Below are 112,602 nucleotides of genomic sequence, written 5' to 3' on the forward strand. Positions count from 1 at the left end.
GGTGCAGCCGGAACCGCCCGGACACCGGGTCCTGACGGTCCGTCAGGGACGGGTCGGCGAGCAGCGGGGCGAGCGCCGGGTCGACGGCGGTGCCGGGTTCGTGCCCGGCGAGTTCGCGCAGCGCCTCCGTCCAGGCCCAGGCGGCGGGCGCCCCCGCACTCTCCGGGCAGCGCCCGGTCACCACCCGCCAGCCCGCACCCCCGAGTTGCTCACGCAGCCGCCCGAGCAAGGTCGACTTCCCCGCCCCGGCCTCCCCGCTCACCAGCGCGAACCCGACCCCGCCCCGCGCCTGCCCGGCCGCCCGCCCCAGCGCCGCCAACTCCTCCTCCCGCCCCACGAACACAGCCACCCGCCGCCCCCGGCCCCCCGGAACACCTGCCCCGACCCCCGCCGAAGCCGCACCGCCCACCCCACCGCCCTCGCCGAAGGCCATCCCGCCCCCGGCGTCGGTACGCACGCCACGCAGCGCACCGCCGCCGGCCTCCCCGTCCCGGCCGAAGGCCATCCCCGCCCCAACACCCCACCCCGAGGCCGCTTCCGGCCCACCGTCCTCACCGAAGGCCGTCCCAGCTCCACCACTCCGGCCGAAGGTCGCTTCCGGCCCGCCGCCCCCACCGAAAGCCGTTCCTGCCCCGCCATCCCAGCCGGGAGCCCTTCCCGCCCCACCCCCCTCGCCGAAGGCCGTTCCAGCTCCACCACTCCGGCCGGAGATCGTCCCCATCCCGCCATCCCGGCCGAAGGCCGCTTCCGGCCCGGCTCCCCTACCGGAAGCCGTTCCCGCCCCACCACTCCGGCCGAAGGCCGTCTCCATCCCGCCATCCCGGCCAGAGGCCGTGCCCGTCCCGGCGCCCCCACCGAAAGCCGTTCCCGCCCCACCACTCCGGCCGAAGGCCGCCCCCGTCTCCCTGTCCCGGCCGAAGGCCGCCTCCGGCCCGACGCCCCCACCGAAAGCCGTTCCTGCCCCACCACTCCGGCCGAAGGCCGTCCCCGTCTCCCTGTCCCGGCCGGAGGTCGCTTCCGGGCCGCCGATGGTGAGTTCCTCGATGCGCTGGTGCAGGATCGCGGATTCGACGGCGGCGAGGGCGGGCCCCGGGTCGAGGCCGAGTTCGGCGGCGAGGTGGGTTCGGGCGCGACGGACGGCGGCCAGGGCCTCGGCCTGGCGTCCGGCGTGCCAGAGGGCGAGGGCGAGCAGGCGCCAGCCCTCTTCGCGCAGGGGATGGTCCTCGACCAGCGCGGCGGCGTCCTGCGCGGCGGCCCCGGCCCGGCCTGCGGCCAACTCCCGTGCGGCCAGGGCCTCCCGGGCGGCGGTGCGCAGCCCGTCCAGCCGGGCGATCTCGGTGGCGGCCCACGACCGGTCGGCGAACTCGCCGTACGCGCCGCCCCGCCAGAGCGCGAGCGCCCGCCGCAGCACGTCGGGGCCGCCGGGGGCGGTGAGCAGGGCCTCGAACTCCCCGGCGTCGGTGCGCACGCCGCGCAGCGCGTAGCCGCCGGCCTCGCTGGTCAGCAGCCGGGCGGGGCGGCGCGGGCCGCGCTCGGGCTCCAGCAGGCGGCGCAGGTTGGAGACGTACGCCTGGAGCGAGACGGCGGCCTTGGTGGGCGGGCGGCCGTCCCACAGGTGGTGGATCAGCCGGTCGGCGGGGACGGCGGTGCCGTGGGCGACCAGCAGTTGGGCGAGCACGCCGCGCTGGCGCGGGCCCCCCAACCGGACGTCGGCCCCCGCCACTTGCGCCGTCAGTGCACCGAGCACCGTGATCCGCACCATCGTGCCCCGAGCCTATGCGATGCCGCCGCCCCACCGCCGCCGACCTGCGCTCCAAGCCCGTTCCAAGCCGGTTCCGGGGCACTGCCGGGCACCGTCCCCGCCGCTGCGCCCGGGACTGCCGGGACGGGCGTGACGGGTGGTGCGGCCGGGACGGCTGGACGCCTTGTGCCAGTGCAGATTCCGTCCATCGGATCGGCCTTCCGAAGGGGGCGCGGAGCCGCCAGAGTAGAGGTGTCGGCAGGGAAGAAAGAACGAAGGAAAACCGGCCGACACCGACCGAACGGGAATTCCCGGGCAGTGTCCGCGAATTCCCCACCGCAGCGCCGATTCCCCCGAAGGAGAGCATTCCGTGAACGCCACCCGTACGACCCGAACCGCGTTCGCCGGACTCCTCGTCGTCGGATTCTCGCCCCTGCCCGGCACGGCCGGCTCGCCTTCCCCCGACTTCCGGACGGCCGCCGTCGCGGCCCCGGTGCCCAGTGCCACGCCGACCGCCGAGGGCGGCGACGTGACCTGGGGCCACTGACCGACCCTTCGCCAAGGAGAACGCCATGCACGCCACCACGAACTTCCTCGCCGATTCGCCGGAGTCCGCGGAGCGCACCGAGAGCGTCCTCGGGAATTCCCGCCGCACCGCGAACCAGAGCTGGATCGTCGCCTGACCCTCCGGATTCCCGAGGGAATTCGGCCCCGTTGACCCGTCCGCCGCAAACCCGCCGGACACAAACCCGATGGCCGCAGCCGACCGCAGAAACAGAAAGGGGTGGACAGCATGAAACGCACGCACCACATGTTCGCCGGGGACGATCCGCTGTTCTACGACCACCCCGTGGCCGGCACCGCCCGGCGCAGGTTCGCCGCTACCGACCGTCCCGCCCCGGCGGGCTGGCGGCGGGACGAGAGCGCCAGCTGGCTGTACCTCACCCCGGACGGGGCCGAACTGCCGGACCAGGGCTGGAAGATCCACGTCTCGGCGGTGCCCGGCGAGGCCGCCGAGGTGATCGAGCTGGTCAGCGGGTACTGTCTGGCGGCGGGGCTGCCGCACAAGTTCCTGGTCGGCCCCCGGGTGCACCACCTGAACAACAGCAAGTACGCCCGCCGGGGCAGCAGCGGCAAGCTGCTCGCGGTGTACCCGGCCGACGAGGCCGAGTTACAGTCCGCGCTCGACGGCCTCGGCCCGCTGCTGGCCGGCCGCCGCGCCCCGTACGTGCTCGGTGACCTGCGCTGGCAGGACGGCCCGCTGTACCTGCGCTACGGCGCCTTCCGGGAGCTGTGGTGCACGCTGGAGAGCGGCGAGCGGGTGCTCGCCCTCACCGGGCCGGACGGCACCCTGGTGCCCGACCGGCGGCCCCCGTACTTCGAACTCCCGCCCTGGGTCGAGCCGCCCGCGTGCGTCGCGGCGCAACTGCGGGCCGACGAGACCGCCGCGGCCGGACAGGCGGGACTGCCGTACGACATCGAGCGCGCCCTGCACTTCTCCAACGGCGGCGGCGTCTACCTGGCCCGGGACCGGGCCGGGGGCGGGCCCGTGGTGCTGCGCGAGGCCCGGCCGCTGGCCGGGCTGGACGGGGCCGGCCAGGACGCCGTGGATCGGCTGCGCACCGAGGCCCGTGCCCTGCGGGCCCTGGCGGGGCTGGAGTTCGTGCCCCGGCTGCTCGGGGAGTTCACCGTCTGGGAGCACCACTACCTGGCGGAGGAGTACGTCGAGGGCGAGACGCTGCGCCAGTTCCTGGCCCGCTCCAACCCGCTGACCCGCCCCGCCCCGTCCCCGGCCGACCTGGCCCGGTACACCGCGCAAGTACTGGACGTCATCGACCAGTTGGAGCGCGCGGTCGAGCAGATGCACGCCCGCGGCTGGGCCTTCGGCGACCTGCACCCGGCCAACGTGCTGCTGCGCCCGGACGGCCGGGTCTGCCTGGTCGACTTCGAGGTGGCGCACCGGCCGGACCGCGACCCGGGACCGTCCGTGGGCTGCCCCGGGTACGTCGCCCCGCACGCCGACGCCGGCTTCGAGCGGGACAGGTACGCGCTGGACTGCATCCGGCTGGCGCTGTTCCTCCCGTACACCATGCTGCTCGACCTGGAACCCGGGAAGGCCGACCAACTCGCCGACGCGATGGCCGAGTTCTTCCCCGTCCCGGCCGCGCACACCGAGCGGGTCCGGCGCGGCCTGCGCCGCCCCGGCAACGTGCCCGCCCCCGCCGCGCCCGACCTGTTCGGGGCCGGACGCACCGAGCTGCTGGCGGAGTCGCTGACCCGGGCGGTGCTCGCCTCGGCCACCCCGGAGCGCACCGACCGGCTGTTCCCCGGCGATCCGGCGGGCCTGACCGACGGCGGCTGGAACCTGGCGTACGGCGCGGCCGGCGTGCTGCACGCCCTGCACGCCACCGGCCACCCGGTGGCGGAGGCGCACACCGACTGGCTCTGGCGGGCCACCCGCCGGGCCGCCGACCCCCGGCCCGGCCTGTACGGCGGACTGCACGGCGCGGCCCTGGTACTGGCCGAACTCGGCCGCGAGGAGCAGGCGTTGGAGCTGGTCCGGCGCGCCGCCGACACCACCGACCCGTTCCTGCACAACGGCCTGGCCGGCATCGGCCTGACCCTGGCCCAGCTACACCGGCGCACCGGAGACGACCGCCTGCGGGCCGAACTCGACCGCATCACCGAGCAGTTGACCGCCGCACTGGCCCCGGGCGGGCTGCCGCCCACCGGCGCCGGGCTGCTGCACGGCCCCAGCGGGATCGCCGAGTTCTTCCTCCACTTGCACGAGGAGGACGGCGACCTGGCCCACCTCGACCTGGCCGCCTGCGCCCTGCGCGCCGACCTGGCGCAGTGCCGCACCAGCGAGGAGGGCGCGGTCAACCTGCTGGACGGCACCCGGCTGCTGCCCTACCTGGGTTCCGGCAGCGGCGGCGTCGGCCTGGCCCTCGGCCACTACCTGCGCCACCGCCCCGACCCGGAGTTCGCGGCCGCCCTGGACGGTGTCCTGCTCGCCGCCCGCGCCCGGCTGGTGATCTTCGGCGGCCTGTTCCACGGCCGGGCCGGCCTGCTGGCCCTGCTCGCCGAGCACCGCGACCGTCCCGGCGCCGCCGAACTGATCGACCGCCAACTGCGCCTGCTGGCCTGGCACGCCGTCCCGTTCCGCGACGGCACCGCGATCGTCGGCGACCAGCTGCACCGGCTCTCGATGGACGTCGCCACCGGCACCGCCGGCGTCCTGCTGGCCGCGCACGCCGCCGCCAGCGGACCGCTGCACCTGCCCGGCACCACCGCCGCCCTGCCGCACCCGGCGGCCGGCCGCGCCTGAGCCCGCCCCGCGGGCCCCACAGACTCTCCGGGCAACCGCCCTGGAGCCGAACGCACCACTACCGCATGGGAGTTGAACATGTCCGAGATCCTCAAGCTGCAGAACCTGTCCGTCGCCGACACGGACGAGGGCGAGCTCAACGACTGGAGCACCATCTCCAACCACTGCGGCAGCAAGATCGAAGAGGACGCCCTCTAAGCCCTCCCGCCGGCCGCACCGTCCCACCAACCACCCACCCCCAGAAGGAGAACCGCCATGTCCGAGATCCTGAAGCTCCAGAACCTCTCCGTCGCCGACACCGACGAAGGCGAGCTCAACGAGTGGAGCACCATCTCCAACTACTGCGGCAGCAAGATCGAAGAGGACGCGCTCTAAGCCCCCGGGCTCCCCCACTCCCCCCAACTCACCACCCACCGAAGGAGAACCGCCATGTCCGAGATCCTCAAGCTCCAGAACCTGTCCGTCGCCGACAGCGACGAGGGCGAGCTGAACGACTGGAGCACCATCTCGAACCACTGCGGCAGCGTCGACGAGGAAATCGTCTGACCCTCGCCCCACTCGCACCGACCCCCAATCAACCACGCACCACAGCAGAGGAGTTGCACCATGTCCGAGATCCTGAAGCTGCAGAACCTGTCCGTCGCCGACTCCGACGAGGGCGAGCTCAACGAGTGGAGCACCATCTCCAACTACTGCCACAGCGTGGACGAGGAGATCGTCTGAGCACGGCCCGCCGACGACCTGCCGCGCCCTGACCCCCGTAGGGCGCGGCCGGGTCCACCCGAGGCGGCCGGCACCCCACCCGGTGCCGGCCGCCTCGGCCGTTCCGCCCCCAGTTCCGGCCCGGGAGGACCGCCGTGTCAGACACCACCACGAACGCCCCGACCGTCCCGCTCCACCGCAATCCCGACTACCGGCGCCTGTGGCTCGCCCACGCGCTGTCCGCGTTCGGCTCGCAGGCGACCTACCTCGCGCTCCCGCTGGTCCTGCTGGCCGCGACGCACTCGATCACCGACTTCGGCGTGGTGACCTTCGCCGAGATCGTCTCCTCGCTGTTCGCCAGTTTCCCCGCCGGCGTGCTGGTCGACCGGCTGCGCCGCCGCACCGTGCTGCTGGTCTGCGACCTGGGCCGGGCCGCGACGGTCGGGCTGTTCGCGGTGGCGGTGCTCGCCGGGCAGGTGAGCCTGCCGTTCGCGGTGGCCGTCGCGGTGGTCAACAGCGTGCTGAGCGCCCCGTTCGGGCCGGCCGCCTCGGCCGCGCTGCGGCACGTGGTGCCGCGTTCGCAGCTGACCACGGCGGTCTCGCTGGCGCAGGCCCGCTCGGCCGTCGCCACCCTGGGCGGCCCGCTGCTGGGCGCCGCGCTGTACGCCGTCACGCCGGTGCTGCCGTTCCTGGTCGACGCGGCCTCGTTCGCCGCCTCGGCGCTCTGCGTGCTCTCGGTCCGGCTGCCGAAGGAGGCCCCGAAGGACCCGAAGGCCGCAGGCGGTTCCGGGAAGCCCGCGCGCAAGCCGTTCGTGAAGGACCTGACGACCGGTCTGGTCGAGGTGCGGCGCAGCCCGTTCCTGCGGTACACGCTGGTCAACGGGGCGCTGGTGAACTTCGTGTTCAGCGGCATCGTGGTGGTGCTGGTCGCGCAGGGGGCCGAGGCGGCGTCCGGCGGCAGCTACCACAACGGCCTGATCATCGCCATGTCCGGCGCGGGCAACCTGGTCGGCGCGCTGTTCTCGGCCCGGGCCGGCCGCACCTTGGCGCCCCGGACGCTGGTGCTGGCGGTGTGCTGGAGCACCGCGCTGCTGACGCCGTTCCTGGCGTTGGGCGGCGGCACCCTGCTGCCGGCGGTGCTGATCGGCCTGTGCAGCCTGGCCACCCCGGCCGCGAACGCGGTGATCTCGGCGGCCCGGCTGCACTCGGTGCCCGACCACCTGCTCGGCCGGGTGCAGACCGCGTGCGGCATCGCCCCGGCGCTGTTCGTGCCGTTCGGCCCGCTGGCCAGCGGCGTCCTGCTGGACCACTTCGCCGCGTCCACCGTGCTGCTACTGAACGCGGGTGTCCTGCTGCTGCTCGCCGGGTACAGCACGTTCAGCGGCGGCCTGCGCCGCATCCCAGACCTGCGCGAGCGGGCCGCCGAAGCCACCGAAGCACCCGCACCCGCCGCCCCGCGCCAGGCGCGGGCGAAGCCGGTAGGAGCCTGACGGGGCGCGGCGCGGTACCGGGCGCGGCTGCCTGCGGGCTGCGCCCGGTGGGGCATCAATGGCCGGAGGCGAGGCGGACGGCGGAGAGCGGGACGAAGCCGCCGGTGCCGCCGCCGGTGTCCGGCTCGCCGAGGCGGCGGAGCATGGCGACGGCGATCCGCTGGGACCGGTCCTTGGCGCGTTCGGTGACGGGGCCGGCGTGGCGGCCGTCGAGGGTGGCGCGCCAGAGTTGGACCCAGCGGCCGAAGTGGGCGGCGGTGAGCGGGGCGACGGCGTGCAGGGCGGCGTGCGGGGCGAGCGCGTTGCCGCGGTACGCGGCGGTGCGCAGCAGGGCGCTCTCCCAGAAGTCGGTGATCCGGGGCAGGTGGGCCTCCAGGTCGAGGCGGGCGATCCCGGTGAAGAACGGGCCGATCAGCGGGTCGGCGAAGGCGGCGCGGTAGAAGCGGCGCAGGACGCGTTCCAGGTCGTCCCGGGTGGTGAGGTCGGGCAGTGCCCCGGTGTCCACGGCGTCGGTCCTCCCTGCTGGTGCGCGTCCCGTCAGGGTACGTCCCGGTGGCCGGGCCGGGGAGGGCCGTTGGTCCCGTTCGGGGCGCTCACCTGGCAGGATGCTGGGTATGAGCTTCCTCGCCGCGGACGACCGCTACGCCTCGATGACCTTCCGCCGCGCCGGGCGCAGCGGCGTGCAGCTGCCCGCCGTCTCGCTCGGCCTGTGGCACAACTTCGGTGACACCCAGCCGCTGGAGGTGCAGCGCGCGGTGCTGCGCCGGGCCTTCGACCGGGGGGTGACGCACTTCGACCTGGCGAACAACTACGGTCCGCCGTACGGCAGCGCGGAGCGCAACTTCGGGTACCTGTTCGCGCAGGACTTCCGCCCGTACCGGGACGAGCTGTTCATCGCCTCGAAGGCGGGCTGGGACATGTGGCCGGGCCCGTACGGGGACGGCGGCAGCCGCAAGTACCTGCTGGCGAGCCTGGACCAGTCGCTGGGGCGGATGGGCCTGGACTACGTGGACGTCTTCTACTCGCACCGGTGGGACCCGACGACTCCGCTGGAGGAGACGATGGGCGCGCTGGACACGGCGGTGCGCTCGGGCCGGGCACTGTACGCGGCGATCTCCAACTACCCGGCGGAGCAGCACCGGGAGGCGGTGGCGATCCTGCGCGAGCTGGGCACGCCGTGCCTGCTGAACCAGGCCAGCTACTCGATCCTGAACCGGGAGCCGGAGCAGGGCCTGCTGGACGCGGTGGGCGAGACGCAGACCGCGCTGATCGCCTACTCGCCGCTGGCGCAGGGCCTGCTGACGGACCGTTACCTGTCGGGTGACGTGCCGGCCGGGTCGCGGATGTCGGTGGGCCACTTCCTGAAGGAGGAGGCGCTGACGGGGACGAAGCTGGAGCAGCTGCGCGGGCTGGCGAAGGTCGCGGAGGGCCGCGGGCAGAGCCTGGCGCAGCTGGCGCTGTCCTGGGTGCTGCGGGACGAGCGGGTGGTGTCGGTGATCATCGGCGCGTCGAGCGTGCGGCAGCTGGACCAGAACCTGGACGCGCTGGCGGCCGGTCCGCTGACCGCCGAGGAGCTGGCGGAGATCGACCGGCTGAGCAGGTAGGCCCTTCCCGTCCCGAACGGGCGGGCGGGCGAACGGGCTGGCGGCCGGGGAGAGTTCGGCCGCCCGCCCGTCCGTTCCGGGGGTGCCCCGGGCTCAGGGGCGCCCCGGGCTCAGGGGTGCAGCTTCGGCAGGACGGTCTCGGCGACCCGGTACGCCTCCTCCAGCAGCGGGTTGCCGGACAGGATGAAGGTGTCGACGCCCAACTCCTGGAACTCCCGGAGCCGTTCGACCACCTGGTCGGTGGAGCCGACCACGGCGGTGCCGGGGCCGGGCCGGAACAGGCTCATGCCGGGCCACAGGTTGGGGTGGCTCTCCAACTCCCGGGCCCGGGCCGGGACGCGGCCGCCGTGCTGGCGGAACTGCCGCTGCCAGCCGACGCCGTCCTCCTCGGCCCGGCCGCCGAGCTGGCGGGCGTAAGTGGCCTGGCTGGTGACGTCGAGCAGCCGGTCGGCGGCGGCCCAGGCCTGTTCCTCGGTGTCGCGGACGATCAGGTGCAGGCGCAGGCCCAGCCGCAGGGTGCGGCCGTGCGCGGCGGCGCGTTCGCGGACGCGTTCCAGCTTCTCCTTGAGCAGGTGCGGGGGTTCGCCCCAGGTGAGGTAGACGTCGACGTGTTCGGCGGCCATCTCGATGCCGGGGGCGGAGGAGCCGCCGAACCAGAGCGGGATGTGGCCCTCGCGCAGCGGCGGCAGGTCGCGCAGTGAGGCGCCGGCGTTCTTCAGCCGGTAGAACTCGCCTTCGTGGTCGAAGACTTCGCCGCTGGTGAGGCGCTTGACCAGGCTCCAGTACTCGGCGGAGAGCCGGTAGCGGTCGTCGTGCTCGACGTGCAGGCCGTACTCGCGCAGTTGGTTGGTGGAGCCGTTGACCACGTTGAAGCGGAGCCGGCCGGGGCCGTGCAGGTGCTCGAAGGAGAGCGCCATCTTGGCCAGCAGGGTGGGCGAGACCAGGCCGGGGTGGACGGCCAGCAGCGGCTGGAAGCCGGGGCCGGTGGCGGCGGCCAGCGCGGAGCCGAGCGCCCACACGTCGTACTGGTCGGTGGCGAGCAGCGCGCCGGTGTAGCCGAGCCGTTCGACGGTGGCGGCGAGGTGCTGGAGGTAGCCGAGGTCGACGGGGCGGCGGCCCTCGGGCTCCCACGGGTAGTGGCCCTCGCGGGGGATCAGGTACCAGAGGACTTCGGTGGCCATGGTGCTCAGACCTCCCGGACGGCGGTGGCGCGGGAGACGGCGGCGGCGACCGGCTGCTCCAGCTCGGGCAGGTGGATGTCGGCGACGGTGACGGCGCGGTCGATGAAGCCGACCCGGTGGAAGATGTCCGCGGCCTCCTGCTGCTCGGCGACGAACTCGGCGGTGGCTGGCTCCAGTTGCCAGGGCAGGGCGGCCAGCGCGGTGTGCCAGTCGGCGGCCTCGCCGCCCTGGTCCGCGGCGGCGATGGCGGCGGCCTCGGCCGGGTGGGCGGCGGCCCAGTGGTCGGCGCGCTGGAGGGCGGTGACGATGGCGGCGACGATCTCGGGGCGCTGGACGGCGAGTTCGCGGCGGGCGAAGAACACCGAGCGGTCGGTGATGACGTCGCCGGTGCGGACCAGTTCGCGGAAGCCCCCGGTGCGGCGGGCGGCGGCGAGTTCGGCGCCCTGGGCGATCCAGCCGGCGATCCGGCCGTCGGCCAGCCGCTCGGCCTCGTCCCCGGCGGGGCGCTCGGCGGTGATGTCGTCGCGGTACGAAAGCCCGTGCTGGTCGAGGGCCTTGGCGAGCAGGTGGGTCTGCCAGGAGCCGATTCCGAGCACCACGGTGCCGCCCTTGAGGTCGGCGACCGAGTGCACCGGCCCGTCGGCGGCGACCAGCAGCGCGCCGTGGTCGGGGCGGGGCGCGGAGACGGCGGTGTAGACGATGTCGTGTCCGGCGGCCTGCGCGGTGATCGGCGGGGTGGAGCCGGTGCCGCCGAAGTCGATGGTGCCGTCGGCGAGGTAGGGGCCGGTCCTGGTGCCGTCGGTGTAGTGGTGGAACTCGGCGGTCTCGCCGAGCGGCGCCAACTCCTGCTGCAGGTAGTCGAGTCGGGCCAGGTGGTAGAGGGACGGGTTGGAGCGGTGGACGCCGACGGTGATGGTCATGGCGGTCTCTTTCCTTGGGCGGGAGGTCAGTTGACGTGCTGCGGTGCGGTGTCCTGGTGCACGCCGAGGTCGGCGAGCAGGCGGCGGCGGAGCGCCGCGAATACGGGGTCGGCCGGGTCGCGGGGGTGGTCGACGGCCACCGTCTCGTCCCGGACGAGCGCGCCGTCGCGCAGCACGGCCACCCGGTCGGCGAGCCGGATCGCCTCGTCCACGTCGTGGGTGACCAGCAGGACGGCGGGCCGGTGCTTGCGGCACAGTTCGCCGACCAGGTCCTGCATGCGCAGCCGGGTGAGCGCGTCCAGGGCGGCGAACGGTTCGTCCAGCAGCAGGAGTTCGGGCTCCCGGACCAGGGCGCGGGCCAGGGCGGCACGCTGGGCCTCGCCGCCGGAGAGGGTGCCGGGCCAGGCGTCGGCGTGGTCGGCGAGCCCGACCTCGGCCAGCGCCCGGCGGCCGGTCTCCCTGGTGGCGGCGCCGCGCGGCAGGCCGACGGTGACGTTGCCGAGGACGCGCTTGGACGGGATCAGCCGGGGCTCCTGGAACACCACGGTGCGCGCGGGCGGGACCAGGACGGTGCCCCCGTCGGGCCGGTCCAGGGCGCCCAGGATGCGCAGCAGGGTGGTTTTGCCGGTGCCGGAGGCGCCGAGCAGGGCGAGGAACTCGCCGCGGGCGATGTCCAGGTCGATGCCGTCCAGGACGGCCCGGGTGCCGAACACCCGGCGCAGGCGGCGCAGATGGACGGCGGGGGTGGTGCCGACGGGGGTGCTCATCGTCCGGCCACCTGCCGTCCGCCGACCGGCCGCCAGGGCATCAGGACGCGTTCCAGGACGCGGACCGCGCCGTCGGCGGCCAGGCCGAGCAGGCCGTAGATCAGGATGCAGACGGCGAGCACGTCGGTGCGGGAGAAGTTCTGTGCCTGGGCCATCAGGTAGCCGATCCCCTCGGTGGAGTTGATCTCCTCGGCGGCGATCAGCGCGATCACGCTGAGCGTCATCGACAGCCGCAGCCCGGAGAGCAGCGCGGGCAGTGCGCCGGGCAGCACCACCTCGCGGACGACGGCCCAGCGGGAGAGGCCGAAGCTGCGCATCGCCTCGACCAGCTTGCGGTCGGTGTTGCGGACGCCGCCGGACGCGGAGACGTACATCGGGAAGGAGGTGGCGACGCCGATCAGCGCGATCTTCGCGGTCTCGGTGATGCCGAACCACACCATGAACAGCGGTACCAGCGCCAGGAACGGGACGGTGCGCAGTACTTGGACGGCCGAGTCGAGCAGTTCCTCGCCGAGCCGGAAGAAGCCGGTGACCACGCCGAGCACCAGCCCGATGCCCGCCCCGAACAGCAGGCCGAGGGCGGCCCGGGTCAGCGAGGTGGACAGCGCGTCCGCGAGCTGCCCGTTGTCCCACAACTCCCCCACCGCCTGGACCACTTGACCGGGCGAGGCGAGCACGTCGGGGGTGAGCGCCCCGGTCGCGGAGGAGATCTCCCAGGCGGCGAGCAGGGCCAGCGGGCCGAGGGCGCGCAGGCCGAGCGAGACCCCGCGCGGCCGGACGGCGGCGGCGCGGGCCCGGGGGACGACCAGCCCGGCGGCCCGGGCCGCCTCGGTGTCCGGTGTTCCCACCGCTCCCAGTTCCACTGTCCCGGCTGTCACTTCGCGCTCCCGGCGAGCGAGTTGACGTCGATCAGGTACGGCTTGACGTCGACCAGCGACTTCGTGACGCCCTGGTCGGCGTAGAACTTGGCGACCACGGCGAACCGGGCGGCGTCGGCATCGGTGATCGGCGAGTCGACGGCGCGCTGCTTGCCGAAGTCGACGGCGATCTCCTTCTCGGCGGGGGTGACGGCGGTCGGACCGGCGTCGGTGAAGACGTTGAGGTAGGCGGCGGGGTCGGCCTTCTCCTTGGCGCCGTTCTCGTGCAGGTAGCCGTAGAACGCCTGGACCACCTCGGGGTGCTGCTCGGCGAACTTCGAACGCACCGCCCACACCGCGTAGTTGTCGCTGCCGACGGCCTTGCCGTTGGCCAGGAAGTGGGCGTTGGCGTTGGCGATGGTGGGGATCGAGAAGGTGCCCCAGGTCGCCCAGGCGTCGACCTGGCCGGAGTTGAAGACGCCGGAGGTCTGGTCGGCCCGCAGGTAGACCCGCTCGACCTGGTTGACCGGGATGCCGTTCTTCTCCAGCGCCTTGAGCAGCAGGTACTCGGAGGTGCCGCCCTGCGAGACGGCGACCTTCTTGCCGACCAGGTCCTTGATCTCCTTGATCGGCGAGTCGTTCTTCACCAGGATGCCTTCGCCGGCCTCGTCGGGCGCGGTCTGCGCGAACAGCTTGAAGCCGGGCTTCTGGGCCAGCGCGGCGACGGCCGAGGTGATCGAGCCCTGGGCGACGTCGAGTTGGTCGGCGTTCAGGGCCTGCGCGGCGGGGGCGAACGGTCCGGCGCTGCCGGTCCACACCACCTTGGCGTGCGCGGCGGCCAGCGCCTTGTCCAGCGAGCCGTCCTTCTTGCCCTTGGCGAGGAAGCCGGAGTTCCCGGGGTCGGGGACTCTGAGCACCACCTCGGCGCCGCCCTTTCCGTCGGCGGAGGCCGAGGCGTCCTTCGCGGACGAGCCGCAGGCGGTGAGGGCGAGCGCGGCGACGGCGGTCAGGGCGGTGGCGGCGAGCAGGGTGCGGCGGCGGGCGGTGGTGGCGGGCATGGGGTTCTCCAACAGGGCTGCGTCAGAAAGGGGAGGTCGGAAGGGAGGCAGGAGCAGGAGCCGGGAGGGCAGGAGCAGGAGCAGGGGCCGGGGCCGGGGGCGGGGGCGGGGTCAGGACCAGGGGCCGGGGGCCGGGGGCCGGGGCTCAGGAACGGGCGGCGAGCAGGGCCCGGGCGGCGGCCAGCGGGGCGGGGTCGGCCCAGGTGTGGACGTCGACCCGGTCGGCGAGGAAACCGTGGGCGTGCAGGAACTCCTCCTGCCGGGCGAGCAGTTCGAGGCGTTCGGCGGACAGGTCCGGGTGCAGGGTGCGATGGCTGCCCACCGCGTAGGCGCCCGCGACGCCCTCCGGTCCGGCACCGGTCTCGGCACCGAGGATCCGGGCCACGTCCGCGGGCCGCTCGGCGGCCCAGTCGGCGGCGCGCAGCAGCACGGCCAGGAAGCGCACCACCAACTCGGGCTGCTCGTCCAGCAGCTGCTGGTGGACGGTGATCGGGCGCGGGGTGCCGTTGTTGACCCGGTGGCGGCGGTCCGGCAGGGCGTCCAACTCGACGGCGGGGACGGCCCCGTGGCGGCGGGCGGCCTCCACGGCGAGCGCGCCCTTCACGTACACGGCGTCCACCCGGCCCTCGGCCAGCGCGGCCAGCTCGGCCTCCCACTGGCCGCCGCCGGGCGCGACCTCGACGTCCACCCACTCGACGTCCGCCGGGGCGAGGCCGGCGGCGGCCAGCGCGCCGTGGTGCCCGGCCAGCGCCATCGCCCGCCAGAAGTCGATCGCGATCGGGTGCCGGGGCACCGCGAGGCGGCGGCCGCGCAGCCGCTCGGCGGAGTCGATGCCGCTGCCCTCCCGGACGAGCACCGCCTGCCGCTCCTCGATCCAGGTCAGTCCGAGCAGCCTGGTCCGCTCGCCGCGCGAACGCGCCCACAGCGCCGGGACGTTGCCACCCTCGCGGAACAGCCCGGTCAGCGCGTGGGTGTAGTGGTGGTCGGCGGCGACCTCCGGCGGGACGTCCTGCAGCGAGCGCACCGCGATGCCGTCCGGCGCGAACTCCTCGGCCAGCCAGCCCCGGTCGGCGGCGATGCCGGTGGCGGTCGGCACGGGGCAGCGGGTGAACCACAGCGTGTCGGGGTGCGGGGGCGCGGCGGCGGGCGTGCTCATGGCGGGGCTCCGGGAATCGGCAGGAGGCGCGCGGGCCCTGCCACATGGTGGGAGGGCCGCGCGGCGGGAAGGGGGGCGCGGAGGTGGTCAGCGACAACAGGAGGGGCGGCACCGGTACGTCTTCACGGTGGACTCCCTCCTGTTCGAACCGGCTGATGCAGCGAGCGTTCCACGCCGCCGGGAGCGGAATCAAGCCTTGCCAGATGATGGGATCACCTGTTCACGGGCGGCCGGACAGCCGCAACACCGCCGTCACACCGCCGCAGTGATCACTCCCATATCCTGGTAACGAAAGTGACGAAGCGTCGACCGAGCGCTACCGCAGCCGTGTCCGAGCCGGAAACCCGGGCCCGGCCCCCGATCTGGAGAAGGTGCGATGCCCGCCAGCCCCGGTACCGTCCCCACCCCACCGGCCGGCGCGCAGGCGGTCCACCGGGCGCTCGGCCTGCTGCACTGCTTCCACGACAACGGGCCCGACCTCAGCGCCTCCGAACTCGCCCGCCGCACCAGCCTGTCCGTCTCCACCGCGCACCGCCTGGCCCGCACCCTGGTCGCCACCGGGTTCCTCGACCAGGACGAGCGCACCGCCCGCTACCGGCTCGGCCCGGCCGTCGCCGAACTCGGCCAACTCACCTTCCACCAGCGCGGACTGCACCTCGCCGCCCCCGAACTCGACCGACTCGCCCGACGCACCGGCGCGGTCGCCGACCTCGCCATCCGCTCCGGCCCGCACGCGGTCGTCCTGGTCGGCGGCTCCGTCCGCCCCTCCACCGGCCTCGGTCTGCGCCGACCGCTGCACTCCACCGCGCTCGGCAAGGTGCTGCTGGCCTGGCCCTCCCCCACCGAGACGCCGCTGCGCGGGCCGCTGCCCGCCTTCACCGACCGCACCCTCACCGACCCGGCCGCCCTGGACGCCGACCTCGACCGCACCCGCGAACGCGGCTACGCCCTCAACGACGGCGAATCCGCCCCCGGTGTCCGCACCCTGGCCGTCCCCGTCCTCGACCGCACCCCCACCGCCCGCTTCGCCCTGGCCGTCCGCTCCACCCCGGAGCACCTCACCCCCGAGGCCCTCCCGCGCGCCCTCGCCCACGCCCGCACCTGCGCGGCCGCCCTGGCGGTCCTCCTGCTCCCGCCCGCCGAACGCTGAGCCCGCAGCAGGTCGAGCATGCCGAACGCCGGCCCCGCCGAACGCCGAGCCCACAGCACGCCGGGCCCGCCGAGCCCGGCGGCCCGGTCCCGTTCACGGGCGGGACAGCAGGCGGGCCAGGTGGTGGTCGAGGAGAGCGGCGGCCGCCTCGGGCGAGCGGTGGCCCAGGGCGACGTCCACGCCGAGGGCGGTGGCGAGGGACCAGCAGGTGTCCGCGTCGAGACGGGTGGCCGCGGGGTCGTCGGGCCCCGGCCGGACGGCGGCGATCAACTCGGCGGTGAAGGAAAGGAGTTCACCGTCGACGGGAGCCAGCACCCGGGCCGCTTCCGGGTCGGCGACCGCCCGCCCGGCCACGGCCAGCGAGAACCGGGCCAGCCGCCGCCCCTCCTCGTCGGGGGTGACCAGGGCGTGCAGGCAGGCCCGCAGCACGGTCTCCGGATCGGCCTCGCCGGCCTGCCCGGCCGCCCCGGCCGCGACGATCGCGCGCTCGACGGTCGCGTGCACGGCCCGGACCGCCCGGTCGAGGGCGTCCCTGAGCAGGTCCCCCATCGAGGCGTAGTAGTGCTGCACCTGCCCCATCGAGACACCCGCCTCGTCGGCCACCGCGCGCAGCGTCACGCGGTCGAGGCCGCCTCGGGCGGCGAGCGCCCAGACGGCCTCGACCAAGCGCCTCCTGCGCTGCTCGTGGTCCACGATCTTCGGCACGGCGCCTCCCGTCCTCCTCGCCCCGCGCACCCGCCGCGCAGGGCGTTGCCCGTCGGGGGCCAGTTTATTACCATGCAAGTGCATGGTAAAAACCCCGGAGGCCCGATCGGGGAGCAGGAGAAGACAGGAGGCAGTGAAGTGAAGTACACCGTCCTTCAGGTACTGGGCGTGGCCCTGCTCGTGCTCGGGGCGCAGGGGGCGATCCGCCGACTCGTCCACCACGAGGACGCCGGCCTGCTCGGCTGGCTGCCGGGTGGCTTCGCGGTCGGCCTGACCGCCCACCTGCTCGCCGCCGCGGCGGGCGCCTGCCTGGCCGGCTGGGCCCACCGGGCGGCGAAGGACAGCGACTCCCGGGACTGATGCCCCGTCAGTGCTACGCGGCCGGCGCGTACTTGTAGCCGACCCGGCGGACCGTCACGATCGAGTCGCGGTAGGCCGCGCCGAGCTTGCGGCGCAGCCGCGCCACGTGGACGTCCACGGTGCGGCCGTCGCCGACGTGGCCGTAGCCCCAGACGGTGTGCACCAGCTGGTCGCGGGTGTGCACCCGGTGCGGGTGCCCGGTGAGGTGGGCGAGGAGCTCGAACTCCAGGTAGGTGAGGTCGAGCAGCACGCCGTCGACGTACGCGTTGCGGCGGTCCAGGTCGACCGAGATGCCGCTGTCGGCGGGGCGGGTGAACGGCCGCGGCTGGGCGGCGGGCGCGGGCACCGGGGCGGGCGCGGCGGTCTCGGCGGGCACCAGCACCAGGTAGCCGACCAGCGGCGAGTCGGCGGCGCCGAGCTGCGCCAGCAGGCCCTGCGGGAGGACGGACTGCGGCAGCGCGGCGACCACGGCGGCGCCGTCCTGCAACCCGGCGAGCAGACTCTCCGGGGCGGGTGCGGCGGCGGCCAGCGGGGCGGGGGCGACGGCGCGCGGAACGGCGGCGGTCCGGCGGTGCTCGGTGGCGGCGGCGTACGGGAGGTTCGGGAGGGCGCGGACCGCGCGCAGGTGCGGGGTGGAGGTCGCGGTGGCGGTGGCAGTGGCGGCGTACGACATGTCGAAGGCTCTTTTCGCGCGTGACGGGCGGGGGTGTTCTCGTCTGCGCTTCCGGCGCACGGGACTGACGGTCGGTCAGGCTCCGGGACGGGAGGCGCGGGTCGCGCGCCGACAGATCCGGTCGAAGTGGTGGGCCTGGCGCGAGGGCCAGAAGGGTTCGAGGAGTTCGAGGAAGGTGCGTGGGTGCACGGCGGCTCTCCGGAGCGCGACGGGAGGGTCGACGTAGGTCGACGGGGGCACGCGGAACCGCCACCGGCCGTCGGGGACGGCCGGGCCGGCGGTGTGTCAGCGACAGCAGGCGCTGAAGATCAGCCCGTGGTCGATGTACCGGCGGACGGTCAGCACCGTCAGCGCGGGGAGGGCGGCGACGCGGACGTCAGCGGTCATGGTGCGGCCCCTCCCCGGAGTGTGTGATCGGGCCCGCGACGAACGGCGGGCGCGGGTACGAGACTTCCACGCCCGGTGCCCGGAAGGCAACCCACTGCAGCCAATCATCCGCACAGCGGGACAGAAAACGTCCACCATCCGGACGGCACCGCCCCGACCTGCGGCGATGCCGACGCGTCCTACAGCCGGATTCCGGCCCGCTCGGCCGCGTGACCGACCAGCCGGATCAGCAGCTCCTTGCCGTCCTCGCGCCGCCGCGCGTCGCACAGCAGCACCGGCACCCCGGCGGGCAGGTCGAGCGCGGCCCGGACGTCCTCGGGGGCGTAGACCTCGGTGCCCTCGAAGCAGTTGACGGCGACCACGAACGGGATGCCGCGCTGCTCGAAGTAGTCGACGGAGGGGAAGGAGTCGGCGAGCCGGCGGGTGTCGGCGAGCACCACGGCGCCGAGGGTGCCGCGGGCCAGCTCGTCCCAGACGAACCAGAACCGGTCCTGGCCGGGGGTGCCGAACAGGTAGAGGGCGAGGCCGGGACGCAGGTCGATCCGGCCGAAGTCCATGGCGACGGTGGTGGTGCGCTTGGTCTCGACGCCGGCCGTGTCGTCCACCGGGCGGCCGCGCTCGCTGAGCGTCTCCTCGGTGCGCAGCGGGCGGATCTCGCTGACCGCGCCGACCAGCGTGGTCTTGCCCGCGCCGAACCCGCCGGCGATCAGGATCTTGACCGCGCCGGTGCCCCACGGGGCCTTGCGCGCGAAGGAGTTGTCGGGAAGGGCGGCCGGGGGTGCGTCAGAGTGCACGGAGTCCATTGATCACGTCTCGCAGCAGGCGCTCGTCCGGTTGCCGGGCGAGCTGGAACGGGCGGGTGACGCTGACCAGTTCGGCGTCGTGGAGATCGCCGAGCAGGACCCGCACCACGCTGACCGGCAGGTCGGTGTAGGACCCGAGTTCGGCGACGCTGAGCGGTTCGTCGCGGCACAGGTCGAGGATCGCGTGGTGCTCGGGGTCGAGCGCGAGGTCGGCGGGGGCGCCGCCGGGGCCGGCGGCCGGCCCGGCGGCGGTGACCAGCGAGATCAGGTCGAACAGCCCGTCGTCGACCGGGCGGGCGCGGCCCCTGGTCATCGAGAACAGCCGGACCACCGGTCCGGCCTCGTCGTCGAACCAGCGGTCGTCCACCGGGGTGCGGGGCACGAACAGGTCGACCGACGGTCCGTCGGCCGGCCGGTCGGCACCGTCCGCACCGGACGGGCCGTCCGGGGCCTCGGTGACCCCGGACGGCGCGGTCGGCTCGGCCTCGGTCGGCTCGGGCTCGCTCATCGGTCGGTCATCTCCCGGGCGTGGTATCGGTCCTCGGCTCGGCGGCCAGGTGCTCGCCGACGCGCTTGACCAACAGTGCCATCTCGTAGGCGATCTGGCCCACATCGGACTCGGCGTCGCTGAGCACGGCCAGGCAGCTGCCGTCGCCGGCGGCGGTGATGAACAGGAAGGCCTCGTCCAGCTCGACCATGGTCTGCCGGACCCCGCCGACCCGGAAGTGCCGGCCGGCGCCCTTGGCGAGGCTGTGGAAGCCCGCGGCGACCGCGGCCAGGTGCTCGGCGTCCTCGCGGGCCAGCCCGGCGGAGACGCCGGTGGCCAGGCCGTCGCTGGACAGGATCACCGCATGCCGAAGGGTCGCCACCCGGCCGACCAGGTCGTTGAGGAGCCAGTCGAGGTCCCCGGACGGCGGTGTTGTTGCGGTCATGATTCGGTTCCTTCTGCTGAGGGCGGTGCGGGCGGTGCGTCCGGCGTCGAGTCTGCCGGGGGGACGGGCCGGTCGGGAACCGACCGGTCGGAAACGGAACGGCCGGGAACGGGGCGGTCGGCAACGGGGCGGTCGGCAACGGGACCGCCGGGTTCGGCCGGCCGCCGGGGCAGCGCCCGGACCAGGCCGGGCCGGACGGGTGCGGCCGGCAGCGCGGGCGGCACCGGCGCGGAGGGCAGCGCGACCCGCAGCCGGGGCGGGAACGGCCCGCCGGGGGGCGGGAGTCCGGGCCCGGTCCGGTCGGCGGCGGGGCCGTCGGGCCCGTCGGCTCCGGCGTCGCCGGGCTCGGAGCGGACCACGGTGAGCGAGGCGGGCTGCAGCCGGTCGCCGCGGCCGCGGGCGAAGCCGCGCTGGAAGGAGGCGAAGGCGGAGCGGGCCTCCTCGGGGTCGCGCTCGCGCGGCGCCTCGGGGGTCTCGGCGGCGGCCTCCGCCCGCAGCTGGGGTGCCAGGTTGGCCTGCCGGACCCGGCGCGGCAGCAGCCCGCCGGCCACCGGCCCGGCCGGGTCGACCGGTGTCAACGGGGGCCTGTCGGCGGTCGGTTGCGCCGTCCCGGCAGTGTCCGGGGCGTGCCCGGCCGCCTCCTCGGCGCGCCGGTGGCGCCCGGTGCCCGAGGACGCCGCGGCCTCGGCGGCCTGCGCGGCGGCCTGGGCGGAGCGGCGGCGGGGCAGCCCGCCGGGGGTGCTGGCGGGGTCGGCGGGGGCCGGGCGGGGGCCGCCGAGCGGCTTGGCGGCGGCCGGTGCGGGCGCGGCGTGCGCGCCGCCGGTGCGGCCGGCCCCGACCTGGCCGGCGGTCCGCCGGGGGCCGTCCACCACGGCGGGGCGGGGGGCGTCGGGGCGCGGGATCTCGGTGCGCCGGGCCTCGGGGCGGGGGCCGTCGGGGGCCATCTCGACGGCCTCGGCGAGCAGTTCGCGCGGGATCAGCACCACGGCGGAGGTGCCGCCGTACGGGGAGGGTCGCAGGTGGACCCGGATGCCGTGCCGGCGGGCCAGCCGGGAGACCACGAACAGGCCCAGCCGGTCGGTGTCGGCGAGGTCGAACTCCTGCTCCACGGCGAGGCGCTGGTTGATGTCGGCGAGGTGCTGCTCGCTCAGGCCGAGGCCGCGGTCGTCGATCTCCAGGCAGAAGCCGTGCGCGACCACCTCGCCCTGGACGGTGATCTGGGTCTGCGGCGGGGAGAACACCGTGGCGTTCTCGACCAGTTCGGCGATCAGGTGGGTGACGTCGGCGACGGCGCTGCCGAGCAGGCCGGTGCCGGGGAAGGGCCGGACGATGACCCGGGCGTAGTCCTCGACCTCGCCGACGGCGGCGCGCACCACGTCGACCATCCGGACCGGCTTGCGCCAGGCCCGGCCGGGCGAGCCGCCGGAGAGGATGATCAGGCCCTCGGCGTGGCGGCGCATGCGGGTGGTGAGGTGGTCGAGCCGGAACAGGTCCTCCAGCTCGCGCGGGTCCTCGGTGCGGCGCTCCATGGTGTCGAGCAGGGTGAGCTGGCGGTGCAGCAGCACCTGGGAGCGGCGGGCCAGGTTGACGAAGACCGCGGAGACGCCGCGGCGCAGTTCGGCCTGTTCGACGGCGGCCTCGACGGCGACCCGTTGGACTTCGTTGAAGGCCCGGCCGACCTGGCCGATCTCGCCGCTGCCGAGGTCGAGTTGGGGCACTTCGGCGACCACGTCGACGGCCTCGCCGCGGCGCAGCCGGAGCATCACGGAGGGCAGCCGGGTGGTGGAGAGGTCGGTGGCGGTGTTGCGCAGGCCGACGAGTTCGCGGACCAGGCGGCGGCCGGTGCGGTAGGAGATGACGATCGAGACGACCACCGCGAGCAGGCCGATCAGACCGGCGATGCCGCCGCGCAGCAGGGAGTTGACGGCGTAGGCGCGGGCCTGGTCGCCGATCTTGCCGGCGAGCCGGCCGTTGATCGAGTCGAGGTCGGCGAGCACCCGGTCGGCGGTGTCGGACCAGGGGTCGACGGGGCCGCCGCGGATTTCGGCGGCCCGGTCGGAGGCCTTGTCGAACCCGCTCTCGGCGGTGCTGAGTTCGCTCCAGGTGGGGCCGGTGCGCAGGTCGTTGTAGTCGTTCTGGTCCTGCGGGTCGAGCTCGGCGATGTAGACCCGGAACAGCGTCTGCTGGGCGTCCATGGCGTCGAGGGCGACCTGCTGCTTGCGCGGGTCGGCGGCGGTGGCCTGCGGGCCGGCCCGCAGGGCGCGCATCGCGGCGGTCTCCTGGGAGAGGTACTCGGCGGCGCGGGTGAGCTCGATCAGGATGGTGCCCTGGCGGGGCAGGTTGCCGGTCTGGTTGGCGATGAAGGAGGAGCGGAACGCGAAGACCGGCGAGATCAGGTCGCTGTAGTCCTTGAGCGCGCCGTCCCAGCTCTCGCGCTGCTGGCCGATCCGGTTGCGGACGGCGGTCAGCTCGTCGGCGGCGGCCACCATGGCGTGGAAGCGGCCGCGCTGGTTGGCGTCGAGCTTGTGGGCGTCGCCGGAGGTGCCGAGGTAGCGCAGCAGTTGCAGGTGGCGGTCGGTGGCGGCCTGGGCCTTGGCGTAGTCGGCGACGTGGTTCTGGTCGGTGGGCGCGGCCAGGCGCAGGACGGCGGCGGTCCGTTCGGCCTGGAGGTCGGACGCGTAGTCGTCGGCGGGGCTGCCGAAGGCCTGGTAGGTGGCGCTGAGGTCGAGCTGCTTCCACACGTCGCCGGTGGTGACGAGCGTCGCGTACACCCACAGACCGCTGAGCGCCAGGATGGGCACCAGGAGCAGCGCGATGATCCTCGCGCGGATCGAGCTGCGGCGCAGGCGCATGGGGGTCCTTTGCGGTCCTCGGTCGGGCAGGTCGTCGGTGCGGACGGTCGTCGGGCGGGACGGACGGACGGGACGTGCGGGCATGCGGACGTGCCGGGGCACGGGCGGGTTCGAGAGCCGCGAGCCTACTACTTCCTGACCATCCGTTCGTAGGGTGGAAGAGCATCGTGATCTGCCGTTGTCCGGATCGTCCTCGAATTTCCCCGCGCCCTCCTGGCATGCCCCCGACCTGCGGCACTCTCCCCTGTGCGGGGTGTCGTCGGCCGGTGACTCTGGGCAGCGCCGCGCCGATCCGGTAGCTTCCCGTGGGGCCGCTCCCCGGCCGTGCGGACCGGGGCGAGGAGGCCGGATCGGGGGGACCGTGCGAGAGTTCAGCAGCCCCGCGCTCGGCACCGGGGCGACCGGCGGACTGGCCGACTCGGTGTTCGACCGGGCGGAGCGGGAGCCGCGGCTGGTGCAGCTGTCCCGGCGGGTCGACGGCGGGTGGCTGCCGGTGACGGCGCTCGGGTTCCGGGACGAGGTGCTGGCCCTGGCGAAGGGCCTGCTGACCCGCGGGGTGCGCTACGGCGACCGGGTCGCGGTGATGTCGGCGACCCGCTGGGAGTGGACGCTCTTCGACTACGCGCTCTGGTCGATCGGGGCGGTCCCGGTGCCGGTGTACCCGACGGCGGCGCCCGAGCAGGTGCGCTGGATCCTCGCGGAGACCGCGGCGGTGGCCTGCCTGGTCGAGGACGAGGACCAGGCGATGACGGTGGGCGCGGTGTGCGACGCGCTGCCGGAGCTGACCGGCATCTGGCAGCTCGACCGGGGCTGCCTGGCCCAGCTGGTCGCGGACGGCCGGGGCGTGCCGGACTCCCTGGTGCACCGTCAGCGCCTGGGCGTGACGGCGGACTCGCTCGCCAGCGTCGTCTACACCTCGGGCACCACCGGCCGCCCGAAGGGCTGCCTGCTGACGCACGGGAACCTGGCCTCGGTCGCGGACGGGCTGCTGGCGGGCTGGGGCGAGGTGTTCCGGGACACCGGCGGCGGGCAGCCGGCCACCCTGCTGTTCCTGCCGCTGGCGCACGTGTACGGGCGGATCACCCAGGTCGCGGCGGTGCGCGGCGGCTTCCGGATCGGGCACCACGCGCAGGTGTCGGCGGACAGCCTGCTGCCGGCCCTGGCGGCGTTCCGGCCGACCTTCCTGCACGCGGTGCCGTACGTCTTCGAGAAGATCCACCGCCGGGCCCGGGAGGCCGCCGAGGCGGCCGGGAGGGCGGAGGTGTTCGAGCAGGCGGAGCGGGTGGCGGTGGAGTGGGCGGCGGCCTGGGAGCGCCGGGCGCACCGCGAGGGCCCGGGCCCGTCGCCGGCGCTGCGGCTGCGGCACGCGGCGTACGAGCGGCTGGTGTACCAGCGGGTGCGGGCGGTGCTGGGCGGCCGGGTGCGGGCGGTGATGTCCGGCGGGTCGATGCTGGGGCGGGAGTTGGGGCTGTTCTTCGCGGGCGCCGGGCTGACGGTGTACGAGGGCTACGGGCTGACCGAGACGGCGGCGGCGATCACCGCGAACCCGCCGCGCCGGCCCCGGTTCGGCACGGTGGGGCGCCCGGTGCCGGGCGCCTCGGTGGCGATCGCCGAGGACGGCGAGGTGTGGGTGCGCGGCGAGGGCGTGTTCGCCGGGTACCTGAACCACCCGCGCTGCTCGGAGGAGGCGCTGTACCGGGGCTGGCTGGCCACCGGCGACCTCGGTTCGCTGGACGCGCACGGCTACCTGACGCTGACCGGCCGGAAGAAGGAGCTGATCGTCACCTCCTCGGGCAAGAACCTGGCCCCGGCGGTGCTGGAGCAGCGGGTCCGGGCGCACCCGCTGATCGCCCAGTGCCTGGTGGTGGGCGACAACCGGCCGTACGTGGCGGCGCTGATCACGCTGGACGCAACGGCGCTGGCGCACTGGCTGCGGGCCCGCGGCCGGGCGCCGCTGGACGCCTGGCAGGCGCTCACCGACCGGGAGCTGCACCAGGAGGTGCAGCGGGCGGTGGCGGCGGCGAACACCACCGTCTCGCGGGCCGAGTCGATCCGGGCGTTCCGGCTGCTGCCGCGCGAGTTCTCGCTGGAGGACGGCCTGTTGACGCCCTCGTTGAAGATCCGCCGGTCGGCGGTGGCGGAGCGCTACGCGGCGGACATCGAGGAGCTCTACGCCGGTTGACCGATCTCCGACGATTCCGCTTGACCGCCGGGATTGGTCCAGTCCATTGTGTGCACCGGCCTGGTGCGGCAGGGCCGCGACCGACCCCCGCCCCCTCCGGGAGTCACGTCTCCTCTCCACCCCCACAACGGAGTTGACCCGTGCTCAGTTCTCCCCGCGACCCCGCCCGCCGTTCCGCCGACCGCCCCGCCCGCCGCTCCCTGCGCCGGCTCGCCGCCGCCTCGGCCGCCGTCCTGCTGGCCGCCCTCGGCACCGCCCCGGCCGCGCACGCGGACGCCCCCGCCCCGGCGCTGCCGAACCTGGCGACCAACCCGGGCTTCGAGATCCCGACCCTCCCGCTGGCCGACTGGGGCTCGATCCCCGGCTGGCGCTGCGCCCCGGGCGAGGGCGCCGTCACCACCGCCGCCCGGACCGGCTCGGCCGCACTGACCGTCACCCCGGCCTCCGCCGACTCGAACGCCCAGTGCGTGCAGACCCTGGCGGTGCGCCCGAACACCACCTACACCTACCGGGCCTGGGTGCGCGGCTCCTACGCCTTCCTCGGCGCCACCGGCACCGGCCACGACGTCCCGCCGGCCTGGACGGCGTCCACCGGCGGCGGCTGGCAGCAGCTGTCCACCACCTTCACCACCGGCGCGAACGCCTCCTCGGTGCAGCTGTACGTGCACGGCTGGTACGGGCAGGGCCCGGTCTCGGTCGACGACGTCTCGGTGACCGGCGACTCCCCCGCCCCCGCGCCCGCCACCTGGAACGCCTGGACCACCGACAAGGTGGTCTTCCTGACCGTCGACGACGGCTGGTTCCGCACCCCCGAGGCGGCCCGGCTGGTGGCCGACCGCAAGCTGCCGGTGACCGCCTTCCCGCTGCCGATGCCGGAGGGCTTCGAGCCGGACTACTTCGCCCGGTTCACCGCCAACCCCGGCTCCTCGATCCAGGACCACAGCGTCTCGCACCGCGACCTGACCACGCTCTCCCCCGCCGAGCAGCAGGCCGAGATCTGCGACGCCCGGGACGCGGTCACCGCCCGGTACGGCACCGTCCCGACCGTCTTCCGCCCGCCGTACTTCGCCTGGAACGCGGACGTCCAGCAGGCCGCCGCGAACTGCGGCATGAAGTACGTGCTGACGGCCACCGCCGACTTCACCTCGGGCGCCTCGAACGTCTACCACGGCGGCCCGCTGCAGCCCGGCGACGTGATCCTCATGCACTTCACCGACACCCTGGCGAGCGACCTGCAGCGCGCCCTGGACGCCGCCGCCGCGGCCGGCCTGACGCCCGCCGCGCTCACCGACTACCTGCACTGACGGCGCGTCACCCCCGAAGCACCGGTGGCCGGGCTCCTTCCACGAGCCCGGCCACCGGCCGTTCCGGGGGTCCCGCGTCGGGTCAGGCGGCCGCGCTGAAGCTCGGCAGGTAGCCGTAGGCCTGGCCGCTGGAGTTGGGGTGGTAGCTGTCGGTGATCGGCAGCGTGGTGCTGTTCAGCCACTGGCTGGAGGAGCCGCAGATCTCGTGCTCGGCGAAGATCGAACGGACGTCCTTGTAGGTGAACCCGGCGTTCGCCACCTGCTTGGCGATCACCGTGTCCAGGGTGTCCGCGGCGCTGTTGATCGCGGTCCGCTTGGTGTCCGAGATGCCGAAGATGCAGGAGCCCGGCACCTTGTACAGGTGCGGGTAGCCCAGCACCACCACGTGGGCGCTCGGCGCCTTCGACTTGATCTGCCCGTACACGTTGGCGAGCTTGCCCGGCAGCGTGTTGGTGGCGTACGACTTCGCCGAGTCCACCGCGCTCAGGCAGGCGCTGTCGCTGCTCAGCACGCAGGTCTGCATGGTCGAGGCGAAGCCCGCGTCGTTGCCGCCGATGGTGATCGACACCAGCGTGGTCGAGGTGTTCAGCGCCCCGAGCTGGTTGGCGATCACGTCGTCGGTCTTCGCGCCGGAGCAGGCCACGAAGGAGAACGAGGTGGTCGCGTGCGCGGCGTTCCACAGGTACGGGTACGCCTTGGTGCTGCGGCTGCAACTGCCGCTGTCGCTGGTGTAGCTGCCGGAGCCGACCCCGGCCGAGTAGGAGTCGCCGAGCGCGGCGTAGCTCACGCCGGCGGCGTTGGCCTCGGTGGCGGCGGCGAGGGTGGTGACGGACAGGACCGTCGCTACGAGCGCGACGGATGCAGCACGGACGCGGGACATCGATCCTCCAGTGGGGGAAACGGCCGTGGAGTGACGCAGGCCACACATTGGATACCAGCCGGTAGCCTCGGGCGGAAGCGCTCATGCCAAAGAAATTGACGAACGTTCATCGAACGTCCCGCCAACGCCCGCTACGCGCGCAGACCCACCCCTGACCTGGTCTGCCGAAACGCCCCCGAGACCCACTCGAACACCCCCCGCGCACGATCACCCGCCCGGGCGACGCCCCCGGGCCGCCCTCCACCGAACCTCCACCGGCGGCGCCCCGCGCTCGCGGGGTCGGGGCCGTGCGGGGGTTCGACGACAGGCCCTAGCGCAGCGCGCAGCCGCCGGGCGGGAGTTCCTCGATCGTCTCCGGCGCCAGGGCCGGGACGCCCCAGCGCGCGACCGCCGCCCCCACCGCCGCCCGGGCCTGGCGCAGCCCCGTCGGCCCCCAGCCGAGCAACTCCACCGCGAGACCGGGCGCCACCAGCAGCCGCCGGTAGTGCCGCCCCGAGGCCGGATCGGGCGCGGACGGACCCACCCCGTGCAGCGCCGCCGCCATCCGCACCCGCGCGCACTCGTGCCCGCCGTTCGCCGACCCGACCCGGTCGTACAGGTACCCCAGGTACACGGCGGGACCGATCACCGCCTGCGCCTCCTCGCCCGCCTCCCGGGCCAGCGCCGATCCCGGGTCCCCGGCGTCCTCCGGCTCCAGCGAGCCCCCCGGCAGGCTGACCACCCCGTCCCGCGGATTGACCAGCGTCAGCACCCGCCCGTCCGGCGCGAACAGCCACCCCCACGACTGCTTCACCGTCAGCCCCGCCGGCACCGCCTCCCCCGGCCGCCACGGCCACCCCGCGTTCGGCCGCCGCCGCACCCGCCCGAGCAGGTCGGAGATCTCCGGGCTGAACTCGATGCCCATCGCACTCCCTCCGCTCCGCCGGGCATCCGGCCCCGTCATCCGATGATCTTCCCCGAACACCCGACCGATGAACAGCCCCGACCGCCACCCGGGTAACCGCCCCGGCACCGCCCCGCCCACCCTGCCCCTCCCGCCCCGCCGGGCCCTGTCACCCCGACCCGCCCCGCTTCCCCCCGGCCTCTCCCGTCCCGTCGGACCCTGCCGTCCCGAGCCGCCCCACCCCCTGCCCCCTGCCCTGCTTTCCCCACCCACTCCTGCCCTCCCCCGCCCTCCCCCCGCCCTCCCCCCGCCCTGTCCCTCCCGCCCCGTCAGACCCTGTCGTCCCGACCTGTGATACTCGATGGCGGTGGAACCACCGTGGAATCGACGAGGGGGGACGGGCATGCGGCGGGGAGCGTCGGCGTGAGGCTGCTGCACACCTCGGACTGGCACCTGGGCCGGTCCTTCCACCGGGAGAGCCTGCACGAGGCGCAACGGGCCTTCCTGGACCACCTGGTGGCCACCGCCGTCGCCGAGCGGGTCGACGCGGTGCTGGTCGCGGGCGACGTCTACGACCGGGCGATCCCGGGCCTGGAGGCCGTCGCGCTCTTCGACGACGTGCTGTGGCGGCTGTCCCAGCACGGCGTCCCGACCGTCTTCATCAGCGGCAACCACGACTCGGCCCGCCGCCTCGGCACCGCCTCCCGGCTGATCGAGCGCTCCGGCATCCACCTGCGCACCGACCCGGGCGCCCTCGCCGAGCCGGTCCTGCTCGCGGACGAGCACGGCCCCGTCGCGGTCTACGGCCTGCCGTACCTGGAGCCCGCGCTGGTGCGCGAACGCCTCGGCCTGGCGAAGGGCGGCCACGAGCAGGTGCTGTCGGCGGCGATGGACGCGGTCCGCGCCGACCTGGCGGCCCGCCCGGCGGGCACCCGCGCCGTCGTCCTGGCGCACGCCTTCGTCACCGGCGGCGCGCCGAGCGACAGCGAGCGGGACATCGCGGTCGGCGGCGTGGAGTCCGTCCCGGCGGCGGTCTTCGACGGCGTGCACTACGCGGCCCTCGGCCACCTGCACGGCTGCCAGACGCTGGCCCCGCACCTGCGCTACTCGGGCTCCCCGCTCGCGTACTCCTTCTCCGAGACCGCCCACGAGAAGTCGATGTGGCTGGTCGACCTGGCCGCCGACGGCACCGTGGCGGCCCGGCGCGTCCCGTGCCCGGTGCCGCGGCGCCTCGCGCAGTTGAAGGGCCCGCTCGACGACCTGCTCTCCGCCGAGGAGCACGAGTGGGCGCGCGAGTGCTGGGTGCAGGCGAAGCTCACCGACCCGGTCCGCCCGGCCGATCCGATGGAGCGGCTGCGCGGCCGCTTCCCGCACACCCTGCAGCTGCTGTTCGAACCGGAGGGCGGCGAGCAGGGCACGACGACGACGTACGCGCAGCGGGTCCGCGGCCGCTCCGACCAGGAGGTGGTGGAGGGCTTCGTCGCCCACGTCCGCCCGGGCCGGGAGCTGGACGGCAGCGAGCACGCCTGGCTGCTGGAGGGCCTGGAGTCGGTGCGCCGGGAGACCGCCGGACGGGCCGAGGAGAACACCCGATGACCGCACCCCGGTCGCCCCGTCGATGCCCGAAGTCCCTTGAGGGGGTGGCCCGTTGCGGCTGCATCAGCTGACCGTCACGGCGTTCGGACCGTTCGCCGGCACCGAGCGGGTCGACTTCGACCGGCTGTCCGCCGCCGGCCTGTTCCTGCTCCGCGGCGCGACCGGCGCGGGCAAGAGCAGCGTGCTGGACGCGGTCTGCTACGCCCTGTACGGCGAGCTGCCCGGCACCCGGCGCAGCAACGGCGTGCGCAGCGACCACGCCGAGCCGGGCGTCCGCACCCAGGTGGTGCTGGAGGCGACGCTCGGCGGGCGGCGGCTGGAGATCACCCGCAGCCCGGAGCAGTCCCGGCCGAAGAAGCGCGGCACCGGGTACACCGTGGAGAAGGCGCAGACCCTGCTGCGCGAGTGGGCCGCCGACGCCGGGGAGGGCGCGCCGGGCTGGGTCGGGCTCAGCCGTTCGCACCAGGAGGCCGGGGAGGAGCTGACCCGGCTGACCGGGATGAGCCGGGAGCAGTTCTGCCAGGTGGTGCTGCTGCCCCAGGGCGACTTCGCGCGCTTCCTGCGGGCCGACTCCAAGCAGCGCGCCGACCTGCTCGGCCGGCTCTTCGACACCTCCCGCTTCGAGCAGTTGGAACGCTGGACGGCCGAGCGCCGGCTCCGCCAGGAGCACCAGGTGCAGGCCGGACGGCAGAAGCTGCGCGACCTGACGGCCCGGGCCGAGGAGGCGGCGGGCCCGCTCGCCGCGGACGCGGCCGCCCACCGCCCGGACGAGGACGCCGAGGTCGGCGCCGTCCTGGGCTGGGCCGCGATGCTGCGCAGCACCGCCGCCGAACGCACCGCCGCGACGGGCCTGGCCCTCGCCACCGCCGAGGCCGCGCACGCGTCGGCCCGCCGCCGGGCCGACGCCGAGGCCGCCCTGGCGGAGCGTCAGCTGCGCCACCGCACCGCCCTGGCGGAGCAACGGCGACTCGCCGCCGTCACCGAACAGGCCGCCGCCGACCGCGACCGCCACACGGCCGCCCTCGCCGCCGAGACCCTGGCCCCCCTGCGCGCCCTGCACCGCGATGCCACCGCCGCGCACGCCGCGGCCACCGCCGAGGAATCCGCCCGCCGCAGCGCCCTCGCCGCCCGCCTCGACCACGCCCCGTGGGCCCCCGCCCTGCTCGCCGACGCCCTCGCCGCCGTGCCCCGGCCGGCCGACGACCCCGACGGCCCCTCCGCTCCGTCCGCGTCGCACCGCCTCACCGCCTTCTCCCCGCCCGCCGTCCTGGCCGCCGCCGAGGACGCGCTGCGCGCGGAGCTGGCCGGGCTGGAGGCGGCCCGGGCCGACGAGGAGCGGCACCGCCGGCTGACCGCCGAGCGCGCCGAACTCGCGGCGGAGCAGCGCCGCGCCGACGACCTGGCCGAGGAGTCGCAGGACTGGCTGTCCGGCTTCGAGGAGCAGCTGAAGCAGGTGCACACCGAGCTGGACGCGGCCCGGGACGCCCGCGCCCTGCTCGACCGGATCGACGAGCAGCACCGCGAACTGACGGACCGTCAGGAGGCGGCCCGCCGCCGGGAGCTCCTGCTCGCCGAACTGGTGGCGGCCGAGGACGCGTCCCGGGCCCGGACGGACGCGGCGCTGTCCGCGCGGGCCCGCACGCTCGACCTCCAGGAGCGCCGACTCGCGGGGATGGCCGCCGAGTTGGCGTCCCAGCTGGCGGACGGCGCGCCCTGCCGGGTGTGCGGTTCGTCCGAGCACCCGGCCCCGGCCCGGCCGGACGCCGAGCCGGTGACGGCCGCCGACGAGCAGCGGGCCCGGGCCGCCCAGCAGCAGGCCGAGGCCGAACTCGACGCCGCCAAGGGGCGGCTGGGCGCGCTGCGGGCCGAACTGGCGGCCGCCGAGACCGCCGCCGGCGGTCGCAGTGTCGCCGAACTGTCCGTCGCCGTCGCCGACTTGGCGGAGCAGCGGCGGGAGGCGCTGCACACCGCGGAGCGGCTGGTGCCGCTGAACCAGCAGGCCGAGCGGCTGGAGCGGGAGCGGGAGGCCCGCCGGGAGCGGCTGCGCCGGGCGGGCGAGCGGGGCGCGGTGCTGGCCGACCGGCTGGGCACGCTCGCCGTCGAGCTCGACGCCCTGGCGGGGCGGGTCGCCGCGGCCCGGGGCGACGCCCCGTCGGTGGCGGTGCGCGGCGCGGCGGTCGCCGAACTGGCGGGCGCCGTCACGGCGGTGCTGTCCGCGGCCCGCGCCGCTGCCGGGACCTCCGACCAACTGGCCCGGGCTACGGGGGCGTTGGGGCAGGCCGCGCGGGACGCCGGTTTCGCCGACCCGGCGGCGCTCGCGGCGGCCGCCCTGCCCCCGTACGAGCGCGAGGCGCTGCGGCGGCGGATCGAGGAACTGGACGCCGCGCTGGAGCAGAACCGGGCCCGGCTGGCCGATCCCGACCTGCTCGCGGCGGCCGAACTCCCGCCCGCCGAGGCCGAGTCGGCGCGCGCGGCGGAGCAGCGGGCCGCCACCGCCCTGCGGGCGGCGCACACGGCGCACCACACCGCCGACGAGCAGCTCAAGGCCCTGGCCCGGATCGGCCGCGAACTGGCGTCCCTCGTCGGCGCCCTCGCCCCGGTGCTGGACGCCTACGCCCGGATCAGCCGGCTGGCCGCGCTGCTGGCGGGCGCCCCGGCGGAGAACGCGCTGCGGATGCGCCTGGAGTCCTACGTCCTCGCCGCCCGGCTGGAGCAGGTCGCGGCGGCGGCCAACCGGCGGCTCCTGAAGATGTCCGGCGGCCGCTACACCCTGGTCCACAGCGACGGCCTGGTCGCGGGCACCCGCCGCTCCGGCCTCTCCCTCCACGTGGTCGACGCCTGGACCGGCCGCGAACGCGACACCGCCACCCTCTCCGGCGGCGAGTCCTTCTTCGCCTCCCTCGCCCTCGCCCTCGGCCTCGCCGACGTCGTCACCGACGAGGCCGGCGGCATGCCCCTGGACACCCTCTTCATCGACGAGGGCTTCGGCACCCTCGACGAGAACGCCCTCGAAGAAGTGCTGGACGTCCTCGACTCCCTCCGCGAACGCGACCGCGCCGTCGGCATCGTCAGCCACGTCCCCGACCTCCGCACCCGCATCCCCGCCCAACTCCTGGTCCGCAAGCACCGCCACGGCTCCACCCTCCACCACACCCCCCGCGAGGACACCTGACCGAGCCCGGAAAGCGCCACCGCACGAGGCCGCCCGGTCCGGGGGTTGCCGCCCCGGCGCTCCGGTGCGGGGCGCCACTCGGGCTCAGGGGCGGGGACGGTGATCGGTTCCATGGTGCGGCTCGCCCTCGGTCAGGAAGTCGGCCGCGCGTCGGCCCCAGCTCCTGATGTCGGTCAGGGTGCGGGAGACGTGCAGGCGGGCGGCGGGGAGGTGGGTGGCGAGGGTGTGGGCGGTGCTGAGGGGGTGGACGGGGTCGGTGTCCCAGGCGAGGAGCAGGACGGGGTGCGGGAGGGTGCGTAGGAGGTCGGGGGTGGGGAGGTCGGCTTCGGCGGCGGCGCGCATCGCGGCCGGGATCAGCTCCGGGGCGAGATCGAACTCGGTGGTGTACTGCGGGACTTCGGCGAGCACGGCGGGCGGTCCGGCGACCTTCGCGGCGGCGTCCAGCGCGCTCCGGCCGCGCCGTTCCACCAGGGTCGCGGCGGCCCGCAGCCCGCTGCGCCGGGGTGCCCGGGCCTCCCAGGCGACGGCGGGGATGGCGAGCACCAGGCGGTCGAAGCGCTCGGGGCGGGCGAGCGCGGCCCACAGGACGGTGGCGGCGCCCATGGACGCGCCGAGGGCGGTGACGGGGGCGTCGGGCGAGAGGTGGTCGCAGAGCGCCAGCAGGTCGGCGGCGAGCACGGGGTAGGCGTAGTCGGCGGGTTCGGCCCGGCCGGTGGAGCGGCCGTGTCCGCGCGCGTCGTAGCGGGCCAGCCGGTGGTCGGCGGTCAGCGGCGTCCAGTCGAACAGTCCGGCCCGGTCCTCGTGCGCCCGGCTGGAGAGCGCCCCGTGCGCGTGCACGGCCAGCGGCCCGCTCCCCGCGACCTCGTAGGAGAGCACGGCGTGCGGCCGTTCCAGCAGCCCGGTCGGCACGGTTCCCGCCCCTCCGTCAGCCGGAGCAGGCGGCACGCTGGGCCTGCTGCCAGGTGCAGACGGGGCAGAGCGTGCTCCCGGGCGTCCCGGCCGGGTACTCGGTCTCCGCGCCGCACAGCACGCACGACGCCCGCTCCCCGGCCCCGCCGGGGGTCAGCCCGCGCAGCGCCTCTTCGGGGTCGGCGGACACCTCGCACACCTGCTCGGCGGCGGCGTCCTCGGACTTCGGCTGCTCTCCCATGCCCGCAAGCCTACGGCCCCGCCCGGACCCCGTCCCGTGGGCCCGGTGACGCCTACGACGGCCGGGCCGTCAGCCGAGGAAGGAGAGCCGGAGCTTGCGGTGCGGGTTGTCGCCGTTGGTGTCGATCAGCACGACGGACTGCCAGGTGCCCAGCGCGACCCGGCCGTTGACCACGGGGAGGGTGGCGTGCGGGGCGACCAGGCCGGGCAGCACGTGGTCGCGGCCGTGGCCGGGGCTGCCGTGCCGGTGGCGCCAGCGGCCGTCGGCGGGGAGCAGTGCGCGCAGGGTGTCGAGCAGGTCCTCGTCGCTGCCGGCGCCGGTCTCGATCACGGCGATGCCGGCGGTGGCGTGCGGGACGAAGACGTTGAGCAGGCCGTCCCGGCCGTCGGCGACCTCGCGGAGGAAGGCGTGGCAGTGGTCGGTGACGTCGAGGGCGACTTCCTCGCGGCCGGTGGCCAGGTCGAGGGTCTGGGTGTGGAAGGTGTCGGACATGGGGCCATCCTGGCCGATCTTGGGCGGCCGCCCGTAGGGGCGTAGGCCGAACGCCAGGACACCGCAAGGCCGCCCGCCAGCCCGCGCCAGCACCCGCCACGGCCCGCCACCGCCCACCGGCCGGGCTCGGGGACGACGAAAGCCCGACGGACTCCCGGTCCGTCGGGTGGGCGCGGGGGCGGCGGGCCGCCCGGCACACCGGTGCCGTGCCGCTAGCGGCGGTTGCCGAACAGGCTCCGCTTGAGGCGGCGCAGCGGGGCCATCAGGGAGAGCCGGACCATCCGGCGCGGCGCGACCGCGGCAGCGGGCACACCGGGACCGCGCGGCGTCAGTTCCCTTATCAGGCCGAGCGCTTCCGCCGTGTCGACCGTCGACAGCGCGGGCGCGCCGAGGACGGCGAGGTGCCGGTCGATCCGGCGGCCGGTGGTGCCGACGCCGCACTGGATCGCGGGCACCCGGGGCCGCGTCCGCACTTGCATGTGTTCCATCTGATTCCCACCCCTACGAGGCGCCAGGGCCGTGTGGCGAAGACTATCCGCCCGGGACCGCCTTCACACAACCGTCCTGGTGTTCTGCCACCGTATCGTGCGAACCCGGGCGGTGGTCCACCGGGCCACCCCGGACTCGGTCACGACTGCGCATCGGTTGGTGGTGCACCATCGACGCGCTGACCTGCCGTCAGGCGGCGCGGCGGGCCGGGGCGTTCGCGGGGCGCGCCGGGCGGGTCCGGTGCGCCGGGCGCACGGACGAGCGGGGCGTTCACCCCAGTTCGACCTCCTCGACCTCGCCGGCGCCCGCCGCCCGGCGCGGGCGCCGCGGGTCGGGGGGCGGGTCGAGCAGCGCGGAGACGCCGTAGCCGCACAGGCCGAGGCCGAGCAGGCCGGTGAGCACCAGGACGGCGATCCAGGCGGCGGGCAGCTCCCAGGAGATCCGGTCGCCGTAGCGGACCAGGCCGGCCAGGCCGAGCAGGCCGGTGAGCACCAGGGCGGCCATCCCGCTGCGGACCCGGCGCAGTTCGGCCTCCCGGCTGGCGAGCAGCAGGGCGGTGCCGAAGGTGAGGGTCCAGGCGCCGAGGGCGCGGACGTCGAGCGGGCGGGCCGCCCAGGGCCAGTGCGGGGCGAGCGCGTCGGGGCGCAGCGCGAGGAGCAGGCCGAGCAGGGCGAGCAGCGCGCCGCCGCCGACCATCGGGCCGGCCACCCACCAGGGCAGCCGGGGGGTGCGGGCGGGGGCGGGGCCGCGGGTGAGGAGTTGGGCGCCGAGGGCGACCAGGCCGATCGGAAGGGCGGCGAGGTGGACGGCGAGCCAGCCCCAGGCGGCCAGGAAGCCGAGCAGGGCGCCGCCGGTGAGGTGCAGGGTGTGCCGGCCGGCCAGGGTGCTGGCGGCCATCAGCACCATCAGCAGGGCGCTGGCGGCGGTGGCGACCCGGACCTCGGCCCAGGCCCTGGCCCGGACGGCGAGGGCCAGCATGACGGCGGCGCCGCCGTAGGCGGAGCCGAGCAGGGCGGCGGTGACGGGGGACATCCGCCAGGCGAAGAGCGCGTCGGTGGAGCCGGCGGCGGGCCACAGGGTGAGGAAGGTCCAGCAGGCGGCGGCCGCGAGCGGGCCGAGCATCAGCCCTTTCAGGACCGGGCTGACCGGCCGGGCGGGCAGTGTGGTGTCCATGGCGACTCGCTCCCCCTGTGAGACGTTGCGTCAATATAGGAGCGGCCGCCGGGCCGGGCAATGCCTCGCGCACGGCCGCCGACCAGGCACGTCATCCAGTGTTCAGAAATTGAACACATACGGGGGATTGACGTGGCTGAAACCTCCAAGCAATATCTGTAGCGACACGGGAAAGCGGAGAACATCCGCCCATCCGCGGCCGGGTGGTTTCGAGTCTGAACGAATCGCCCGGTCGTCCCGTGCAGAACTGCAGAGCTTCCGACCCCACGGTGAGTCACTGTCCGGCCGTCTCGACGCTGCGGCGGCCCGACTCCTACGTGGTGGACGGACCGGCGGTCGATCGTTGAGGGTCGGTCGGACCGCCGAACCGGGCTGCCGGTGCCGCCGCTGGTACGGCGCGGCACCGGCGGTCGCGTTCCGCGCCGCCCGCGGCACCCCGGCCACCCCGACCACCTGCGCCCGGGGTGCCGCGGTCCGGCCGTAGAGTAGGGCGCACCGGGCGACCCCGCCGGAACCCCCGTCCCTTCGCGGAGTGAACGCACGTGCCACCGCTGCTCAGCATCGTCCTGCCCGTTCACGGCGTGGAGCGCTTCCTCCCGCAGTGCCTGGACTCGCTCCGGGCCGACGGGGCCGCCCCCGGCGAGGTCGAGCTGATCGCGGTGGACGACCTCTCCCCCGACGGCTGCGGCGCCCTGCTGGACGCGCACGCCGCCACCGACCCGCGGATGCGGGTGCTGCACCTGACCGAGAACCAGGGCCTGGGCGGGGCCCGGATCGCCGGTCTGGCCGAGGCCACCGGCAGCTACGTCTGGTTCGTCGACAGCGACGACTGGCTGCCCGCGGGCACCGTGGACGCGATCCTCGCCGAACTGCGCGCCGAGACCGCCCGCGAGCTGCCCGCCGACGTGCTGCTCACCGACTTCACGCACGTCTACCACGACGGCGGCACCGGCCCGAACCCGTGGCGCCGGGTGCTGGCCGGCTCCCCGCTGGTCGAGGGCTGCACCGCCGCCGAGCACCCCGCGCTGTTCAACGCGGTGCTCGCGGTGTGGAACAAGGTGATGCGCCGCCAGTACCTGCTCGACCTGGACGTGCACTTCGGCCGCGGCTACTACGAGGACATCTCGGTCACCTACCCGCTGCTGCTCGCCGCCGACCGGCTGCGCTACCTCGACCGGGTCTGCTACCACTACCGGCGCGGCCGCCCCGGCGCGATCACCGCCACCTCCTCCCCCAAGCACGCCGACGCCTTCGCCCAGTACGACGCGATCTTCGCCTTCCTGGACCGCGACGAGCGGGCGGACCGGCTGCGCGGACTGGTCTTCGACCGCACCGCCAAGCAGGCGCTGACCGTCTACGACACCCCCGGGCTGGTCCCGGCCGCGCTGCGCCCGGAGTTCTTCGCCCGGATCACCGCGCACTTCGCCCGCCACCGCCCGGCCGGCCACCCCTTCCCGCCCGGCCTGCGCGGCCTCCAGTACCGCCTGGCCGCCCGCGGCTCCCGCCGCGCCTACGACCGGCTGCGCGGCGCCGCCCGGCTCCCCGCCACCGCGGCCCGCCGCCTCCGCCCGGGCCGCTCCTGACACCCCGTCGGCCCGTCGGCCCGCCCCGCCGTCCCACCTGTCGGGACGGCAGTGTTCCACCGGTTGGACGTGACGAGAATCGCAGCCGCCTGGTCGCGGTGGGTGGTGGACGAGTCACGGGGTGGGTGTCGTAGTCTGCGGGTTCGAACCCAAAGGTCCGACCTACCGCCGAGTAGCACGCCCTGCCCGCCCGGGCGGGACGGCCGCCGGGCGCCTTCCGGTCGGTGCCGACATCCGGCCGGGGAGGGCCAGTGATCGACCTCGTCACCAAGCTGCTGCTCAAGCCCCTGGCGAAGGCGCTGTACCGCCCGACCATCGAGGGCCTGGAGAACGTGCCGCGCAAGGGCGGGGTGATCCTGGCGAGCAACCACCTGTCGTTCGTGGACAGCGTGGTGATCCCGCTGGCCGCGCCGCGCCAGGTGTTCTTCCTGGCGAAGGCCGAGTACTTCACCGGCAAGGGCCTCAAGGGCGCCGTCTCCCGGGTGTTCTTCACCCGGGTGATCAACGCGGTGCCGGTGGAGCGCGGCAGCGTCCGGGCCGCCACCGCCTCGCTGGACGAGGGCCTGCGCATCCTGGACTCCGGCCGGGCCTTCGGCATCTACCCGGAGGGCACCCGCTCGCTGGACGGCCGGCTCTACCGCGGCAAGACCGGCGTGGCCTGGCTGGCGCTGACCGCCGGCGTCCCGGTGGTGCCGGTGGCGCTGGAGGGCCCGGAGCACATCCTGCCGGTCGGCAAGCGGATCCCCCGGCTGCGGAAGATCACCGTGCGCTTCGGCGAGCCGCTGCACTTCGACGCGCTGCACGGCCAGGCCCGCTCGGCCAAGGTCCGCCGCCAGGTCACCGACGAGGTGATGGCCGCCATCCACGCGCTCTCCGGCCAGGAGCTGGCCGAGCAGTACAACGAGTCCCCGAAGGCCGCCTGACGCCCCGTCGCCCCGCGCGAACCGCCCGCCCGGGAACAACCGGGCGGGCGGCCCGGTTCGGGTCTCGACGGGGCGCGCACCGCGTGCGCGTCCCGGAGGCTTCACCGGACCGAGCGAGTACGGAGTGCACCCATGAGGATCGGCATCATCGGCGCGGGCAACATCGGCGGCAACCTGACCCGGCGGCTCACCGCCCTCGGGCACCAAGTCGCGGTGGCCAACTCGCGCGGCCCGCACACCCTGACCGACCTGGCGGCGGAGACCGGCGCCACCCCCGTGCCGGTCGCCGAGGCGGCCGACGGCGCGGAGCTGGTCGTGGTGACCGTCCCGCTGAAGAACGTCCCCGACCTGCCGAAGGACGTGCTCGCGGGCGCGGCCGAGGGATTCGTCCTGGTCGACACCAACAACTACTACCCGCAGCAGCGGGACGGCCGGATCGACGCCATCGAGGACGAGGGCCTGACCGAGAGCCGCTGGGTCGAGCGGCAGCTCGGCCACCCGGTGGTGAAGGCCTTCAACGGCACCTACGCGCAGGACCTGCTGGACGCGCCGCGCCCGGCCGGCGACCCGGAGCGGATCGCGCTGCCGGTGGCGGGCGACGACCCGGCGGCGAAGCGGGTGGTCCGCGAGCTGATCGACGCCCTGGGCTTCGACACCGTGGACGCGGGCGGCATCGACGACTCCTGGCGCCAGCAGCCCGACACCCCGGTCTACGGCCTGCGGGCCGGCGTCGCAGGCGTCACCGAGGCGCTCGCCGCGGCCTCCCCGGAGCGCCCGGCCGCCTTCCGCGGCTGACCCGGGCCCTCTCGTTCGGGTCTTGCCGGGCGCGCGACGCCGGATCATCCCGCCTGGAAGCACCGGCGAAACACCCAAGTACACCCAGTACGAGGGCGTTCCGCCGGCACTCCCAGCCGGGCGCCCGACGCCGCACGCTGATCCGACAAGACCCGAACGAGAGGGCCCTGCCTCAGCTCGCCGCCTCCACCGCCTCCGGGGCCTCCCGGCGCAGCAGCGCCGCGTAGCGGCCGTCCAGGTCGAGCAGTTGCTGGTGGGTGCCGAGTTCGGCGACGGCGCCGGCGTCCAGGACGGCGATCCGGTCGGCGTCCCGGACGGTGGAGAGGCGGTGCGCGATGGTGAGGGTGGTGCGGCCGGCGGCGAGGGCGTCCAGGGCCTGCTGGACGGCGAGTTCGGTGCGGTTGTCGAGGGCGCTGGTGGCCTCGTCGAGGATCAGGATCGGCGGGTTGCGCAGCACGGTGCGGGCGATGGCCAGGCGCTGCTTCTCGCCGCCGGAGAAGCGGTAGCCGCGTTCGCCGACCATGGTGTCGTAGCCGTCGGGGAGGGCGGCGATCATGTCGTGGACCTGGGCGGCCCGGGCGGCCTCGACGAGTTCGGCGTCGGTGGCGTCGGGTTTGGCGAAGCGCAGGTTGTCGGCGACCGAGGCGTGGAACAGGTAGGTCTCCTGGGAGACCACGCCGACGGCGCGGGCCAGCGTCTCGAAGGACAGGTCGCGGACATCGACGCCGTCGATCAGCACCCGGCCGCCGGTGACGTCGTAGAGCCGGGGAACCAGGTAGGAGAGGGTGGACTTGCCGGCGCCGGTGCCGCCGACCACGGCGAGCGAGCCGCCGGCCGGGACGGTCAGGTCGATGCCGGTGAGGGTGGGCCGCTCCTGGTCGGGCCGGTAGCGGAACTCGACCTGCTCGAAGCGGACATCGCCGCGGACGCGGTCGAGGTGGACGGGGTGCTCGGGCTCCCGGATGTCGACCGGCAGGTCGAGGTACTCGAAGATCCGCTGGAACAGGGCGAGCGAGGTCTGCACCTCGACGCCGGTGGAGAGCAGGCCGACGGTGGGGCGGAACAGGCCCTGCTGGAGCGAGACGAAGGCGACCAGGGTGCCGAGCGAGACGATCGGGGCGCCGGCGGCGGTGGCCAGGCCGGCCGCCCAGTAGATCAGCGCGGGCATCGCGGCCATCACGATCCCGATGGTGGACATCCGCCACCGCCCGGCCATGCTGGCGCGGACCTCCAGCCGGGCCAACTCGTCGGACTGGTCGGCGAATTCGCGGGTCAGCGAGTCGGAGCGGCCCATCGTGCGGCCGAGCAGGACGCCGCTGACGGACAGCGACTCCTGGACGGCGGAGGAGAGCACGGCGAGCTGGCGCTGCCGCTCGCCGGTGATCTTCTTGCGTTCGCGGCCGACCCGGCGGCTGATCCAGACGAACAGCGGGAGCAGCAGCAGCGAGACGACGGTCAGCCGCCAGTCGAGGGCGACCATGGCGGCGACGCTGGCGAGCACGGCGGTGAGGTTGGAGACCAGTGAGGTCGCGGTGCCGGTGACGGTGGCCTGCATGCCGCCGATGTCGTTGGCGATCCGGGACTGCACCTCGCCGGTGCGGGTGCGGGTGAAGAAGGCCAGCGACATCCGCTGCAGGTGCGCGTAGACGGAGGTGCGCAGGTCGTGCATGACGCGCTGGCCGACGGTGGTGGACATCAGCGTCTGGAGCACGTTGAGCACGCTGGTGACCACGGCGGCGGCGATCATGCCGAGCACCAGCAGGGTGAGCAGTCCGGTGCGCCGCTCGGGTATCGCGGTGTCCAGGACGGCCCGCAGCAGGAACGGGGTCACCACGGACACCAGGGCGGAGAGCGCGACCAGCAGGCCGACCGCGCCGAGCCGGCCGGCGTACGGCCGGAACAGCCGGAGGATGCGGCGCACCTGGGCGGGTTGCCGTTCCTCCGGCGGTGTCCAGTCGATCCGGTGGAGTTGCACGGGGGCCTCCCGGGGGTCTGCGGACAGGAGCGGGCCCGAGCTTAACGAGCCTTGCTCACCATTAGCAAACCTAATGTTCTCCGCATTCCCGGGAGGCCGGCGGCGGCGCCGCTACTTCTGCCCGCGCTTCGCCAGGAAGGCCGCCACCTGCTCGCGCACCTCGGGGGTGTCCAGGCCGCGCACCGTCATGGTGGTGCGGCGGCGCAGCACGTCGTCCACCGTGTACGCCCACTCGTTGTCGGCGGCGTACGCGACCTGCGCCCACACGTCGGGGCCGTCGGGGTGGACCGGCTCGCCCAGCGCCGGGTCCTCGGCGATCGCCCGGGCCAGGTCGAAGGAGAGCGTGCCGTAGTGCGAGGCGAGGTGCCGGGCGATCAGCGGGTCCATCCGGGAGCCGGGTTCGCGGTCGATCAGCAGGCGGTGCGCGACGGCGTTCGGCGCGCCGATGCCGGGCAGCGGGACGGTGGCGGGGATCGGCGAGACGTCCTCGGCCAGGCCGACGCCGGGGGCGTTCTTCAGCTTCTCCAGGACGACCCGGCCGATGTGCCGGTAGGTGGTCCACTTGCCGCCCGCGACCGACAGCATGCCGCCGCGGCCCTCGGTGACCACGGTCTCGCGCTTGGCGGCGGCGGTGTCGCCGGGGCCGCCGGGCAGCACCCGCAGGCCGGCGAAGGAGTAGGTGATCAGCGAGCGGTCCAGGTGCTCGTCGCGGATCGCGTGCCCGGCCTCGTCGAGGATCTGGTCGACGTCGGCCTCGGTGGCGCGGACGTCCAGCGGGTCGCCGGTGTACTCCTCGTCGGTGGTGCCGAGCAGGACGTGGTCCTCCCACGGGATGGCGAAGGAGACCCGGTACTTGTCGATCGGGATGGTCAGCGCGGCCCGCCACGGGGTGCGGCGCTTGACCACCACGTGCGCGCCCTTGGAGAGCCGGATCGACGGGGCGGAGCCGGCGTCCTCCAGCTTGCGCAGGTGGTCGACCCACGGGCCGGTGGCGTTCAGCACCAGGCGGGCGTCGACGCCGAACTCGGCGCCGTCCAGGCGGTCCTTGAGCTCGGCGCCGGTGACCCGGCCGCGGGTGAAGCGCAGGCCGGTGACCTCGGCGTGGTTGAGCACCACGGCGCCGGCCTCGACGGCGGCCCGGACCGTCATCACGGCGACCCGGGAGTCGTTCATCTGGTGGTCGCCGTAGACCGCGACCGAGCGCAGCCCCTCGGTGCGCAGCGCCGGGACCTGCTGGGCGGCGTGCGCGGCGGTGGAGACCCGGCCCATGCCGTCGCGGAACGCGGACAGCGCGGAGTACAGGAAGACGCCCGCGCCGAGCTTGGGCGCGGAGTGCGGGCCGCCCTTGTAGACGGGGACGAAGAAGGTCAGCGGGTTGACCAGGTGCGGGGCGACGTCGGTGGCCAGCGCCCGGCGCTCCTTGTGGTTCTCGGCGACCAGCTTCACCGCACCCGTCTGCAGGTAGCGCAGGCCGCCGTGCACCAGCTTGGAGGAGGCGGAGGAGGTGGCGCCGGCGAAGTCGCCGGCGTCGACCATGGCGACCTTGAGACCGGCCTGGGCGGCGGTCCAGGCGGTGGCGGTGCCGAGGATGCCGCCGCCGATCACCAGCAGGTCGTAGGTGGCCCGGCCGAGCAGTTCGCGGGTGGCGGCACGGGAGGCGGTGTGTCCGGGGGTGCGCTCGGCGCCGAGCGTCGGGATGGTGGCCATGGTGTGTGTACGGCGCCCTGGTCGGCGGCGCCGTGTCTCCTTCCGGTGTGCGGTGCGGCCCCTGCTGGAGGGCCGGGCGGGCCCGGTGCGGCGGGCCCTGGGGTGGAACGGGACCGGCCGGCCGGGCCCTGGTGGCCCGACCGGCTGGTGCTGCGTCAGCTGTTGTTCTCGTCCTCCTCGACCCAGCCCATGGTGCGCTCCACGGCCTTGAGCCACTTCTTGTACTCGGCGTCCCGGGTGTCGGCGTCCATCCGGGGCGTCCACTCGGCGGCCCGGTGCCAGTTGGCGCGCAGGGTGTCGAGGTCGTCCCAGAAGCCGACGGCCAGGCCGGCCGCGTAGGCGGCGCCGAGCGCGGTGGTCTCGGCGACGTAGGGGCGCTCGACGGGGGCGTCCAGCACGTCCGCGATGTTCTGCATCAGCAGGTTGTTGCTGGTCATGCCGCCGTCGACCTTGAGGGCGGTGAGGGTGACGCCGGAGTCCTTCTGCATGGCGTCGACGACCTCGCGGGTCTGCCAGGCGGTGGCCTCCAGCACGGCGCGGGCCAGGTGGCCCTTGGTGACGTACCGGGTCAGGCCGGCGATCACGCCGCGGGCGTCGGAGCGCCAGTACGGGGCGAACAGGCCGGAGAACGCGGGGACGAAGTAGGCGCCGCCGTTGTCGGCGACGGTGTTGGCCAGGGTCTCGATCTCGGCGGCGGTGGAGATGATGCCGAGCTGGTCGCGCAGCCACTGCACCAGCGAGCCGGTGACCGCGATCGAGCCTTCGAGGGCGTACACCGGGGCCTGGTCGCCGATCCGGTAGCCGACGGTGGTCAGCAGGCCGTGGTACGAGTTGACGATCTTCTCGCCGGTGTTGAGCAGGAGGAAGGTGCCGGTGCCGTAGGTGGACTTGGCCTCGCCCTCGGCGAAGCAGGTCTGGCCGAACAGCGCGGCCTGCTGGTCGCCGAGCGCGGAGGCGACGGGGACGCCCGCCAGGTCGCCGACGGCCTCGCCGTAGACCTCGGCGGAGGAGCGGATCTCCGGCAGGACCGCGAGCGGCACCTGCATGGACTCGGCGATCTTCTCGTCCCACTGCAGGGTGTGCAGGTTCATCAGCATGGTGCGCGAGGCGTTGGTGACGTCGGTGACGTGCCGGCCCCCGTTCACGCCGCCGGTGAGGTTCCAGATCACCCAGGTGTCCATGGTGCCGAACAGGATGTCGCCGGCCTCGGCGCGCTCGCGCAGGCCCTCGACGTTGTCCAGCAGCCAGCGGATCTTCGGCCCGGCGAAGTAGGAGGCCAGCGGGAGGCCGGTCTCGCGGCGGAACCGGTCCTGGCCGACGTTGCGGCCCAGCTCGCGGCAGAGCGCCTCGGTCCGGGTGTCCTGCCACACCAGCGCGTTGTGCACCGGCTCGCCGGTGTGCCGGTCCCACAGGACGGTGGTCTCGCGCTGGTTGGTGATGCCGATCGCGCGGATGTCGTCCCGGGTCAGGCCGGCCTTCTCCAGCGCGCCGCGCACCACGGACTGCACCCGGGTCCAGATCTCGGCGGCGTCGTGCTCGACCCAGCCGGGCTGCGGGAAGATCTGCGAGTGCTCCTGCTGGTCGACGGAGACGATCCGGCCGTCCGCGCCGAACACGATGCAGCGGCTGGAGGTGGTGCCCTGGTCGATCGCGGCGATGTAGTTGGCAGTCATGCGGGGGTCCTCGGCTCTGAGTGAGGGAAGGGGGTGGGAACGCGCGGGGTGGTGGCGCGCCGGGTCAGAACGCGACGTGGTACAGGAAGCCGGCCAGCAGGCCGCCGACGGCCGGGCCGACCACCGGGATCCAGGCGTAGGACCAGTCGGAGCCGCCCTTGTTCGGGATCGGCAGCAGCGCGTGCACGATGCGCGGGCCGAGGTCGCGGACCGGGTTGATGGCGTAGCCGGTCGGGCCGCCGAGCGAGAGGCCGATGCCGACCACGGTGAAGGCGACGATCAGGACGCCGGTGCCGGAGATGCCGAGGCCCTTGGTCAGGCCCTGGGTGAGGATGGCCAGGCAGAGCACGAAGGTGCCGATGATCTCGGTCAGCAGGTTCTGGATCGGGTTCCGGATCTCCGGACCGGTGGAGAAGATGCCGAGGGTGGGCTCCTCGTTGGCCTGGAACTGTCCCAGGTAGGTGACCCAGACCAGCACCGCGCCGATCATCGCGCCGAGCAGCTGCGAGCCGAGGTAGACCGGGACCTTGCTCCAGTCGCCGCTGTCCGCGGCGATCGCCAGGGTGACCGCGGGGTTGAGGTGCGCCCCGGACTTCGGCGCCGACATGTAGGCCGCGATCATCACGGCGAAACCCCAGCCAAAGGTGATCGCCAGCCAGCCGGCGTTGATCGCCTTGGACTTCTTGAGGGTGACGGCGGCGCAGACGCCACCGCCGAGCAGTACCAGTGCGGCGGTGCCGAGTGTTTCGCCGACGAAGATGTCGCCGTTGGAGAACGCGGACACAGAGACTCCCTTGTCCTGATGGCCCGGAGGAGCGGGGTGGGGGCAGGTGATCGGTCGATCACTGTGCGGACGAACGCTGGGTGGGATCAGTCAGAACGTCCGGTGTTCGACAATGCCGACCGACATGCGGAAGCTTCTCCCTCCGGCATCACCCGCGTCAAGGCGGGGTTACGCAGCTGTGACTCACCGAACGGCGCGGGGAACGCGAAAAGCCGGGGCACGGGGGGCGAAGGAGTCGCCCGCCCGTGCCCCGGCACGGAAGGAGGGAGGTGGTGCGGCGGCTCAGAAGCGGCCGGCCCCCAGGTCCCGGGAGATCGCCCGGGCGGCGCTGCGCACCGAGGCCACCAGCGAGGGCTTGGGGAAGCCGTCCTGGCAGACCGTCTCGACCGCGCCGGACACGCACACCGCGCCGACCGGGTTGCGCCGCCGGTCCTGGATCAGCGCGCCGATCGAGGCCACGCCCTCCCAGGTCTCCTCGATCGAGTCGGCCCAGCCGCGCTCGCGCACCAGCTCGCCCTCGGCGTCGATGTCGGCGCCGGTGGTCAGGGTGCGGTTGGTGTAGGCCTCGAACGGGCCGTCGCCCAGCTCGCCGCGGGCCACCGGGTCGTAGGCCAGCAGCACCTTGCCGAGCGCGGTGCTGTGCAGCGGCTGCATCGAGCCGACCTCCAGCACCTGCCGGGTGTCGTCGGGGCGGAAGACGTGGTGCACGATCAGCACGCCCCGCTGGTGCAGCACCCCCAGGTAGACCGTCTCGCCGGCGGCCCGGGCCAGGTCGTCCGCCCAGACCAGGGCGCGGGCCCGCAGCTCGTGCACGTCCAGGTAGCTCTGGCCGAGCCGGAGCAGTTCGGCGCCCAGCTGGTACTTGCCGCTCTCCGGGTCCTGCTCGACGAAGCCCTCCTGCTGGAGGGTGCGCAGGATGCCGTGCGCGGTGCCCTTGGCCAGGCCCAGCGAGGCCGCCACCTCCGTCAGGCCCAGGCGGCGCTCCCCGCCCGCCAGCAGCCGCAGGATCGCCGCCGCCCGGGAGAGCGACTGGATCGGGCCGGGCATCGGCAACCTCCGCAACTGGTGGTCGATATTGTCGACCGTGATATTGACGCCACCACTCTGCCACACGCGCCCGCGACGGCGGGGCGGTGCCAGGGCCTGCCTTCGAACCTCCGGCGCGGCCCCGCGGTGTCCGGTGCGTGCTCTCGGCGTGCCGGCCGGAAGCCCTCGTACTGGGTGTACTCGGGTTTTCGGCCGGTGCGGCGAGAGGGCGTGCCGGGGGCCGTGGGGCAGGCGGAGGTTCGAAGGCAGGCCCTAGGGCTTGCGGTAGTCGCGGCCCGCCGTGGTGGAGAGTCGGCCGAGGCCGCCGACCGGGAGCAGCCGGGCCGCCGCGACGGCCGCCTTGTAGCGCTTGCCGGGGACGCAGAGCGGGCGGTTGCGGGCGAGGTCGGCGAGCGAGTCGTCGACCACCCGGTCCGCGGCGAGCCAGCCCCAGGAGGGGATGGAGGAGGTGCCCATGCCGGCCCGCTCGTGGAACTCGGTGCGGGTGAAGCCGGGGCAGAGCGCCTGCAGCCGGACGCCGCTGCCTGCGAGGTCCCGGGCGATGCCGAGGGTGAAGTTGACCACCCAGGCCTTGGTGGCGCCGTAGGTGCCGCGCGGCACGAAGGCGGCCACCGAGGCGACGTTGACGATGCCGCCGAAGCCGCGCTCGCGCATGCTGGGGACGGCGGCGGTGGTGAGCCGCAGCACCGCCTCGACGTGCACCTTGAGCATGTCCAGTTCGTCCTGGACGGGGACGTCGAGGTAGGCGCCGCGGTGGCCGAAGCCGGCGTTGTTGACCAGCAGGTCGACCGGGTGGTCGTCGTCCCGCAGGCGGTGCTCGACGGCCTCGATGCCGGCCTCGGTGGCGAGGTCGGCGGTGAGGGTCTCGACGCCGACGCCGTAGCGGGCGGTGAGCCGGGCGGCGGCCTCGGCCAGGCGCTCGGCGTTGCGGGCGACCAGCACGAGGTCGCGGCCGTCGCGGGCGAGGCGGTCGGCGAAGGCGGCGCCGATGCCGGCGGTGGCTCCGGTGATGAGGGCTGTCGTCATGGGGCGACCGTATCGGGCCGCGGGGCGGCCGCGCATCGACCGACCGGCCGACGGACGTGTGGCCCCTTCGGGCGACCCGGGCGGGGCGGACGGCGCGCCCCCGCCGCGGCGTTCGTCGGATCACCCTACGGTGCGGGCAGCGCCGCCGTCCCACGCGGTGCCCGTACACCCCTCAGGAGAACTGATGACCGTTCAGCCGCACCCGCGCTGGATAGAAGTCGCGCCGCCGGCCCGTCCCCGCCCCCGTCGGCACTGACGGCGCCGGCGCCGCCTCCGCCGAGTCCGGGCCCGCCCCTCCCCACGGGGGCGGGCCCGACGCGCTTCCGGCGCACGGACGCTGACGACTCGTCGACACCTCGTCACCGCCCGCCGCCTACTGACCGGTCAGTAAATCCGGTCGGATGCCTTGACGGCGTGTCGACAGCTCGGGATTCTCGGGGGAACCGCGCACCGGCCGTGCCGGGTGCGGCGCTCCCCCACCGCCGCCTCCCCGAGCCGAGAGGTGATCCATGTCCGGAACCGATCGCGCCAGGAACGTCCTCGCCCGCCTGCTGCCGCTGCTGCTGCTCGCGGCCGCCCTCGCCGCCGGCGCCGTGCCGGCCCCGAACGCCCGGGCGGCGGACGGCTGGTGGAACCCCACCGGGCGGCCCGTGCCCGACTCGCGGATCGACGTGACGGGCGAGCCGTTCCGCGGCACGAACCCGGACGGCACCGTCCGCGGCTTCGTCGACGCGCACAACCACCTGATGTCCGCCGAGGGCTTCGGCGGCCGGGTGATCTGCGGCTCCGCGTTCTCCCCGCAGGGCGTCGCGGACGCGCTCAAGGACTGCCCGGAGCACTACCCGGACGGCTCGCTGGCGCTGTTCGAGAACGTCACCGGCGGCGCCGACGGGCACCACGACCCGGTCGGCTGGCCGACCTTCAAGGACTGGCCGGCCCACGACTCGCTCTCCCACCAGCAGGACTACTACGCCTGGGTGGAGCGGGCCTGGCGCGGCGGCGAGCGGGTGCTGGTGAACGACCTGGTCACCAACGGGCTGCTCTGCTCGATCTACCCGTACAAGGACCGCGGCTGCGACGAGATGGACGCGATCCGCACCGAGGCCCGCAAGTCGTACGAGCTGCAGAGCTACGTCGACGCCATGTACGGCGGGCCGGGCAAGGGCTGGTTCCGGATCGTCACCGACTCCGGGCAGGCCCGGGACGTGGTCGCGCAGGGCAAGCTGGCGGTGGTGCTCGGGGTGGAGACCTCGGAGCCGTTCGGCTGCAAGATGATCCTGGACGTGCCGCAGTGCGACCGGGCGGCGATCGACCGCGGCCTGGACGAGCTGTACGGGCTCGGGGTCCGCAGCATGTTCCTGTGCCACAAGTTCGACAACGCGCTGTGCGGGGTGCGCTTCGACGAGGGCACCACGGGCGTCGCGGTGAACGCCGGGCAGTTCCTGTCCACCGGCACCTTCTGGACCACCGAGCAGTGCGCCGGGCCGCAGCACGACAACCCGATCGGGCTGCCCACCGCGCAGGCCCAGGCCATGCTGCCGGCCGGGGTGAGCCTGCCGACGTACTCGGCGGCCGCGCAGTGCAACACCCGCGGGCTGACCGACCTGGGCGCGTACGCGATCGACGGCATGATGAAGCGCCACATGATGCTGGAGGTCGACCACATGAGCGTGAAGGCGGCGAAGAGCGCCTTCGAGCAGCTGGAGTCGAAGGGCTACCCGGGCGTGCTGTCCAGCCACAGCTGGATGGACCTGAACTGGACCGAACGCCTGTACAGGCTGGGCGGGTTCGCGGCCCAGTACCCGCACGACGCGAACGCCTTCGTGGCCGAGGCGAACCGCACCAAGGCGCTGCGCGACCGGTACGGCGTGGGCTACGGCTACGGCAGCGACCTGAACGGCGTCGGCGGCTGGCCGGGCCCGGTCGGCACCGGTGCGCCCAACTCCGTGACGTACCCGTTCCGTTCGGCGGACGGCGGCTCGGTGCTGGACCGGCAGGTGACCGGCAGCCGGACCTGGGACGTCAACACCGACGGCCTGGCGCACGCCGGGCTGCTGCCGGACTGGATCGAGCAGATCCGGCTGTCCGGCGGGCAGGGCGTGGTGGACGACCTGCTGAAGGGCGCGCAGTCCTACCTGACCACCTGGCGGGCCACCGAAGTGCACGACGCGGGAAGGGAGTTGGCGACGGGGGCGGCCGCCTCGGCGAGCTCCGCGGAGTGGAACCCGTTCACCTCGTACCAGCCGGGCCGGGCGGTGGACGGCGACCGGGGCACCCGCTGGGCCAGCGACTGGAGCGACGACCAGTGGTTCGCCGTCGACCTGGGCGCCGCCCGGGTGGTGGACCGGGTGACGCTGGACTGGGAGCGGGCCTACGCCCGGTCGTACCGGATCGAGGTGTCCACGGACGGCGTCAACTGGCGGACCGCGTGGTCGACTTCGGCCGGGGACGGCGGGCTGGACACCGCCGCGTTCGCCCCGACCTCGGCCCGCTGGGTGCGCTTCCACGGCGTGCAGCGGGCCACCCAGTGGGGGTACTCGCTGAACGAGGTGTCGGTGCACGGCGCCTGACCGGAGCACACTGCGGGGCCGGGGAGGAACTCCCCGGCCCCGCAGCGTTGTTGACGGTGCGTCAGTACGGCTTGACCATCGCGTGGGCGGCGCCCGGGATGCCGATCTTCAGCAGCTCGTCCTCTTCGGGGGTGGTCGCCGTGCCGGTCTCCTGCTTGAGGATCGCCCGGGACATCCCCTGGACGAACATCGCGCGCGGGCGGCGGCGGGCCTCCCAGGCGGCCAGCGCGGCCGGGACGTCCGCGGCGGCGTCCAGCTCCTGGGCCAGCACCAGGGCGTCCTCGACGGCCATCGCGGCGCCCTGCGCCAGGTGCGGGGTGGAGGCGTGCGCGGCGTCGCCGGCCAGCACCACCCGGCCGACGTGCCAGGGCTCCTCGACGGTGACCTGGGAGATCCGCGAGTACACCACGGCGGCCGGGTCCGTGACCTGGGTCAGCGCCTCGGCGACCGGGCCGGCAAAGCCGGACAGCCGCTCCGCCAGCTGCTCGTGGGCCCGCTCCGGGTCCGGGCGGAAGTCCTCGGCCTCGGCGAACACCGCGCCCAGGTACATCAGTTCACCGGTGATCGGGGTGAGCAGCGCCTTGGCGGCCTGGTTGCCGGTGCTCATCACCACGCCCTGCACCTCGGCCTGCCGGGGCACGGTGACCCGCCAGTTGGCGAAGCCGGTGTACTCGGGGCGGTAGCGGTCGCCGTACAGGCGGGTGCGCAGCGGCGAGCCGATGCCGTCGAAGCCGACCACCAGGTCCCAGCGGCCGGTCGAGCCGTCGGACAGGGTGACGTCCACGCCCGCGCCGTCGTCGGCGAGTTCGGTGATGGTGGTGCCGAACCGGACGGTCGCGCCGGCCTCGGCGGCGGCCCGGCCCAGCACCTCGGCCAGCGCGGGGCGCGGTATGCCGTTGTTGGCGGGGGCCCCGTCCATCCGGGGCTGCGGGATCTTCGCCAGGGGGTTGCCGACCGGGTCGCAGATGGTCAGCACCTCCCATTCGAAGCCGACCGCCAGGCACTCGTCCAGCAGGCCGAGTTCGCGCATCACGTGCAGCGCGTTGGAGGGCTGGATGATGCCGACGCCGAGCGCGTCGAGCTGCTCGCGGAGTTCGGCGACCTCGACGGTGTGGCCGCGCCGGGCCAGCGCGACGGCGAGGCTGAGGCCGCCGATGCCGCCGCCGTGGACGAGGACGCGAAGGGGTGTTGCCATGGGTCTCTCCGTGGGTTCGGGAAGGCCGCGCCGGGGAGGCGGCCCTGGGGGAGGCGGTCAGCCGACGGGCAGCGCCATCAGGTGGTCGACCAGGGCCAGCAGGGCGTCCCGGCCGAACGGCCGCTCGCGGACGTCGCCGACCAGCATCGGCACGTGCGGGTCGAGGTCGAGGGCGGCCCGGATCTCGGCGTCGGTGCGGGTGTTGACGCCGTGGAAGCAGTTGATCGCCACCACGAACGGGATGCCCCGGCTCTCGAAGAAGTCGATCGAGGCGAAGCTGGTCTCCAGCCGGCGGGTGTCGGCGATGACCACGCCGCCGAGCGCCCCGTTGACCAGGTCGTTCCACATGAACCAGAACCGCTCCTGGCCGGGCGTGCCGAACAGGTACACCACCAGCTCGGGGCTGACGGTGATCCGGCCGAAGTCCAGGGCGACCGTGGTGGTGGTCTTCCGGTCGATGCCGGACAGGTCGTCGACGCCGACGCTGGCGGTGGTCAGGTACTCCTCGGTGCGCAGCGGGGCGACCTCGCTGACCGCGCCGACCAGGGTGGTCTTGCCGACGCCGAAGCCGCCGGCGATCAGGATCTTGACCGCGGCGGCGCCGGCCTGGGTGGTGGTCATCTCAAAGCCTCCTCAGGCCCTCACGTACGGCGGCCAGCAGGCCGCGGTCGGCGCCGCCCGCGGCGCGGGCCACCGAGATCGGGGCCCGGGCCGTCAGGAGGCCCTGCGCGACGAGGTCGCCGAGCAGGATCTTGGTGACCGAGACCGGCAGGTCGAGGTCGGCGGCGACCTCGGCCACCGCGGCGGGGGTCCGGCAGCGGTCGATGATCAGCCGGTGCTCGGGCTGCAGCCGGGCGGGCCGGACCGGCGCGCCGTACGCGTCGACCGGCCCGGGCACGCTGGTGAGCAGGGTGATCAGGGTGAAGTCGTCGCGCTCGGGCGCGGTGCGGCCGCGGGTGATCGTGTACGGCCGCACCATGCTGTCGGCGCCGTCGTCGTCCTCGTGCTCGTCGTCGTCCCAGGAGAGCGCGTTCACGCGCGCTGCCCGCTGCGGGCCCCGAACGCGTCGAACTCGCCGCGCTGCGGGGTGCTGAGCTTCTGGCCGACCTGCTGCACCAGGTTGTGCATGGCCAGCGACATGATCTCGGCGTCGACGTCCTGCGAGGCGACCACGGCCAGGTGGGTGCCCGAGCCGGCGGCGATGACGAACAGCCAGAGGTCGGCGAGTTCGACGATCACCTGGTGCACCGGGCCGCCGGCGAACAGTTGGCCGACGCCGCGGGCCAGGCTCTGCTGGCCGGTGGCGACGGCGGCCAGGCGCTCGGCGTCGGAGCGGTCGATGGTGCGGGAGTGGCTGACCACGAGGCCGTCGTCGGAGAGGAGGACGGCGTTCCTGGTGCCGGCCACCGAGTCCACCAGGCCGTCCAGCAGCCAGTCGAGGTCCTGGTGGGTCGCGGTAGTGCGGGTCATGACCGATCTTCTCTCGTCGGGATGTGGTGGTTGCTCCAGCCGTCCTCCGGGCCGTTCCCTCCCTCGGGGCCGCCGGTGGTGTCGGCGGTCGGGGGGACGGGGCCGGTCCGCGCCTCGCGGGAGCGCCGCTGGAACGCACCGATCGCTGCTCCGGCCCGTCGGGGGGCCGGTCGGAACAGCGGGTTCTCGTCCCAACGGGGCGGCGCGGGGGCGGCCTTGGGCGCGGCGGGGTCGATCCGCAGCTCGTCGACCAGGCTGGCCTGGCGGACCCGGCGCGGCAGCGGGGGTTCGCCGCCGGGACCGGCGGGCAGGGCGGCGGGCGGCGGGTAGGCCCCGGTCGGGAACGGCGCGGGGTCGGCCGGGGGTCGGACGGGCGCGGGCCACTGCTCGGCCGGCGCCGGCTCGGGGTGGTACGCGGCGGGCAGCGCGTACGGGACGGGCGCGGGCCGCAGCGGCAGCACCGCGTCGGGGAACGGCTGTTCGTGCCCGGCCGCCCGCTGCTCCTCGTAGGGCGCGCCCAGCGGGTCGTGCTGCGGGTACGGGTCGCCGACGGTGTACGGGTCCTCGACCGGCACGTACGGCACCTCCTCGGTGACCGGCGGCAGGCCGCGCGGCGCGGGCGCCGGTTCGAGCGCGGGCTCGAACGCCGGCTCGGCGACGGTGCCGATGGCGGTGACGCCGGCCAGCGCCTGGCCGCGGTTGCGGGTCGGCAGGCCGCCGGTGGGCTGCGCGGGGACGACGGTGGGCCGGGTGGTGGGGTCGGGGACGATCAGCTCGTCGGGGACCAGCACCACGACCCGGGTGCCGCCGAACGCGGACTGCCGGAACTCGACCCGCAGGCCGTGCTGTTCGGCGAGCCGGGAGACCACGTAGAAGCCGAGCCGGATGTCGTCGCCGCGGGCGAGCACGTCGGCGCGCGGCGGGCGGGCCATCATCGCGTTGGCGGCGTCGATCTGCTCCTCCTCCATGCCGAGGCCGCGGTCCTCGACCTCGATCGCCACGCCCCGGCTGACCCGGCCGGCCCGGACCTCGACCGGGTTCGGCGGGCGGGAGAAGGACAGCGCGTTCTCGATCAGCTCGGCCAGCACGTGGGCGACCGGGCCGACGGCCCGCTCGGAGATCCACGGGGCGCCCTCCAGGTCGATGACGACCCGTCGGTAGTCCTGCACCTCGCCCTGGGCGGCGCGCATCACGTCCAGCAGCGGGACGGGCTTGCGCCAGCGCCGGTGCGGGGTGCCGCCGGCCAGGATGACCAGGTTCTCCTCGTAGCGGCGCAGGCGCGCGGTGAGGTGGTCGAGGTCGAACAGGCCCTCCAGGAACTCCGGGTCCTCGTGGCGGCGTTCGAGCTCGTCGAGCTTCTTGAGCTGCTGGCCGATCAGCAGCTGGGTGCGGCGGGCGATCCGCTGCAGCAGCCGCTCGTAGGCGCGGTGCTGCTCGGCCTGGGCGACCGCGGACTGCACGGCGCTGGTCCGGGCCAGGTTGAACGCCTCGGCCAGCTTGGCGAGTTCGTCGCCGGTGCGGCCCCACGGGTCGGGGGCGATGGCCCGGGCGTGCTCGTCCGGGTCGACCTGCTCGCCGTTGCCGAGCCGCTCGACGACCGCGGGCAGCGTGGTCTCCAGGTCCTCGGCCTGCTCCTGGAGCCGGCCGATCCGGCGGCGCAGGGTGCGGGTGAGCCGCCAGGAGGTGATGGCGACCACGACGACGGCGATCAGGCCGATCACGGTGGTCAGCACCAGCCGGACGGCGAGCGCGATGATGCTGCTCTTGCCGTTCTCGACCACGTAGGCGGTGCGGTACTCGAGCAGGTCGGCGAGCTGCGGGCCGACCGCGTCCATGGCCTGCCGCCAGGTGGCCTGGTCGACGCCGAGCGCGACCCGGCCGTTGCGGTCGGCGGCGGCGGGCTTGAGCAGGTCCTGCTCGACGCGCTGCTTGGCCTGCCAGGCCGGGCCGGTGGTGATCTGCTGCCACTTGGCGGCCTGGTCGGCGGGCAGGTACGGGACGACCTTGGTGTCGAACTGGAAGTCCTGTTCGGCGACAGCCTGCCGGAGCTGCTGGTAGTCCTCGCTGCTCAGGCTGCCGGCGGACCAGCCGCGGGCCAGCAGGGCGTCCGAGCGGGAGATCATCTCCTTGCCCCAGAACAGGTCGACCAGCGGCGCGGAGATGGTCGCCAGCTTGCCGTTGTCGGCGTGGCTGAGCGAGGCGAACAGCTTGAGGTCGACCGCGATCAGGTCGGTGTAGTAGCGGTACACCGCGGCCTGCTGCGGCTCGCTGCCGCTGTCCACCAGGGCGCGCTGCGCGGGCAGTTGGTTGATCGCCTGGCGGGCCGCACCGACGGCGTCGAGCACCTCGGCGGGCGCGTCCTCGGCGGCCACGTCGGAAGCCTTCTGGAACTGCCGGATGGCCTGGTCGGTCTTGGCGCGCTGGCTGCGCAGCGCGTCGGTGACCCCGCTGTGGGTGGCGAGGACGTCGGCGCTCAGGCGCCGCTCCTCCTGCAGGTTGTAGTACACGACGTTGGACGGCTGGCCGGCCACCTGCGCGAGCAGGCCCTGGGCCGCCTGGCGCTGGAAGTCCAGCAGGAGCTGTCCACTGGTGACGGCCCAGAGGGCGGCGAGTGCCACGCCCGGGACGATCGCCAGGACGAGCAGGGTCGCGCGGAGCGAGAGCCGACCCGCTCTGATCCGCCGAGAAGCGCGCGTGCGCAGGGCATTCTCCTTGGAGACGGCGCCAGTCGTTCGTAACTGGTCGAATCTGACAGGACTCTGACGGATTGATATTAGTCACACGGTATAAGGACACGAAAAACAGCTGTCCGCTTCCGGCATCCCGTCAGTCCCGTCCCTGCGCCATCCGCCGAGGCCGCAGGCCGAGCCGCACGGAGTCTAGCGCCTCGGCTGTCATCGAGTGAGGTGATCCTGTCAGAACTTCACGGAAACCGCCGCTGAACGGTCGATGGCCGACGAACGACCGTTCACCCGGGCGGCGGGGCCGTGGAGAACGGGAACGGCGGGGCCCGCAGGACGGGAACGCCGAGGCCCCGAGAACGGGAACGGCGGACGGACCGCAGGCCCCTCTCCCGGGCCTGCGGTCCGTCCGCCGTGGTGCGGCCGGCTCCCCCTGCGCGCTCCGCGCCGCCGTCACTCCCCCTTGCCGGAGCGCGCGTTCAGGTCGGCCGCGCCGCCCGCGCCGACCGGGCGCAGCCGGGTCGCGGCGGTGGCCTTCAGCTCGGGCGCCAGCTTGGCCACGTCCCGCGCGCCGACCACGGCGATCAGGCCAGGCAGCACCCCGCGGATCGACTGCATGCCGCGCAGCCAGGCCTGGGCGTAGACGTGCGCGGAGCGGCGGGCGATGCCCGCGACCAGCCGGTCCACGGCCGGGCCGATCGGGTAGGTGCGGTTCGCCGGCCAGGGCAGCTTGGCCCGCATCTGCCGCAGCACCGGGTCCTCGTCGGCGCCGCGCACCATGTCGGTGTCGGTCCAACTCAGGTAGCCGACGCCGACCTTGACGCCCTGGTGGGCGACCTCGGCGCGGAGCGCGTGCGCGAAGGACTCCACGCCCGCCTTGGAGGCGCAGTAGGCGGACATCAGCGGGGCCGGGGTGAGCGCGGCCAGCGAGGCGATCTGCAGCAGGTAGCCGCGGCTCTCCGCGAGCAGCGGCAGGAACGCCCGGGCGGTGACCACCGAGCCGAGCAGGTTGACCTCGACCACCCGGGTCCAGGCCCGGTGGTCGCTGTCCAGCATCGGGCCGCCGAGCGCGATGCCCGCGTTGGCGACCACGGTGTCGATCCGGCCGTAGCGCTCCTTGATCCGGGCCGCGACCTCGGTCATCGCGTCCAGGTCGGTGACGTCGGCCTCCCAGGCGGAGGCGTGCTCGCCGCACTGCGCGGCGACCGCCTTCAACTCGGCGGGCTCCAGGCCGACCAGCGCCACCTTCGCGCCGCGCTCGGACAGCTTGCGGGCCATCAGCGCGCCCAGGCCGCGGGCGGCCCCGGTGACGACGACGACCTGCGAGGACAGCGGCGGGGTCATGCGGACTCCTCGACGGGGGTGTTCCGGACGGACTCGGGGACGGCGGTTTCGGCGGGCCCGGCGGCTCCGGGCACAGTGGCGGGGGCGGGCACGACGGCTCCGGGCGCGGCTTCGGGCGCGGGTGCCGACAGTTGGTCGGCGACCAGCGCGGCGATCCGGCGGATCTCGCCGGCGACGTCGGCGGGCCGCTCGACCGGGCTCATGTGGCCGGCCCCGGCCAGCTCCAGCAGGCCGCAGGGGTTGGGCAGTTCGGCGGCGATCCGGCGGGCGTGCACCGGCGGCGTCAGCTTGTCGTGGCTGCCGGCCACCACCGCGGTCGGCGCGGTCAGCCGGGCCAGCCCGGCGTGCACGTCCAGGGTCTCCAGCACGCCGGCCCAGTGGAAGCGCACCCCGCTCGGGCAGGCGTGCACGATCTGCGCGCAGCCCTCGACCCGGTCGGCGGGCGTGGCCGGGCCCATGGTGGCGTACTTCAGCACGGCCCGGGAGATCCCGTTGACCGGGCCGAGCGGCAGCCGGGAGCGCAGGATCTGCCGGTGCAGGAAGCGGCGCGGGCCGCGGACGGCGGGCGGCAGCACCATCAGTTCGTCCAGCAGGGCGCTCGGACCGGTGTTGACCAGCACGTTCGCGGCCGTCCTGGCCGCCACCGCGGGGCGCCCGCCGGCCGCCATGATGGTCATGCCGCCCATGCTGTGCCCGGCGACCACGGCGCGCCGCCCGGCGGGGACGGTCGCGGTCAGCACCGCCTCCAGGTCCTCGGCAAGTTTGGCGGTGGAGTACCCGGCGGGGCCGGCCGGGGCGGGGCTGCGGCCGTGGCCGCGCTGGTCGTAGGCGACCACCCGGAAGTCGGCGACCAGCCGGTTCACCACCGGCGCCCAGAACGCGGTGGCGCAGGTCCAGCCGTGCGCGAGCACGATCAGCGGGGCGCCGTCCGGACCGTACTCCTCGACGTTCAGTTCGGCGCCGTCGGCGGAGCGGACGGTGTGCACGGCCGCCGGGTCGGGCAGCACGAAGTCACGGGGGATGCGGGGGTTCACGCGGGCACCGCCTCGGTGTCGAGCGCCTTCGGGGCGGCGCGCTTGATCAGCTCGTACTCGGTCAGGTCGACGTGCCGGGTGGCGCGCCGGAACGCGCTGGTGGAGGCGGGCCACAGCACGGTGTTCTTGCCCTCCTCGTCCAGGTACCAGCTGCGGCAGCCGCCGGTGGTCCACACGGTGCGGCCCATCCTGTGCTGGAGCTCCAGGTTCCACTGGCGCTGGGCCCGCTCGGTGGGCTGCATCGCGGTGGCGCCGATCGAGTCCAGCGTGGTGAGCGCGTCGATCAGGTAGTTCAGCTGGGACTCGATCATCAGGATCATCGAGTTGTTGCCGAGGCCGGTGTTCGGGCCGATCAGGAAGAACAGGTTGGGGAAGCCGCGCACGGTGGAGCCGCGCAGCGCCTCCATGCCGTCCTTCCACGCCTCGGCGAGCCGCTGGCCGCCGACGCCGAACACCCGCTCGGCGATCGGCAGGTCGGTGACGTGGAAGCCGGTGCCGAACACGATCGCGTCGACCTCGTGCTCGCTGCCGTCCGCGCCGACCAGGGTGGAGCCGCGCAGCTCGCGCAGGCCGCCCGCGACCACCTCGGTGTTGGGGGCGGCGAGCGCCGGGTAGTAGGTGTTGCTGAGCAGGATGCGCTTGCAGCCGATCCGGTAGTCCGGGGTCAGCTTGGCGCGCAGCGCCGGGTCGGCGACGGCCCGGCGCAGGTGCCCCAGCGCGACCTGCTGGACCACCTTGAGCAGTTGCGGGCGGCGGACGAACGCGTCGACCTGGAGCTCGCGGATCACGAACAGCGCGGAGCGGCGCAGCAGTCCGCTCGGCGGGAGCTTGCTGTGCAGCCACTTCTCGGCGCCGGTGACCTCGCGGTCGGCGCGCGGCAGGACCCAGGCGGGGGTGCGCTGGAAGACCGTCAGGCGGCCGACCTCGGGCTGGATCGCCGGGATGATCTGGGCGGCGGAGGCGCCGGTGCCGACCACCGCGACCCGCTTGCCCTTCAGGTCGTAGTCGTGGTCCCAGCGCGAGGAGTGGAACACCTTGCCGGGGAAGGACGCCAGGCCGGGCAGGTCGGGGATCTGCGGGTCGGCGAGCGGCCCGGCGGCGGAGACCACGGCGTCGGCGGTCCAGCTGCCGACCCGGGTGGTGACCCGCCAGCGGGTGTGCTCCTCCTCCCAGCGCAGTTCGGTGACCTCGGCGCCGAACCGCAGGTGCGGACGGAGCCCGAAGGTGTCGGTGACCCGCTCCAGGTAGGCCCGGATGTCGGGCTGGCCGGAGAACACCCGGGGCCACTCGGGGTTGGGCGCGAAGGAGAAGGAGTACAGGTGCGAGGGCACGTCGCAGGCGCAGCCCGGGTACGAGTTGTCGCGCCAGGTGCCGCCGACGGAGTCCGCGCGCTCCAGGATCACGAAGTCGGTGATGCCGGCCCGGCGCAGCCGGACGCCGGCGCCGAGGCCGCCGAAGCCGGAGCCGACGACGGCGACCCGCACGTGCGGGACGGGCTGCGGGGCGGCGTCCGGAGCGGGGGGCTGCTTGGTGCGGGGTGCCATGGGCGGCCTCCTGGCGAAGGTGGGGGTGCGGGCGGCGGGCTCCCTGAAGCTGCCAGTAATCACTGGCACGTTCGGCAGCGTAGCTCTTGTTGACACCGAGTGGAATAGCGCGGAACGGGCCGGTTCGACAGTGTCCCCGTCACGTCCCGCTCCGTTCCCCCGTTCGTTCCCCGGCCCGTTCCCCGGTGCGCTCCCGGTCGTTTTCCGCCCCGCCCGGCCGGGCCTATGCTGACCGGCGTGGCGGAGATCGAGAACGACAGCCCACCCCCGCGCGAGTACCGCGTCGCCGAACTCGCCGAGGCGGCGGGCATCAGCGTGCGCACCGTCCGCTTCTACCGCGAGCGCCGCCTGCTCCCGCCGCCCCGCAAGGAGGGCCGGATCGCCTGGTACGGCGAGGAGCACCTGGCCCGGCTCCGGCTGATCGCCGAACTCCTGGACCGCGGACACGCCCTGGGCGGCATCGCCGAACTGATCGGCGCCGGCGAGGACGGCCGCGACGTCGCCGAACTCATCGGCCTGCAGGCCGCGCTGGTCGCCCCCTGGTCCGACGAGACGCCCGTCCACCTCGACTGGGACGAACTGCGCGCCGCGTTCGGCGACCAGCTCACCGAGGCCAACACCGCCGAGTCCATCGCCCAGGGCTTCATCACCGTCGAACCCGACGGCATCACCCACATCAGCCGCCGCCTGATGGACGCCACCACCGCGCTGGTCGACGAGGGCGTCCCGCTGGCCGCCGTCCTCGACGTCAGCCGGCGCGCCCGCGAGTACGCCGACGCGATGGCCGACATCTTCGTCGCCCTGATCCGCGACCACCTGCTCGGCGCGCTCACCCACGTCCACGACCTCACCCCCGCCGAGGCCGCCCGCCTCACCGAACAGCTCCACCGCGTCCGCCCGCTCGCCCGCACCGTCAACGACGCCCAGTTCGCCCTCGCCATGGACCGCCGCGCCCGCGCGGAGTACGACCGGCTCTCCGCCGAATGACGCCTGCGGCGGGCTCCCCCGCGCCGCTGCGCCCTTCGGCCGCACCGCTCCGTCCCACCTGGGCACCGTGCGTTTCGGGTCGTCCTCCTCCCCTGCCCTCCTGGCTCTGCTGCACCCTTCGGCCCAGCTGCCCCACCCCACCCGCCACCTGGGCACCGTGCGTTTCGGGTCGTCCTCCCCCCTACCCTCCTTGCCCTGCCGCGCCCTTCGGCCCAGCCGCCTCGCCCCGCGTCCCACCTGGGCACCGTGGGTTTCGGGTCGTCCTGCCCCTCCCCCTCCTTGCGCTGCCGCGCCCTTCGGCCCAGCCGCCTCGCCCCGCGTCCCACCTGGGCACCGTGGGTTTCGGGTCGTCCTCCCCCCTACCCTCCTTGCCCTGCCGCGCCCTTCGGCCCAGCCGCCTCGCCCCGCGTCCCACCTGGGCACCGTGGGTTTCGGGTCGTCCTGCCCCTCCCCCTCCTTGCGCAGCTGCACCCTTCGGCCCAGCCGCCTCGCCCCACCCGCCACCTGGGCACCGTGGGTTTCGGGTCGGCGTGGGAGAGTGGGGGCGGTGAAGGGAGCGCGGGCGTGTTGATGGAGAAGGTCACCGAGATCCTCGTGGAGGCCTCGGCCGAGGTGGTCGAGCCCAGGTTCCGGGCGCTGGCCGAGGGCGAGGTGATGGAGAAGGCCCCCGGCGAGGTGGTCACCGTCGCCGACCGGGAGGCCGAGCGGATCATCACCCGCCGTCTGCGCGAACTCCTCCCCGTCCCGGTCGTCGGTGAGGAGGCCGTCGCCGCGGACCCCGCTCTCGCGCTGGCCCTGCGCGACGAGCCCGCCGCCTGGCTGGTCGACCCCGTCGACGGCACCAAGAACTTCGTCGCCGGGCACCCCGCGTACGCGGTGATGGCCTCGTTGGTGCGCCACGGCGAGACCGTCGCCTCCTGGATCTGGCAGCCCGTCACCCGCATCGCGTACACCGCCGAACGCGGTGCGGGCGCCTGGCGCGACGGCGAACGCCTCACCCTCGCCCGGGCCGCCGACCGGCCCGAGCAGTGGACCGGCATCCTGAAGACCCGTTACCTGCCCCGCCCGCAGGCCGACCGCCTGCTCGCCAACGCGGCCGCGCTCGGCCCCGTCGAGCCCGGTCGGGGCGCGGCCGGCATCGAGTACCCCCTGGTCGCCGGGGGCTCCCACGACTTCCTGCTCTACTGGCGCACCCTGCCCTGGGACCACGCCCCGGGCTCGCTGCTGGTCACCGAGGCCGGCGGCCGCAGCGCCCGGTTCGACGGCGCCCCGTACCGCCCCGACCCGCTGGGCGACGCGCACGGCCTGCTGGTCGCCTCCGACCCCGAGCAGTGGGACACCCTCCGCGAGCTGCTGCTGGCCGGAATCTAGGGGCCGGCATGGCGGTCCGACGGATCTGGCTGGACGTTCCGTTCGCGGAGAAGGACGCGGCCAAGGCGGCCGGGGCCCGGTGGGACCCGGCGGCCCGCCGCTGGTACGCGCCCCGGCCGGGCCTGGCCGGTCTGGAGCGGTGGGTCGCCGGGGCGGACGTCCCCGAGCTGCTGCCGGGCGAGGACCGTTCGCTCGGCAGCGGGCTGTTCGTCGACCTGGTGCCCAGCAGTTGCTGGTTCACCAACGTGCGGTCCTGTGTCGCCCCGAAGGACTGGGACCGCCTGCGCCGGATGATCTACGGGCGGGCCGGGAACCGTTGCGAGGTCTGCGGGGCCGGCCAGGACCGCGAGGCCGGGCGCCGGCTGGAGGCCCACGAGCGGTGGGCCTACGACGAGGGCCGCCGGGTGCAGACCCTGAAGCGGCTGATCTGCCTGTGCACCGACTGCCACACCGCCACCCACTTCGGGTTCGCCCAGGTCCGGGGCCTCGCGCCGCAGGCCCGGGCCCACCTGGTCGAGGTGACCGGCATGACGCCCGCCGAGGCCGACCGGCACATCGTCCGGGCCTTCGACCGCTGGCAGGCCCGGTCCCGGATCACCTGGACGCTCGACCTCGGCATGCTCACCGAGGCCGGCATCACCCTGGCCCCGCCGCCGGACGCGGACGCGCGGGCCGACATCGCCCGGGAGACCCTGCGCGCGCAGGACCCCGGGACGGCGCGGTAGCGCCTCAGCCGTTCGACCCGGTGCGCACGACCTCGGCGAGCAGGGCGGCCAACTCCCCTTCGGTGGTGTGCGGGTTGAGCAGGGTCAGTTTGAGGCGGACCCGGCCGGGGCCGCTGCCGGGGAGTTCGGTGCGGCCGACCACGGCCCGGCCGGAGCGCAGCAGGCGGCGGCGGAGTTCGGCGTTGACCCGGTCGCTGCGCTGCGGGTCGGCGACCGCGTAGCGGAACACCACGGTGGTCAGCACCGGTTCGCAGTGCAGCTCCAACTCGGGAATCTCCCGAACGAGTTCGGCCGCATGCCGGGCGAGTTCGTGGCAGCGGTCGACCAGCGCGCCGAGTCCGTCCCGGCCCAAGGTCCGCAGCGTGACGGCGAGTTTGAAGGCGTCGGGGCGGCGGGTGGTGCGCAGCGACTGGCCGAGCAGGCTCGGGTAGCCGGCCTCCTCGTCGTCGGCCGGGTTGAGGTAGACGGCGCGGCGGGCCAGCGAGGCGTACGTCCGGGCCTCGCGGACCAGGAAGACCCCGGCGGCGGCGGGCTGCCAGCCGAGCTTGTGCCAGTCGAGCGAGACGGAGTCGGCCCGGTCGATCCCGGCCAGCAGCGGGGCCAGCCAGTCGGAGAACAGGGCGCCGCCGCCGTACGCCGCGTCGACGTGCAGCCAAGTGCCGTGCCGGGCCGCCAGATCGGCGATCTCCGGGAGCGGGTCGATCGCGCCGGTGTCGGTCGTCCCGGCGGTGGCGACCACCGCGACGGGGGTGGCACCCTCCCAGCCGGCCTCGGCGAAGGCGTCGGCCAACGCGGCGGCGTCCATCCGGAGTTCGCGGTCGACCGGGACGGGCCGCACGGAGCGTTCGCCGAGACCGAGCAGGGCGGCGGCGCGCTGCACCGAGAAGTGCGCGACCTCCGAGGCCAGGATGCGGGGCCGCAGCCCGCGCGGCAGCCCGTTCAACTCGACGTCCGGGCCAAGGCGTTGGTCGCGGGCCAGCATCAGCCCCATCAGGTTCGACTCGGTGCCGCCGGTGGTGAGCACACCGGCCGCCCGCCCCGGCGGGAATCCCACCGACTCGGCGAGTTCGGCGAGCAGTTCGGTCTCCAGGGCGGTGGCGGCCGGGGCCTGGTCCCAGGAGTCCTGCGAGGGGTTGAGGGCGCTGACCGCGAGGTCCGCCGCGACGGCGACGGCCAACGGCGGGCAGTGCAGGTGCGCCGCACAGCCCGGATCGGCCGGGTCCGCCGCGCCGTACGCCAGCGCCGCCACCAACTCCCGCAGCGCGTCCGCCCCTTGGGCCCGCCCCAGCGCCTCCCGGACGGCCGCCGCCACCGCTCCGGGCTCCCCCGGCACGATCGGCCCGCCCCGCCGCACGGCCCCGTCCTCCAGCGCCGCCAGCACCTCCCCCAGCAACGGACGCAACGCCGCCGCCCCACCGACCCCGCCGGACAGCTCGGCCCCGTCGACCTTGCGGGACGCCGTCACTTCCGCCGCGCGACCGCCTCTTCCCCCGCCGTCCGTCACTTGCCGTCCCCCCGACCACTCTTCACCGTCGCCTCCTCCGTCCCTACGGAGTTCTCCTCGATCCGCTGCTGCTGCCGCCGCCGTGCGGCCGTCGCTCCCCCCGCCGTTCGTCACTTGCCGTCCCTCGGTCGGCGCATGGCGAACTCGATGGCGTCGCAGAGTCGTTCGAGCACCGCCTCGGCCTGCTCGTCGGTGATGGTGAGCGGCGGGAGCAGGCGCAGCACCGCGTCGTGGCGGCCGCCGAGTTCGACGATCAGGCCGCGGGCGAGGCAGGCTTCGCGGACCCGGACGGCGAGGGCGGGGTCGGCGGGGCGGGCGCCGCAACTGTCGGACTCCCCGGCGGGGTCGACGAGTTCGACGCCGAGCATCAGGCCGCGGCCGCGGACGTCGCCGATCACCGGGAGGCGGTCGCGGGCGCCGTCGAGGCGGGCGGCGATCCGGGCGCCGACGGTCTCGGCGCGGGCGACCAGCCCGTTCGCGGCGACGTACCGGAGGGTCGCGGCGCCGGCCGCCATGGCGAGGGTGTTGCCGCGGAAGGTGCCGGTGTGCGCGCCGGGCCGCCAGCCGTCGTACTCCTCGCGGTAGACCACGACGGCGAGCGGGAGGCTGCCGCCGATCGCCTTGGAGAGCACCATCGCGTCCGGCTCGACGCCGCTGTGCTCGACGGCCCACATCCGGCCGGTGCGGCCGACGCCGGTCTGCACCTCGTCCAGGATCAGCGGGATGCCGCGTTCGGCGGTGATCCGGCGCATCTCGCGCAGCCAGCCGTCGGGCGCGGGGACGACCCCACCCTCGCCCTGCACGGCCTCCAGAATCATCGCGGCGGGCGGCAGCACGCCCCCCGACGGATCGTCGAGCAGGCGCTCGGTGTACGCGGCGGCGAGCTGGGCGCCGCGTTCGCCGCCGACGCCGAACGGGCAGCGGTAGGCGTACGGGTACGGGAGCCGAGTGACCTCGCCGCCACTGGGCAGCGGGGCCTTGGCGGCGGTGTTGCCGGTGACGGCCAGCGCGCCGGCGGTCATGCCGTGGTAGGCGCCGGTGAAGGCGAGGGCGCCGCGGCGGCCGGTGGCGGTCTGCATCAGTTTGAGGGCGGCCTCGACAGCGTCCGTCCCGGCCGGGCCGCAGAAGTGCACCCTGGCCCTGGCGGCGAACTTCTCCGGCAGGCTCTCGAACAGGGCGGTGGTGAAGTCGTCCTTCTCGGCGGTGGCGAGGTCGAGCAGGTGCAGCGGGGCGCCGCTGTCGAGGGTGCGGCGGATCGCCTCCAGCACCACCGGGTGGTTGTGGCCGAGGGCGAGGGTGCCCGCGCCGGAGAGGCAGTCGAGGTAGCGGCGGCCGTCGGCGCCCTCCACGGTCATGCCGTTCGCGCGCACCGGGACGATCGGGAACGACCGGGCGTAGGTGCGGGCGGCCGACTCGCGGATGCGCTGGCGGCGCAGGATCGCGTCGCCGGCCGGGACGGCGGAGGTGCCGACGGTGAGGGTCACAGCGGAGCTCCCTTGGGGCAGTTAGGTAAGCCTAACTTTACTGCCGAGGGTTCGGCGGGCCCGCCACTAGGCGCTTTGATCACCCTTCCGAGTGAGTCCCCGCCCCCTCCGTCCCAACGAGCCCGGCCCCGGCCGGTCACGGGCCGGGCCCGAAGTACCCTGCCGCCCATGGACATTCCGCACCCCGGCGCGCGCGCCGCGCACGCCCGCGAACTCGCCGAGACCCGCGCCTTCTTCGCACGGCGCGCGGCCGACTGGGACAGCAAGTACCCGGACGACAGTCCGCGCTACGCGGCCGCGATCGCCGACACCGGCCTGACCACCGGTCAGTTCGTCCTGGACGCGGGCTGCGGCACCGGCCGCGCCCTCCCCCTGCTGCGTGCCGCGGTCGGCCCGACCGGAACCGTCCTCGGCGTCGACCTGACCCCCGAGATGCTCGACCGGGCCACCGCGCACCGCGCCGAGGCGTTCCTCGTCCGGGCCGACTGCACCCGCCTCCCGCTCCCGGACGCCGTCGCCGACCTGGTCTTCGGCGCCGGCCTGATCTCCCACCTCCCCGACCCCACCGCCGGCCTCCGCGAACTCGCCCGCGTCACCCGCCCGGGCGGCCGCCTGGCCCTCTTCCACCCCCTCGGCCGCGCCGCCCTCGCCGCCCGCAAGGGCCACCCCCTCACCCCCGACGACCTCCGCGCCCGCGCCCACCTCCACCCCCTCCTCCGCACCACCGGCTGGACCCCCCTCTCCTACACCGACGAGCCCACCCGCTACCTCTCCCTCGCCACCCGCACCCCCTGACCCCCACCCCGCCAACAACAGCGAGGGCCTACCGATGGCGCAGGCCCCCGCCAGCCCCGGGCGACCGCCCCGGCCGAATGCCGCCCACAGGGCGTTCGTTCCGCCAGCGGTAGCCCAGCCCCGGGCAGTCGACCCGGCCGCAGGCAGGTGCCCGCGGGTGGCGCGGCCATCAACTCCCCACCTCCGAACCGCCCGCAGGGCGCTACCCGCCCCGACCGCAGCGGGGTTCGCGGGCTGCGCAGCCCCCAACTCCCCCGCACCCCAGCCACCCGCAGAGCGTCAACCCTCCCGCCAGCGGCAGCCCAGCTCCCGGCAGCCGACCCAACCGCAGCGAGGCTCGCAACCCCAACTCCCCACACCCCGGCCACCCGCAGGGCGTCAACCCTCCCGCCAGCGGCAGCCCAGCTCCCGGCAGCCGACCTGGCCGCAGCGGGGCTCGCAATTCCAACTCCCCGCACCCCAGCCGCCCGCAGGGCGCTAATCCTCCCGCCAGCGGTAGCCGAGTTCGGGGCGGCCGACCTGGCCGTAGCGGGGCTCGCGGGTGGCCTGGCCGGTGGTGACGAGGTGTTCGAGGTAGCGGCGGGCGGTGATGCGGGAGACGCCGGTGGCGGTCGCGGCGGTGGTGGCGGAGAGGCCGTCCGGGGCTTCGCGGAGGGCGGTGGCGAGGGTGTCGAGGGTGGCGGGGCTGAGGCCCTTGGGGAGGCTGGTGCGGGTGGGGACGCGGAGCAGGGCGAGGGCGCGGTCGACCTCGTCCTGGCCGAGGGCCTCGCCGTCGCGGCCGAGGCTGTCCCGGTAGCGGGCGTACTGCCGGAGGCGGTCCCCGAGGGCGGCGGCGCCGAACGGCTTGAGCAGGTACTGGACGACGCCCGCGGTGACGGCCTGCCGGACGACGGCGAGGTCGCGGGCGGAGGTGACGGCGATGACGTCCGCGGTGTGCCCGGCGGTGCGGAGCGCGGCGCAGAGTTGGAGGCCGTGGCCGTCGGGGAGGTGCAGGTCGAGCAGGATCAGGTCGACGGGGGCGTGCGCGTCGAGGGCGCGGATCGCCTCGGCGCGGGAGTGCGCGACGGCGACGGCGGTGAAGCCGGGGGTGCGGTCGACGTAGCGGGCGTGGGCGTCGGCGACCACGGGGTCGTCCTCGACCACCAGGACGCGGATCACCGGGCCTCCCCCGCCGGGCGCCGGAGCGGGAGCCGGACGGTGAGTTCGGCGCCGTCCCGGTGGGCGATCCGGACGTCGCCGCCGTTGCGGCGGGCGGTCTGGGCGACCAGGGCGAGGCCGAGGCCGCGGCCGTGCTGCTTGGTGGTCCAGCCGCGCCGGAAGACCTCTTCGGCGGCGGCGGGGTCGATGCCGGGGCCGGTGTCGGCGACCCGGAGCAGCAGGTCGCCGTCCTCGGTGCGGGCGGTGACCCGGACGGCGGGGGCGGCCCGGGCGGCGTTCTCGACGGCGGCGTCCATCGCGTTGTCGATCAGGTTGCCGAGCAGGGTGACCAGGTCGCGCGGGGCGAGCCGGTCGGGGAGGACGCCGTCGTCGATCCGGCTGTCCTCGGTGAGTTCGAGTTCGATGCCGCGTTCGGCGGCCTGCGCGGCCTTGCCGAGCAGCAGCGCGGCGAGGACGGGTTCGCCGACGGCGCCGACGACCTGGTCGGTGAGGCGCTGGGCGAGGGCGAGTTCGGCGGTGGCGAACTCCACGGCCTCGCGGTGGCGGCCGAGTTCGATCAGCGAGACCACGGCGTGCAGCCGGTTCGCGGCTTCGTGGGCCTGCGCGTCGAGGGCGGCGGCGATGCCCCGGACGGTGTCCAACTCACCGGTGAGCCCCTGGAGTTCGGTGTGGTCGCGGAGGGTGACCACGGTGCCGAGGCCGGGTCCGATCGGGGAGGTGTTGAGCAGCACGACCCGTTCGGCGGTCAGGTGCACCTCGTCGCGGACCGGGTCGGCGGACTCCAGCGCGTCCCGCAGCGAGTCCGGCAGGCCGAGCTGACGCACCGTCGATCCGTCCGGATCGGAGGCGAGTCGGAGGAGTTCCCGGGCGGCGTCGTTGCACAGCACCACCCGGTGCGCGCGGTCGAGCAGCAGCAGGCCCTCCCGGACGGAGTGCAGCGTCGCCTGGTGGTACTCGTACAGGTGGGACAGCTCCCCGGCGTCCATGCCGTGGGTGTGGCGGCGCAGCCGGGCGGCGAGCAGGTAGCTGGCGGTGGCGCCGAGGGCGAGCGCGAGGGCGGCGACGCCGATCAGGGCGAGCAGCGGGGTGCGCAGCCGGGCGGTGATGTTGTCGACGGTGATGCCGGCGCTGACCAGGGCGACCACCCGGTGGCGGTCGTCGAGGACGGGGGCGACCACCCGGACGGAGGGGCCGAGGGTGCCGGTGTAGGTCTCGTGCTGGACGGCGCCGGCCCGGGCCCGGTCGATGTGGCCGAGGAAGGGGTGACCGATCCGGGCGGGGTCGGGGTGGGTCCAGCGGATGCCGTTCGGGTCCATCACGGTGACGAAGTCGACGCCGGTGTCGGCCCGGACCTGTTCGGCGTAGGGCTGGAGCACGGCGGTGGGGTCCGGTCCGGTGGCGGCCTCGCGGACGGTGGGGGAGGCGGCGAGCGAGCGGGCGACGGCGGTGGTCTGCCGGAGCGCGGCGTCCTCGGCGCGCTGGGCGGTGAACAGGTAGGCCAGGACGGCGCCGCCGGCCACCACGGCGGCGACGATCACCACCTGGACGGCGAACAGGCGGCCGGCCAGGCTGCGCCGGCGGCGGGGCGGCGGGGCGCTGCTGGTCGGGTGCATGCCGACCAGTGTGCACGGCGGCGGGCGGTCCGGGGCACGGGCGGGTGCGTGAACGCTATGACCGCAACGGTGACCGGGGGCGCGGCGGGCCGGATAGTCGGGCCGCGGCCCGCCACCCACGGGCCGGGCGCCCACCTCCCCCGGGGCGCCAGCAGAGCGGGCATACGGCGAAGGAGCCGCGCGCATGGAGCCGACCGAGAACGTCAAGCCCACCGGGACAGCCGGAGCGGGCCGGTCCGACCGGACCCACTACCTGTACCTGGCGGTGATCGCCGCGGTGGTCGCGGGCGTGGTGGTGGGCCTGGTGGCCCCGAAGTTCGCGGTGGAGTGGAAGCCGGTCGGCACCGGCTTCGTCAACCTGATCAAGATGATGATCTCCCCGGTGATCTTCTGCACGATCGTGCTGGGCGTCGGGTCGGTGACCAAGGCGGCCAAGGTCGGCCGGGTCGGCGGGCTGGCGCTGGGCTACTTCCTGCTGACCTCGACGGTGGCGCTGGGCATCGGCCTGGTGGTCGGCAACCTGCTGGAGCCGGGCAGCGGGCTGCACCTGACGGCGGCGCTGGCGAAGTCGGGGCACGCGCAGGCCGCGGCGGGCGCGGCGCAGTCCACCACCGACTTCCTGCTGGGCGTGATCCCGACCACCCTGGTGTCGGCGCTGACCCAGGGGCAGGTGCTGCAGACCCTGCTGGTGGCGCTGCTGGTCGGGTTCGCGCTGCAGGCGATGGGCACGGCGGGCGCGCCGGTGCTGCGCGGGGTGGAGCACCTGCAGAAGCTGGTGTTCAAGGTGATGTCGATGATCATGTGGGTGGCGCCGGTCGGCGCGTTCGGCGCGATGGCGGCGGTGGTCGGGGCGACCGGCACGGCCGCCCTGAAGAGCCTCGCCGTGATCATGATCGGCTTCTACGTCACCTGCGTGCTGTTCGTGGTCGTGGTGCTCGGCCTGCTGCTGCGGCTGGCCGCCGGGGTGAACGTGTTCGCGCTGCTGCGCTACCTGGGCCGGGAGTTCCTGCTGATCCTGTCGACCTCCTCCTCGGAGAGCGCGCTGCCGCGCCTGATCGCCAAGATGGAGCACCTGGGGGTGAGCCGCCCGGTGGTCGGCATCACCGTGCCGACGGGCTACAGCTTCAACCTGGACGGCACCGCGATCTACCTCACCATGGCCTCGATCTTCGTCTCCGAGGCGATGGACAAGCCGATGTCGCTGGGCGAGCAGCTCTCGCTGCTGCTCTTCATGGTGCTCGCCTCCAAGGGCGCGGCGGGCGTCACCGGCGCGGGCCTGGCCACCCTGGCCGGCGGCCTGCAGTCGCACCGGCCCGAACTCGTGGACGGCGTCGGCCTGATCGTCGGCATCGACCGCTTCATGTCGGAGGCCCGGGCGCTCACCAACTTCGCGGGCAACGCGGTGGCGACCGTCCTGATCGGCCACTGGACGGGCGAGCTGGACCGCGGGCGGATGACCGCCGTCCTGGCGGGCGCGCTCCCCTACGACGAGAACGCCGCCGCCGAGAACACCGCCGACGGGAACGCCGCCAGCGAGAACGCCGCCGGCGCGACGGCCGGGCTGCCCGCGCAGGCGGGCACGCCCGACGACCGCTCGCAGCAGTCCGCCTGACGCATCGTCAGTCCGGTTCTGCGGTGGTGCCGGAGAGGGCCCAGGCGAGACCGGTCGCCGGGTCCTCGAGGGCGAGATGCAGGTGGCGCAGTTCGTCGGCCGGTTCGCTCCACACCAGGCAGCGCAGCCGGCCGACCAGCGCCTGGGCCCCGGCCCGGGACGGGGCGCCGTCGCCGTTCATCGCGGCCAGCAACTGCCAGACGGCGAGCCGCCCTTGGGCGGCGCCCCGGTCCGGGCGGGCCGAGGCGAGGTGCACCAGGGCCGGGTAGAGCGCGGCGAACGGCAGCTCGCCACCGGTGACTTCGGGCCCGCCGGCGAGCTGGGCGACGGCGTCCACGGCCCGACCCCGGACGCAGACGGCGGTGGTCCAGTCGGCGAGGCCGGCCAGTAGCCGGGTGGCCGGCAGTCCGGTCAACCGCTTTCCAGGGTGCGGCAGTTCGACGGTGGCCAGGCCCTCCCGGCCGGGCGGCACCAGGTGCAGGGCGCGGCGGGCGCCACCGGCCGGCAGGTACTCGCGGACCCGGGCGTCCGGCTCCCACCCGCCCTCCTCCCAGGGCTGCAGGCGGTACGGCACGCCCACCGCGTCGCGCTCCCCGGCGGGCAGTTCCTCCCCGAGCAGCACCCTGGTGTGCGCGGCCAGCCGGGCCACGGCGGGCGGCAGCGGCAGCGCGTCCAGGACCGGCCACGGATGGCGGGTGGCGAACACCTCCCAGAGCGGCCCGGCATCGTGGTCGGCGAGCGTCGCCGCCCCGCCCGCCGGATCGAACAGCCCGGCCCCGAGCCCGGCCGGAGCCCCGTACGCGAACAGGTGCCCGAGCGGCCCCGCCAGCGGATCATGCAACGCCCTGGCCAGCCGGAACCGCTCCAGCAGCTCGTCCCACCGCCCCTCCGCCGCCAGCCGCACCCCGGAGGGCCCCCGGCCGTAGCGCACCTCTTCACCGATCATCAGGTCAATGTACGACCCGACCGCACGACGCACCGACAGCCCGCAAGTGACGGAGTGTCACCCCACCCGGACGCCCCCGCCTGAGCCCCGCCAGGAACCCGGGGAACGGCGGCACCGAGAGGCGTCGAAAACCCTCCAGCAGCCGAGACGGCCCCGTCGGGGGCCCGGGGAACGGCGGCGCCGAGGGGCTGTGCGCCGGAACCCACCGACAGCGCCGAGGGGCGTCGGGCCACAAACCCGCACCCTCATCTCATCAGCCCGTGCCGGTACGCCGCCGCGACGGCCTGCGAGCGGTTGCGGGCGCCGAGCTTGCCGAGGATGCGCTTGACGTGGGTCTTCACCGTGGACTCGGCCAGGTGCAGCAGCGCCGCGATCTCCTCGTTGGGGTGCCCCTCGGCGGCCAGTCGGAGCACTTCCCGCTCGCGGGCCGTGAGGGCCGCCAGCCGCCCCTCCTCCACCGGCGGCGGGGCAGCGGGCTGGGCGGCCAGCAGGTGGCCGAGCAGGTCGCGGGTGACGGCCGGGTCGAGCACGGCCTCGCCGGCGGCGACGGCGTGCACGGCGTCGATGAGCCGTTCCGGGGAGGCCCGCTTCAGCAGGAACCCGGCGGCCCCGGCCCGCAGCGCGCCCCACACGTACGCGTCGTGCTGGAAGGTCGTCAGCACCAGGACCCGGGGGCCGACCCCGGCCAGTCGGCGGGTCGCCTCGATGCCGTCGCAGCCGGGCATCCGGACGTCCATCAGGACGACGTCGGGCAGCAGGGCGCGGGCCAGTTCGACGGCGCGCAGCCCGTCCTCGGCGCGGCCGACCACCTCGATGCCGTCGGCGGTCTCCAGGACGACGGCGAGCCCGGTCCGCAGCAGCGGGTCGTCGTCGGCGATCAGCACCCGGACCGGGCGCGGGCCGCCGCTCACAGCGGGAGGGTGACGCGGAGCCGGAAGCCGCCGTCGGGTCCGGGGCCGTGCTCGGCGGTGCCGTGCAGGCGGGCGGCGCGTTCGGCGATGCCGGTCAGGCCGCGGCCGGGGCGGTGGCCGGGCGGCGGTCCGGAGCCGTCGTCCCGAACCTCCACCTCGACTCCGCCACCGGTCAGGGCGATCCGCACGGCGGCGTGCTGCGCCCCGGAGTGCCGCAGCGAGTTGGTGAGCGCCTCCTGCACCACCCGGTAGGCGCAGCGGTCCTGGTCGGCAGGCAGCGGCGGGGCGTCCTGGGCCAGGGTGACCCGGAGTCCGGCCCGGTTCATCCGCCCGACCAGGCGCGGGAGTTCGGCGAGTCCGGGGTCGGACGCCGGTGCGGCGTCCGGCCGTTGCGGGGCGGGTCCGCGCAACAGGCCCAGCACCCGGTCGAGTTCGCCCAGCGCGTCGTTGCCGGTCTGTTCGAGTTCGGCGAGCAGTTCGCGGCTGCGGTCCCGCCCGGTCCCGCGCTCGTCGCGCTCGTCGCGCTCGTCGCCCCGGTCGCCCCGGTCTCCCCGGTCGAGCAGGCGGCGGGCCGCCCCGGCCTGGACCAGCATCAGGCTGAGCGAGTGCCCGACCAGGTCGTGCACCTCGCGGGCGATCCGGGCCCGCTCCTCGGCGAGCAACTCCTCGCGGGCGCGCCGCCGTTCGGTGGCCTGCGCGGCGATCCGGCGGGCGGTGGCCCAGCCGAAGGACCAGGCGGCGAGCCAGATCCCGAGGACGCCGACCGGCATGATCGCGTCGGTGTCCTGGCCGACGAAGTACCCGGCGACGCCGACCACCACGATCGGCGGGCCGCACAGCGTCCACCGGGCGGTGCCGTAGCGGCCGAGCGCCCACGCGCCGAACAGGTTGGCGTAGGGCGAGACCGGGCTGGGCAGCACGGCCTGCGCCTCGACGGCGAGGGCCAGGGTGCCGATCAGGTAGGAGGTCAGCGGGAAGCGGCGACGGCCCGCGACGGCGGCGGCGAGCAGCACCGTCAGGGCGAGGGCGTACGGGAGGCGGGCGCCGAGCCGGTCGGCGGCGCCGAACCGTTCGGCGAGCATCGCGGCGAACAGCACCGCGGCGGGCGCGCCGTCGGCGAGCCGGTCGGGCAGCGGGCGCAGCAGCGCGGCGAGCGCCGGGCGCCGGGGGCGCGGGGCGGTACCGGGAGCAGTGGTGGTCGCGGTGGGGTGCATGGGGCCGGGTCCTCGCTGGTGGGGTGCAGCGTGGAGGCTAGCCAGTACGGGGCGGCGGCGCACCCGAACTCGGGGAGAAATCGGGGTGACCCGGGGGCCGGGCGGTGTCGGAGTACCCCCGTGGGGGTAGTCCGGCGACCCCGGTGGGGGGACGCCCGGGGACCGGGCGGGTCCGTAGCTTCGGCAGCATGACACACCATCACACCGCGGCCCCGGCGCCCGGCGGCCTGCGGCGGGCCGGCCGGATCGCCGTCCCCACCCTGGCCCTGCTGGTCTCGCTGTTCTCCCTGCGCTACTTCCTGCTCGACCCGGACTACTACATCGACGACCAGCGGCTGGTCTACGCCGCGCACCTGGCGCCGCTGCTGCTGCACATCGGCGGGGCCGTGGTGGCGCTGTCGATCGGCCCGCTGCAGTTCCTGCCGGGGCTGCGGGCCCGCCGCCCGGCCGTGCACCGGTGGACCGGCCGGGTGTACGCGCTCTCGGCCCTGGCACTGAGCATCGGCGGGCTCGTACTGGCCCGGTACGCGATGCACCCGCCGGTCGCACCGATCGGGTTCGCGACGCTGGCGGTGCTGGTCCTGATCACCACCGGCCTCGGCGTCCGGGAGGTCCGCCGGGGCCGGATCGCCCGGCACCGCCGCTGGATGCTGCGCTCGTACGCGCTGATCTTCGCCGCGGTGACGCTGCGGATCTGGCTGCCGCTGGGCGCAGTGCTGGGCCTGTCCGAGGCAGTGACGTACGGGTCGGCCGCGTGGGGGTCGTGGCTGGTCAACCTCGCCTTCGTGGAGTGGCGGCTGCGGCGGACCCCGAACGCCGCCTGACCGGCGGGTGCAGCAGCGGCAGCGGGCGACCGGTCTCCACGTACCAGGCTTCGGCGGCGTTGACGGCGAGCAGCACCGCGGTGGCCAGGGCCGCGGTGGCCGCGCCGGGCAGGACGGGGGCGAGCGCCGCCAGGGCGGTGCAGGCCAGCGCGCCGAGCAGGCGGGGGACGCCGACGGCGCCGAACATCCGCAGCCGGGCGTAGCAGAAGCTGAACAGGTAGAGCGCGACGCCCGGGGCGAGCAGCAGCGCGGGCGGGCCGTGCGGGTGGTCGAAGGGGTGCGCGACCAGTTTCTTCAGCCCGACGGCGACCCCGATCACGGCGGTGGCGTAGCCGGCGTGCGCGTAGGTGAACACCTCGCGCACGGTGCGCGCCGTGGACGGGCTGTGCCGGATGCTGTGCCGGGCGGCGGGCGCGCCGTAGTGGAAGTACGTCCACCACAGGGTGGCGATCAGCACGAAGGCCAGCGCGACGGCGGTCGCGGCGGGCGGGTCGAGCGGGGCGCGGGCGGCCTGGCCGCCGACGGCGACCACCGTCTCGCCGAGCGCGATGATGACGAACAGGCCGAAGCGCTCGGGCAGGTGGCCGGTCTCGAACCGGACGGCGTCCAGGCGGCGGCCGAGCAGCGACCAGCAGCCCAGGTCGGCGAGCGCGGCGGCGGCCCAGAGCGCCGTCCGGCCGGGGCCGTCGCACGCGGCGCCGGCCAGCAGCAGCGGTCCGCCGAGCAGCAGGGTGGCGCTGAACGGGTGCCAACGCCCCAGCCGGGGGCGGGTTTTGAGGTGGATCGCCACGGCCAGCACCAGCCGCAGCAGCACGCCCGCCCCGGCGAACGCCCACGGCTGCGCGCCGTACGCGTGCGGCACGGCGATGGCCATCAGCAGGCCGCAGCCCGACAGCGCGAACAGCGTGAGCCGCCCCGCGGTCCGGTCGATGGCCGGCCCCGCCAGATTGCCGAGCAGGGTGACGCCCGTCCAACCCCACCAGAGCGGCACGAGCAGCAGCAGGGTGCGGGCGACCGCGCCCGGGGTGGTGGTGTCCGCGAGCGCGGCGGCGATCTGGGTGATGGCGAACACCCAGACCAGGTCGAAGAACAACTCGGCCCAGCTGACCCGCTGTTCGACCTCCGCGCCGACGACTTCGGCACCCACGGCTTCGGTGTCGACGGTTTCGGTGTCGACGGTTTCGGCACCGCCGGTTTCGGTGCCGGGTGCGGGTGGTGCGGTGTTCGACATGCGGGCGGGCCTCCCCGGGAGCGGGCGGATACGGAGTGGGCGGCTACGGGTGGTGGGGCGTCGCCCGGCGGGGCGGTGGGAGCGTGAACTCGCCCATCCTCCCCGTCGAGTGACGATCCGTCAGGAAGCGGCGAGCTCCGCGGCGACGGCGTCCGCGCCGAGGCCGATCATCCAGCCGAGCGGCAGGTTCGGGGCGTAGTCCTGGACCACCCGGTCGAGTTCCTCCCGGGCCCGGTCGGTCAGCGCGGGCTGCCCGGCGGCCAAGCGGCGGACGGCCTCCCGGTAGAACAGCAGGTACTGGCGCTGCGCGGCGAGCACCTCGACACCGGCGGGTTCGCCGTGGCCGGGGTACAGCACGGCGGCGTCGGCGAGTTCGGCACCCAGTTCGGTCAGCGCCGCCAGCCAGTGCGCGCCGTGGCCGTCCGCGGTGTACGGGTGGGTGCCGTGGAAGGCCAGGTCGCCGATGAAGGCGAGCGGCGCGGCGTCCGTCGCCGGGCGGACCAGGATCACGCTGTCGGCGTGGCTCTCGGCGGGCCCGACGTGCCGGACGGTGAAGGCGGCCCCGCCGAGGTCGACCTGCTGGCCGTCCTTCAGCTCGACGGTCGGGTAGGCCGTCACGGCGGGCCACTCCTCGCCGTAGACCGGGCCCCACTGGGCCCGCTTGGCGTCGGCGATCTCGCGGATCGTCGCGGCCACCGCCTCGGTGGCGTACACCGGTACGTCCCACCGCTCGACCAGGGCGTGCGCCCCGTTGAAGTGGTCGGGGTGGGCGTGCGTGACGAAGACGCCGAGCAGTGGCTTGCCGGCCCGCTCGAACCCGGCGATCTTCTCGACCAGCCCGGCGATGTCGGTGTTGAGCAGGTTGGTGTCGATCACCACCAGGCCCTCGGCGGTCTCCAGCAGGTAGGAGTTCACGAACAGGCCGGCTTCGGAGCCGGTGTGGACGTGGACGGTGGTGGTGCTCATGTCGCTTCTCCCCCAGGGGTGTTGGCGGGCCCGTTGGCCCGTCGAGCAGGAAAGCTAGCGTCTCTGTGATGTTTAGTAAAGTCGAATATGACAGAACTTCACAACGCTATGCTGACCGCGATGGAGATCCACGGGAACCAGCGCCCGGACGACCCGCCGGCGGACCAGGTCGAGTCCGAACGGCTGCTGGCGTTCGCCGAGTTGGCCCTGAACAACGGCTCCCCCGCCGAAGCCCTCGACAGCTTCCGGCAGGTCGACGGCCCCCGGGCCCGCAGCGGCGAGGCCCGCGCCCTGGAGGCGCTCGGCCACGACGCACAGGCCGCCGACCTGCACCGGGCGCTCTGGGACGGCGCCGCCCCCGGCAGCGTGGAGCGCGCCGAGCACGCCGTCGGCGCGGTCCGCTGCCTCGGCCTGTGCGACGAGACCACGGCCTCCGTCCGGTTCGCCGAGACCGCGCTCGCCGAGTTCGGCCCCTCCGAGTCCAACTCCTCCGAGTTCGATCCTTCCGAGTTCGGCCCCTTCGAGTTCGATCCTTCCGGGCCGGGTCCTGCCGGGTTCGGTTCCACCGGGTACGGGGCTCCCCGTCACCCCTGGCACGGCGCCGCCGTCCGGCTCGGCGTGACGCTGGCCGGCGAACTCGCCGACCTCGGCGAACTCCAGCGCTCCCGGCGCCTGTTGAACGCCCTCGGTGCCATCGCCGACCGGCTCGGCGAACCCGCCGCCCGCGGCGCGGTCCGCTGGAACGCCTCGCTCACCGCCCACCTGCTCGGCCACCCCGAGGAGGCCTGCCGACTCTCCGCGCAGGCCCTCGCCCTGTTCGGCGAGGCCGACCTGCCCCGGCACCTCGCCGTCGTCCGCGGCATCCACGGCCGGATGCTCGCCCGCGCCCACCCCGAACGCTGGCGGGAAGCCCTCGACCTGCTGCTGCGCGCGGTCGCCGAACTCACCGAACTCGGCCAGGGCGCCTGGCTGGTGGACACCGAGACCGAGGTCGCCGAGATCCTGGTCCGGGCCGGCCGCCCCGACCGGGCCGTCCCGCACCTGCGCGCCGCGCTGGCCCGTCCGCAGCGCTCCGAGAGCCTGGTCCGGGCCGACACCCACCTGGTGTTCGCCGAGGCCCTCGCCGCCCTCGGCGACACCGAGGGCTGCGCCGCCGAGGTCGGGGCCGCCGCCGCGATCCTCGCCCCCCGCAGGCAACGGCACTCCCAACTCGCCCGCGAATGGCACCGCGCCGCCGCCCTCTACCGCCGTCTCGACTCCCCCGCCGAAGCCATGCGCGCCTACCAACGCGCCCTCCTCGCCGCCGGCCACCTCGGCCCCGTCTGGACCTGACCCGGGCCACCGCCGGACCGCTCCGCCCCACCGACGTGGCCCCGGCCACATCGTTCTCCGGCACCGTCGCGTCCGGCCACCGCCGCGCACCGTCGACGGTGGCCGCCCCGTGCGGAGCGGCGGACCCCGTGCGCCTACCGCAGCAGCCGGTCCAGCTGGCCGCGGATCAGCTCTGCGTCGATGGCGGGCGCCGGAGGCAGACCCAGCCGCCCGACCTCCCGCTGGAAGGCGTCGGAGCCGATCCGCGCCGCCGCGCCGTGCTGGCGGGCCGGAAAGCACTGCTCCACCGCCTGGGCGAGCCGCACCTCCCCGGTGTCGGAGTCGCTCTCGGCGGCGGCCAGCCGGTCCAGCCAGACGTCGTACGGCTCTTCGGCGAGTTCGTGGCCCAGCGTCCGCACCAGTGCGAAGTAGTCCGCGAAGGACAGGTGCTGCGGCTGGACGGTGTGGTAGACCGGCCCGTCGGCGGGTGGCGCCTGCAAGGACAGCGCAACCACCGCGTCGGCTATGTGCCCCGCGGTGGCGAGCGGCAGCACGGCCTCGTGCCGTGGGACGGCCCCGACCCGGACGCTCGCCGCCGTCAGCCGCATCAGCCAGTCCGTCGTCGCCACCGCGGCACCGCTGTCGTCCCCCAGGATCGCCCCCGGCCGGTGGATCCGGACCGGCAGCCCGCGGGCGGCCGCCGTGCGGACCAGGAGTTCTGCCACCCACTTCGCGCGGCAGTACCCCGGGCCGGCCGGCGGCGGAAGCGGATCGTCCTCCGCGAGCCGTCGCCCGCCACCGGCCGCGAGCGCGTGCGCGAGCACCCCCAACGTGGAGATGTAGTGCACCGGTTTGACGCGGTGGGTGGCGGCGAACCGCAGCACCTCGGCGGTCCCCAGCACGGTGGCCGTCCTCAACTGCTCGTACGAGGCAAGCAGGTTGACCGAGGCCGCGCAGTGGTAAACGGTGTCGATCCGTTCGGCCGCCGCGGCGAAGGCGTCGGCCGACCAGCCCAGCAGCGGCTTCGACAGCGTGCCGCTCACGGCGACCACGCGGCCCCGCACGGCGGCCGGGTCGATCCCGTGGGCGCGCAGTCGACCGTCGAGCGCTTCGGCCGCCCGTTCGGGAGTGCGTCCCCGCACCAGGCAGTGCACGGTCGTGCCGGCCGTCGCCAGCAGCCGGGCCAGCAGGTAGCCCCCGAGGAAGCCCGTGGCCCCCGTCAGCAGCACCTGCCGCGGCGGCCCCGGCCCGCACGGCCGCGCCCCGGCCGGGCCGATCCGCGCGTCCAGCACCAGATCGCCCGGAGGAATCCCGTTGACCGCGCCGCCGACCTCCATGCCGTTCCTCCTCCGACTTCGACTTCGAACCCGCACTCCGCGCGTCCCGTCCGCATGTCCCCTCCGCCGAGGACTCTGGGGGCAGCCCGCACCGGTGGCAACGCCGTGTACCGCCACACGGGACGGGGCATTGCCACCCCGCCGCGGGCCGCACAGTCTGGGGCGAGCGGTGCGGACCGGCAGGAGTGCGAGCCACGGCCCCGGCGCACCGCCGCGACACCCCGCCGCGGACCACCGCCACGGGACGCCCCGACCGAGGGAGACGAGCGATGCGAGCGGTCTACGCCCAGGCGCCGTGCCCCCAGGACCCCCTGGCGGCGCTGCGGGTCGGCGAGCGCCCCGACCCCGGCCCGCCCCCTGCGGGCTGGACGGTGCTCACGGTCGCGGCGGCGGCACTCAACCACCGCGACCTGTTCACCCTGCGCGGCACCAACATCGACGACGCCTGCTTCCCGATGATCCTCGGGGTCGATGCCGCGGGCTTCGACGCCGCAGGCCGACCGGTCGTGCTCTACGGCCTGCTCCCCGGCCGCGCCGAGGCCGGTGACGAGACGGTCGCCTCCGAACGCAGCGTCATGGGCCAGGTCCACCAGGGAACTTGCGCCGCCCAGGTCTGCGTCCCCACCGAGAACCTGCTGCCGGTCCCGGACGGGATGCCGCTGACGGAGGCGGCGTGCGTGTTCGGCGCCTGGGCGTCCGCCTACCACATGCTCTTCACCCGCGGCGGAGCCCGGCCCGGCCACCGGGTGCTGGTCCAGGGCGGCGCCGGCGGCCTGGCCTCGGGACTGATCACCCTCGCCAGGGCGGCCGGACTGCGCGTGCTGGCCACCGCCCGCACCGAGGACAAACGCCGCTACGCGCTGGAGATCGGCGCCCACGAGGTCCTCGCCCCCGGCGCCGCGCTGAGCGAACCGGTGGACCTCGTGGTGGACAGCGTGGGCCGGGCGACGTGGGCGCACTCCCTGCGGTCGGTGCGCCGGGGCGGCACCGTGGTGGTCGGCGGCGTCACCACCGGCGGGTACCCGCCCGCCCATCTCAGCCGCATCTTCTACGAGGAGATCACCGTCGCCGGCGCCATGGCCGCCACCCGGGCGGAGTTCGCCGCCACCCTCGCCTTCATGCAGCAGTCCGGCATCCGCCCGCGCCTGGACCGGGTGGTGCCGTTCGCACAGGCACCGACCGCCCTGGCGGACCTGTTGGCGGGCCGGGTGCGCGGAAAGCTCGTCCTCACCCCCGACTGACCCCGACCGGCTCCGGACCCACGGCCCTGTCCTCCCGTACCCACCCCAGGAGAAGGAAGCGGTGCAGACCACAGACCCGGCACCCCCCTACAGCGTCCCCGGCCCGCTCTCGCGCCCGGACGTCCTGCGCCACATGCTGCTGTCCCGCGAGTTCGACCGCCGTGCCGGGATCGCCTACCGGCAGGGACTGACCTGGTTCCACATCTCCTCCGCCGGCCACGAGGCGCTCGCCGCCCTGGCCGGTCACCTGGGACCGCACGACGTGATCGCCCCGCACTACCGCGACCGCGCCCTGCTGCTGGCCCGCGGAGTGGCCCCGGCCGACATGGCCCGCGACCTGCTGGCCCGCCCCAGCCCGACTCCCGGCACCGGCTCGGGCGGCCGGAACATGACCAGCCACTTCAGCGACCGCCGCCACGGCGTCTTCTCGGTGGCCTCCCCGGTGGCCTCCAACTGCCTGCCCGCCGCGGGCTTCGCCTGGGCCGCCCGGCTGCGCGCCACCGGCGGCGTGGTGCTCTGCCTGCTGGGGGACGCCTCCGTCCGGCAGGGGGAGTTCTACGAAGCTCTCGCCTTCGCCCTCGAACACACCCTGCCGCTGGTCTTCGTGGTCGAGGACAACGGCTACGGCATCAGCATGCCCACCGCCGCGGGCTCCCCCCTCCGCCTGGGCCTGCTCCCGGGCGAGCGGGTCGTCCGGGCGGACGGCTCCGACCCCGACGCCCTGGACCGGGCTGCCGCCGCGCTGATCGGGACGGCCCGCCGGGGCGGCGGACCCGGAGTCCTGTGGTGCGAACTGGACCGGCTGGAGTCGCACACCTCCGCCGACGACCAGCGCGGCTACCGCTCCGAGGACGAACTGGCCCGGATGCGCGACCCCATCGCCGTCCTGAGCGGCCGGCTGGTCGCGGAGGGCGAACTCACGCAGGACGACACGGAGCGGCTGACGGCCCTGGCCCGCGGCGAGGTGGAGGCGGTCTTCGCCGAGGTCGCGCGGGAGGACCGGCCGTCCCCCGCCACGGTGCTGAACCACCTGTACGCCGACCCGGAGCCCGACCCGGAGCCCGACCACGCCGACCCGGAGCCCGACCCGGAGCCCGACCCGGAAGCCGAAACCGGCCGCACCATGGCCGAGGCGGTCAACGCCGCCCTCGCCGAGGCCCTCGCCGACCCCCGCAGCCTGGTCTTCGGCGAGGACGTCGAGGACCCCAAGGGCGGCGTCTTCCGCCTCACCCGCGGCCTCGGCGCCGTCGGCCGGGTGATCAACTCCCCGGTGGCCGAGGCGACGATCGTCGGCGTCGGCGTGGGACTGGCCGCCGCCGGGATGCGGCCGGTCCTGGAACTGCAGTTCGTCGACTTCGCGTCGCCCGCCTGGACCCAGCTCACCGCCCAACTGGCCACCCTGCGGTGGCGCACGGCCGGAGGCTGGGACTGCCCGCTGGTGGTCTACGCGCCCTCGGGCGCCTACCTGCCCGGCGGCGGCATCTGGCACAGCCAGAGCAACGAGAGCCTCTTCACCCACGTCCCCGGCCTGCGCGTCGCGGTGCCCGCCCGCGCCGATGACATCGGCCCGGTCTTCCGCCGCGCCCGCCGACTCGGCGACCCCGTCCTGGTCATGCTGCCCAAACGACAGCTGCGCCGGCGCCCCACCGCCGCCACGCGGCCACCCGCCGACGCCGCCGCCACGGTGGTCGGCTGGGGCAACAGCACCGAACTCGCCGTCGCAGCGGCGCAGGAACTGGCCGGCGACGGGGTGGCGGTGGAGGTCGTGGACCTGTGCTGGCTCAACCCGTGCCCGCTGGAGGCCGTGCGCGCCTCGGTGCGGCGCACCCGCGGGCTCGTCGTCGTCCAGGAGTGCGTGGCCCCCAGCAGCTACGGCGCCTGGCTGCTCGCCGAACTGCTGACGGACGGCGAGGTCTTCCGCACCCTCGACGCGCCGCCCGTCCTGCTGTCCCGCGCCAACGTCCACGTCCCCTACGACACCGGTCTGGAGACGGCGGTCCTGCCGCACTCCGGCCACATCGTCCAAGCCGTCCGGGCGCTGCAGGCGTCACGAATCCGGGAGTCGGAGTGAAGCAGATCCACGTCCCCCAGCTCGGTGAGGGAATCACCGAGGTCCGCCTGCTGCGCCTGCTCCGGAAGCCGGGCGAGCGGGTGGCGCGCGACGAAGTGCTCTACGAGGTCGAGACGGACAAGGCGACCATGACGATCGAGTCGCCGCACGGCGGGGTCCTCGCCGGCTGGCTGGCCGACGAGGGCGACGTGGTCGAGGTCGGTGCCCCCGTGGCACTGCTGCGGGAGGACGCGACGGTGCCCCCGGCCCCCGCGGCACCCCCCGCCGCGCGGCCGGGCCGGGCCGGGGAACCCGCCCGTGCCGCCGCCTTCACCGACCGGGACACCACGCCGCGGCGCCGCGAGCTCAACGCTGCGCTCGCCCGCGCCCGCGCCGACTGCGTACCGGCACTGGTGTCGGTCGGACTGCCGCAGGAGACCCTCGCCCGGGCCGCCGCAGCCCTGCGCGCCCAGGGTCCCCGGGACGTGCTGGTGACCGAGTTCACCGCCGTCGCCCACCTCGTCGCCCGTGCCGCCGCCCACCACCCGGCCCTGCGCACCCGGCGCGTCGGGGAGGAGCGGACCCGGGTGTACACGGCCGTCCACCTGGGCGTGGCGGTCTCCGACGAGCAGGGCGAACTGCACGTCGCGGCCGTACCGGACGCCGACACCCTGCCCTTCGCCGACTTCGCCCGTCGACTGGCCCACGCGGTGCGCCGCGCCCAGGAGGGCGGCAGCGACGTCGACGGCACCACCACCCTGATCCTCTCCGCCCTGGACAGCGAGGCCGTGCGCTTCGCCGTGCCGACGGTGGTGCCGCCCGCCTCGGCGACGCTCTTCCTGGGAGCCGCCGGACCGGAACCGGGCAGCGAGCGCCAGGCCGTGCTCTCCTTCGACCACTGCGTCCTCAACGGCCTCCAGGCGACCCGCTTCCTGGAGACGCTCCAGGAACTGGTCCGTGAGGCGGCGGGGGAGGAGCCGCCGCCCGGTGATCGCACCGGCCCGCGCCCGGGTGCGGTCACCGACGAGGCGTCCGCGCTGGAGACGGTGCTGGAACTGGCCGGCGACATCCTGGGACGGCCCGTGGCACCGGACGTCCTGCTGGGCGAGCAGGGCATGACCTCCCGGCACGCCACCGAACTCGCGGCACGGCTCGACCGGCTGCCCGGCGTCACGCTGGCGGCCACCGCGATGTGGCACCACCCCACCGCCCGGGCGCTGGCGGCGACGGTGGCGGCCCAGCGCGCGGCAGCCGGCGACCCGAGCCCCGCGCCGTCCGCCCCCGCCCGGCCCGTCCCCGCCGCCTCCCGGCCCACCACCGACGAGCGCGCCGTCGCCGTGATCGGTGCCGCCTGCCGACTGCCCGGCGCGGAGGGCCCGGACGCCTTCTGGTCCCTGCTGGAGCGCGGCGAGGACCGGTTCACCCCCGTCCCGGCGGAGCGGCTGCCCGGTTTCGACCCCCAGCAGGTCGCCGTGACCGGGGGCGTACGGGTGCGCGCCGCGCTGGTGGAGCGCCCCGACTGCTTCGACGCCGGCTTCTTCGGCCTGACGCCGCGGATGAGCGCGGCGATGGACCCCCAGCAGCGCATGCTGCTGGAACTGAGCTGGCAGGCCCTGGAGTACGCGGGAATCGTTCCGCAGAGCCTCGCCGGAAGCGCCACCGGCGTGTTCATCGGCGCCGGCGGGTCGGACTACCGGGAACTCGTGGCCCACCACGGCTTCGCCGACGGCTACACCGCCACCGGCACGCTTCCCGCCTACCTGGCCAACCGGCTGTCGCAGTTCTACGACCTCAACGGCCCGAGCCTGACCGTCGACACGGCCTGCTCCTCGGCGCTCACCGCGGTCACCCAGGCCGTGGCCGCCCTGCGCTCGAACCTGTGCGACCTCGCCTTCACCGGCGCCGCCCAGGTCATCGGCAACGGGTTCAGCGCCGCGGCGTACTACCAGGCGGGCATGCTCTCCCCCGACAGCACCGCCACCCCGTTCGACGACGCGGCCGACGGCTTCGTCCGCGGGGAAGGCGGCGTGGTGTTCCTGCTCAAACGGCTCAAGGACGCGGTGCGGGACGGCGACCCCGTCCTGTGCGTGATCCGCGGAGCCGCCGTCAACCACGGCGGCCGCTCCGCCGGAGTCGCCCACCCCAACCCGGCCGCGCAGACCGCGTTGATCAGGCGGGCCCTGCGCGACGCGGACCTGAGCGGCGACGAAGTGGGCTACGTCGAGGCCCACGGCACCGCCACCCCGCTGGGCGACCCCATCGAGATCGAGGCGCTGACCGCAGCCCTGGCCGACGACATCGCCGCACGGCCCCCGCAGGGGCCGGGCGGAGAGCTGTGGGTGGGCTCCGTCAAGGCGAACATCGGCCACCTGGAAGGAGCGGCCGGAGCGGCCGGGCTGCTGAAGGCGGCCCTGGTGGTGAAGCACGGGGCGATCCCCGCGATGCCGGGCTTCCGCGTCCCCAACCGCAACCTCGACCTCGACGGCCTCCCCGTCCGCCTGGCTACCGTCCCCGTCCCCTGGCCGCAGAACGGCGCGCCGCGCCGGGCGGCCGTCAGCTCCTTCGGCCTCGGCGGCTCCAACGCCCACCTGATCGTGGAGCAGGCCCCGCCGAACACCGCCGTGCCGCCGCCGGCGGACTGCCGGGGCGCACGCCTCTTCCCGCTGTCGGCCGCCTCCCCGGCGGCGCTGCGCGCCCTCGCCGCAGTCCTGGCCGACCACGTGGCGGACACCGACGACCTCCGTCCGGCGTCCCTCGCGGCCACCCTGCAGACCGGCCGCCACCCGCAGGCCCACCGTGCCCTGCTCACCGCGGACACCCGACCCGAGCTCGTCGGCGCCCTGCGCGCCCTGGCCGCCGGCGACGCCCCGGAGCACTGCGCGACCGAGCCGGACTGGGTGGCGACGGGGCAGTGCGACTGGACCGCTCTGTGGGACGGCGTCCCCCTGCCGCCCCGCGTCCCCCTGCCGCCCTACCCCTTCCAGCGCCAGCGCTTCTCGCTGCCCTTCACCCGGCACCGGACGACACCCGACACGCCCGCCCCGGCACCGTCTGCGGCACCCGCCGTGCCCGCCGCGCCCGCCGTGCCCGCGGCCTTCACGGCGCCCGCACCGCCCATCGCGCGGACACTCCCCACCGGTCAGGAAACCCCCGCCGACCGGCCGCTCCGCACCGGGCCGCTGCCGTCCGAACCGTCCCCCGGCCGTGCCCCGGCCGCAGCCCTCGAAACGCTCCTCGACACCGTTCGCCGTTGCCTGGCCGGGGTGCTGATGGTCGAACCCGCCGAAGTCGAGATGGACCGCGACTTCGCGGACCTGGGCATCGACTCCATCCTGGTCGTCGAGGCCGCCGCCGGGCTCTCCGAACAACTCGCGCTCCCGCTGAGCGCCAAGACGCTCTACGCGCACCCCACCGGCCTGCGCCTCGCCCGCCACCTGGCCGCCACCGGCACACCCCCGGCCGCCGAGGCCTCCCACGACGAGAGCCCCCGGGACGAGGTCCCCGACGACGACGAGGTCCTGGCGGCCGTCCGGGCCAGCGCGCTGCCGATCTTCCGGCGCAGCGGGATCGCCCCGAGCGCCTTCGCCCCCGAACGCTCGCTGGTCGAACTCGGTGTGGACTCCCTGGACCGGATGGACATCATCGCCGCCAGCACCGACGCGCTGGGGCTCGGCCTGGACGACGTCGACCTCGCCGACATGCCGGACATCGCCACCCTGCTGGAGCGGCTGCGCGCGGCCCTCCGCAGCCGGACGGGGCAGGTGGCACCGTGAACGAGCCCCCCGGCCGCGGCACCGTGGCCCTGCTCTCGGCGGCGGTGCTCAACTGCCTGGCCGAGGATGTCGAGACGTACGCCGCCGCGCTGTTCGCGGGCCGCAGCGGCATCGCCCCCACCGGTGAGCGCATGCCGTCCGAGGCCAGGGCACCGGTCGGCGGCTGGCTGCGGGACTTCGACCTGGAGGGCTGGATCGGCCGACACCTCGCCGACGACCGGGCGGCGGCCCGTCTGCGGCACGCTGCCGCCCGCTGCGCCCTTCCCGCGCAGAGCGCCGCCTGCGTGGCCGTGCTCGCCCTGCGCGACGCGGGGCTGGACGAGCGGCAGACGGCCCGCACCGCGGTCCTCGTCGCGGGCAGCAACCTCGCGCTCGACTACCAGGTGCGCACGGCCTGGCAGTTCCGGCAGACGGGCCGCGTCACGCCCTCGCACGCGCTGACCCACATGGACATCGACACCGTCGGCGCGGTGAGCGAGGCGACGGGCGCGTGCGGTGAAGGATGGGTGCTGGGAGCCTCCGCCGCCAGCGGCTCGCTGGCCGCGATCCAGGCCGTCCGGCTGCTGGAGGCCGGAGAGGTGGACCACTGCCTGGTGGTCGGCCCGTGCAGCGAGCTCTCCCCCCTGGAACTGCGGGCGCTGCACGACAGCGGGGCGCTGGCCCGCAGCACGCCCGGCGCCGACCCGGCCACCGTGTGCCGCCCCTTCGACGCGGACCGCAGCGGGCTGGTCTACGGCCAAGGCGCGGCCGCGGTGCTGCTGACCCGGCTGGCGCCGGCCGCCCCCGCCCTGGCCCGGCTCCCCGGCTTCGGGCTCGGCCTGGACGGAGCACGGGGCATGGAGCCGCACGCGGCCGGGCAGGCCGCGGCGATGCGCGCGGCCCTGGACCGCGCCCGGCTGCCCGCCGGCGCCGTGGGCTACGTCAACGCGCACGCGGCCGGCACGGTCGTCGGCGACCGCACCGAGGCGCAGGCGATCCACGAGGTGTTCGGCGCCGGCCCCCTGGTCAACTCCACCAAGGCCCTGACCGGGCACTGCTTCGGCTCGGCCGGGCTGATGGAGCTCGTCGCCACCGCGCTCCAACTGCGCGAGCGGCGCTGCCATCCCAATCCGAACCTGTACCGCCCCTGCCACCCGGGGCTGCGCTTCGCCCCCCGCACCGCCGTGCCCCTGCCGGCGCAGGCGGCCCTCACCAACGGCCAGGGGGTGAGCGGCATCAGCTCCTCGATCGCCGTCACCCGCCCCGCCTCCTACCTCCGGCCCGCCCGGACCACGACGGAGTCACCATGACCACCGCCTTCCCCGCCGTCGGCATCCACGCCCTCGGCGTCTACCCCGGCCGCACCTTCGTCGACGTGCCAACGGTCCTGCGCGGCCGGGGCCTCGACACCGGGCGCATCGCCAACCTGATGATGTCGACCAAGAGCGTGTCGCTGCCCTGCGAGGACCCGGTGACCTTCGCGGTCAACGCCGCCGAACCCGTGGTGAGCGCGCTGCCCGCCGCCACCCGGGCCCGGATCGAACTGCTGGTACTGAGCACCGAATCGGGCCTCGACCTCAGCAAGTCGCTCGCCAACTACGTCCACCGCCACCTCGGACTCCCCTCCACCTGCCGGGTGTTCGAGATGAAGCAGGCGTGCTACTCGGCCACCGCCGCGCTGCAGACCGCCGCCGCCGTCATCGCCGCGTCCCCGGACCCGGGCGCCCTGGCCCTGGTCATCAACGCCGACGCCCCCCACCCCGTCCGGCGCAGTTACTACGAGCCCTCCCAGGGCGTCGGCTCCGTCGCCGCCCTGATCGGCCAGGACCCCGGACTGGTCCGGCTGGAACGCGGTGCCTACGGTCTGCACTCCTTCGAGGTGATGGACTCCTGCCGCCCCCGTTACACGGAGGAAGTGGTCGACACCGACCGCTCCCTGCTCGCGTACCTGGAGTGCGCGCAGAAGGCGTTCGCCCACTACTGCCGGAAGGTCCCCGGTACGGACCTGGTCGACGACTTCGACCTGCTGGCCATGCACACCCCCTTCGGCGGCATGGTCAAGGGCGCGCACCGCTCCCTGCTGCGCTCCCTCGCCCGGCTGTCCCCCGCCGAGATCGACGCGGACTTCCGGCGCCGGGTCGAGCCGTCCATCCGCTACCCGCAGCGCACCGGCAACATCTACGCGGGAACCGTCCTGCTCGCCCTCACCAGCGCCCTCGCGCACTCCCCGCACGACCGGCAGCGCCGCATCGGCGTCTTCTCCTACGGTTCGGGCTGCGCCTCCGAGTTCTACGCCTGCACGGCCCTGCCGTCCCCGGCCGCCGACACCCTGCGCGAGACGGTGGACGCCGACCTCCGGCGGCGCCACCGGCTGGAGTGGGAGGAGTACGAGCAACTGGCCGCCACGGCGGGCCTCCCGGCCGCCGGCACCCGCGACGCGGACATCGACGTCGGCCCGTACGAGAAGATCCTCGCCGCCACCGCCGGCCCGAGGCCGCGCCTGCTCCTGGCCGGAGTACGCGGATACCACCGTGAGTACCGATGGGAGGAACCGGCCGCATGCACCCCCGGCTGACCCCGCCCGGCCCGGTCTCCCTGACCGACGGCCCCGGCTACCTCACCGCCCTCCTCGACAGCCCGGACACCCGCAACCCGCTGAGCGCCGCCCTGGTGGACGCGCTGCTGCGGGCGGTGGAGGAGGCGCAGCGGCGCCCCGGCTGCCACGCGCTGGTGATCCGTGCGGCCGGTCCCGCCTTCTGCACCGGCCTCCCCCTCGCCCCCGGGCGCGCCCCGTGGCACCGGGGGGCCACCCCCTGGGACCTGTTCGAAAAGCTCGCCGACAGCGCGGTGCCCACCGTCGCCGTGGTGGACGGCGAGGCCACCGGGGGCGGCACCGCGCTGGCCGCCGCCTGCGACCTGGTGATCGCCGCGCCGGGGGCCCGCTGGCGGCTGACCGAGGGCCTGCTGGGACTCGTGCCGGCCATGGCCCTGCCCTTCCTGGCCCGCCGGATCGGCCCGCAGCGCGCCCTCACCCTCGTTCTGACCGCCGAGGAGATCGACGCGCCGACCGCCGAACGCCTCGGCCTGGCCGACCGGCTCGCCGCCGACCCCGACACCGAACTCCGGCGCTGCCTGCGTGACCTGCGCCGCCTGCCGCCGGGAACGGTCGGGGCCCTCAAACGCTACCGGCGACGGGCCTTCCCCTGGCCTCCCGACCTGGGCGCCGCGGCCGCCGCCCTCCTCGACGAGCGTCTCGCCAGCCCCGAGACCCGTACCCGGCTGGCCGGCCTCACCCCACCCGGGAGCACCCCGTGAGCGACGACGACCCCTTCACCGTGGACCGGGAGGGCGGCGTGGCCCTGGTCACCCTCCACGACCCCGCCCGGCGCAACCGCCTCACCCCCACCGTCCTGCACCGGTTCCCCGCCCTCCTGGAGCGGACGGCTCTGGACCCCGCCGTACGCGTCGTGGTGCTGGCCGGCCTGCCGGACGTCTTCTGCGCCGGCGGCGACCGCGACTACCTCCTGCGGCTGGCCACCGGCGAACGCTCCGCCCTGGAGTCCGAACCGTGCGTGCGGGCCCCGCTGCGCTGTCCGGTCCCGGTGGTGGCCGCCATGCAGGGACACGCCGTCGGCGGCGGACTGCTGCTCGGCCTGTTCTGCGACCTGGCCGTGTTCTCGGAGCGCTCGGTGTACCACGCGAACTTCCTCCAGTACGGCTTCATCCCCTGCATGGGCGCCACCGTCCTGCTGCCCGCCCGCCTCGGCGACGTCCTCGGCCCCGAGATGCTGCTCACCGCCCGCGGCTACCGGGGCGCCGAGCTGCGCGAACGCGGCGCCGGCCTGCGCGTCACCGCCCACCGCGAGGTGCTGCCCACCGCCCTGGCCGAGGCCCGGCGGATGGCCCGCGCCCCGCGCGCCGCTCTGGAACTGATGAAGAAACGGCTGGCCGCGCCGCTTCACGCGGCCACCGAGGCGGCCATTCCCGAGGAACTGGCCCTCATGCGGCAGTGCTTCACCGACCCCGCCGTACGGCACCGCATCCAGCGGCTCTACCCCGAGGGAGAAACCAAATGATCCAGGTCATGATGTTCCCCGGCCAGGGCGGGCAGCACGTCGGCATGGGCGCCGACCTCTTCGAACGCTTCCCGGACCTGGTGCGCGAGGCGCACGACGTGCTCGGCTTCCCCGTCGCCGACCTGTGCCTGACCGGCCCCCAGGAACGGCTCGACCACACCGGCAACGCCCAGCCTGCGCTCTTCCTCGTCCACGCCCTCGCCCACCGCGCCGCGCTCGCCCGGGGCGCCCGGCCCGACGTACTGATCGGCCACAGCTTCGGCGAGTACAACGCCCTGGAGGCGGCCGGAGCACTGAGCTTCGCCGACGCGCTGCACCTGGTGCGGGCCCGCGCGCAGGCCACCAGCCGCACCCCCGGCGCGATGACCGCCGTGGTGGGGCTGACCGGGCGGCAGCTCACCGCCGCCCTCGCCGCCGACGGCATCGCCGACGTGTACGTCAGCAACTACAACGACCCGCGCCAACTGGTCCTGGCCGGTCTCGCCCCCGCCCTGGAACGCGCCGAAACGGCCCTGGAACGCGCCGGAGCACGGCTGGTGCGCCGCCTCAACGTCACCGGCCCCTTCCACTCGCCCCTCATGCGCGAGGCCGCCGAGCAGTTCGCCCCCGCCGTCGCCCGCGCGCGTTTCCGCACCCCCCGGGTGCCGGTCATCGCCAACACCACCGCCCGCCCGCACACCGTCCGCTCGCTTCCCCGGCACCTGGTCGCCCACGTCCACACCCCCGTGCTGTGGCGGCAGTCCCTGGAACTCCTCCTGCGCACCGACCGGCCGCAGTTCACCCAGATCGGCGGTGGCCACGGCCTGATCCGCACGGTCGAAGAGGTCCGGCTCCGGGGCGCGACGGTCGACTGACCTCATCCCGCCTGCGCGCCGTCGGCGACCCGTGGCGACCCGCTCTCCGCAACCAGGGCCCAGGACGTCCGCCGCAGCGCCGCCACCAGGGTGCCGGCCTGCCGGACGTCCTCGGTGACCGCCGAGAGCGCCGCGACCACCGCGCCCCGCTCGTGCACGGGGACCGCGCACTCCCACAGGTCCCGCTCCCGGTCCTCCGGCACCAGGCTGAACCCCTGCCGCCGCACCTGCTCGAGCACCCGGTCCGCGGCGTGCCCGGGACCGGACGCCAGCGGGGAGCCGGCCAGCAGCACCCGGCCCGCGGCGGTGGCGAACGCGGGCGCCGACGGGTTGCGGGCCCCGAGCGGCACCGGCGAGCCCACCCCCCGGATGCTGTGGGCGTACCACACCCGCGAGCCCCGCAGGAGCGCCAGTTGGGCCGGGCACCGGACCGCCTGGTACAGCTCCACCAGGTAGGGGACGCTCACCTGTCGCAGCCGCAGGCCCGCCGCCTCGGGGCCGCCGCCCGCCGCGAGCCACCGGCTGTCCAGCACGTACCCCTCCGCCAGCCGCCGCACCAGTCCGAAGTGGCCCATGCCGGCGAGTACCCGCTGCGCGGTGCTCTTGGACATTCCCAGCACCCGGGCCACCTCGCGCGGCCCGGTGGGTCTTCCCACACCCGCCATGAACTGCAGCACCGCCGCCACCCGCCCCAACGGCGGCCCACCGGTCCCGTCCTGCTCCTGTCCGCGACTCGTCGTCATTCCGCCCTCTCCGCACCGTGCCCCCGTCCGCCCGGTCGCGGCAGCGGGCCCGCGGGCCCTGGGCCTTCCATCACAGCGCAGGACCTGCCCCCGGCCCACCGGCCCGCACGCTCCCGGCCGTGAAAGTGCCGGGCCGTTGAACCGGCGCCCGCACCCGGCGCGGCAGGGCCGCCGGGTGATGCGGCACCGCGGGGGCGTCCGACAGCAGCCTGGTGGCGTCGACGCAGCCGTTGTCGAGAGCGTCGGACGAACTGCCGTGCCCACGACGTGCTCGGCCGGCGGTACCGGATCCACCGGCCGCTCTCGGCCCGCCCCGCCCGCTCCGTCCCCTCCTCCCCGGCCGGGGCGTTGCCGCTCCGGGCCGATCGCGGGCGAGGGCCTAGGATCGACTCCCATGACGCCCGACGAACTCACCGGCAGCCGGGTCCGCGCCCTGCGGAAGGCCCTTGGCCTGTCCCAGGCCGAACTCGGCGGCGACGTGCTGTCCGCCAGTTACCTGTCGATGATCGAGTCGGGGGCCCGCCGTGCCTCCGTCGCCGCGTTGCGCCACCTCGCCGACCGGCTCGGCACCACCGTCGACCACCTCGCGCTCGGCCTCGCACCCGACTGCCGGGCCGCCGCCGAGAGCCGACTCGCCCTGGCCCGCCTCGCCCTGCACGACGGCCGCCCCGCCGACTGCCTCGCCCTGCTCGACCAGGACGCCGGCGCCGACGGGTCCTGCCGCTGGGACGGCGAGGCGGGCGCCGCCCGCATACGCGCCCTGGAGGAACTCGCCCGCACCGACGAGGCGGTGCACGGCCACGAGACCCGGCTGTCCCGGCTGGAGGCCGACAGCCCGGCCTGGGCCGAGGCCGCGACCGAACTGGTCCGCCGCCACCTGGCCGACGGCGCGCCCGCCTCCGCCGCCGCGCTCGCCGAACGCGCCCTGGCCGTCTACACCGAGCGCGGCCTGCTCTGGACCGACCCCGCCGTCCGCCTCGCCACCCACCTCGCCGACGCCCGGGCCCGGCAGGGCGACTCCGCGGGCGGCCGGGCCCTGCTCGCCGAGGTGCACCGCGCCCTCCTGGCCCACCCCGACGAGACCGGGCGGGCCGCCGCCTACCGGGACGCCGCCCTCGCCGCCCACCAGGACGGCCGCCACCGCGAGGCGCACACCCTGGCCGAGCACGCGCTCGCCCTGCACCGGGCCGTGGACCGTCGCCGCGACGGCCTCACCCTGCGGGTCCTGTCCGCGATCCTGCTCGCCGACGCCGAGCCCGACCGCCTCGCCGAGGCCGTCGAGCAGCTGCACGCCGTCCGCGCCGAACTCCTCGCGCACGGCACCACCGAACAGCTGACGGCCTGTGAACTCGCCCTCGCCGAACACCTGTTGCGCGACGGGGACACCACCGCTGCGGACCGGCTCGCCGACGCCCTGCTGGACCGCCTCACCGACACCGGCCACCCGCACGAGGCGCGGGCCCGCCTGGCCAAGGCCGAGGCCCTGCTCGCCGCCGCCGACCCGGCGGCAGCCGGCCACCACCTCGCCCTGGCCACCGACCTGCTCCACAGCCTGCCCGCGAACGGCGACCGCCGCACCGTCGAATGCTGGCGCCGCACCGCCGCCCTCCACCAGCGCCTCGGCAACCCCGAAGCCGCCATGCACGCCTACGACCAGGCCCTCCGCACCACCGGCCACGTCCTCCCACCCGCCCCCCGGCAGACCGCCCCGGCAACCCCGACGACGACCGAGCCCCGCCCCCGCTGACCGCCTCCCCCGAAAGCGCCGAGGGGACGGAGCACCTCCCCCGTCCCCTCGACCCACCGCTCCCGACCGGGCCCCGGCACCTCCCGAACAGCGACCCCCGATCGGTGCGCAGACCCGCCGGGGCCGCCCCGGCCGAACCACCCGCGTCAGCTGTCCGTCCCGGCCCGGTGGCGGCGCCGCTAGGCGGCCAGCTCCTGAGCCACCGTCACCCGCCGGGCCCGGCCGCCGACCCGGACCAGGGTGGCGGCGAGGACCGGCAGCGCCGCCAGCAGGAGGCAGACGGAGAGCGGGACGCGGGCGGTGAGCAGGCCCGCCAGGGCCGTCGCGGCGGAGCCGCCCGCGTTGAAGGCCGCGTTGACCATCGCGCCGGCCCGGGTGCGCTGCTCGGGGGCGGCCAGTTCGTCGGTGAGCAGGTAGGCGGTGGTGAGGGTGGGGGCCACCGCGAGGCCGGCCGGCAGGGCGAGGACGGCGAGGAGGGCGACGTTCGGGGCGAGGGCGGTGGCGGCGAGGGCCGCGCCCAGGCCGAGGGTGAGGACGGTGAGCCGGGTCGCCGAGCCGGCCCGCCACTCGATCGCGCCGAAGGCCAGCCCGCCGGCCGCGCTGCCGACGGCGAGCGCCGCCTCCACCCAGGCGACGTCGGCGGCCTGCCCGTACTGCGCCGCGAACACCGCGGCGAGCAGGCCGAACGCGCCGAGGCTCGCCCCGGTGCCGGCCGCGGCCGCCAGCGGCTGGCGGGACTGCCGGATCAGCGCCCAACTGCGCGGCGCCGCCTGCTCGGTGGCCGCCACCGGCGCAGCCTTCGCCCAGCGGACGGCGAAGGCGAGGGCGAGCGTCCCCGGGAGGACGAGCGCGGCGCTGAGCAGCAGGCCGACGGCCGGGCGGGCGACCGCGGCGAGCAGGCCCGCCAGCAACGGGCCGGTGACGTAGAGCAGTTCCTCCGCCACAGTGTCCAAGCTGTAGGCCCGGCGCCGCAGTTCGGGATCGGTGATCAGCGCGCTCCACCCCGTCCGGGTCACCGGTCCGAGCGGCGGGGCGCAGACGCCGGCCCCGGCGGCGAGCAGCAGCAGGACGGGGTAGGGGGTGCCGCCGGTCCAGGTCGCGGCGGCCAGCGCGACCAGCACGGCCGCGTAGCCGACGGCCATCGGCAGCAGGGCGCGACGCGGGCCGAACCGGTCGACCAGCCCGGCCCGGGTCGGGAAGAGCACCACGCTGACGACGGAGAACACCGCCATCACCCAGCCGGCCCGGGCGTACGAGCCGGTGGCCCCGGCCGCGGCGAGCAGCAGGGACAGCGAGACAGTGCCGTAGGAGAGTCGGCCGATCAGGGCCGAGGTGAACAGCCGGGCCGCGCCCGGGGTACGCAGGACCGTCGCATAGGACGAAGACATGAGGGGTTCCTCAGGAAAAGGCGGCGCGCAGCGCGCCGGTGAACAGGGACGCCGAAGGACCGCTCCGCCGGTTCGGCGTGCGGTCGCTGCCCGAGGTCCTAGTCACGCATGAGGAACATGCGCGCCATGGTAGCGGCCCTTCCGTCCGTACGGAACCGAATTCCGCCCGCCCCGGGCGGCCGGGGTCCGCTCCCCCAGCCGCCACCGCCTCCCGACGGCCCGTCACCGTCACCGCTGCTGCACCCACCACACCACGCCGCCGACCAGCGCTGTCCCGCCCGCCGCCGCGGCCGCCCGCACCGCGCTGAACAGGGCCGCCCGCAGCAACCGCCGCACCGTCCGCCGCCGTCCGTCCGCCATCTCTCCCGCACCTCCGCGTCCCCGCCCCGGCCCGTCGCCGGGGGCAGTAGGAGAACGCTCTCCCCCGACCGCCCGCCCCGTCCCGAACCCCGGGCGGTGCGGGCGGGTTCGGCGCTACGCTGCAGGCAGCAGCACCGTCCCGGCCCGCCCGCAGCGGGCAGTGCGGGCACCCGAACGGACTTGGGGAGCCACCCATCACCGCACCCGACCCGCGCCGCCGCCTGCACGCCGAGCTCTGGGCCCTGAAGCAGGACGCCGACGCGGCCCGCCGCGCCCGGGGCGAACGCCCGCTCTCCCAGGCCGAGATCGCCCGGACGCTGCGTCAACCCCCTTACGGGGTGGCAGACTTCCGGAGCCAGCGGGTCAGCGACTGGGTACCGGCCGACCACCGGAAGGCCCAAGTGCCCTCCGTGGACGGGACGGAGGCGCTGTGGGCCTTGGTCCGCCTCTGGTCGGAGACGGCGGGCCGCCCGCCGCGCACCCGCCGGTACTGGGCCGGGCTCGCCGAGCAGGCCCGCGAGACGCCGATCGGCGACGGGACGACGGCCGGTGCACCGGACGCCCCGGTGCCGGACTACGCCCTGGACCGGCTGCGCGGCTCGGACTTCGCCTGGTTGTCCTCGTCCTTCTTCTCCACAGTGTGCAACACCCCACGCCCGTCCTACGCCCGCTTCCTGACGGCCTCCCCGGAGTCCCCGTACTCCTCCATGAGCCTCATCCTCTGGTACGCCCAGTCAGGAGATCCGGACGAACTCGCCATAGCCCGGGCCGTATCCCGTTTCCGATCCCGCATCGACCCCGATGAAACGATCCGCTCCTCGGTCTTCGTGCTGACCAACCTCCCAGCACGCCCGGCCCCTGATGTGAACCGCCTGCTGGACCTGCGGGCTTCAGCCACTGCATCCGACCGGGAGTTGGCCACCGAGCTCCACCAGCTCCGGGCCCTTGGCGTCGTCGGCTACAGCGTTCTTCCCGCCGACGAGGTGCGCCGACTGCTCGCCGCGGATCCGGTGCAACGCCGTCTTTATACCGGACTGTTGGCCCCGGACAACGCACTGTCCCGGCTCGGTCAACTCCTCGCCGACCCGGGCGCCCAGGACATCGCGCCGTCGATCCGGGCGAACCTGGCCGCCGAACTCCTGGCCGACCAGTGGGTACGGCTGGGCCAGGCCGGGGCCGACGGCGACCGGCAGAAGCTGTCGCTCGGTCCGATCGCCGTCGACCTGGAGGCCAGCGCGGACCGGCCGGGTGACCCGGAGACCGTGTGGTGCGCGCAGTACGTTCTCGAACGCGGCGACGAGGTCCTGCGACCGTCCCGGCCGGCGACACGCCGGGCCCTGCGGCACCTCGCCCTGATCGGCGGCCCCGGCCAGGGCAAGAGCACCCTGGGCCAACTGGTCTGCCAGGCCTACCGGGTGGCGCTGCTCGGCGAGGACCGGGAGCAGCTGCTCCCCGCCTCCACCCGTGCGCTGCTGACGAGCCTGCGCGGCGACCTGGCGGCGGCGGGCATCCCCGAGCCCCGATCGCGCCGCTGGCCGGTCCGGATCGTGCTGCACGACTTCGCCAACCACCTCGCCGCCGGCGGCGACGCCAACCTGCTGCGCTACCTGGCCGATCGGATCGGGCGCCGGACACCCGGGCCGATGGACGAGGCGCGGCTCACGAAGTGGCTGGCGGCCTGGCCGTGCTTCCTGGTGCTGGACGGCCTGGACGAGGTGTCCGCACCGGAGACCCGGGAGGAGGTGATGGCCGCGATCGAGCAGTTCCTGCTGCACATGCGGGGGTTGGACGCCGACCTGCTGGTCCTGGCGACCACCCGGCCGCAGGGCTACCGCGCCGAGTTCCACATCGGCGACTTCGAGCCGTTGACGCTCTCCCCGCTCTCGCCGGAGGCCGCGACCCACTACGCGGAGCGGCTGGCCGACGCCCGGCACGCCGACGACCCGGAGATGCGGGAGGCCGTGGTCGCGCGCTTCGCGGAGGCCGCCCAACAGCCCGCCACTGCCCGCCTGATGAGCACTCCGCTGCAGGTCACCATCATGTCGCTGCTGGTCGAGCGCCGGACCAGGATGCCGCAGAACCGCTACGAGCTGTTCGAGTCCTACTACGCCACCATCTACGCCCGCGAGGTGGACAAGCCCGGCGAGACCGGCCGGCTGCTCGCCGAACACCGGGGCCACATCGACTGGATGCACCAGTACGTCGGTCTGACCCTGCAGTCCCGGGCCGCCCTGGACGGGGAGCTCGACTCCGTGCTGGCGGAGGAAGAACTGCACGAACGCGCCTTGAACCGGCTGACCGAGGAGACCGAAGACCCGGGGCTGGCAAGGAAGTTGACGTCCGCCCTGTTCGCCGCCGCGACCGAGCGCCTGGTGCTGCTGGTGGCCCCGGACGCGGGACGGATCGGCTTCGAGGTGCGCAGCCTGCAGGAGTTCATGGCCGCGAAGGCGCTGGTCTCGGGGCCGGAGAACGAGATCCTGCCCCGGCTCCAGCGGCTCGCCGCCTCCCCCGCCTGGAACAACACCTGGCTGCTGGCCGCCGCCGGGCTCTTCTCGCACCGGCCGCACCTGCGGGACGGTCTGCTGGCCGTGCTCCGGGCTCTCGACACCGAGAGCCGGGCGGCGATGACGCTCCGCCCGGGGGCGTACCTGGCCGCCGACCTGCTGGGGGACGACTTCGCCACGGCGCACCCGAGGCACCACCGCCTGCTGGTCGGACACGCCGTGGAGGTGCTGGACGGCCCGCCCGGTCCGCAGTGCGGCAGCTGGGCGGTGGGGGTCGGCCGGGCCGCGCAGCAGTCCACGGCCGGCCGGGAGATCGTCGAACAGGCCGTCAGGCGGGCGCTCCGGTCGCAGGACGCGCGGCGGATGACGGCGGGGCTGCTCCCGGCCCTGCCGTCCGGCATCGGCGCCGACGCCAGGGCGGCCACCACCTTCAACCTCAACCTGGTCCCGCAGGAGGTCCGTAAGCACAAGATCCGCTTCCGTCCGACCGATCCGACCCGGCTGCCCGACATCTTCCGCCACCACTACCGGACCGTCCGGGCCGAGCCGCTCGCCGAGGTGCTGGCTCCGTTCCTGGACCGGTGCCGCAACGCCGGACCGACCGGCGTCGACCTGTCCGGGTGTTTCGTGCAGCACTTCGAGACCAGCAACGGGGTGCTCCGGGCGCTGTCCCGTCCGGGGCCGGACGCGGTCGGCGAGCCGTCCGGGGAGTTCCTCGGTGCGCTGGCCGAGGCGGTGGACGCGCAGGGGCCGGAGTCCTGGGTGTTCGCCGCCCAACTGCACGCCTGGCTGGGCCGGTTGACGGCGAGCCCGGCCGTGCCGCCACGGGTCGCGGGGATCAACTGACGGTACGTCAGCTCTTGGCCTGGGCGAGCACCCGGGCGGCGTGTTCGCGGCCCGCGTGTTCGACCAGGGTGATCAGGACGTCCTTGCCGGAGGCGCGGTGCCGGGCGTCGCAGAGGACCACGGGGGTGCGGTCGTCCAGGTCGAGGGCGCGGGAGACCTCGTCGGGGCGGAAGGCGCGGCTGCCGTCGAAGCGGTTGACGGCGATCACGAAGGGGATGCCGCGGTGCTCGAAGAAGTCGACGGCGGGGAAGCAGTCGGTGAGGCGGCGGGTGTCGGCGAGAACGACCGCGCCGAGGGCGCCCTGGGCGAGTTCGTCCCAGAGGAACCAGAAGCGGTCCTGGCCGGGGGTGCCGAACAGGTAGACGGAGAGGCCGTCGCGGATGGTGATCCGGCCGAAGTCCATGGCGACGGTGGTGGTGGTCTTGCGTTCGACGCCGTCGAGGTCGTCGACCCCGGTCCCGGCGACGGTCAACTGCTCCTCGGTGCGCAGCGGTTTGATCTCGCTGACGGCGCCGACCAGGGTGGTCTTGCCGACGCCGAAGCCGCCCGCGACCAGGATCTTGAGGGCGAGGTCGGGGGTGTCAGAGCGCGCGGAGTCCATGGATGACCTCCTGGAGGATGTGCTCGTCGGGGAGCAGGGCCGGTGGGACGGGGCGGCTGACCCGGATGTGCTCGGCGTCGAGGAGGTCGCCGAGCAGCACCCGGACCACGCCGAGCGGCAGGTCGAGGTCGGCGGCGATCTCGGCGACGGACAGCGCGTTGCCCCGGCAGAGGGTGAGGATGGCGGCCTGCTCGGGCCCGACCGGCAGCGCGGCCGGGTCGGGGAGATCGGTGACGACCAGGGCGATCAGGTCGAAGGGTTGGCCGGGGCGGGTCCGGCCCTTGGTGAGCGCGTACGGGCGGACCATCGGGCCGGCGTCCTCGTCGTACCACTGGACGGGGCGGCCGGGCGGCGGCGGGTAGCCGAACGGGCTGCCGGGCAGGTAGTGGCGGGGCGGGTAGGCCACGGCGGTCACCCCTCGTGGAAGGCGCGCGGTGCGGCGTGCAGGTGCTCGCCGACCCGGCGGACCAGGCGGGCCGTCTCGTAGGCGATCAGACCGAGGTCGGCGTCGGGTTCGGCCCAGACGGCCAGGCAGGAGCCCTGTCCGGCGGCCGCGACGAACAGGTAGCCGCGCTCCAGCTCGACCATGGTCTGCCGGACCTCGCCGCCGTCGAAGTGGCGCCCGGCGCCCTTGGCGAGGCTGTGGAAGCCGGCTGCGACGGCGGCCAGGTGCTCGGTGTCCTCCCGGGACAGGTCGGCGGAGTTGCCCATCGACAGGCCGTCCGCGGAGAGCATCACGGCGAATCTGACCCGGGCCGTCCGGGTGACCAACTCGTCGAGCAGCCAGTTGAGTTCGCCGCTCTGGTAGGTGCTGCCGATCATCGGGCGCGGTCTCCTCGGTCGAGGTCGTGGGGGTGGTGGCGGTCGGTTGCGGAAGCGGGGCCGGCGTCGGGGGCGGGCTCGGGCTCGGCGCCGCGGGCCCAGCCGCGCTGGAAGGCGGCCATCGCGCTGCGGGCCTGCTCGGGGTCGCGCTCCACGGGGGCGGCCGGACGCAGCCCGGGCCGGACGGGTTCGGGGCCCTCGCGCAGCTGCGGGGCGAGGCTGGCCTGCCGTACCCGGCGCGGGAGTTCACCCTCCTCGGAGTTCGGCCCGACCGGCGGAGCGACCGACGGAACGGCGGGCGGCGCGCTCCGCGGAACGGCCGGGGCGGCGGGCACAGCCGGGACCGGCGGCCGCACCGGCGGCACCGCCGCGCCCGGCGGGACGGCACTCGGTACGACTCCCGCTCCGACGGGCGGAGCCGTGCCAGGGCCGACCGCAGGACGCGGCACCCGCGCCGCCACCGCCGCCCGCGCTCCGCCCGCCGCGCCCGGCCGTTCCCGTTCCCGTTCCGCCCCGAGGGCGGCGAACTCCCCAGCCGATCGGGCGAGTTCGGCGGGTCCGGCCGGTTCGGCGGTTTCGGGGGCGCGCAGGTCGAGCATGGCGAGCGGCAGCAGCACGATCGCGGTGGTGCCGCCGTACGCGGAGGGCCGGAGCGCGACCTTGACGCCGTGCCGCTTGGCGAGGCGGCTGACCACGAACAGGCCGAGCCGGTCGCTGTCGAAGAGGTCGACCTGTTCGCTGGCGGCTATCCGCCGGTTGGCGTCGGCCAGCGCCTCGGGGCCCATGCCGAGGCCGCGGTCCTCGATCTCGACGGCGTAGCCGGTGCCGACCTGTTCGCCGCGGATCTGCACCTTGGTGTGCGGGGGCGAGAACCCGGTGGCGTTCTCGACGAGTTCGGCGAACAGGTGGGTGAGGTCGGCGACGGCGGGGCCGGTGACGGCGGCGTACGGGAGGCGGTGCACGTCGACCCGGGCGTACTCCTCGACCTCGGCGACGGCGGCCCGGACCACGTCGGTGAGCGGGACGGGCTTGCGCCAGGCCCGGCCGGGGGCGGCGCCGGAGAGGATGATCAGGCCCTCGGCGTGGCGGCGCATCCGGGTGGTGAGGTGGTCGAGCTTGAACAGGTCGTCGAGCTCGGCCGGGTCCTCGGTGCGGCGCTCCATCGCGTCCAGCAGGGTGAGTTGACGGTGCACCAGGACCTGGCTGCGGCGGGCCAGGTTGACGAAGACGCCGGAGACCCCGGACAGCACCTCGGCGCGTTCGACGGCGGCGGTGACGGCGGCCCGCTGGACGGTGTCGAGCGCGCCGTGCACCTGGGCGATCTCGTCGCCGCCGTGCTCGCGCGGCGGCACCTCGGTGTCCACGTCGACCTCCTCGCCGGCCCGCAACCGCCGCATGGTGGCGGGGAGTTTGCGTCCGGCCAGCTCCAGCGCGGAGTTCCGCAGGCCCTGCAGTTCGGCAACCAGCGAGCGGCCGATCTGCACCGAGATCAGCAGCGAGGCCAGGACGGCGAGCAGGCCGAGCAGCACGGTGGCGCCGGAGGTGGTGAACAGGCCGAGGGCGTACGGGTCGGCGCGGTCGGCGGCGGCCGCGCCGGCCTGCTGCTCGACGCCGGCCAGCGCGCGGGCGGTGGCGTCGGCGGCGGCGGCCCAGCGGTCGGCGGGGAGCGCGGCGAGGGCGGCGGCCGGGTCGGCGGCGCTGTCCACGGTCTCCTCGTAGCGGCGCACCTCCTGGTACTCGGGCCCGCCGGTGACGGCGGCCAGCGCGGCGCGGTCGACGGGGCGCAGGTCGGCGGCCGAGGCCCGTTCGAACTCGGCGCGGGCGTAGGAGGCCCGGACGGCGGCCCGGTACTGGGCGGGGGCGAACTGGCCGGCGGTGGCGGCGGCCCGCAGCAGGGCGTCCTCGCGGGAGAGCTGTTCGCGGGAGCGGGCGAACTCCAGCAGTACCCGGGCGTCGGCGGCGACCCGGTGGTCCTGGAGGCCGGTGAGCGCGCCGGCCGCGGCGAGGGCGTCGTCGACGGCGGCGGTGTAGACGGTGTAGGCGTCGCCCCAGGAGACGCTGCGGTCGGCCAGGTGGCGGCGCAGGTCGGGGAGGGCGGCGACGGCCCGGCCCAGGGTGTCCAGGCGGTCGGCGGCCTCGGGACCGAGGCCCTCGGCGTCGGCGAGGTTGTAGCCGGGGGCGAGGGTGAGCGGGGCGGCGGCCCGGTCGGTCTGCTCGGCGGCGGCCCGGGCCCGGGCCTCCCGGTCGGCGGTGGGGGCGGCCAGCAGCTGTCCGGCGGCGGTGCGCTCGGCCTGGAGGGCGACGACGGTGCGGTCCAGCGGGGCGCGCAGGGTGGCGTCGACGTGCTTGATCCGCCGCAGTTCGGAGATGTCCTGTGCGGTGGTGACGGTGGCGAAGGCCCAGAGCGCCATCACGGACACCACGGGGACCATCAGCAGGGCGACGATCCGGGCTCGGACGGTGCGCGGCCGCAGCCCGGTGGACGGGCGGGGGGCGGCCGGGTACGGCTCGGGGGTCTCGTCGGCGGGCGGCCCGGCGTGGGCACCGCGGCGGGGTGCGCCGGGCCGGTTGCGGGCGGGGCCTCGCGGGGTGCTGGGGGCCGCTGGTCCGCTGCGGGAGGTGCCTCGGCTTGCGCGCATGGGTCGGCGGGGCCTTTCGGGGTCCGGGGTCCGGGGTTCGTCGGGACGGTGCTCGGGGCGGTGTTCGGGAGCCTCGACTGCTGCTGACGGCTGGTCGGGGGCCGACGGTGGGTCAGGCGGCGCGGCCGAGGTCCTCGACGGCGAGTTCGCCGGCCTCGCGGTAGGCGGCGCGTTCCTGCGCGGTCGGGGAGAGCGCGACGAAGGCGGAGGTGAGGAACAGGAAGGAGCCGAGGCCGACCGCGAGCGGGAAGACGAACTGCATGGGGGTGGCGCCGCCGAGTCCGGTGCGGGCGGGCTCCATGTGGACGTGCACGGCGGCCATGCCGGTGTAGTGCATGCAGCTGACGGCGATGCCCATCACCAGGGCGGCGGCCGCGGCCGCGTACACGTTCCGGATGGTGACGGCGGCCCACAGCGCGGCGGTGGCGGCGCCCACCGCGATCAGCACGGAGAGCGCCACCGTCCCTACCTGGTAACGGAGTTCGCCGTGGATGCGGACGGCGGCCATGCCCAGGTAGTGCATGGCGGCGACGCCGACGCCGGTGGCCAGGCCGCCGAGCAGCAGGCTGCGGCCGCGGTGCCGGCCGTAGCCGACCACGAACACCCCGACGCCGACCACCGCGATCGCCACCAGCAGGCTGAGCACCGTCAGCGGGACGTCGTAGCGCAGGTCGGTGCCGCCGACCGTGAAGCCGAACATGGCGACGAAGTGCATGGTCCAGATCCCGGAGCCGATCGCGGCGGCGGCGGTGAGCAGCCAGTTGCGGCGGGAGGTGCCGGTCGCGGACAGCGCCCGCAGGGTGCAGCGCAGGCCGAGTGCGGCGCCGACGCAGGCCATCGCGTAGGAGAGCAGCGGCGTGAGCCAGCCGAAGCTGAAGTGGTCCATCGATCCCATCCGGTGCCTCCTTGCGAGGGTCCGAGCCGCTCGCCCGAGCTCTGTGTGTGGTCCAGGGAGGCTGGACGCTACCCACGGCTGACGGATGGTCAACGGAAGATGTGAAAAGCACCACGCGCCGCGCGGGTTGTGTGCTGCAATGGCCGTCCGCCCCGCGTACGCCCCCGGCTCCCGCGGCCGTGCCCTCCGCCGGCCCGACCTGCCGCGACGCGGCCGGAAATTCTTTCGAGATCAGCTGGTGCGACCGGTACTCTCCGCATGCCATCCGTCCGGAACGGCGTCCCCAGCTCCCCGAGGAACCGCGTGTCCGTGCCCGCCCCGCAGCTCCCGTCCGACCCGACCTCCGCCCCGGCGTCCGCCCCCGCGGCCGGCCCGGCGTCCGACCCGATGACCGGCCCGGTGTCCGACCCGATCCGCCCGCTCGCCGAGCAGGCTGCCCAGGGGCGGCCCGGGGCGTACCCGCCGCCCGGGCAGGAGGGGCCGCAGTGCCGGGCCTGCGGGTCGGTGCCCGCCGTCGCGGCCACCGTCCGGGCGCACGTCGGCCTGATCGTGGTGATGCGCTTCCGCAAGGTGCGCGGCCCGTTCTGCCGGAGCTGCGGCCTGGCCACCCTGCGGGAGTTGAGCGCGGACAGCCTCTGGCAGGGCTGGACGAGCGTCGGCTCCGTGCTGTGGAACCCGATCACCCTGCTCGCCAACCTGCTGACCTGGTTCAAGCTGCGCCGCCTGGCCGCCCCCGTCCCGGGCGCCCCCGGCGTCCCGGAGCACCCGGGCCCGCCGCTGTACCGCCGCCCGGAGCTGGCCGGCCTGCTGATCCCGGTCGCCGTCGCCGGCCTGTTCTACCTGGTGCTCAAGGACGACCCGGACCTCGCGGACGTCGGCGACTGCGTGCACGCCGCCGGCACCTTCATGCCGGACGTCAAGGTGGTCGACTGCGCGGACCACAGTGCCACCCACCGCATCATCGGCCGCTTCGAACGCGAGGACACCACCGCCTGCCACACCCTCCCCGGCTACACCGCCTCCTACGTCGCCTCCATGGGCCACTCCCGCTACACCCTCTGCCTGTCCGCGATCCCGAACCCGTACGGCGTGCCCGTCCGCGGCGTCTGAGCACGCCGCCGACGGACCCGCCGCCGGGTCGGGAGTCAGGCGGCGCGGCGCAGTTCGCCGCGCCAGGACGGGGCGCAGTGCGGGACGACCGCGGGGCGGTCCCAGCGGGCCCGGGGGTCGGGTGCGGGGGCGGCGGCCGGTGCGCCGCCCGCGGTCCTGGCGGCCAGGACGGCGAGCAGGACGGCGAGTTCCAGCGCGCTCGGGTGGCCGTGCAGGACGCGCAGGACCGGGGTGTCGGCGGTGGCGGGGTTCATCTGCGGGGGCCTCACATCGGGGGGTTGCCGTGTTTGCGGCTGGGCAGGTCTGCGTGCTTGGTGCGGAGCATCGCCAGGGAGGAAGCGAGAACGGCTCGGGTTTCGCTGGGGTCGATGACGTCGTCGACGAGGCCGCGTTCGGCCGCGTAGTACGGGTGCATCAGTTCGCTCCTGTACTCCTTGATCTTCTGCGCGCGCATCGCCTCGGGGTCCTCGGCGCCGTTGATGTCGCGGCGGAAGATGACGTTGGCGGCGCCCTCGGCGCCCATCACGGCGATCTCGTTGGTGGGCCAGGCGAAGGAGAGGTCGGCGCCGATGGAGCGGGAGTCCATCACGATGTAGGCGCCGCCGTAGGCCTTGCGCAGGATCAGCTGGATGCGCGGGACGGTGGCGTTGCAGTAGGCGTAGAGCAGCTTGGCGCCGTGCCGGATGATGCCGTCGTGCTCCTGGTCGACGCCGGGCAGGAAGCCGGGGACGTCGAGCATGGTGACCAGCGGGATGTTGAAGGCGTCGCACATCTGCACGAAGCGCGCCGACTTCTCGCTGGCGTTGATGTCCAGGACGCCCGCGGAGACGCTCGGCTGATTGGCGATCAGGCCGACGGTGCGGCCGTCCAGCCGGGCCAGCGCGCAGATCACGTTGGCGGCCCAGCGCTCGTGCACCTCGAAGTACTCGCCGTCGTCGACGATCTCCTCGATCACCCTGCGCATGTCGTAGGACTGCGCCGGGTTGGCCGGGACGAGGTCGAGCAGGGCCGGGCAGCGCCGGTCGACCGGGTCGCCGGTGGGGACGGCGGGCGGCAGTTCGCGGTTGTTGGCGGGCAGCAGCGACAGCAGGTGGCGGACGTCGGCGAGGCAGGCCTCCTCGGTGTCGTAGGCGAAGGAGGCCACGCCCGAGGTGCCCGCGTGCACGTCGGCGCCGCCGAGCCCGTCGAGGGTGATCTTCTCGCCGGTGACGGCCTGGACCACGTCGGGGCCGGTGATGAACATCTGCGAGACGCCGCGCACCATGAACACGAAGTCCGTCAGCGCGGGCGAGTAGGCGGCACCGCCGGCGCACGGGCCGAGCATCACCGAGATCTGCGGGATCACCCCGGAGGAGCGGGCGTTGCGGCGGAAGATGCCGCCGTAGCCGGCCAGCGCGGTGACGCCCTCCTGGATCCGGGCGCCCGCACCGTCGCTGAGCGACACCAGCGGGGCGCCGGCCTGGTCGGCGAGGTCCATCAGCTTGTGGATCTTCGCGGCGTGGGCCTCGCCGAGCGAGCCGCCGAAGATCCGGAAGTCGTGCGCGTACACGAAGACGGTGCGGCCCTCGACGGTGCCCCAGCCCGTCACCACGCCGTCGGAGTAGGGTCTGCGCCGCTCCATGCCGAAGCCGGTGGCGCGGTGCCGGCGCAGCGGCTCCACCTCGTGGAACGAGCCCTCGTCCAGCAGCAGGTCGATCCGCTCCCGGGCCGTCAGCTTGCCCTTGGCGTGCTGCGCCTCGGTGGCGGCGGGCGAGCCCGCGCTGTACAGCTCGGCCCTGATCCGGCGGAGGTCCGCGACCAGGTCGAGCGGATCGGCGGGCGGTACGGGTACGGGTACGGCGGCGGTACGGGGCGGTGCGGGCGCGGCCGGTGCGGGGGCGGCCGGGGTTGGTGCGGCCGCCGCCGGGGCCTGGCGGTGCTGGGTCACGGTCATGCTGGTCCCACCTTCCTGGGCGTCGGTTCGCTCGGGTTCCTGGTGGTGCAAAAGGGGGTGCGGGGGCGGCGGGGCGGCGGGGCGGTCAGCCGGTCCGGACGGTCAGGGCCTCGGCGCGCAGTTGGGAGACCCGGGCGGCGGCGGCCGCCGTCCGCAGCGCGTCGAGCTCCGGGCCGGTCAGTTCGGTCTCGACCACCTTGTTGACGCCGCGGGCGCCGAGTTCGGCCTCCACGCCGAGCCAGACGTCCTCGATGCCGAACTCGCCGTCGAGCCGGCAGCAGACCGGCAGGGCCCGGCCGGAGTCGGACAGGATCGCCCGGGCCACCTCCGCCGCGGCGATCGCGGGCGCGCGCAGGCCGGGGCCGCGCAGCAGCGACGTCAGCTCGGCGCCCGCGTAGCGGGTCCGTTCCACGATCTCCTCGATGTCCTCGGGCGCCATCAGCTCGGCCAGCGGGCGGCCGTCCACGGTGCACTGCGAGACGACCGCGAACAGGTCCTCGCCGTGCCAGCCCAGCACGAGGGCGCGGATCCGGTCGACCTCGACCCGCAGCTCCTCGGCGAGGAAGTGCGCGAACCGGGCGCTGTCCAGCAGTTGGCTCTGCCCGAGCACCCGGCTCGCCGGGAAGCCGGACGCCTGCTGCACGGCGCGGGTCAGCTCGGCGACCGGGTTGGCGACCACCAGCAGGACGGCGTCCGGCGACCAGAAGACCAGTTCCCGGGTCAGCTCGGTGACGGTGTGCAGGTTGTCGGTGAGCTGCTGGAACCGGTCGGTGTCCGGGGCGGGGCGGCGGCCGGCGGCGATCACCACCAGCCGGGACCCGGCGGTCTGCTCGTAGCCCTCGTCCTCGGGCCCGCACGCGGTGCCGAGGACGGGCGTCCGGTGGCCGGTCAGCGCCCGGCTCTGGTTCAGGTCCGCGGCGAGCGCCTCGGCCCGGCCCTCGACCACGTCGGCGAGGACCAGCAGTCCGGCCGCGTCGGACTCGGCGAGACGCTGTGCGATGGCGGCGCCCTGGGCTCCGGCGCCGACGACGGTCACTTTCCCGATCTGGTTCATGGCCTGCCCGTGTCCTCACGACTCGTCAACTGCGGTGCCGGACCCGGCCTGGGCAGCCGGGCGGCCTTGGGGGTGTGCCGATCTCGCGGAAGTAATAATACCTCTGCGAAGGTATTTATCCAGTCCGATCCGAGGCCCTCTTCGCCGCAACGCCGCTACCAGCGGCGCAGGTCGGAATTCGGCGGAATCCGGCTCGACGGAATGCTTCTTCAGCCGCGGCAGGCTCGGGCCGCGGGGCTCAGGCCGGCGGGCGGAGCATCGCGTGCCCGGCCGCCGTGCGGACGTCCGCGACCAGGCGGCGCAGCCGGTCCTCGGCGGCGGCGCCGGGGGCGTCGATCGGGAGCAGCCGGTCGACGGCGGTGACGCAGAGGCGGGCGGCGAGGGCGCTGTCGCGGGCGTTCTCGACCACGGTCGAGGCGCGGCCGGCGTCGGGGCCGTCGGCGCGGCGGGCCGCGTCCGCCAGCAGGCGGGCCGCGAGGCCGAGGTCGCCGAGCGCGTGGGTGCGGGCGCACTCGGCGGCGCCGACCGCGGGGCGCAGGTCCGGGTCCCGGAGGCAGGCGACGGCGGCGCGGGCCGCGCCGAGCACGGGCCCGGCGAAGATCAGGGCGGCGACCAGGGGGTAGGGCACCCGGTGGCAGCGGGCCGCGCCGGGCGGGCCGTACCAGCCCAGCAGGTCGGCCCGGCGGACGGTGCGGTGGGCGGGGACGGGCACCCGGTCCAGGTGGACGGTGTTGCTGCCGGTGCCGCACATGCCGGGGGCCTGCCAGGTGTCCTCGATCGCGCAGTCGGCGAGCGGGACGGCGAACAGCCGGCCGCCGGGCCCGTCGGCGGGGTCGGTGCGCGCCGAGAGCAGGATCCACTCGGCGTGGTCGACGCCGCTCGCGGGCCGCCAGGCGCCGGTCAACCGCCAGCCGCCGCGCACGGGTTCGGCGTCCACCCGGGGCGGGGTGACGGCGGCGGCGATCACCGCGTCGGGGCCGCTCCCCCACAGCTCCTGGCCGGCCCGGCCGGGGAGGTAGCCGGCCAGCCGGCCGTGCGCGGCGTACAGGGCGCCGCACCAGCCGGCCGACGGGCAGCCCTCGGCGACCTCGACCGAGGCCCGCAGCAGGTCGGCGAAGCTCCCGGCCGCGCCCCCGTACCAGGCGGGCACGAAGTGCCGGGCGAACCCGGCCCGCACCAGCGCGTCCGCCACGGGGGCCGACAGCCGGCGCCGCGCGTGCGCCCCGGCGCCGTCCGCGAAGGCGGCCCGGCGGGCCGCGGCCACGGCCGCCCGCCCGAACGCCGGGGCTCCGGACTCCGGCGCCCCGAACTCCGGCGCTCCGAAGTCCGGGGGCGCGAGGAAGGCGTCGTCGGCCGACGGGTCGGCGGTCAGGCGCACCGGCCCTCCCCCCAGCGGGCGGCGGCCGTCGCGGGGGCGCGGGATGCTGCCCAGGACGACCTGCCGGGGCGTGCGGGGCTTCTTCGCCGCGACCCACCGGGTGGTGGCGGCGGCGACCCGGGTGCCGTTCTGACGGACCGTCACCACGACCTCCTGGCCCGCCCGGGCGCCCCCGGTGAGCGCGCAGGGGCTGCCGAGGCCGATCGCGGCGACGTCCAGCAGGACGGGGGCGGGGCCCAGTTCGCAGAAGGCGGGGAACTCGGCGGTGGCGCCGACCAGGGTCAGCCCGACGCCGATCGGGCCGCGGGCGGGCCAGCCGGCGGCGTGGCCGGCCTGCCGGAGCGCCTCGAACAGCAGCATGCCGGGGACGTGGTCGAGCGGGTGGTCGAAGTAGACGGGGTGCCGCTGGTCGATCCGTAGCGCCCAGGCGCCGCCGTGGGACGGGTCCGCCCAGGCCAGCACCACGTCCTCGGCCGCACTGCGGCCGACCACCGGGGCGGGCAGCGCGGCGGGGCGCGGGGCGCCGGGCGCGACGGGCGCCGCGGGGCGGCTGCGGCGGCGCAGCGCCTCGTAGCGGGCGGGGTCGACGGCGGTCCAGCTGATCGCGCCGCGGCCGTAGACCCGGTCGGCGTCGCGCAGGACGGCGTCGATCCGGGCGGCGAAGCGGGACTTGGCGGGGGTGGTGGTGACCTCGGCCTCCAGCCGGAGGCCGGCGGCGGTGGGGCCGGACGGCAGGCCGTCCGGGTGGGTGATCTCGACCTCGAAGCCGGACAGCAGGAACTGGTGGCCGAGCGGGACGCCGTAGTACTGGTGGGAGAGGAAGATCCCGGCCTGCCGGAGCGTCTCGACGGCGAGCACCAGGTCGGCGGAGCCGTCGGCGGCGGGGCGGTAGAGCGAGTGGTCGGCGGGCCAGCGCAGGCCGAGCAGGAAGCGGTCCGCGGCCTGCCGCCGCGAGTCGGCGAGCAGCACCTCGTCGGCCCGGGACTTGTGGACGAACGCCGCGGGCACGGTGGTTCTGGCCGGTGCGGGACGGGGCCGGGTGTCGAGCTTCATGGAACCCCCCTGGGCGTGGTGGACGGGCCGGCCATCCGGACCGGCCCGACGCCTGGAAATATATACCGATGGGAAGGTTTTTTCACCGGGTACAGTGTTCCCGTTAGGTAAAAAGCAGGCCGCCTCCGGGGGCCACCCAGAAGAAGGTGACACTCGCTGTGAACCGATCCACGGATCGTGCGGCTTCCCGGCCGAGCACCGCCCGCGCCTCCCGCACCGCCCGTACCGCCCGTACCGACCAGTTGATCGAGCCCAAGCAGGAGCGGGCCGTCCTCACCCGGGCCCGCATCCTCCAGGCGGCCGCCGAGATCTTCGCCGAGCACGGGTACCCGCGCACCTCGCTCGCGGACGTCGCCGCCCGGGTGAACATGACCAAGGGCGCCGTCTACTTCCACTTCAAGGACAAGGACGACCTGGCGATCGCCGTGGTCGAGACCTTCTACACCCGGTGGCCAGCCGCGCTGGAGGAGGTCCGGGCGAAGAACCTGGACCCGCTGAGCACCGTGATCGAGCTGATGGACCGCACCGAGCGCGAGTTCTTCGGCGACGTGATGGTCCAGGCGGCGGCCCGGCTGCAGTCCGAGCGCTCGCTGATCAACTCCGACCTCCCGCTCCCCTACCAGGACTGGATCGACCGCCTGGCGATCCTGCTGGCCGCGGCCCAGGAGCAGGGCCAGGTCCGCACCGACCTCTCCGCGGCGGACCTGGCGCGCACGCTGATCTCCGCCTTCTTCGGCATGCAGCACATCTCCAGCGTCCTGCACGACCGCAAGGACCAGGCCAAGCGCTGGGCCGACACCAAGCTCCTGCTGTTCGCCGGCCTGCGCCCGCAGTCCGCGTAGCGGCCCGGGCCCGCGAAGCGCGAGCGGCAGGGGTCGGGTCCGGAACACGCTCCGGACCCGACCCCCGCCGCTCGTTCGTACGGGACTTCTCGCTCCCGCGGGCCGTGGGCTAGGCCGGCGGCAGCACCCGCTTGGCCACCGCGACGGCGTTCATCACCCGCGGGATGCCCGCGTAGGCGGTGACGTGGGTGATCAGCGCGACCAGTTCGCCGCGCGGGACGCCGAGGTGCAGGGCGGCGCGCAGGTGGGTCTCCAGCTGGGCCTCGCAGCCGCCGATCGCCACCAGGACGGCGATGGTGGCCAGTTCGCGGGTCCGCAGGTCGAGTCCGGGGGCGCCGACGAAGGCGCCGAAGACGTACTCCACCACGGTGTGGCCGAAGCGTTCGTCCAGCGGCGCGAGGTCGGCGACCATCCGGTCCGGGTCGAGGCCGAGCGCGCGCATCACCTCGGCCCCGTGCTGCTGGCGGGCGGAAACGGGCGCGGGGGCCGGTGCGGGAACGGGCGCGGCAACGGGCGCGGGGGCGGTGGTCATCGGGGTGTTCCTCCGTCAGTGGGGCGGCCGCCGGTCAGCGGGTGACCGGCAGGATCTCGGCGGGGTAGCGCTCGCCGGTCACCAGCTCGGGGCGCAGCGCCTCGTCCAGCAGGGCGAGTTGGGCGGGCGTCAGGGTGAGGGCGGCGGCCTCGACGTTCTGCGCCAGGTAGGCGGTGCGGCGGGTGCCGGGGATCGGCAGCACGTCCTCGCCCTGGGCCAGCACCCAGGCGAGGGCGACCTGCGCGGTGGTGGCGCCCTGCTCGGCGGCGACGGCGCGGACGGCCGTCAGCAGCGGCAGGTTGGCCTCCAGGCCGCCGTCGGCGAACCGCGGGTTGCCGCGCCGGAAGTCGCCCTCGCCGAGCTGGTCGAGGCCGCGGACGGTGCCGGTGAGGAAGCCGCGGCCGAGCGGCGAGTAGGCGACGGTGGTGACCCCGAGTTCGCGGGCGGCGGCCAGCACGCCGTCCTCGACCAGGTTGCGGGTCCACAGCGAGTACTCGCTCTGCAGCGCGGCCACGGGGTGGACGGCGTGGGCGCGGCGGAGCTGTTCGGCGCTGACCTCGCTGAGCCCGATCCGGCGGACCTTCCCGGCGGTGACGAGTTCGGCCATCGCGGCGACGGTCTCCTCGACGGGGGTGGTGGTGTCGAGGCGGTGCGCGTAGTAGAGGTCGATGCTGTCGACGCCGAGCCGGCGCAGCGACTCCTCGCAGGCGTGGCGCAGGTGGGCGGGCGAACTGTCGTGCACCCGCTGGCCGTTGATCAGCCGGATGCCGAACTTGGTGGCCAGGAAGGCGTCCTGGCGGCGTTCCCGCAGGACGCTGCCGACCAGTTCCTCGTTGTGGCCCCAGCCGTACATGT

Annotated in this window: 95 protein-coding genes and 1 pseudogene (2 of these 96 running past the window's edge); 37 read left to right on the plus strand and 59 right to left on the minus strand. The window is 75.1% G+C overall.

What is annotated here, in order from left to right:
- Positions 1-1,762 carry the 5' portion of a BTAD domain-containing putative transcriptional regulator gene (locus ACIOHG_RS00910; RefSeq protein ID WP_400943745.1) on the minus strand. The gene continues 2,162 nt to the left of window position 1, outside the view, so the window shows 1,762 of its 3,924 coding nt (coding positions 1-1,762); it begins with the start codon at positions 1,760-1,762; its stop codon lies off the left edge, out of view.
- Positions 1,763-2,111: 349 nt separating this feature from the next.
- Here ACIOHG_RS00910 and ACIOHG_RS00915 point away from each other — a divergent pair, with 349 nt between their 5' ends.
- From ACIOHG_RS00915 to ACIOHG_RS00945, 7 genes are all read left to right on the plus strand, one after another.
- Positions 2,112-2,288 carry a hypothetical protein gene (locus tag ACIOHG_RS00915; RefSeq protein ID WP_400943747.1) on the plus strand — a complete coding sequence of 59 codons (177 nt, stop codon included), beginning with the start codon at positions 2,112-2,114 and terminating at the stop codon, positions 2,286-2,288.
- A gap of 246 nt (positions 2,289-2,534) precedes the next feature.
- Positions 2,535-5,069, plus strand: coding sequence for a class III lanthionine synthetase LanKC (lanKC, locus tag ACIOHG_RS00920; protein WP_400943750.1), 2,535 nt, complete (start codon positions 2,535-2,537; stop codon positions 5,067-5,069).
- A gap of 78 nt (positions 5,070-5,147) precedes the next feature.
- On the plus strand, positions 5,148-5,267 hold the full coding sequence (locus ACIOHG_RS00925; protein ID WP_400705026.1) for a class III lanthipeptide: 120 nt from the start codon (positions 5,148-5,150) through the stop codon (positions 5,265-5,267).
- Positions 5,268-5,324: 57 nt separating this feature from the next.
- Entirely contained in the window at positions 5,325-5,444 is a 120-nt protein-coding gene (locus ACIOHG_RS00930) for a class III lanthipeptide (RefSeq protein WP_400943753.1), read from the plus strand.
- Positions 5,445-5,498: 54 nt separating this feature from the next.
- Positions 5,499-5,615 (plus strand): class III lanthipeptide, encoded by a 117-nt coding sequence (locus ACIOHG_RS00935; protein ID WP_400943756.1) that lies wholly within the window; start codon positions 5,499-5,501, stop codon positions 5,613-5,615.
- 60 nt (positions 5,616-5,675) lie between these two features.
- Positions 5,676-5,792 (plus strand): class III lanthipeptide, encoded by a 117-nt coding sequence (locus tag ACIOHG_RS00940; protein ID WP_400943759.1) that lies wholly within the window; start codon positions 5,676-5,678, stop codon positions 5,790-5,792.
- 134 nt (positions 5,793-5,926) lie between these two features.
- Positions 5,927-7,261: an MFS transporter gene (locus ACIOHG_RS00945; RefSeq protein WP_400943762.1), complete on the plus strand. Its 1,335-nt coding sequence runs from the start codon at positions 5,927-5,929 to the stop codon at positions 7,259-7,261.
- 55 nt (positions 7,262-7,316) lie between these two features.
- On the opposite strand, the gene ACIOHG_RS00950 is transcribed toward ACIOHG_RS00945, so the two are convergent.
- A complete protein-coding gene (locus ACIOHG_RS00950) occupies positions 7,317-7,766 on the minus strand; it encodes a group III truncated hemoglobin (protein ID WP_400943765.1) in 450 nt (149 codons plus the stop codon).
- Positions 7,767-7,875: 109 nt separating this feature from the next.
- Between ACIOHG_RS00950 and ACIOHG_RS00955 the strand changes: the two genes are divergently transcribed.
- A complete protein-coding gene (locus ACIOHG_RS00955; RefSeq protein ID WP_400943767.1) occupies positions 7,876-8,865 on the plus strand; it encodes an aldo/keto reductase in 990 nt (329 codons plus the stop codon).
- 110 nt (positions 8,866-8,975) lie between these two features.
- Here the strand turns inward: ACIOHG_RS00955 and ACIOHG_RS00960 are convergent, their stop codons facing one another.
- The 6 genes from ACIOHG_RS00960 to ACIOHG_RS00985 all read right to left on the minus strand — a co-directional run bounded on the left by ACIOHG_RS00960 (position 8,976) and on the right by ACIOHG_RS00985 (position 14,804).
- On the minus strand, positions 8,976-10,046 hold the full coding sequence (locus tag ACIOHG_RS00960) for an LLM class flavin-dependent oxidoreductase (protein WP_400943770.1): 1,071 nt from the start codon (positions 10,044-10,046) through the stop codon (positions 8,976-8,978).
- A gap of 5 nt (positions 10,047-10,051) precedes the next feature.
- Positions 10,052-10,966 carry an ABC transporter substrate-binding protein gene (locus ACIOHG_RS00965; protein ID WP_400943773.1) on the minus strand — a complete coding sequence of 305 codons (915 nt, stop codon included), beginning with the start codon at positions 10,964-10,966 and terminating at the stop codon, positions 10,052-10,054.
- Between the two features lie 26 nt (positions 10,967-10,992).
- Positions 10,993-11,733, minus strand: coding sequence for an ABC transporter ATP-binding protein (locus tag ACIOHG_RS00970; RefSeq protein ID WP_400943776.1), 741 nt, complete (start codon positions 11,731-11,733; stop codon positions 10,993-10,995).
- Positions 11,730-12,590, minus strand: a complete 861-nt coding sequence (locus ACIOHG_RS00975; RefSeq protein WP_400944815.1) for an ABC transporter permease — start codon at positions 12,588-12,590, stop codon at positions 11,730-11,732. Before ACIOHG_RS00975 ends, ACIOHG_RS00970 begins: the two co-directional genes overlap by 4 nt.
- Before the next feature lie 17 nt (positions 12,591-12,607).
- Positions 12,608-13,648, minus strand: a complete 1,041-nt coding sequence (locus ACIOHG_RS00980; protein WP_400943778.1) for an NrtA/SsuA/CpmA family ABC transporter substrate-binding protein — start codon at positions 13,646-13,648, stop codon at positions 12,608-12,610.
- A gap of 145 nt (positions 13,649-13,793) precedes the next feature.
- On the minus strand, positions 13,794-14,804 hold the full coding sequence (locus ACIOHG_RS00985; RefSeq protein WP_400943781.1) for an ABC transporter substrate-binding protein: 1,011 nt from the start codon (positions 14,802-14,804) through the stop codon (positions 13,794-13,796).
- Between the two features lie 376 nt (positions 14,805-15,180).
- Between ACIOHG_RS00985 and ACIOHG_RS00990 the strand changes: the two genes are divergently transcribed.
- Positions 15,181-15,954, plus strand: a complete 774-nt coding sequence (locus tag ACIOHG_RS00990; RefSeq protein WP_400943784.1) for an IclR family transcriptional regulator — start codon at positions 15,181-15,183, stop codon at positions 15,952-15,954.
- A 93-nt stretch (positions 15,955-16,047) separates the two neighbouring features.
- Here the strand turns inward: ACIOHG_RS00990 and ACIOHG_RS00995 are convergent, their stop codons facing one another.
- Positions 16,048-16,659, minus strand: a complete 612-nt coding sequence (locus tag ACIOHG_RS00995) for a TetR/AcrR family transcriptional regulator (protein WP_400943786.1) — start codon at positions 16,657-16,659, stop codon at positions 16,048-16,050.
- Positions 16,660-16,797: 138 nt separating this feature from the next.
- On the opposite strand from ACIOHG_RS00995, the gene ACIOHG_RS01000 reads away from it, so the two are divergent.
- Positions 16,798-17,019: a hypothetical protein gene (locus ACIOHG_RS01000; protein ID WP_400943788.1), complete on the plus strand. Its 222-nt coding sequence runs from the start codon at positions 16,798-16,800 to the stop codon at positions 17,017-17,019.
- Between the two features lie 13 nt (positions 17,020-17,032).
- Here the strand turns inward: ACIOHG_RS01000 and ACIOHG_RS01005 are convergent, their stop codons facing one another.
- The 5 genes from ACIOHG_RS01005 to ACIOHG_RS01025 all read right to left on the minus strand — a co-directional run bounded on the left by ACIOHG_RS01005 (position 17,033) and on the right by ACIOHG_RS01025 (position 22,666).
- Entirely contained in the window at positions 17,033-17,692 is a 660-nt protein-coding gene (locus ACIOHG_RS01005; RefSeq protein ID WP_400943791.1) for a winged helix-turn-helix domain-containing protein, read from the minus strand.
- A gap of 566 nt (positions 17,693-18,258) precedes the next feature.
- On the minus strand, positions 18,259-18,882 hold the full coding sequence (locus ACIOHG_RS01010) for a GTP-binding protein (RefSeq protein WP_400943793.1): 624 nt from the start codon (positions 18,880-18,882) through the stop codon (positions 18,259-18,261).
- A complete protein-coding gene (locus ACIOHG_RS01015) occupies positions 18,863-19,390 on the minus strand; it encodes a DUF742 domain-containing protein (RefSeq protein WP_400943795.1) in 528 nt (175 codons plus the stop codon). The genes ACIOHG_RS01010 and ACIOHG_RS01015 overlap by 20 nt, the downstream gene beginning before the upstream one ends.
- A gap of 7 nt (positions 19,391-19,397) precedes the next feature.
- Positions 19,398-19,814 (minus strand): roadblock/LC7 domain-containing protein, encoded by a 417-nt coding sequence (locus ACIOHG_RS01020; RefSeq protein WP_400943798.1) that lies wholly within the window; start codon positions 19,812-19,814, stop codon positions 19,398-19,400.
- A complete protein-coding gene (locus ACIOHG_RS01025; protein WP_400943801.1) occupies positions 19,811-22,666 on the minus strand; it encodes a nitrate- and nitrite sensing domain-containing protein in 2,856 nt (951 codons plus the stop codon). Before ACIOHG_RS01025 ends, ACIOHG_RS01020 begins: the two co-directional genes overlap by 4 nt.
- 361 nt (positions 22,667-23,027) lie before the next feature.
- Between ACIOHG_RS01025 and ACIOHG_RS01030 the strand changes: the two genes are divergently transcribed.
- Together ACIOHG_RS01030 and ACIOHG_RS01035 are read left to right on the plus strand one after the other, a co-directional pair.
- A complete protein-coding gene (locus tag ACIOHG_RS01030; protein ID WP_400943803.1) occupies positions 23,028-24,848 on the plus strand; it encodes an AMP-dependent synthetase/ligase in 1,821 nt (606 codons plus the stop codon).
- A gap of 140 nt (positions 24,849-24,988) precedes the next feature.
- Complete coding sequence (locus ACIOHG_RS01035) at positions 24,989-26,152, plus strand: polysaccharide deacetylase family protein (RefSeq protein WP_400943806.1); 1,164 nt, start codon at positions 24,989-24,991, stop codon at positions 26,150-26,152.
- Positions 26,153-26,234: 82 nt separating this feature from the next.
- On the opposite strand, the gene ACIOHG_RS01040 is transcribed toward ACIOHG_RS01035, so the two are convergent.
- Complete coding sequence (locus tag ACIOHG_RS01040; protein ID WP_400943809.1) at positions 26,235-27,032, minus strand: SGNH/GDSL hydrolase family protein; 798 nt, start codon at positions 27,030-27,032, stop codon at positions 26,235-26,237.
- Positions 27,033-27,342: 310 nt separating this feature from the next.
- Positions 27,343-27,936, minus strand: a complete 594-nt coding sequence (locus ACIOHG_RS01045; RefSeq protein WP_400943811.1) for a hypothetical protein — start codon at positions 27,934-27,936, stop codon at positions 27,343-27,345.
- A 402-nt stretch (positions 27,937-28,338) separates the two neighbouring features.
- Here ACIOHG_RS01045 and ACIOHG_RS01050 point away from each other — a divergent pair, with 402 nt between their 5' ends.
- Both ACIOHG_RS01050 and ACIOHG_RS01055 read left to right on the plus strand, forming a co-directional pair.
- A complete protein-coding gene (locus ACIOHG_RS01050; protein ID WP_400943814.1) occupies positions 28,339-29,511 on the plus strand; it encodes an exonuclease SbcCD subunit D in 1,173 nt (390 codons plus the stop codon).
- Positions 29,512-29,563: 52 nt separating this feature from the next.
- Positions 29,564-32,683, plus strand: coding sequence for an AAA family ATPase (locus tag ACIOHG_RS01055; protein WP_400943817.1), 3,120 nt, complete (start codon positions 29,564-29,566; stop codon positions 32,681-32,683).
- A gap of 84 nt (positions 32,684-32,767) precedes the next feature.
- Here ACIOHG_RS01055 and ACIOHG_RS01060 read toward each other — a convergent pair whose 3' ends face one another.
- From ACIOHG_RS01060 to ACIOHG_RS01080, 5 genes are all read right to left on the minus strand, one after another.
- Positions 32,768-33,592 (minus strand): alpha/beta fold hydrolase, encoded by an 825-nt coding sequence (locus tag ACIOHG_RS01060; protein ID WP_400943820.1) that lies wholly within the window; start codon positions 33,590-33,592, stop codon positions 32,768-32,770.
- 16 nt (positions 33,593-33,608) lie between these two features.
- A complete protein-coding gene (locus ACIOHG_RS01065) occupies positions 33,609-33,833 on the minus strand; it encodes a hypothetical protein (RefSeq protein WP_400943823.1) in 225 nt (74 codons plus the stop codon).
- Between the two features lie 69 nt (positions 33,834-33,902).
- A complete protein-coding gene (locus ACIOHG_RS01070; protein WP_400943826.1) occupies positions 33,903-34,325 on the minus strand; it encodes a secondary thiamine-phosphate synthase enzyme YjbQ in 423 nt (140 codons plus the stop codon).
- A gap of 212 nt (positions 34,326-34,537) precedes the next feature.
- Positions 34,538-34,813 (minus strand): hypothetical protein, encoded by a 276-nt coding sequence (locus tag ACIOHG_RS01075; RefSeq protein WP_400704940.1) that lies wholly within the window; start codon positions 34,811-34,813, stop codon positions 34,538-34,540.
- A 271-nt stretch (positions 34,814-35,084) separates the two neighbouring features.
- On the minus strand, positions 35,085-35,987 hold the full coding sequence (locus tag ACIOHG_RS01080) for a hypothetical protein (RefSeq protein ID WP_400943829.1): 903 nt from the start codon (positions 35,985-35,987) through the stop codon (positions 35,085-35,087).
- A 542-nt stretch (positions 35,988-36,529) separates the two neighbouring features.
- On the opposite strand from ACIOHG_RS01080, the gene ACIOHG_RS01085 reads away from it, so the two are divergent.
- The 3 genes and pseudogenes from ACIOHG_RS01085 to ACIOHG_RS01095 form a co-directional block, all read left to right on the plus strand.
- Positions 36,530-37,570 carry a glycosyltransferase family 2 protein gene (locus tag ACIOHG_RS01085; RefSeq protein WP_400943832.1) on the plus strand — a complete coding sequence of 347 codons (1,041 nt, stop codon included), beginning with the start codon at positions 36,530-36,532 and terminating at the stop codon, positions 37,568-37,570.
- A gap of 251 nt (positions 37,571-37,821) precedes the next feature.
- Positions 37,822-38,493 carry a lysophospholipid acyltransferase family protein gene (locus ACIOHG_RS01090; RefSeq protein ID WP_400943835.1) on the plus strand — a complete coding sequence of 224 codons (672 nt, stop codon included), beginning with the start codon at positions 37,822-37,824 and terminating at the stop codon, positions 38,491-38,493.
- 123 nt (positions 38,494-38,616) lie between these two features.
- Positions 38,617-39,288: pseudogene (locus ACIOHG_RS01095) on the plus strand (NADPH-dependent F420 reductase); the annotation flags it as partial.
- Positions 39,289-39,460: 172 nt separating this feature from the next.
- Here the strand turns inward: ACIOHG_RS01095 and ACIOHG_RS01100 are convergent.
- The 6 genes from ACIOHG_RS01100 to ACIOHG_RS01125 all read right to left on the minus strand — a co-directional run bounded on the left by ACIOHG_RS01100 (position 39,461) and on the right by ACIOHG_RS01125 (position 47,500).
- On the minus strand, positions 39,461-41,263 hold the full coding sequence (locus ACIOHG_RS01100; protein ID WP_400943838.1) for an ABC transporter ATP-binding protein: 1,803 nt from the start codon (positions 41,261-41,263) through the stop codon (positions 39,461-39,463).
- A 111-nt stretch (positions 41,264-41,374) separates the two neighbouring features.
- Complete coding sequence (locus ACIOHG_RS01105) at positions 41,375-42,970, minus strand: glycerol-3-phosphate dehydrogenase/oxidase (RefSeq protein WP_400704923.1); 1,596 nt, start codon at positions 42,968-42,970, stop codon at positions 41,375-41,377.
- Positions 42,971-43,125: 155 nt separating this feature from the next.
- Positions 43,126-44,643: a glycerol kinase GlpK gene (glpK, locus tag ACIOHG_RS01110; RefSeq protein WP_400943841.1), complete on the minus strand. Its 1,518-nt coding sequence runs from the start codon at positions 44,641-44,643 to the stop codon at positions 43,126-43,128.
- A 64-nt stretch (positions 44,644-44,707) separates the two neighbouring features.
- Entirely contained in the window at positions 44,708-45,427 is a 720-nt protein-coding gene (locus ACIOHG_RS01115) for an MIP/aquaporin family protein (RefSeq protein ID WP_400943844.1), read from the minus strand.
- A gap of 282 nt (positions 45,428-45,709) precedes the next feature.
- Complete coding sequence (locus ACIOHG_RS01120; RefSeq protein WP_400943847.1) at positions 45,710-46,474, minus strand: IclR family transcriptional regulator; 765 nt, start codon at positions 46,472-46,474, stop codon at positions 45,710-45,712.
- A gap of 252 nt (positions 46,475-46,726) precedes the next feature.
- Positions 46,727-47,500, minus strand: a complete 774-nt coding sequence (locus tag ACIOHG_RS01125) for an SDR family NAD(P)-dependent oxidoreductase (RefSeq protein ID WP_400943850.1) — start codon at positions 47,498-47,500, stop codon at positions 46,727-46,729.
- 509 nt (positions 47,501-48,009) lie between these two features.
- Between ACIOHG_RS01125 and ACIOHG_RS01130 the strand changes: the two genes are divergently transcribed.
- On the plus strand, positions 48,010-50,070 hold the full coding sequence (locus tag ACIOHG_RS01130; RefSeq protein WP_400943853.1) for a discoidin domain-containing protein: 2,061 nt from the start codon (positions 48,010-48,012) through the stop codon (positions 50,068-50,070).
- Between the two features lie 61 nt (positions 50,071-50,131).
- Here the strand turns inward: ACIOHG_RS01130 and ACIOHG_RS01135 are convergent, their stop codons facing one another.
- The 8 genes from ACIOHG_RS01135 to ACIOHG_RS01170 all read right to left on the minus strand — a co-directional run bounded on the left by ACIOHG_RS01135 (position 50,132) and on the right by ACIOHG_RS01170 (position 59,338).
- Positions 50,132-51,265, minus strand: a complete 1,134-nt coding sequence (locus ACIOHG_RS01135) for an FAD-dependent monooxygenase (RefSeq protein WP_400943856.1) — start codon at positions 51,263-51,265, stop codon at positions 50,132-50,134.
- A 57-nt stretch (positions 51,266-51,322) separates the two neighbouring features.
- Positions 51,323-51,886 (minus strand): GTP-binding protein, encoded by a 564-nt coding sequence (locus ACIOHG_RS01140; protein WP_400943859.1) that lies wholly within the window; start codon positions 51,884-51,886, stop codon positions 51,323-51,325.
- A gap of 1 nt (position 51,887) precedes the next feature.
- Entirely contained in the window at positions 51,888-52,244 is a 357-nt protein-coding gene (locus ACIOHG_RS01145) for a DUF742 domain-containing protein (RefSeq protein ID WP_400944817.1), read from the minus strand.
- Positions 52,245-52,297: 53 nt separating this feature from the next.
- Positions 52,298-52,735: a roadblock/LC7 domain-containing protein gene (locus ACIOHG_RS01150; RefSeq protein WP_400943862.1), complete on the minus strand. Its 438-nt coding sequence runs from the start codon at positions 52,733-52,735 to the stop codon at positions 52,298-52,300.
- The gene (locus ACIOHG_RS01155; protein WP_400943865.1) at positions 52,732-55,353 is read right to left on the minus strand and encodes a nitrate- and nitrite sensing domain-containing protein; all 2,622 of its coding nucleotides are present in this window, start codon (positions 55,351-55,353) and stop codon (positions 52,732-52,734) included. Before ACIOHG_RS01155 ends, ACIOHG_RS01150 begins: the two co-directional genes overlap by 4 nt.
- 516 nt (positions 55,354-55,869) lie before the next feature.
- Positions 55,870-56,760 (minus strand): SDR family oxidoreductase, encoded by an 891-nt coding sequence (locus tag ACIOHG_RS01160; protein WP_400943868.1) that lies wholly within the window; start codon positions 56,758-56,760, stop codon positions 55,870-55,872.
- On the minus strand, positions 56,757-57,794 hold the full coding sequence (locus tag ACIOHG_RS01165; protein ID WP_400943871.1) for an alpha/beta fold hydrolase: 1,038 nt from the start codon (positions 57,792-57,794) through the stop codon (positions 56,757-56,759). The genes ACIOHG_RS01160 and ACIOHG_RS01165 overlap by 4 nt, the downstream gene beginning before the upstream one ends.
- Positions 57,791-59,338 carry a flavin-containing monooxygenase gene (locus ACIOHG_RS01170; protein WP_400943874.1) on the minus strand — a complete coding sequence of 516 codons (1,548 nt, stop codon included), beginning with the start codon at positions 59,336-59,338 and terminating at the stop codon, positions 57,791-57,793. The genes ACIOHG_RS01165 and ACIOHG_RS01170 overlap by 4 nt, the downstream gene beginning before the upstream one ends.
- Before the next feature lie 237 nt (positions 59,339-59,575).
- Between ACIOHG_RS01170 and ACIOHG_RS01175 the strand changes: the two genes are divergently transcribed.
- The 3 genes from ACIOHG_RS01175 to ACIOHG_RS01185 all read left to right on the plus strand — a co-directional run bounded on the left by ACIOHG_RS01175 (position 59,576) and on the right by ACIOHG_RS01185 (position 62,421).
- Positions 59,576-60,325: a MerR family transcriptional regulator gene (locus ACIOHG_RS01175; protein WP_400943877.1), complete on the plus strand. Its 750-nt coding sequence runs from the start codon at positions 59,576-59,578 to the stop codon at positions 60,323-60,325.
- Between the two features lie 570 nt (positions 60,326-60,895).
- Positions 60,896-61,696: an inositol monophosphatase family protein gene (locus ACIOHG_RS01180; RefSeq protein ID WP_400944819.1), complete on the plus strand. Its 801-nt coding sequence runs from the start codon at positions 60,896-60,898 to the stop codon at positions 61,694-61,696.
- An 8-nt stretch (positions 61,697-61,704) separates the two neighbouring features.
- Positions 61,705-62,421, plus strand: coding sequence for a DUF5710 domain-containing protein (locus tag ACIOHG_RS01185; protein WP_400943880.1), 717 nt, complete (start codon positions 61,705-61,707; stop codon positions 62,419-62,421).
- Positions 62,422-62,425: 4 nt separating this feature from the next.
- Here the strand turns inward: ACIOHG_RS01185 and ACIOHG_RS01190 are convergent, their stop codons facing one another.
- The gene (locus tag ACIOHG_RS01190) at positions 62,426-63,886 is read right to left on the minus strand and encodes a pyridoxal phosphate-dependent decarboxylase family protein (RefSeq protein ID WP_400943883.1); all 1,461 of its coding nucleotides are present in this window, start codon (positions 63,884-63,886) and stop codon (positions 62,426-62,428) included.
- Positions 63,887-64,035: 149 nt separating this feature from the next.
- Positions 64,036-65,409, minus strand: a complete 1,374-nt coding sequence (locus ACIOHG_RS01195) for a diaminobutyrate--2-oxoglutarate transaminase family protein (protein WP_400943886.1) — start codon at positions 65,407-65,409, stop codon at positions 64,036-64,038.
- A gap of 168 nt (positions 65,410-65,577) precedes the next feature.
- Between ACIOHG_RS01195 and ACIOHG_RS01200 the strand changes: the two genes are divergently transcribed.
- Positions 65,578-66,204 (plus strand): class I SAM-dependent methyltransferase, encoded by a 627-nt coding sequence (locus ACIOHG_RS01200; protein WP_400943889.1) that lies wholly within the window; start codon positions 65,578-65,580, stop codon positions 66,202-66,204.
- Positions 66,205-66,681: 477 nt separating this feature from the next.
- Here the strand turns inward: ACIOHG_RS01200 and ACIOHG_RS01205 are convergent, their stop codons facing one another.
- Both ACIOHG_RS01205 and ACIOHG_RS01210 read right to left on the minus strand, forming a co-directional pair.
- The gene (locus ACIOHG_RS01205) at positions 66,682-67,362 is read right to left on the minus strand and encodes a response regulator (RefSeq protein WP_400943892.1); all 681 of its coding nucleotides are present in this window, start codon (positions 67,360-67,362) and stop codon (positions 66,682-66,684) included.
- Positions 67,359-68,975: an ATP-binding protein gene (locus ACIOHG_RS01210; protein ID WP_400943895.1), complete on the minus strand. Its 1,617-nt coding sequence runs from the start codon at positions 68,973-68,975 to the stop codon at positions 67,359-67,361. Before ACIOHG_RS01210 ends, ACIOHG_RS01205 begins: the two co-directional genes overlap by 4 nt.
- A gap of 184 nt (positions 68,976-69,159) precedes the next feature.
- On the opposite strand from ACIOHG_RS01210, the gene ACIOHG_RS01215 reads away from it, so the two are divergent.
- The gene (locus ACIOHG_RS01215) at positions 69,160-70,587 is read left to right on the plus strand and encodes a cation:dicarboxylate symporter family transporter (RefSeq protein WP_400943898.1); all 1,428 of its coding nucleotides are present in this window, start codon (positions 69,160-69,162) and stop codon (positions 70,585-70,587) included.
- Between the two features lie 7 nt (positions 70,588-70,594).
- Here the strand turns inward: ACIOHG_RS01215 and ACIOHG_RS01220 are convergent, their stop codons facing one another.
- The 3 genes from ACIOHG_RS01220 to ACIOHG_RS01230 form a co-directional block, all read right to left on the minus strand.
- Complete coding sequence (locus ACIOHG_RS01220; protein WP_400943900.1) at positions 70,595-71,533, minus strand: hypothetical protein; 939 nt, start codon at positions 71,531-71,533, stop codon at positions 70,595-70,597.
- A gap of 245 nt (positions 71,534-71,778) precedes the next feature.
- The gene (locus ACIOHG_RS01225) at positions 71,779-72,444 is read right to left on the minus strand and encodes a response regulator (RefSeq protein ID WP_400943903.1); all 666 of its coding nucleotides are present in this window, start codon (positions 72,442-72,444) and stop codon (positions 71,779-71,781) included.
- Entirely contained in the window at positions 72,441-73,658 is a 1,218-nt protein-coding gene (locus tag ACIOHG_RS01230; protein WP_400943906.1) for a sensor histidine kinase, read from the minus strand. The genes ACIOHG_RS01225 and ACIOHG_RS01230 overlap by 4 nt, the downstream gene beginning before the upstream one ends.
- 188 nt (positions 73,659-73,846) lie before the next feature.
- Here ACIOHG_RS01230 and ACIOHG_RS01235 point away from each other — a divergent pair, with 188 nt between their 5' ends.
- A complete protein-coding gene (locus tag ACIOHG_RS01235) occupies positions 73,847-74,482 on the plus strand; it encodes a DUF2306 domain-containing protein (RefSeq protein ID WP_400943909.1) in 636 nt (211 codons plus the stop codon).
- Here the strand turns inward: ACIOHG_RS01235 and ACIOHG_RS01240 are convergent.
- Both ACIOHG_RS01240 and ACIOHG_RS01245 read right to left on the minus strand, forming a co-directional pair.
- Entirely contained in the window at positions 74,430-75,713 is a 1,284-nt protein-coding gene (locus tag ACIOHG_RS01240; protein WP_400943912.1) for a low temperature requirement protein A, read from the minus strand. The two genes, ACIOHG_RS01235 and ACIOHG_RS01240, sit on opposite strands and share 53 nt — an antisense overlap.
- 120 nt (positions 75,714-75,833) lie before the next feature.
- On the minus strand, positions 75,834-76,679 hold the full coding sequence (locus ACIOHG_RS01245; RefSeq protein ID WP_400943915.1) for an MBL fold metallo-hydrolase: 846 nt from the start codon (positions 76,677-76,679) through the stop codon (positions 75,834-75,836).
- Positions 76,680-76,799: 120 nt separating this feature from the next.
- On the opposite strand from ACIOHG_RS01245, the gene ACIOHG_RS01250 reads away from it, so the two are divergent.
- Positions 76,800-78,011 carry a hypothetical protein gene (locus ACIOHG_RS01250; RefSeq protein WP_400943918.1) on the plus strand — a complete coding sequence of 404 codons (1,212 nt, stop codon included), beginning with the start codon at positions 76,800-76,802 and terminating at the stop codon, positions 78,009-78,011.
- 134 nt (positions 78,012-78,145) lie between these two features.
- Here the strand turns inward: ACIOHG_RS01250 and ACIOHG_RS01255 are convergent, their stop codons facing one another.
- Positions 78,146-79,327, minus strand: coding sequence for a thioester reductase domain-containing protein (locus ACIOHG_RS01255; protein WP_400943921.1), 1,182 nt, complete (start codon positions 79,325-79,327; stop codon positions 78,146-78,148).
- A gap of 269 nt (positions 79,328-79,596) precedes the next feature.
- Between ACIOHG_RS01255 and ACIOHG_RS01260 the strand changes: the two genes are divergently transcribed.
- The 8 genes from ACIOHG_RS01260 (at position 79,597) to ACIOHG_RS01295 (ending at position 91,300) form a co-directional block, all read left to right on the plus strand.
- Positions 79,597-80,568: a zinc-binding dehydrogenase gene (locus ACIOHG_RS01260; protein ID WP_400943924.1), complete on the plus strand. Its 972-nt coding sequence runs from the start codon at positions 79,597-79,599 to the stop codon at positions 80,566-80,568.
- Between the two features lie 61 nt (positions 80,569-80,629).
- Positions 80,630-82,639: a thiamine pyrophosphate-dependent enzyme gene (locus tag ACIOHG_RS01265; RefSeq protein ID WP_400943927.1), complete on the plus strand. Its 2,010-nt coding sequence runs from the start codon at positions 80,630-80,632 to the stop codon at positions 82,637-82,639.
- Positions 82,636-86,391: a beta-ketoacyl synthase N-terminal-like domain-containing protein gene (locus ACIOHG_RS01270; RefSeq protein WP_400943930.1), complete on the plus strand. Its 3,756-nt coding sequence runs from the start codon at positions 82,636-82,638 to the stop codon at positions 86,389-86,391. The genes ACIOHG_RS01265 and ACIOHG_RS01270 overlap by 4 nt, the downstream gene beginning before the upstream one ends.
- Complete coding sequence (locus ACIOHG_RS01275) at positions 86,388-87,680, plus strand: beta-ketoacyl synthase N-terminal-like domain-containing protein (RefSeq protein ID WP_400943933.1); 1,293 nt, start codon at positions 86,388-86,390, stop codon at positions 87,678-87,680. Before ACIOHG_RS01270 ends, ACIOHG_RS01275 begins: the two co-directional genes overlap by 4 nt.
- Positions 87,677-88,945, plus strand: a complete 1,269-nt coding sequence (locus tag ACIOHG_RS01280; RefSeq protein ID WP_400943936.1) for a hydroxymethylglutaryl-CoA synthase family protein — start codon at positions 87,677-87,679, stop codon at positions 88,943-88,945. The genes ACIOHG_RS01275 and ACIOHG_RS01280 overlap by 4 nt, the downstream gene beginning before the upstream one ends.
- Entirely contained in the window at positions 88,930-89,685 is a 756-nt protein-coding gene (locus tag ACIOHG_RS01285) for an enoyl-CoA hydratase/isomerase family protein (RefSeq protein WP_400943939.1), read from the plus strand. Before ACIOHG_RS01280 ends, ACIOHG_RS01285 begins: the two co-directional genes overlap by 16 nt.
- Positions 89,682-90,446, plus strand: a complete 765-nt coding sequence (locus ACIOHG_RS01290) for a polyketide synthase (RefSeq protein ID WP_400943942.1) — start codon at positions 89,682-89,684, stop codon at positions 90,444-90,446. Before ACIOHG_RS01285 ends, ACIOHG_RS01290 begins: the two co-directional genes overlap by 4 nt.
- Positions 90,443-91,300, plus strand: coding sequence for an ACP S-malonyltransferase (locus ACIOHG_RS01295; RefSeq protein WP_400943945.1), 858 nt, complete (start codon positions 90,443-90,445; stop codon positions 91,298-91,300). The genes ACIOHG_RS01290 and ACIOHG_RS01295 overlap by 4 nt, the downstream gene beginning before the upstream one ends.
- Positions 91,301-91,302: 2 nt before the next feature.
- On the opposite strand, the gene ACIOHG_RS01300 is transcribed toward ACIOHG_RS01295, so the two are convergent.
- Positions 91,303-92,043 (minus strand): helix-turn-helix domain-containing protein, encoded by a 741-nt coding sequence (locus ACIOHG_RS01300; protein WP_400943948.1) that lies wholly within the window; start codon positions 92,041-92,043, stop codon positions 91,303-91,305.
- A 394-nt stretch (positions 92,044-92,437) separates the two neighbouring features.
- Here ACIOHG_RS01300 and ACIOHG_RS01305 point away from each other — a divergent pair, with 394 nt between their 5' ends.
- Positions 92,438-93,790 (plus strand): helix-turn-helix domain-containing protein, encoded by a 1,353-nt coding sequence (locus tag ACIOHG_RS01305; protein ID WP_400943951.1) that lies wholly within the window; start codon positions 92,438-92,440, stop codon positions 93,788-93,790.
- Between the two features lie 179 nt (positions 93,791-93,969).
- On the opposite strand, the gene ACIOHG_RS01310 is transcribed toward ACIOHG_RS01305, so the two are convergent.
- Both ACIOHG_RS01310 and ACIOHG_RS01315 read right to left on the minus strand, forming a co-directional pair.
- Positions 93,970-95,178 (minus strand): MFS transporter, encoded by a 1,209-nt coding sequence (locus ACIOHG_RS01310; protein WP_400943954.1) that lies wholly within the window; start codon positions 95,176-95,178, stop codon positions 93,970-93,972.
- 228 nt (positions 95,179-95,406) lie between these two features.
- The gene (locus tag ACIOHG_RS01315; RefSeq protein ID WP_400943957.1) at positions 95,407-95,538 is read right to left on the minus strand and encodes a hypothetical protein; all 132 of its coding nucleotides are present in this window, start codon (positions 95,536-95,538) and stop codon (positions 95,407-95,409) included.
- A 338-nt stretch (positions 95,539-95,876) separates the two neighbouring features.
- Here ACIOHG_RS01315 and ACIOHG_RS01320 point away from each other — a divergent pair, with 338 nt between their 5' ends.
- Positions 95,877-98,888: an NACHT domain-containing protein gene (locus tag ACIOHG_RS01320; RefSeq protein WP_400943960.1), complete on the plus strand. Its 3,012-nt coding sequence runs from the start codon at positions 95,877-95,879 to the stop codon at positions 98,886-98,888.
- 7 nt (positions 98,889-98,895) lie between these two features.
- Here the strand turns inward: ACIOHG_RS01320 and ACIOHG_RS01325 are convergent, their stop codons facing one another.
- From ACIOHG_RS01325 to ACIOHG_RS01345, 5 genes are all read right to left on the minus strand, one after another.
- Positions 98,896-99,489 (minus strand): GTP-binding protein, encoded by a 594-nt coding sequence (locus tag ACIOHG_RS01325; RefSeq protein WP_400943963.1) that lies wholly within the window; start codon positions 99,487-99,489, stop codon positions 98,896-98,898.
- On the minus strand, positions 99,470-99,796 hold the full coding sequence (locus tag ACIOHG_RS01330) for a DUF742 domain-containing protein (protein WP_400705818.1): 327 nt from the start codon (positions 99,794-99,796) through the stop codon (positions 99,470-99,472). The genes ACIOHG_RS01325 and ACIOHG_RS01330 overlap by 20 nt, the downstream gene beginning before the upstream one ends.
- A 104-nt stretch (positions 99,797-99,900) precedes the next feature.
- Positions 99,901-100,311 (minus strand): roadblock/LC7 domain-containing protein, encoded by a 411-nt coding sequence (locus ACIOHG_RS01335; RefSeq protein ID WP_400704815.1) that lies wholly within the window; start codon positions 100,309-100,311, stop codon positions 99,901-99,903.
- A complete protein-coding gene (locus tag ACIOHG_RS01340) occupies positions 100,308-102,950 on the minus strand; it encodes a nitrate- and nitrite sensing domain-containing protein (protein WP_400943966.1) in 2,643 nt (880 codons plus the stop codon). Before ACIOHG_RS01340 ends, ACIOHG_RS01335 begins: the two co-directional genes overlap by 4 nt.
- A 112-nt stretch (positions 102,951-103,062) precedes the next feature.
- A complete protein-coding gene (locus ACIOHG_RS01345; protein ID WP_400943969.1) occupies positions 103,063-103,845 on the minus strand; it encodes an MHYT domain-containing protein in 783 nt (260 codons plus the stop codon).
- A 303-nt stretch (positions 103,846-104,148) separates the two neighbouring features.
- Here ACIOHG_RS01345 and ACIOHG_RS01350 point away from each other — a divergent pair, with 303 nt between their 5' ends.
- Positions 104,149-104,955 carry a hypothetical protein gene (locus ACIOHG_RS01350; protein WP_400943971.1) on the plus strand — a complete coding sequence of 269 codons (807 nt, stop codon included), beginning with the start codon at positions 104,149-104,151 and terminating at the stop codon, positions 104,953-104,955.
- 35 nt (positions 104,956-104,990) lie between these two features.
- On the opposite strand, the gene ACIOHG_RS01355 is transcribed toward ACIOHG_RS01350, so the two are convergent.
- The 4 genes from ACIOHG_RS01355 to ACIOHG_RS01370 all read right to left on the minus strand — a co-directional run bounded on the left by ACIOHG_RS01355 (position 104,991) and on the right by ACIOHG_RS01370 (position 110,373).
- Positions 104,991-105,209 carry an acyl-CoA carboxylase epsilon subunit gene (locus ACIOHG_RS01355; RefSeq protein ID WP_400943974.1) on the minus strand — a complete coding sequence of 73 codons (219 nt, stop codon included), beginning with the start codon at positions 105,207-105,209 and terminating at the stop codon, positions 104,991-104,993.
- A gap of 11 nt (positions 105,210-105,220) precedes the next feature.
- The gene (locus tag ACIOHG_RS01360) at positions 105,221-106,888 is read right to left on the minus strand and encodes an acyl-CoA carboxylase subunit beta (protein WP_400943977.1); all 1,668 of its coding nucleotides are present in this window, start codon (positions 106,886-106,888) and stop codon (positions 105,221-105,223) included.
- A gap of 85 nt (positions 106,889-106,973) precedes the next feature.
- On the minus strand, positions 106,974-107,942 hold the full coding sequence (locus tag ACIOHG_RS01365; RefSeq protein WP_400943980.1) for a hypothetical protein: 969 nt from the start codon (positions 107,940-107,942) through the stop codon (positions 106,974-106,976).
- 238 nt (positions 107,943-108,180) lie between these two features.
- Positions 108,181-110,373, minus strand: coding sequence for a ScbA/BarX family gamma-butyrolactone biosynthesis protein (locus ACIOHG_RS01370; RefSeq protein ID WP_400943983.1), 2,193 nt, complete (start codon positions 110,371-110,373; stop codon positions 108,181-108,183).
- A 158-nt stretch (positions 110,374-110,531) separates the two neighbouring features.
- Between ACIOHG_RS01370 and ACIOHG_RS01375 the strand changes: the two genes are divergently transcribed.
- Entirely contained in the window at positions 110,532-111,215 is a 684-nt protein-coding gene (locus tag ACIOHG_RS01375) for a ScbR family autoregulator-binding transcription factor (protein WP_400943986.1), read from the plus strand.
- Positions 111,216-111,324: 109 nt separating this feature from the next.
- Here ACIOHG_RS01375 and ACIOHG_RS01380 read toward each other — a convergent pair whose 3' ends face one another.
- Together ACIOHG_RS01380 and ACIOHG_RS01385 are read right to left on the minus strand one after the other, a co-directional pair.
- Positions 111,325-111,747 (minus strand): carboxymuconolactone decarboxylase family protein, encoded by a 423-nt coding sequence (locus tag ACIOHG_RS01380; protein ID WP_400943988.1) that lies wholly within the window; start codon positions 111,745-111,747, stop codon positions 111,325-111,327.
- Positions 111,748-111,781: 34 nt separating this feature from the next.
- Positions 111,782-112,602, minus strand: partial view of an aldo/keto reductase gene (locus tag ACIOHG_RS01385; RefSeq protein ID WP_400943991.1) — the 3' portion only. Its footprint extends 259 nt past the window's final position; 821 of the gene's 1,080 nt are visible here — the last part of the coding sequence; its start codon lies off the right edge, out of view; the stop codon is at positions 111,782-111,784.

Origin of the sequence: Kitasatospora sp. NPDC088134 (genome assembly GCF_044741705.1) — a bacterium.
Lineage (GTDB): Bacteria > Actinomycetota > Actinomycetes > Streptomycetales > Streptomycetaceae > Kitasatospora.

Bases quoted from the DNA above. Each gene is read 5' to 3' on its own strand.
- ACIOHG_RS01255 (WP_400943921.1), bottom strand. From the start codon at position 79,327: ATGGAGGTCGGCGGCGCGGTCAACGGGATTCCTCCGGGCGATCTGGTG.
- ACIOHG_RS01235 (WP_400943909.1), top strand. From the start codon at position 73,847: ATGACACACCATCACACCGCGGCCCCGGCGCCCGGCGGCCTGCGGCGG.
- ACIOHG_RS01280 (WP_400943936.1), top strand. From the start codon at position 87,677: ATGACCACCGCCTTCCCCGCCGTCGGCATCCACGCCCTCGGCGTCTAC.
- ACIOHG_RS01355 (WP_400943974.1), bottom strand. From the start codon at position 105,209: ATGAACCCCGCCACCGCCGACACCCCGGTCCTGCGCGTCCTGCACGGC.
- ACIOHG_RS01365 (WP_400943980.1), bottom strand. From the start codon at position 107,942: ATGAACCAGATCGGGAAAGTGACCGTCGTCGGCGCCGGAGCCCAGGGC.
- glpK (WP_400943841.1), bottom strand. From the start codon at position 44,643: ATGACTGCCAACTACATCGCCGCGATCGACCAGGGCACCACCTCCAGC.
- ACIOHG_RS01180 (WP_400944819.1), top strand. From the start codon at position 60,896: ATGGAGAAGGTCACCGAGATCCTCGTGGAGGCCTCGGCCGAGGTGGTC.
- ACIOHG_RS01200 (WP_400943889.1), top strand. From the start codon at position 65,578: ATGGACATTCCGCACCCCGGCGCGCGCGCCGCGCACGCCCGCGAACTC.
- ACIOHG_RS01105 (WP_400704923.1), bottom strand. From the start codon at position 42,970: ATGGCCACCATCCCGACGCTCGGCGCCGAGCGCACCCCCGGACACACC.
- ACIOHG_RS01245 (WP_400943915.1), bottom strand. From the start codon at position 76,679: ATGAGCACCACCACCGTCCACGTCCACACCGGCTCCGAAGCCGGCCTG.
- ACIOHG_RS00935 (WP_400943756.1), top strand. From the start codon at position 5,499: ATGTCCGAGATCCTCAAGCTCCAGAACCTGTCCGTCGCCGACAGCGAC.
- ACIOHG_RS01370 (WP_400943983.1), bottom strand. From the start codon at position 110,373: ATGAAGCTCGACACCCGGCCCCGTCCCGCACCGGCCAGAACCACCGTG.
- ACIOHG_RS01080 (WP_400943829.1), bottom strand. From the start codon at position 35,987: ATGGACACCACACTGCCCGCCCGGCCGGTCAGCCCGGTCCTGAAAGGG.
- ACIOHG_RS01130 (WP_400943853.1), top strand. From the start codon at position 48,010: ATGTCCGGAACCGATCGCGCCAGGAACGTCCTCGCCCGCCTGCTGCCG.
- ACIOHG_RS01380 (WP_400943988.1), bottom strand. From the start codon at position 111,747: ATGACCACCGCCCCCGCGCCCGTTGCCGCGCCCGTTCCCGCACCGGCC.
- ACIOHG_RS01005 (WP_400943791.1), bottom strand. From the start codon at position 17,692: ATGTCGTACGCCGCCACTGCCACCGCCACCGCGACCTCCACCCCGCAC.
- ACIOHG_RS01015 (WP_400943795.1), bottom strand. From the start codon at position 19,390: ATGAGCGAGCCCGAGCCGACCGAGGCCGAGCCGACCGCGCCGTCCGGG.
- ACIOHG_RS00930 (WP_400943753.1), top strand. From the start codon at position 5,325: ATGTCCGAGATCCTGAAGCTCCAGAACCTCTCCGTCGCCGACACCGAC.
- ACIOHG_RS00990 (WP_400943784.1), top strand. From the start codon at position 15,181: ATGCCCGCCAGCCCCGGTACCGTCCCCACCCCACCGGCCGGCGCGCAG.
- ACIOHG_RS00980 (WP_400943778.1), bottom strand. From the start codon at position 13,648: ATGCCCGCCACCACCGCCCGCCGCCGCACCCTGCTCGCCGCCACCGCC.
- ACIOHG_RS01140 (WP_400943859.1), bottom strand. From the start codon at position 51,886: ATGACCACCACCCAGGCCGGCGCCGCCGCGGTCAAGATCCTGATCGCC.
- ACIOHG_RS01305 (WP_400943951.1), top strand. From the start codon at position 92,438: ATGACGCCCGACGAACTCACCGGCAGCCGGGTCCGCGCCCTGCGGAAG.
- ACIOHG_RS01040 (WP_400943809.1), bottom strand. From the start codon at position 27,032: ATGTCCCGCGTCCGTGCTGCATCCGTCGCGCTCGTAGCGACGGTCCTG.
- ACIOHG_RS00985 (WP_400943781.1), bottom strand. From the start codon at position 14,804: ATGAGCACGCCCGCCGCCGCGCCCCCGCACCCCGACACGCTGTGGTTC.
- ACIOHG_RS00925 (WP_400705026.1), top strand. From the start codon at position 5,148: ATGTCCGAGATCCTCAAGCTGCAGAACCTGTCCGTCGCCGACACGGAC.
- ACIOHG_RS01020 (WP_400943798.1), bottom strand. From the start codon at position 19,814: ATGACCGCAACAACACCGCCGTCCGGGGACCTCGACTGGCTCCTCAAC.
- ACIOHG_RS01210 (WP_400943895.1), bottom strand. From the start codon at position 68,975: ATGCACCCGACCAGCAGCGCCCCGCCGCCCCGCCGCCGGCGCAGCCTG.
- ACIOHG_RS01260 (WP_400943924.1), top strand. From the start codon at position 79,597: ATGCGAGCGGTCTACGCCCAGGCGCCGTGCCCCCAGGACCCCCTGGCG.
- ACIOHG_RS01345 (WP_400943969.1), bottom strand. From the start codon at position 103,845: ATGGGATCGATGGACCACTTCAGCTTCGGCTGGCTCACGCCGCTGCTC.
- ACIOHG_RS01250 (WP_400943918.1), top strand. From the start codon at position 76,800: ATGGAGATCCACGGGAACCAGCGCCCGGACGACCCGCCGGCGGACCAG.
- lanKC (WP_400943750.1), top strand. From the start codon at position 2,535: ATGAAACGCACGCACCACATGTTCGCCGGGGACGATCCGCTGTTCTAC.
- ACIOHG_RS01065 (WP_400943823.1), bottom strand. From the start codon at position 33,833: ATGGGAGAGCAGCCGAAGTCCGAGGACGCCGCCGCCGAGCAGGTGTGC.
- ACIOHG_RS01150 (WP_400943862.1), bottom strand. From the start codon at position 52,735: ATGACCCGCACTACCGCGACCCACCAGGACCTCGACTGGCTGCTGGAC.
- ACIOHG_RS01125 (WP_400943850.1), bottom strand. From the start codon at position 47,500: ATGACGACAGCCCTCATCACCGGAGCCACCGCCGGCATCGGCGCCGCC.
- ACIOHG_RS01135 (WP_400943856.1), bottom strand. From the start codon at position 51,265: ATGGCAACACCCCTTCGCGTCCTCGTCCACGGCGGCGGCATCGGCGGC.
- ACIOHG_RS01285 (WP_400943939.1), top strand. From the start codon at position 88,930: ATGCACCCCCGGCTGACCCCGCCCGGCCCGGTCTCCCTGACCGACGGC.
- ACIOHG_RS01170 (WP_400943874.1), bottom strand. From the start codon at position 59,338: ATGGCACCCCGCACCAAGCAGCCCCCCGCTCCGGACGCCGCCCCGCAG.
- ACIOHG_RS01295 (WP_400943945.1), top strand. From the start codon at position 90,443: ATGATCCAGGTCATGATGTTCCCCGGCCAGGGCGGGCAGCACGTCGGC.
- ACIOHG_RS01230 (WP_400943906.1), bottom strand. From the start codon at position 73,658: ATGCACCCCACCGCGACCACCACTGCTCCCGGTACCGCCCCGCGCCCC.
- ACIOHG_RS00965 (WP_400943773.1), bottom strand. From the start codon at position 10,966: ATGACCATCACCGTCGGCGTCCACCGCTCCAACCCGTCCCTCTACCAC.
- ACIOHG_RS01300 (WP_400943948.1), bottom strand. From the start codon at position 92,043: ATGACGACGAGTCGCGGACAGGAGCAGGACGGGACCGGTGGGCCGCCG.
- ACIOHG_RS01215 (WP_400943898.1), top strand. From the start codon at position 69,160: ATGGAGCCGACCGAGAACGTCAAGCCCACCGGGACAGCCGGAGCGGGC.
- ACIOHG_RS00940 (WP_400943759.1), top strand. From the start codon at position 5,676: ATGTCCGAGATCCTGAAGCTGCAGAACCTGTCCGTCGCCGACTCCGAC.
- ACIOHG_RS01025 (WP_400943801.1), bottom strand. From the start codon at position 22,666: ATGCGCCTGCGCCGCAGCTCGATCCGCGCGAGGATCATCGCGCTGCTC.
- ACIOHG_RS00970 (WP_400943776.1), bottom strand. From the start codon at position 11,733: ATGAGCACCCCCGTCGGCACCACCCCCGCCGTCCATCTGCGCCGCCTG.
- ACIOHG_RS01045 (WP_400943811.1), bottom strand. From the start codon at position 27,936: ATGGGCATCGAGTTCAGCCCGGAGATCTCCGACCTGCTCGGGCGGGTG.
- ACIOHG_RS01220 (WP_400943900.1), bottom strand. From the start codon at position 71,533: ATGATCGGTGAAGAGGTGCGCTACGGCCGGGGGCCCTCCGGGGTGCGG.
- ACIOHG_RS01075 (WP_400704940.1), bottom strand. From the start codon at position 34,813: ATGGAACACATGCAAGTGCGGACGCGGCCCCGGGTGCCCGCGATCCAG.
- ACIOHG_RS01310 (WP_400943954.1), bottom strand. From the start codon at position 95,178: ATGTCTTCGTCCTATGCGACGGTCCTGCGTACCCCGGGCGCGGCCCGG.
- ACIOHG_RS01330 (WP_400705818.1), bottom strand. From the start codon at position 99,796: ATGGTCCGCCCGTACGCGCTCACCAAGGGCCGGACCCGCCCCGGCCAA.
- ACIOHG_RS01160 (WP_400943868.1), bottom strand. From the start codon at position 56,760: ATGACCCCGCCGCTGTCCTCGCAGGTCGTCGTCGTCACCGGGGCCGCC.
- ACIOHG_RS01325 (WP_400943963.1), bottom strand. From the start codon at position 99,489: ATGGACTCCGCGCGCTCTGACACCCCCGACCTCGCCCTCAAGATCCTG.
- ACIOHG_RS00955 (WP_400943767.1), top strand. From the start codon at position 7,876: ATGAGCTTCCTCGCCGCGGACGACCGCTACGCCTCGATGACCTTCCGC.
- ACIOHG_RS01240 (WP_400943912.1), bottom strand. From the start codon at position 75,713: ATGTCGAACACCGCACCACCCGCACCCGGCACCGAAACCGGCGGTGCC.
- ACIOHG_RS01315 (WP_400943957.1), bottom strand. From the start codon at position 95,538: ATGGCGGACGGACGGCGGCGGACGGTGCGGCGGTTGCTGCGGGCGGCC.
- ACIOHG_RS01340 (WP_400943966.1), bottom strand. From the start codon at position 102,950: ATGCGCGCAAGCCGAGGCACCTCCCGCAGCGGACCAGCGGCCCCCAGC.
- ACIOHG_RS01145 (WP_400944817.1), bottom strand. From the start codon at position 52,244: ATGGTGCGGCCGTACACGATCACCCGCGGCCGCACCGCGCCCGAGCGC.
- ACIOHG_RS01185 (WP_400943880.1), top strand. From the start codon at position 61,705: ATGGCGGTCCGACGGATCTGGCTGGACGTTCCGTTCGCGGAGAAGGAC.
- ACIOHG_RS01070 (WP_400943826.1), bottom strand. From the start codon at position 34,325: ATGTCCGACACCTTCCACACCCAGACCCTCGACCTGGCCACCGGCCGC.
- ACIOHG_RS00960 (WP_400943770.1), bottom strand. From the start codon at position 10,046: ATGGCCACCGAAGTCCTCTGGTACCTGATCCCCCGCGAGGGCCACTAC.
- ACIOHG_RS01010 (WP_400943793.1), bottom strand. From the start codon at position 18,882: ATGGACTCCGTGCACTCTGACGCACCCCCGGCCGCCCTTCCCGACAAC.
- ACIOHG_RS01120 (WP_400943847.1), bottom strand. From the start codon at position 46,474: ATGCCCGGCCCGATCCAGTCGCTCTCCCGGGCGGCGGCGATCCTGCGG.
- ACIOHG_RS01360 (WP_400943977.1), bottom strand. From the start codon at position 106,888: ATGACCGTGACCCAGCACCGCCAGGCCCCGGCGGCGGCCGCACCAACC.
- ACIOHG_RS01335 (WP_400704815.1), bottom strand. From the start codon at position 100,311: ATGATCGGCAGCACCTACCAGAGCGGCGAACTCAACTGGCTGCTCGAC.